Here is a 90,748-nt window from a genome sequence, read left to right as displayed (position 1 = left end):
CCTCGCCGGTCCGATCGGCGGCCCGGTCGGCGTCGACGTCGAGGGTCATCGCGTTGGAACGGCGTTCGGTCGCGACCGACTTATAAATCGTTGGTGTCAGCGTCGGTGGCGTCGGTGTCGGTGTCGGTGTCGGTGTCGGCGTCGGTGGCGTCGATGGCGCTGACAACGCCACGAACGCTCTGCGAGACTCGTCGATCACTTATAAATCGTTGCCGACGCGAGAACCGCTTCGAAGGCCCTTGCCCGCACGGCACCGCTCCGCACCTCAGGCCTCCCCAGCCTCGCAGTTCGCGCCTTATAAGGCGCGAACTGCGTCCCTCGCGCTCGGCTTCGCGCCGCGTTGCGGCGCTCACCGGAGCGCGCCACCGCACCGCATTTATAAAGATAATTCGTAAAACGATTTATAAACCCGATCTCGACGGCGGCGCCGGGATCGCCGCCGCGGTCGACGCGGTCGGAGCGGGACTGCGGCGTTTATACGACGGGCGTCCGTTCGGTCGGTATCATGGACTTCGAGGCCACGTTCGGCACAGACGCGCCGGTGATCGGCATGGTACATCTCCCGCCGCTGCCCGGCGCACCGAAGGCGCCCGCGGACGGCGAGGCGGCGATGGCGGCGGTGCTCGAACGGGCCGCGAGCGACGCCCGCGCGCTTGACCGCGGCGGCGTCGACGGGATCATGCTGGAGAACTTCGGCGACGCTCCCTTTTACCCCGACGACGTGCCGAAGTCGGTCGTCGCGGGGGTCACGCGTGGCGCGACCGCGGTCGCCGCCGAAACGGACCTCCCGCTCGGGATCAACGTGCTCCGCAACGACGCCGAGGCCGCGATTTCGGTCGCCGCCGCGGTCGGCGCCGACTACGTCCGCGTGAACGTCCACACCGGCGCGCGCGTCACGGACCAGGGAATAGTCGAAGGGAAGGCGCACGAGACGCTCCGCCTGCGCGAGCGACTCGGCGTCGACGTCGGGCTGTTCGCCGACACCGACGTGAAACACTCCGCGCCGCTCACGGCGGCGGGGTACACCGCGGAGTCGTTCGCCGATACCGCCGAGCGCGGCCTCGCGGACGCCGTGATCGCCTCCGGCCGCGGGACGGGCGAGGCGATGGACGACGACGCCCTCGACGCGGTCGTCGCCGAACGCGAGTCGCACGGACTCGACACGCCCGTCCTCGTCGGGAGCGGCGTCCGCGCCGACACGATCGGCGACGTGCTGACCGTCGCCGACGGCGCCATCGTCGGCACGGCGCTCAAGCAGGGCGGCGAGACGACGGCACCGGTCGATTCGGAACGCGTCGCCGAGCTGGTGGCGCGCGCCGACGAGGTTCGGTAGTGGGGACCGGTAACGAAGTCCGGTAACTCCAGACGAGGTCAGTCGCCGGCGTCCTCGTCTGCGCCCCCCATACCCCCCACGCCCTCGCTCCGCTCCGCGAGGAACGCGTCGACCGCCTCGCGGTCCGGCAATCCCGGCTGCGTGAACCGCGTCGTGCAGTTGATCGCGGCGGCCGCGGCCGCGAACCGGACGCCGGCCGCGATTCCCGTGTCCCGACCCGACTCTCGGGCGAGCCACCGGTCTATCAACCCCGCGACGAACGCGTCGCCGGCCCCCGTCGCGTCCACCACGTCGACGTCGAACGCCTCGAACTCGGACCGGTCCCCGCCGGCGACGACGGTCATCTCGTCGGCGCCGTGAGTGAGGACCGCGCGGGGCCAGCCGTCCTCCGGGCCGCCCTCGGAGCCGCCCTTCGAGCCGCGGCGATCCGCCTGCGCCGCGGCGATCCGGTCGACCGCCGCGTCTCGACCGCCGAAGTACGCGGCGGCCGCCACGTCGCCGGCGACGAACAGATCGGCCCGATAGAGCAGTCGGTGGATCGTCCGCGGCTCGGTCCCGCGGCCGACCAGTTCCTCGACCGGCCCCGAGAGGTCGAAGACGAGTCGGGGCCGTCCGCCTCCCTCGCCGTCCTCGTCGCCCTTGCCGCCCTCGCCGTCCTCATCGCCCTTGCCGCCCTCGCCGTCCGAGTCGACCGAGTCGACCGAGTCGACGATCCGGAGGACCTCCCGAGAGACGGCGTCGGGGGTGTAGGCGGTGAGAAAGACCACGTCCGCGGCGGCGATCGCCTCGCGATCGGCCGCGTCGAGCCGGATTTCGCGGAAGCTCGCCCCGGCGGTGACGATGGCGCGCTCGCCGTCCGGATCGCTGAGGATCACGGAGCGCGTCGTGGGGTCGTCGCCGACGCGAACGCGGTCGGCGTCGACGCCCGTGTTCGCGAGGTACTCCCGGGCGCGTCGCCCGTACTCGTCGTCGCCGACGCGGCTGACGAGCCCCACGTCGCGGCCGAGCCGATCGAGCGCGACGGCGACGTTCGCGCCCACGCCACCGAAGGCGGTCTCCACGTCGTTGGCGTAGGCGCCGCCGTCGGGCTCGGGAATGTTGGTGACGGCGTACCACTCGTCGATCGCCGCGGCGCCGACGGCGACGATCTCGGGAGACTCGGTCATTGGTCGCGCAGAGATTCGGGTTGTCGCCGACGCGCCGGCGGGTGGACGCTCACGCTACTGCTCCCCGTAGAACGACCGGTGGAGCGACATCGCCGCCTCCGTCGCGATCGGCCCCTCGACGGTCGTGTCGCCGTCGGCGCGACGGATCACCTCTTCGCAGGGGATCGGGACGACGTCGCCGGAGAGGTCGTTCAGGGTCTCGCCGTCGACGCCGAAGACGACCCGATCGAGCCCGGCGTAGTGGATCGCGGTCGCGCACATGGGGCACGGCTCGGTGCTGGCGTACATCGTACAGCGGGCCCGCTCGTCCGGGTCGAGTTCGCGGGCGGCCCAGCGCGCCAGCGTCATCTCCGGGTGGGCGGCGATGTCGTCACCCGTCCGCGTCTCGTTGTGTCCCTCGCCGACGATCTCGCCGTCGACGACGATGAGCGCGCCGAACGGTGTGTTTCCCGCGTCGACCGACTGCGACGCGAGATCGATCGCCCGGTCGACGTACTCGTACGCGGTGTGTGGGTCGTCGTCTGGTCCCCCGCTCGGGTCGGTGCCGTCGGTCATGGATCGGTGTTCGGCCGGGGTAACCTAACGCTTCGCACGACGGCGGGTCACGACCGACCGGGGTCGGCCTCCGCCTCGCGGTCAGCCGAGGGCTCGCCATCGGACCGGTCCGCCTCGCGTTCCCTCTGGGACCGCCGAACGTCGCGGAGCGCGTCGACGGCGTCGTCGGTCGCCGCGGCCCGGCGCTCCGTCGCGGCGCCCGGATCGAGCCGGTCGCTGCTGCCGCCGGTTCCGTCTGGGCCGTCAGTTTTGTCAGTTCTGTCCGTCTCGTCGGCTTCGCCGGTTCCGTCTTCGACCGTCGATCCGTCATCGTCTCCGCCGCCGAACACATTTGCGGCCCACTCGGCGAGTTTCGAAAAGAGTCCCATGATCGGCCTCAGTAGTTTTTAAACAAGAGCGCCCGCACGTCGTCTTTCGTGCGCGCCGCCTCGACGGTGCCGTCGGGGAGATCGACCTCGTACCGCACGTCGCCGTCGCCCTCGCGCCACTTGTCGTCGTGCGTGTCGAGCAGGCTCATCATCGCGTTGAGCTGGCCGGAACCGCCGTCGTCGGCGGTGGTGTCGCTGCCATCGGCGTCGCTCTCGATATCGCCCTCGCTGTCGTCGTCGAGGTCGATATCGACCCGCGAGAACGGGTCGGCCGCCAGCGTCTCGGCGGCGTCGAGGATCGCGTCGATCAGCGCCGCCTTCGTCATGTCGCTCCGCCCGGCGACGTCGAAGGCGGCGGCGATCGCGTACAGGTCCATCTCGTCGGCGTCGTCCGGGTCGCCGTGCCGCCGGTTCCGCTCGTCGAGTCGCTCGCGGACCGCGTCGCGATCGAAGGTCGGATGCGCGTCTCCGGGGCCGGTTTTCGTCCCAGACTCGGCCGCGTCACCGACAACTTCCGGGTCCGCGGTGCGGTCGGGGTCGTCGACGGCGTCGGCGAGGTCGAGCAGGTACGCCAGCGCGTCGTCCGTGTCGACGGAGGCGTAGGCGCCGGCGTGGGCCGCCGCCAGCTCTTCGCGAAGCGTCTCGATCCGGTCGCGGTGGGCGTCGGTGATGTCGAGCGTGGGCATGGTCAGTCGTGGTCCGTGTGAAATCGCGCGATCGCGTCCTCCCAGCTCTCGACGAGCCGCGGTTCGCCCGAGTGGTCGGCCTCGACGCCGGCGTAGCCGCAGTCGTCGCAGGCGACCGCCGTGGCGCCGGCGAGCGCGAACGTCGACAGCGGGGCGCCGCACCGGGGACACTCGGATGACACGGGAATCAGGTGGAGGGTGGACGCGAGCCCTCAAAAGCGGCGGGGGTCGCCCGCCCGTCAGGCGACGCTCCGTTCGGTGAGCGAGTCCCCCCGGTCGAATCGCTCGCGGTCGAGCGCCGAGACGTCGACGACCGACGGCGCGCCGTCGAACAGGAGGTCCGCGACGATTCGCCCGGTCGCGGGCGCGTGTTGGAACCCGTGCCCGGAGAAGCCCGCGGCCGTCACCAGCCCCGGTCGCGACACTTCGATAACGGGGTGGTGGTCGGGGGTGACCGCGTACAGTCCGGCCCAACCGCGCCGGATCCGGGTCTCCGGTCCGAAGTACGCGGCGCAGTCGGCGGCGCGCTCGACCGCCTCGGCCGCCCACTCGATGTCCATCCCCGTCTCGAAGGCGTCCGGATCGACCGCGGGGTCCGCGTCGGGGCCCTCGCGGTCGGCGAAGTGCCCGCCGACGAGGGCGATCCCGTCCCGCTCCGGACGGAAGTACGAGCCCGTCTCCAGATCGATCGTGAGCGGCGCCGACTCGGGGATCGGCGGCGTCGGCTCGACGACCGCGATCTGGCGGCGACGCGGGGATATCGGCAGATCGACGCCCGCCATCGACCCGACCTCGGCCGCCCACGCCCCCGCCGCGTTGACGACCAGATCGGCCGCGTGTCGCTCCCGCCCGCCCTCCGTCTGGACGTCGACGCCGACGACTCGATCCCCGCGACGTCGGACGTCCGTGACGGCCGCCCCGGTGCGGATGTCGACGCCCAGTTCGCGGGCCGCGGCGGCGTATCCCTGCACGGCGAGATTAGGGTCCGCGACGCCGTCGTCCGGGTTGTACGTGGCCCCGGCGAAGGGCGCCGGATCGATCCCGGACCAGCGCGCGCCCACCTCGGCCGGCGTGAGGTACTCGCTGTCCGCGCCGAGGTCCCGCTGGAGCCGGACGTTCTCCCGGAACCGCTCCGCGACGGCCTCCGTGCGGGCGAGAAACAGGTAGCCGTTCTTCCGGAGCCCGATGTCGACGCCGAACGACTCCTCGAAGCGGTCCCACACGGGTTTGCTCGCGAGCGAGAGTTCGACGTTCACGCGCGTCGAGAACTGCGAGCGGATCCCGCCGGCCGCGCGGGCGGTGCTCCCGCCGCCGAGCGATCCCTTCTCGACGAGGGTCACGTCTGCGCCGCGCTCGGCGGCGTAGTACGCCGCCGAGAGGCCGACGATTCCGCCGCCGATGACGAGCACGTCCATGCGCCCCCGTCGCCCCAATGGGTAATAAGTCTACGACGCGGCCGCCCATTGGAGACGGCGCCCGTGCTCTCGGCAGCGACCGTCGGACGACTGAACGGCGGCCCGATCGGCTGACCAGCGGTCACCTTATTCGCGCCGCATCGTGATCCCGGAGTAGCCGCACGCGTCACACGAGAGCGTCTCTCGCGCCCCGAACGCGTACGCGGAGAGTGACACGCCGCACCGCGGACACGGGTCTCCCGCGGCGAGCGTCGGGTCGTGTCGAACGTCGGCGACGACGATCCGGACGCGCAGTTCGTCTGTGGCCGACTCGTCGACGGCACCGCCCCAGATGACGTTCGCGTCCGCCCCGATACGCGCGCGCACCGCCGCGATCACGTCCGTCGCGGCGGAGATGCTGGTCACCGGATCGACGACGACGTCGACGAGCACCGCGCTCGCGTCGATCGGGTCGACGTCCTCGGGGAGGTCGTCGAACGCCGCCTCGACCGCGGCTGCCGGCGCCTCGCGAGCGGCCGTTCCCGTCCCCAGCGCGGCGACGCCCGAGGAGAGCACCGTCTGCGCGTCGGTGAGGTCGAGGTTGACGAATCCGGGCTCCTGAACGACCGCGAGAAAAGACCGGATCGCGTCCCCGATCGCGACCGATTCGGGCGAGTCGTTGCTCCCGGCAGCCGCGGGCGCTCCCGGTTCGCTGTCGACCATCAGCACCGCGTCGACCCGCTCTGCGAGCGCCGACAGTCCCTCCGCGTCGGCGTCGCCGCCGAGAACGACGGCGACGGTGAACGCGTCGATCGCCGTGAGTGCCCGGAGGGACTCGCTCGCGGCGTCACCGTCCGTCCCGTCCGGCGTCGCGATCGTCGCCGGATCCACGGCGATCACCGCGGCGGCGACGTCGGGAGCGTCGTCGGCGAGGAGGTCGGCCACAGTCACGAACCGGGCGTCGGGGAACGGCTGCCCGGCGAGCGCGTCGGCGTAGCTGCCGACGCCGCAGACGACGACAGAGCCGCCGAGGGCGTCGGCCGTCTCTCGCAGATCGTCCCGTGGATCCATCTGACCGAGTCGTTTCGGCTCCGACGACAAACGTGTTCTCACTCGTCGAGCCGACCGAATTCGGATCGGCGGGCGGCCCGGAGCGGTTCGCCGAGCGGTCGCCTCCCGTCACGGCGGTCCCGTCATCGAGCTACGCGCGTTCCGCCGTAGCTCGGCGCCTATGTGTCGTCTGAGCCAGCGCTCGCCCGCGTCGGGATCGAGACACCTGCCGGCGCGGTGATCGGTGGGGGACACGAAGAGGTTGAGTTCCCGGTGCGCCCAGAGTTCCGTGCGGCCGTTTCCCGTCGGGAAGAGCCGAACGTGGAGTTGCCACCGGCCGCGGTAGCCGTCCGGCCAGACGGCGACGCTTCCCGCCTCGAACACCGTCGTCCCGTTCCGGTCGTACGCCTGTAGCTGTGCGATCGGTAGCTCCGAGCAGCCGAACTCGGTCAGCAGTCGACGCCGGGCCGTCGCCGGCGACACCGTCCACGTGCCGGCGTACTCCACTTCGGGCGGCGCGTGGAGCCCGATCGGACCCCGGCGTAGCGACGGGAACGCGTGGAGGAGCTGCGACAGCCACCGCCGCACCCGCCACGTGCCGCCGACGGGCGCGAACAGCCACCTCGCGGCGACGGACAGCGCCAGGAGGAGTCGACCGAGGAGCACGTCGCGTCGCATACCCGCGCGTTCGTCCGGATCGAGGTTGACTGTGTCGCCGGCGCACGCGTCGGGATCGCGTCCGCGATGCGCCGTGACCGGGGCGCGCCGCTCTCGCGGTCCGATCCCAATAGATAACTTCGAGCGATCGCTACGGCCGACATGGACCGTTTCCAGAACACGGGCCAGCCCGACTGGGACTGGTGGGGCCGCATCTGGCCGACGCCGGGTGCCACGCTCCGCCAACTCGGGCTCTCGCCCGGCGATCGGGTCGCGGAGATCGGGTGTGGAAACGGCTACTTCGCGCTCCCCGCCGCGCGGATCGTCGATCCGGCGAGCGTGTACGCGATCGACCTCGACGAGTCGCTGCTGGCGGAGCTCGAATCGCTCGCTGCCGAGCAGGGGATCGAGAACGTCGTGCCGGTCCGCGGAGACGCCCGCGACCTCGCGGCGCACCTCCCCGAGCCGGTCGACGTCGCGCTGCTCGCGAACGCGTTTCACGGCATCGACGACCGCGCCGGCTTCGTCGAGGGAATCGTCGCGGCGCTCGCCGCCGACGGCCGGTTCGTCGTCGTGAACTGGCACGCCCGCCCGCGCGAGGAGACGACGATCGGTGGCGAGCCCCGAGGCCCGCCGACCGACCTGCGGCTCACCCCGGAAGAGACCCGGCAGGCCGTCGAGAGCGCGAGCGACTTGCGGCTCACCCGCGAGATCGACCTCCCGCCGTACCACTACGGCCTCGTGTTCGAGCGGTAGTGCGACCGGCCCCCCGTTCGCGGCCGGTGTCCCGTCCGCGAGCGTGCGCTCACGTCCGAGCCCGGTCTCTCGTCTGCGATCATGCGGTCGCTTTTTGACGAGCCGGTCCCGATTTGAGGTATGACAATCGAGCCGTCGGAGATAGCGGAGCTCATCGAGGCCGGGATTCCGGACGCCGTCGCCCGCGTGACGACCCCGCGTATCCACGACGACGAGGACGAGGACGCCCACTTCGCGGCGTGGGTCGTCTCGCCCGCGTTCGAAGGGGAGTCGCTCGTGAACCAGCACCAGCGCGTGTACGACGCCGTCGGCGATCACATGACCCGAACGGTCCACGCCCTGGAGATCAAGACGTACACGCCCGAGGACTACGCGGAGCACGGCGACGGGACCCTCGACGACGACCTCCGCGAGGCGGGCCTGCTCCCGGCCGACGAGGAGTGATCGACGGACCGTGAACCACGTCGTCGCACTCGCGCTGCTCGGCGCGGTCGCGTGGGGGTTCTGGGCGGTGTTCGCCGACATCGCGACGCGGTCGATGGCGCCGGAGGCGGCGATGGTCGTCTCGTACACGGTTGGTATCGGCGTCGCCGGCCTGTACATCCTCCACCGCGGGACGAGCGTCCTCGGGAACGACCCGACCGCGGTCGGGATCGCCGCGCTCGCCGGCGTCGCCTCCGGGATCGGCGCGGTCGCGTACTACGCCGCGCTGGAGGCCGGCGCCGCGGGAATCGCGACCACGATCACGGCGATGTACTTCGTCGTCGCCGCCGTCCTCGGTATCGTTTTCCTCGGCGACTCGCTCGCCGTCAGCGACGCGGCGGGGATCGTCGCCGCGGTCGTCGCGGTCGCGCTGATCGCGTACTGATCGGCAGTCCGATTTATAGGTCCGGATCGGCAACTGTCCGGCGATGCGGCTCTCTCCCGAACTGCTGACTCGACTGCGGGACGCGCCGTGGCCGGTCGTCGCCCTCGTCGTCGCCGCGTTCCTCGGCGTGCAGTTCCTCCGCGGAGAGGCGCTCGCCTCGGGATTCGGCTGGGTGTTGGTCCTGTTTCTCGGGATGGTGTTCGCGTTCGTCGGGCTCGCCGGGTGGGTCGCGAACCGGGAGTGACCGCTCGTTCGATCGGCCCCGTCCGTCCCGGCGGATCGCCCCGCATTCAATACCTTTTACCCGGTCTCGCCGGAACCCTCGCCCATGGGTGACGACTACCGCACTGAGGAGGACAGCCTCGGCGAGATGCAGGTGCCGGCGGACGCCTACTGGGGCGCACAGACCCAGCGCGCCGTCGAGAACTTCCCGATCTCGGGGATCCCGATGAGCCGCCGGTTCATCCGCGCGCTCGGCGTGGTGAAGAAGGGCGCCGCGCAGGCGAACCGCGACCTCGGACTGCTCGACGAGGACACGGCCGACGCGATCGTCGCGGCCGCCGACGAGGTGATCGCCGGCGAGCACGACGACCAGTTCCCGGTCGACGTGTTCCAGACCGGGTCCGGCACCTCTTCGAACATGAACGCCAACGAGGTGATCGCCAACCGCGCCGCCGAGATCTCCGGCGCCGAGATCGGCGACCGCGTCGTGCATCCGAACGACCACGTCAACTACGGCCAGTCGTCGAACGACGTGATCCCGACGGCGATGCACGTCGCCGCCCTCGAAGCCGTCGAGAAGGACCTCGTGCCGGCGCTCGAAACGCTCCACGCCGAACTCGAGGCGAAGGAGGCCGCGTTCGACGGCGTCGTCAAGACCGGCCGGACGCACCTGCAGGACGCGACGCCGATCCGACTCGGCCAGGAGTTCAGCGGCTACCGGACGCAGGCCGCCAAGGGGATCGAGCGCGCGACCGACGTGCAGTCGAACCTCCGCGAGCTCGCCCTGGGCGGCACCGCGGTCGGTACCGGACTCAACACGCACCCCGACTTCCCGGAGCTGGCGGCGGAGTACATCTCCGACGAGACGAACACGACGTTCCGCGAGGCCGACAATCACTTCGAGGCGCAGGCGGCCCACGACGCGATGGCGGAGGCGCACGGCGCGCTCCGCACGATCGCGGGCAGCCTCAACAAGATGGCGAACGACCTGCGGCTGCTCGCCTCCGGTCCCCGAAACGGGCTCGGCGAGGTCGAACAGCCCGAGAACCAGCCCGGCTCCTCGATCATGCCCGGCAAGATCAACCCGGTCGTCGCCGAGTCGGTCAACCAGGTTCACAAGCAGGTCGTCGGGAACGACGCCGCCATCGCGGCCGGCGCCGCCCGCGGCGAGATCGACTTGAACCTTTATAAACCCGTCATCGCGCACAACTTCATGGAGTCCGCCGAGCTGCTCGCGAACGTCTCGGAGACGTTCGGCGAGCGCTTCGTCGCGAAGCTGGAGGCCAACGAGGAGCACTGCGAGACGCGCGTCGAGCAGTCGATGGCGCTCGCGACCGCGCTGAACCCCGCGATCGGCTACGACAAGGCGTCGAAGGTCGCGAAGACGGCGTTGAAAGAGGGGAAGAGCGTCCGCGAGGCCGCGATCGAGGGCGGCTACCTCACCGAGGACGAGGCCGACGAGGTGCTCGACCCGGAGGCGATGACCCACCGCGTCATCCTCGGCGACGACTGAGCACGCCACCGCGGTAATTTATAAGCGAGATCGCCGTTCGACATCTCGGTCCCGCATCGCCGGTCGAGACGTCGCCGATCGCTAGACGCGTCACAGTCGATCGATTCGCCGGTGCGCTCGCCGGGGTCGTACCCGGTCGCTCGCGCCGGATCGGCACCATTTAAGCCGCCGTCGGTCGGCAGTTAACACGGATGAAACTACACGAACATCAAGCGAAGACTATCTTCGCGGATGCCGGGATCCCGGTACCGGATTCCCGGCTCGCGACGACCGTCGAGGAGGCGCTCGACGCCGTCGACGAGATCGGTTACCCGGCCGCGATCAAAGCGCAGGTCCACGTCGGCGGACGCGGGAAGGCCGGCGGGATCAAGATCGCGACCGACCGCGACGAGGCCGAGCAGTACGCCGAGGAGATCCTCGGGATGGACCTGAAGGGGTACACGGTCGACCAGGTCCTCGTCGAGGCCGGCGTCGACTTCGTCGATGAGCTGTACGTCGGCGTCACCATGGACCGCGGCGAGGGCGAGCCGGTCCTGATGGTGTCGACGGAAGGCGGCGTCGACATCGAGGAGGTCGCGTCCGAGAACCCGGACGCCATCGCGCGCGAGCACGTCGACCCCGCGTTCGGGCTCCACCCGTATCAGGCCCGGAAGGTCGTCTACGAGGCCGGCGTCGACGCGGACGTCGCGCTCGACGTGGCGTCGATCCTCTCGACGCTGTACGACCTGTACGAGGACAGCGACGCCTCGGAGATTGAGGTCAACCCCGTGATGATCACGAGCGACCGCGACGTGATCGCCGCGGACGCCGTGATGAACATCGACGAGGACGCGCTGTTCCGCCAGCCCGACCTCGCCGAGCTGGCCGAGGAGTCCTACGAGGACGACCTCGAACGCAAGGCCGGCGAGTACGGCTTCGACTACGTCCGCCTGTCGGGCAACGTCGGCATCATCGGCAACGGTGCCGGACTCGTCATGACGACGCTCGACCTGGTCGACTACTACGGCGGCAAGCCCGCCAACTTCCTCGACATCGGCGGCGGCGCGAAGGCCGAGCGCGTCACCAAGGCGCTCGACATGGTCTTTTCTGACCCCAACGTCGACAGCGTCGTGTTCAACATCTTCGGCGGGATCACCCGCGGCGACGAGGTCGCCAAGGGGATCAACGAGGCGCTCGCCGAGTTCGACGAGATCCCGAAGCCGGTCGTCGTTCGACTCGCGGGGACCAACGCCGAGGAGGGGATGGAGATCTTAAACACCGACCTGATCGAGGTCGAAGAGACGCTGGAGGCTGCGGTCCAGCGCGCGGTGAAGAACGCGGAGGAGGTGACCCAATGAGCATTTTCGTCGACGACGACACGCGCGTCGTGGTACAGGGGATCACCGGCGGGGAAGGGAAGTTCCACGCCGGCCAGATGATCGAGTACGGAACCAACGTCGTCGCCGGCGCGGTCCCCGGGAAGGGCGGCCAAGAGGTCGACGGCGTCCCCGTCTACGACACCGTCGACGAGGCCGTGGAGGCGGAGAACGCGGACGCGTCCGTCATCTTCGTGCCGCCGGCGTTCGCCGGCGACGCGATCTTCGAGGCGCTCGACACCGACCTCGACCTCGCCGTCGCGATCACCGAGGGCATCCCGACTCAGGACATGGCGAAGGTGAACAAGCGACTGAGCGAGACCGACACGCGGCTGCTCGGTCCGAACTGCCCCGGGATCATCACGCCCGGCGAGGCGAAGCTCGGCATCCTGCCCGGCAACATCTTCTCCGAGGGCAACGTGGGGCTCGTCTCCCGGTCGGGGACGCTCACCTACCAGGTCGTCGATAACCTCACCGAGCGCGGGATCGGCCAGACGACCGCCATCGGCATCGGCGGGGACCCGATCATCGGGACCTCCTTCATCGACGCTTTGGAGGCGTTCGAGGCCGACAACGAGACCGACGCGGTCGTGATGTGCGGCGAGATCGGCGGCGAGGACGAAGAGCAGGCCGCGAAGTTCATCGGCGAGCACATGGACACGCCGGTCACCGGCTTCATCGCCGGTCGGACCGCGCCGCCGGGCAAGCGGATGGGCCACGCGGGCGCCATCGTCTCCGGCTCCGGCACGGGCACGGCGCAGTCGAAGATCGACGCGCTCAACAACGCGGGCGTCCCCGTCGGCGACACCCCCGAGGAAGTCGCCGACCACGTCGAAGACTTCCTGTAGCGAGCCGACTCACCCGTCCGACTCACCGCCGTTTTTCGGGGTTCTCAGTTTCGGTCATCGGAGCGAAAGGTAAAATTACCCGTGGTGTGACCTGCAGGCATGGATCCCGGGTCCGGAGGCGACCGCGACGGCGTAGCGGACGCTCCCTTCGGCGGTTCGGAACCGGCCGGCGGCGGCCCGCGCCGCGTCCTCTTCGTCGACGACGAACCGGGGGCGGCCGATCTGGCGGCGATCTACGTCGAGCGCCTCGCGGACCGCGTGGAGACCGTGACGCGGACCGATCCGGCCGACGCGCTCGCGGTCGTCGAATCCGAACGGGTCGACTGCGTCGTCAGCGACTACGACATGCCGGGGATGAACGGGCTGGAGTTCCTCGCCGCGGCCCGCGCCGTCGACCCCGGCCTGCCCTTCGTGTTGTTCACCGGGAAGGGAAGCGAAGAGATCGCGAGCGAGGCGATCTCGGCGGGCGTCACCGACTACCTCCAGAAGGGGGTCGGGCGGGACCGCTACGAGATGCTCGCGCACAGCGTGGAAAACGCTCTGAACCGCCGGCGAGCGGAGCGCGACCTCCAGGACGTGAACGCGAAGGTCACCGCGATACACGAGTTCGCCTCCGACGTGTCGGGCGCCGAGAGCGTCACCGAGGTGTTCGATCGGCTCGTCGACGCCGCCGAGGACATCCTCCGGTTCGACCGCTGTATGAGCGCTCGTCGGCGGGGGGATCAACTCGTTCCCGCCGTCCTGTCGGAGAGCGTCGGTGAGGACGAAGTCCGGGTGTTCTCGCTCGGCGAGGGCGTCGTCGGGACGACGGCGGCCGAAGAGCGGACCATGGTGGTCGACAACCTCAGTGTCGACCCCGCGGATCCGGACGACTTGGAAGACCCGGACAACCCCGGGCGACCGGCTCCCGGTTCGAGTGAGGGCGGCGAAACGGTGGACGGCACCCGGCGGGCGGACGATCGGTTCGCGTCCGATCGCGTCGACGGAACGCGCGTGGCCGATCCGGTCGCGGACGATATCCAATCGGCGATCAGCGTCCCGATCGGCTCCTGGGGGGTGTTTCAGGCCGTCTCGGACGGGTACGCCGCGTTCGACGAGCGAGACGTCGAGTTCGCGGAGCTGTTGGCCGCCCACGCGGCCGACGCCATCGAACAGATCGAGACGGAGGCGACGCTCCGCGCGGAGCGAGACCGGTTGGCGGCCCTGTTCGAGGACCTTCCGCTACCGGTCGCGCGGACGGTCGCGACCGACGACGGGAGACGGCGGCTCGACGCGACGAACGACGCCTTCGAGGCGACGTTCGGGTACGCGGCGGCCGACCACGGGTACCAGGAGATCCGCGACGGGATCATCCCGTCGGACGTCGACCCGCTCTCGCCCGGCGCGGTCCTCGCCGACGACGAGCCGCTCCGCGTCGAGGTTCGCCGCCACACGACGGACGGGCTCCGGGACTTCATCCTCAGCGTCATCCCGATCGAGCGGTCGGCGGAGACGACGGTGTACAACGTCTACGCCGACATCGGCGAGCAGAAACGCGTCGAGCGGACCCTCCGGAAGCTCCACGAAACGACCCGCGAGATGTTCCGCGGCGGCGGCCGCGAGGAGATCGCCGCGATCGCCGCGCGGGCGGCGATCGACATCCTCGAGTTCCCGAGCAGCGGCGTCCGCCTGTACGACGCCGACGCGAACACGCTGTGTCCGACCGCCATCAGCGAGGAGGCGACCGACGCGATGGGCGACCGCCCGTCGTTCGGCCCGGGAGAGAGCCTCATCTGGGAGGCGTTCGAAACGGGCGAACCGGTCGTCGTCGACGATCTCGACGCGGTCGACACGGTCGTTGGCTACGGCGACCTCCGAAGCCTGCTCGTCGTCCCGCTCGGTGACCACGGCGTCATGCCGCTGGGCTCGCGCGAGCCGGGGTTCTTCGACGACACCGCGGTCCAACTGGCTCGGGTGTTGGGCGCCAACGTCGCCGTCGCGCTCCGTCACGCCGAGCGGACCGAACAGCTCCGCGAGCGCGACGCGGCGTTACAGCGAGAGGTCGATCGCTTAGAGAAGTTCACCGGGCTGGTCTCACACGACCTGCGGAACCCGCTCACCGTCGCGGCCGGCCGGCTCGAACTGGGTCGGCGCCTCGTCGACGACGAGGACGCGGTGCGCGAACTCGACCAGATCGAGGACGCGCACGACCGGATGGCCCAGCTCATCGACGACCTGTTGGCGCTGACGCGACAGGGACGGACCGTCGACGACTCCGAGCGAGTCGACCTCGCCGAAGCGGCCGCCAGCGCGTGGGGGACCGTCGACACCGGGACGGCGACGCTCGACCCGCCGCCGAGCGGCGTCGAGATCGACGCCGACCCGGAGCGGCTCCGGACGCTGCTGGAGAACCTGTTTACCAATAGCGTCGAACACGGCGCCGCGGAGGGTGACGAGGGCGACGGGTCGAACTCGGGCGTCACCGTCACCGTCGGGGCGCTGCCGGACGGGTTCTACGTCGCTGACGACGGGCCGGGGTTCGACGTCGACCCCGAGGAGGCGACCGCGTACGGCGTCTCCGGCGACCCGCACGGCACCGGGCTCGGACTCGCCATCGTCCGCGAGATCGCGACGGCACACGGCTGGACGCTCGCGATCGACGACCGCGACGGCGCGTGGTTCGAGTTCACGACCGACGCGTGAGTCCCGCCCGAATTCGGTCCCGAACCGGTCTCATTTATAAGGCCACGGCTGGCGTGCGACGGGCGCGCACACCCGGGCCACGATTATGCCCGATTCGCCCGTGTGTAACGCACATGGACGACGGCACCCGCGAGCTACTCGCGCCGCTCCCGCCGAGCGCCAAGTTGGTCTACTACGTCCTCGACGAGGAGGGCCGGTTCGACCAGACCGGGCTCGCCGAGGAAACCCGCCTCTCCACGCGGACCGTCAGGTTCGCGGTGGAGAAGCTCACCGAGGTCGGACTCGTCGAGGAGGGGCTGTGCCCCCGTGACGCCCGCCGATCGGTGTATTCGACCGTCCCCGAATCGGAGCGCCCGACGGACCCCGAAGCGGCGGCCGCGTCGGAGGTCGAACCGGAGACCGCCTCGGAGCCGGACGCGGAGGCGCCGACGGCGACGGCGGTCGCAGAGGACTAACACCGGGACTACGCGGGCCGGCCCTCGACGCCACTTTTCAACCAGAATACATACTTACCGGCTCGAACACAAGGAGGAGACATGTCCTTAGAAGAGACTCTCCGAGCCGATCCAGGCCGAATCGCGTCGATAATCGACCACACGAACGTCGATCCGACCGCGACCGAAGCGGAGATCCGAACGCTCTGTGAGGAGGTTCTCGAATACGGGTTCTGCTCGGCCGTCGTCGTTCCGTACCACGCACCGCTCGTAAGCGAACTGCTCGACGGGGAAGCGAACGTCGTCGCGGTGATCGGGTTCCCGTACGGGATACAGAACTCGAACGCCAAGCGAAGCGAAGTCGAAGCGCTCCTCGAGCACGTCGACGAGTTCGACATGGTGATGAACAGAACCGCGTTCGCGAACGGCGACGACGATCTCGTCGTCGACGACGTCAGCGCGGTCAAAGACGCGGTCGGCGAGAAGACGCTGAAATGCATCATCGAATCACCGACACTGACACCCCCGGAGATACGCCGAGCCGCCGAACTCGTCGAAGCGGGCGGCGCCGACTTCGTGAAGACGGCCGTCGGGTACGACGGTCCGACGGACGCCGGAGAGATAACCGCGATCCGAGACGCGATCGGTTCAGCCACCGAAATCAAGGCGTCGGGCGGGATATCCAGCTTCGACGAGGCGCTCGAGATGGTGGCCGCAGGGGCGACTCGGATCGGCGCCTCTTCGGGGGTCGCGATCTGCGAAACGACGCGGTAGGCACCGATTTCTACCGCCGGTGCCGTCTCGTCGTCGATCGGGCTCCGGCGGTTCGGTCTCCAGCCGGTAAAACTATTAGTACAATTGACATTCTTCCGGGGTGTACGTCCGCGTATGAACTTCGATGAGTTCACCGGCGAAGTACAGCATCGCCTCGAGCTGCCCGGGACGGGAGAGACGGTGCGGGCGATCCGGGCGACGCTCATGACGCTCGGTCAGCGCATCCCGGAGGGGAACGCGGAGGACCTCGCCGCGTCGCTACCGATCGAGATCAAGTGGTACCCGACGGGCGCGGTCGACGAACACGGCCAGCGCTTCGACTGGCAGGAGTTCGTCGACCGGGTGAGCGAGATCGAGCGAGCGGACCCGGCCGACGCGGCCTATCACGCTCGGGTAATCATGGACGTCGTTCGGTCGCAAGTCCCCGAATCGGACTTCCACCAGCTCAGGGATCTGCTCCCCGAGAGCGAAGACACCGAAAACTGGGGGAGTCTCTTCGAACTCGTCGACGCCGAGAACTGAAGCGGGTCGGGGCGGCGTCGATCGGTCGGCCCCGATACCGCTCCGCAACCCGCTTCACGGACCGAGAAGTCCACCGGTGGGATGACAGAGTGGACGAACGTGCCTGCCTGGAAAGCAGGTGGCTGAAAGGCCTCGTCGGTTCGAATCCCACTCCCACCGCCTCCGAGGCGCCCGACCCCGATCCGTCGTCCTTTTGGCCGCGCATCGAGTAGTGCGCCCACTCGATGGCGACGTATCACATCGAAACGTACGGCTGTAGTTCGAACCGGGGTGAGAGCCGGGAGATCGAGCGCGCGCTTCGCGACGGCGGTCATCGGCCGGCCGAGGGCCCCGAAGACGCCGACGTCGCCATTCTCAACACCTGTACGGTCGTCGAGAAGACGGAGCGGAACATGCTGCGGCGCGCCGAGGAACTGGCCGCGGAGACGTCGGACCTCGTCGTCACCGGCTGCATGGCGCTCGCGCAGGGCGAGCAGTTCCGTGAGGCCGAGATCGACGCCGAGATCCTCCACTGGGACGAGGTGCCGACCTACGCGCTCAACGGCGAGTGTCCGACGGTCACCCCCGACGCGGAGCCCGTCTTGGACGGCGTCGTCGGCATCCTCCCCATCGCTCGCGGCTGCATGAGCAACTGCTCGTACTGCATCACGAAGTTCGCGACGGGCCGGGTCGACTCCCCGTCCGTCGAGGAGAACGTCGAGAAGGCCCGAGCGCTGGTCCACGCCGGCGCGAAGGAGATCCGCGTGACCGGCCAGGACACCGGCGTCTACGGCTGGGACAACGGGGACCGCAAGCTGCCGGAGCTGCTCGACCGCATCTGCGACATCGACGGCGAGTTCCGGGTCCGCCTCGGCATGGCGAACCCAGGCGGGATCCACGGGATCCACGAGGAACTGGTCGGCGTGTTCGCGCGCAACGAGGAGCTGTACAACTTCATCCACGCCCCGGTCCAGTCGGGCTCGGACGAGGTTCTGGCCGACATGCGCCGGCAACACCGGGTCGACAAGTTCCGCGAGGTCGTCGCCGAATTCGACGACCGGCTCGACCACTGGACCCTCTCGACCGACTTCATCGTCGGCTTCCCGACGGAGACGGCCGCCGACCACGAGCGGTCGATGGACCTGCTCGCAGAGGTCCGCCCCGAGAAGATCAACGTCACCCGCTTCTCGAAGCGTCCCGGCACCGACGCCGCCGACATGAAGGGGCTCGGCGGGACGGTGAAAAAGGAGCGCTCGAAGGCGATGTCCGAGCTGAAAATGGAGGTCGTCGGCGAGGCGTACGAAGCGATGGTCGGCGAGACCTTCGAGGCGCTCGTCGTCGAGGAGGGCACCGGCGACTCCGTGAAGTGTCGCGACGGCGCCTACCGCCAGATCATCGTCCAGAACGCGGCGGAGCGCGGCGTCGCGGTGGGCGATTTCCTCACCGTGGAGGTGACCGGCCACAACACCGTCTACGCGTTCGCCGATCCGGTCGGCGAGGACGACGGCGAGAGCGACGACGCGGTCGAGGACGACCTCGCGGAGTCGGCGGCGTCGTCCGTGTAGCCCGTTTCGGTCGGCGTTAGGGACCGGATTACCATATCGGGGGGAGTCGCATGCGCAACCAGCGATGAGACCGAGCGAAGACTCCCAACGCCAGGAGGAGACGATCGAGGCGACGTTCGCGCGGTACGACGACAGACCGGACGAGTGTACCCTCCACCCGGCAGTCCCCGACGAGGGGAAGCGGACCACCGAGTGGGTGACGGCGCGCCACGGCGCGTACGTCTCGCTCGCCGTCTGGCGCTGAGACGGTTACCGTCTGACGCCGAGGCGCCGACGCGACCCGACGCCGGTGCCCCGGTGGCAGCTGTCACTCGGTCAGAACTGCTCATCGGGCCGGTAGGCCCAACCTACTGGCGCTCTTCGGAGCGGTTTCCGGCGCGAGAGCGGTCCGACCACACCGCACCGGTCGCTCTTCGCGAGACGCTCTCGGGCGCCTCCTCCTGCCGCCGCTCACCCCTGATAAATAACGTCGATCTCGTCGGCGAATCGATCGAGGATGTTCCGGCGCTTCTTTTTCATCGTCGGGGTGAGCAGGTCGTTCTCCTCGGTGAACTCCTCTGGAACCAGCCGGAACTGCTTGATCTGCTCGTACGGCTCGAACTCCTCGTTCACGCGGTCGACCTCTTTTTGGATGCGCTCGCGGACCCGCTGGTCTCGACAGATCGCTTTGCGATCTCCGGGGATGTCGATACCGCGCGTCTCCGCCCACGACTCGACCCGCTCGAAGTTCGGGACGATCAGCGCGGAAACGAACTTCCGCGAGTCGCCAAGCACGACGCACTGCTCGACGAACTCGTTCGCGGCGAACCGGTCTTCGATCGGTCCCGGCGCGACGTTCTTCCCGGTCGAGAGCACGAGCAGTTGCTTCGCGCGCTCCCGGAAGGCGACGTAGCCGTCGGGCCGGAGCTGTACGATGTCGCCGGTGTGGAACCACGGCCGGGCGGCCGCGTCGCCCGCTTCGTCGTCGCCCTCGTCACCGCTCCCCGCGCCGACGCGCTCGTCCGGCGCCGTCCCCGCAACGACGGCGTCGTCCGGGAGCCGGTCCGGCGCCGTGAACGCCTCGGCGGTCGCCTCGGGCTTGTTCCAGTAGCCGTCGGTCACCTGCGGGCCGCGCACGAGGAGCTCGCCCACGTCGCCGGGCACGTCCGCGGCCTCCTCCCCGACGACCGAGCCGTCGATCGCGATTTCGGTGTCGACCACCGGCGGGCCGATGGTCCCGACCTTCGGCTCCTCGGGCGGGTTGACGCAGATCACCGGCGAGGTCTCGGTGAGCCCGTACCCCTCCAGTATCGGCAGGTCCATCGCGTGGTACAGCGCGCACAGCTCCGCCGACAGCGACCCCCCGCCGGAGATGAAGAAGTCGACGTTGCCGCCGATCGCCTCGCGAACCGACGAGAAGACGAGCGCGTCCGCGAGCGATCGCTTCGCGTCGAGGATCACTCCCGGATTCTCGGTCTCGTGGTGGGTCCGTCCCACGTCGACCGCCCACTCGAAGATGCGCGCTTTCACCGGCGACGCGCTGGCCTGATCGCGGATCGCGTCGTACAGCTTCTCGTAGACGCGCGGAACGCTCGTCGTCGTCGTCGGGCGTACGAGCCCGAAGTCCTCCCGGAGCGTGTCCGGGCTCTCGGCGTACCCGACGGTCGCGCCCGCCGCGAACATCATGTAGTGGCCGGCCATCCGCTCGAAGACGTGCGCGAGCGGGAGAAACGAGAGCGTCGTCGACGCGGCGGAGATCCCGGGCGTCTCGGGGTCGCGGTCGGGGCGATCGGCGAACCGCCGGTAACACTGCGAGACGTTGTCCCGGAAGTTCGCGTGCGTGAGTCGAACGCCCTTGGGTTGCCCCGTCGTACCCGACGTGTAGATGAGGCTCGCGAGGTCGTCGAGGTCGATCGCGTCGATCCACGACTCGTAGGTCGCTTGGTCGAAGGCGTCGGCCCCCAGTTCGTGGACCTCGCCGAGCGTGTACACGTCGTCTGCGTCGAGCGAGGACGCGCCGGCGGCGCCGGCGTCCGCCCCGACGTCGAGGTCCTCCCTGTCGACGTCGTCGAAGGTGACGACGGCGTCGACCTCGTGGGGGAGGTCGTCGACGACGGCGAGCACCTCGTCGAGCAGGTCGCGGTTCTCGGCGACCACGACGGTCGCCTCCGGGTCCGCGAGCAGGTATCGCACCTGACTCGGCGACGAGGAGGCGTACACGGTCGTCACGGTCGCGCCGGCGGCCAGCGCGGCGAAGTCGGTCTGTGCCCACTCCATGCGGGTCTGCGCGTAGAGGGCGACCCGCGTGTCGGCGTCGACGCCGATCGCTCGGAAGCCGGCGGCGAGGCGCCGAACGATCGCGCGCATCTCGGCGTACGTCACGTCGGCGTACTCGCCCGCGTCGGCCGGCGAAAGCACGCCCGCGGAGACCAGCGAACGGTCGTATATCCCGCCTTTGTACCGCTGTGCGAGCCGGTCGGCGTGGCGATCGGCGGACCGCTCGAACATGCGCGGGAGCGTCTCCCGGACGACGGCGTCGTCCGTGAACGTCCGTTCGGCCTCCTGCCAGTTCATACTCGATTCGTCCCGGTCGATCGTCATAAACGATCCGGTAGTTCCTAGTTTTATCGGCGTCACCGCCGTCGGCGGTCCCAAGCGAGGGTTTAATTCCGAGAGCGCGCGAGGGGTGGCTGTGGACCCCGATCGGATCCCCGCCGAGTTCCCCGCCCCGAGCTTTCGCGGCGCCCAAGAGCGGGCGGTCGCGGACATCCGCGACGCCTACGCCGCCGGCAACGACGTGGTCTTGGTGCGCGCGCCGACGGGCAGCGGGAAGTCGCTGCTCGCCCGAGCGATCATGGGCGCGGCCAGCACCGTCGACGAGACGGCGCCGAGCGAGGCGACCGGCGCCTACTACACGACGCCGCAGGTGTCGCAGATCGACGACGTCGAGGCCGACGACCTCCTCGACGACCTGGCGGTGATCCGCGGGAAATCGAACTACGACTGCATCCTCCCCGGCGAACACGACACGCCGGTCAACCGCGCGCCCTGCGTCCGCCAGCAGGGGTTCGACTGCTCGGTGAAACACCGCTGTCCGTACTTTTCGGACCGCGCGATCGCTTCGGGGAACCGATACGCCGCCATGACGCTCGCGTACTTCATGCGGACCGCCGGCTCCGACGTGTTCCGCAAGCGCGACGTGGTCGTGATCGACGAGGCGCACGGGCTCGCGGAGTGGGCCGAAATGTACGCGACGATCGAGCTCTCGCCGGACCGCGTGCCCGTCTGGGACGAGGTCGGCGTGCCCGACGTCGAGGCCGACGCGGGCCCCGAGGAGGACGCGCTGGACCGCACCGCGCGGTTCGTCGCGTCCCTCCGTGACGTGGCCAAGCGCGCGAAAGACGAGCTGACGGGTCGACCGGAGCTCGACCGCGAGGAGGTGGCCCGTCGGGACCGACTCGGCGAGCTGATCTCCGAGCTCGGGTGGTTCTTGGAGGACTACCGCGACCCACAGTCGCCGACGACGTGGGTCGTCGACCAGCCCGACGGCGAGGGGTCGGCGCTCGCGATCAAGCCGCTCGACCCCGCGCGCTACCTCCAGCACACGGTGTGGGACCGGGGCAACAAGTTCGCGCTGCTTTCGGCCACCATCCTCTCGAAGGACGCGTTCTGCCGCGGCGTCGGCCTCAACCCCGCGAACGTCGCGCTGGTCGACGTCGAGCACACGTTCCCGCTCGCGCACCGCCGGCTGTACGACGTGACGCAGGGATCGATGACCTACGAGCACCGCGACGAGACGGTGCCGAAGATCGCCCGCCTCGTCGTCCGGCTGATGGCCGAACACCCCGACGAGAAGGGGCTGATCCACGCGCACTCGTACGACATCGCCGGGCGACTCGTCGAGAAGCTCGGCGAGTTCGGCGTCGCCGCCCGAGTGCGGCGGCACAGCCGGGCGAACCGCGACGCGGAGTTGGACGCGTGGAAGGCGAGCACGGAGCCGGAGGTGTTCGTCTCCGTGAAAATGGAGGAGGCGCTCGACCTCAAAGGCGACCTCTGCCGGTGGCAGGTCGTGTGTAAGGCGCCGTACCGCAACACCAACGACTCGCGGGTCGCTCGCCGGCTCGCCGACGACCAGTGGGCGTGGTACCACCGCACCGCGCTGCGGACGGTCATTCAGGCCTGCGGGCGCGTCGTCCGCGCGCCCGACGATTACGGCGCGACGTACCTCGCGGACGACTCGCTGCTCGATCTGTTCGACCGGGCGAAAGCCGACACCCCGCCGTGGTTCCGCGATCAGATCGAGGCGATGACGACCCCGACGCTACCCGCGTTCGACCCCGGCGCCGCGCTCGCGGGAATCGACGCCGAGCCCTCCGGGCCGGCGCGGGCGGGCCGCCGCCGCGGAGCGAGCCCGGGCGGATCGACTCGGGGCGGCGACACCAGTAGCGGGAGCGGCGACGGCAGCGACCGCGGCGCCGGTACCGGTTCGGGAACGGGAGGGCGCGGCGGCTCGTCCGGGGGCGGCGACGCGACGCGGACTCGATCGGAGGCGGACGCCGAACGCCGCCGGAACCACCCGCTTTCCGACATCTGGGGCGATGGCTAACGAGGGTGCTCCGGCGGCTCGCGAACGCGGGGCTCGGTTACAACAGCGAGACGCCCCACACCGCCATGGAACTCACCATGAGGAACGCAAAGAACAGCGCGAAGACCTGTTGTCGGTTCATACGTTCGGTACGACGGTCGCGAGTGATAATTCCTCCGGGCCGCCGCGGGTAGTGATTATACGCCGCGGCGCTGATCATCTGTCAATATATATCGTATAAGGTGTATCAGGCCCCTCAATGAAGTAGTAACCTTCATAAACCTTCACGCCGGATCCGGTAGTATGGCAACGAAGGGGCTGGCGAGTGCGCTGACGCTGTACGGTGCGCGAACGCTGACACTCTCTCAGGCGGCCGCACAGGCCGGCCTGAGCGAGTCCGAGTTCATCGACCAACTCGAGCGTCGCGGCATTGAGGTCACCGAGTCGGAGCGGGCCGCCGCGCTCGAAAACGAGCGCGCCGTCCACGCCGACTGATCCGGAATCGCCGATCGATCTGGAATCGCCGGCCGATCCGGAACTGCCGGTAGGTCCGAAGCCGCCGGTAGGTCCGAAACCGCTGACCGCTCGGGACGGTTCCTCCGACCGCAATTTTTCTCTTCGCCGAGCGGCGCGCCGATTGTCGTTTCGCGACTACGCCTCGGGAACGAGGTGTACCTCGCCGGCGTGCTCGAACGCGAGCACGGTGTCGGCGTCGGCATCGACGAAACTGGGGTTCGGGACGGTCTTCGCCTCGTACGTGACCGGATCGAGCACCTGAATCGCGTTCTCGTCTTCGACGGTCACTACCGTCGTCTCCGCGGCGTCCTCGCGGGTGCCGAGTCGGTCGGCGTCGGGCGCGTTCGCGTCCTCGAAGTCCGACGTGTACGCCTCGCCCGTGGCGAGCCTGACGCCCTGAAGCCGACCGGAAACGCTCGCGACGAGCACCGGTCCGTCGCCGTCCTCGGGATCGATGATCTCACCGGCGGCGTACCGCGGGAGCCGGACCGCGAAAGTCACCCGATACACCTCGTTGCCGTCGCCGTCCTCGGTGACGAGGGTCGGGTACGACTCGAAGCTCCCACCGAGCGCCTCCGTTATCCGCGTCGCGACGTTCTGTGCGAGCCGGTTCGAAGAGACCTTGATGTTCGGGCCGTCGTCGGTCTCTTTCACCTCGGTGATGAACGCCTCGCGGTCGCCGTCGGCCTCCTGATCGGCGACGTACGACTCCGCGATCGAGAGCGCCTCGGCCCGCTCTTCGGGGGTCAACTCGCGTTCGTCCGCGCGCACCTGCACGATCCCGGCGTAGTAGCCGCCGGCGATGCGTCCGCACCGGTCGCAGGTCCCACGAGAGATCTTCACTGGCACCATCACCTCCGCCGAGCGGAGCGTCCCGCGGACGACGCCCGAGAAGCGGCAGTGCATCCGGACGGTGTTCTCGTCGACCTGCTCGGGCTCGACGCCCCACTCTACATCCTCGGCATCGACGTGGACACCGAGCGCCTCTGCGACTTCGTCGACCGCCACGTCGGTGTAATCGCGCGCGCCGACGTCGCGCCACGACTCGCCGCGTCGGACCGCGCCGCAGCCGGAACACACCAACACCTCGATCCGGTCGGGCGCGTCGACGAGGTCGAAGTCCTCGAAGTAGCAGTCGTCACACAACAGCGCGTCCCGTCCCCGCGGCTCGCCCGGAAGAGGGTCGCGCCGGTCCGGGACGGCGTCACCGCAGCGCGGACAGAACTCCCGCGATTCGCTCATTGCCGGCGGATACGCCGAGGAGCCGTTTAAGCGGCGCGGACCGTCCCTCATTCTTCGTTGCTCACTCCCCGTTGCTCACTCTCCGTCACTCCTCTGCCGTCGTCGGGGCGGCTCGCCGGATCGCGACCGATCTCTCCGAAATCGTTTTTCGCGCGGACCGAGAAGACGGGCGTATGAGCGGGAACCCCGACGACGAACGGCTCGAGGAACTGCGAGAAAAGAAGATGGAAGAGCTTCGCGAGCGCGAACAGGGCGGCGGCGACGCCGAGGCCCAACAGGAGGCACAGGAGCGCGCGGAGGCCCAACAGGAGGCCGTGCTCAAACAGTACCTCACCGACAAGGCGCGCCAGCGGCTCAACGCGGTCGCGATGTCGAAACCGGAGTTCGGCGAGAAGGTGAAACAGCAGGTGGCGGCGCTCGCCCAGAGCGGTCGCATTCAGGGGCGCATCGACGAGGACCAGATGCGTGATCTCTTAAAAGAGCTCCAGCCCGATCAGCAGAGCTTCGACATCCGGCGGCGATAGATGGATCTCGCGCTCCTGTACAGCGGGGGGAAAGACTCCTCGCTCGCCGCCCACCTACTCGATCGGTTCTACGACGTGCGCTGCGTCACCGGGAGCTTCGGGCTCACCGACGACTGGGAGCACGCGGAGCGCGCGGCCACCGAACTCGGCTTTCCCTTCGAGCGCGTCGAACTCGACCGCGCCGTCGCAGAGGAGGCGGTCGAGACGATGATCACCGACGGCTACCCGCGAAACGGAATCCAGCGAGTCCATCAGCACGCGCTGGAGACCATCGCGGGCCGCAACGTCGACGCGGTCGCCGACGGCACGCGCCGGGACGACCGCGTGCCGACCGTCTCGCGCGCGCAGGCGCAGAGCCTAGAGGACCGCCACGGCGTCGACTACATCTCTCCGCTCTCGGGATTCGGCCGACACGCGGTCGATCGGCTGGTCGAGGCGACGTTCGACGTGCAGCAGGGCCCCAGCGAGGAGGTGCCGAAGGCCGACTACGAGGACGAACTCCGCACGCTCATCGCCGACGAGCACGGCGAGGAGACCGTGAACGACGTGTTCCCCGACCACGATCAGACGTACGTTCACGGGCGGAGCGACTGATCGGCCCCCGCGTCACTCCGCGCGCGATCCGAGTTCTCGTCGACCCGTGATCGCCGGAACGACTTTCGGTCCGGCGTCCGTATCACCTCCTATGTCATCTGACCAAGTAGTCGAGCTGCTCCGGACGGCGTACGCCGACGAGATCGAGACCGTGATGAACTACCAGACGAACGCCATCGTCCTCGACGGCGTCCGCGCCGAGGAGATCAAAGAGAGCCTCAAACAGGACATCCAGGAGGAGCTCGGACACGCCGAACAGCTCGGACAGCGGCTCAAACAGCTCGGCGCGCGCCCCCCGGGGTCCGCCGAATTCACGGCCCGACAGGACTCGCTGCAGCCGCCCGAGGACTCGACCGACGTGCTGTCCGTCATCAACGGCGTGCTCGACGCCGAGGAGGGGGCGATCGCGACGTACCGCGACATGATCGACGCCGCCGAGGAGGCGGACGACCCGGTCACCGAGGACCTCGCCGTGACGATCCTCTCCGACGAGGAGGCGCACCGGACCGAGTTCCACGGGTTCCAGAAGGAGTATCAAGACGACTAGCCGGGGCGAACCAAGCTCTGTCGACCGCGAGCCCCGCTCCGCCACCCAACCGTCTGTGTCTCGGTGACCGCGAACTCCGCCCCGAAAGGATGCTTTCAAGCGGGCGCTCGCCGAACTCGGGTCCATGTACGACGGACTCAAGGGATTCCGCGATTTCTACCCCGGCGAGCAGTCGGCCCGCCGCGAGGTGACGGACGCGATCGAGGGCGCGGCGAGCCGGTACGGCTTCCGCGAGATCGCCACGCCCGCGCTCGAACGGACGGAGATGTACGTCGACAAGTCCGGTGAGGAGATCGTCGAGGAGCTGTACGCCTTCGAGGACAAGGGCGGTCGCGGCGTGTCGCTGACGCCGGAGCTCACCCCGACCGTCGCGCGGATGGTCGTCGCGAAGGGCCAGGAGCTGTCGAAGCCGATCAAGTGGATGTCGACCCGCCCGTTCTGGCGCTACGAACAGGTCCAGCAGGGCCGCTTCCGCGAGTTCTACCAGACGAACATCGACGTGTTCGGCTCGTCTGCCCCCGAGGCCGACGCCGAGGTGCTCGCGGTCGCCGCCGACGCCCTCACGGATCTCGGGCTCACCGGCGACGACTTCGAGTTCCGCGTCTCGCACCGCGACATCCTCGGCGGGCTGGTCCGGGCGCTCGCGGCCGACCCCGACGCGGTCGACACCGCGGCCGCGATCCGCGCGGTCGACAAGCGCGCGAAGATCGACGACGGCGAGTACCTCGGACTGCTCTCTGACGCCGGGCTCGACCGCGCGACGGCCCGCGAGTTCGACGACCTGATCACCGGCGTCGAGACGGTCGACGATCTCGAGGCGATCGCCGACGCGGGCGGCGACGACGTCGAGGACGCCGTCGAGAACCTCCGGAACGTGCTCGCCGCCGCCGACGACTTTGACGCGGGCGAGTTCTGCGAGGTGTCGCTGACGACCGCCCGCGGACTCGACTACTACACCGGCGTCGTCTTCGAGTGCTTCGACTCCACCGGCGAGGTGTCCCGGTCCGTCTTCGGCGGCGGGCGCTACGACGACCTTATCGAGAGCTTCGGCGGCCAGCCCACCCCCGCCGTCGGCGTCGCGCCCGGTCACGCGACGCTCAAGCTGCTGTGCCAGCGGGCCGGCGTCTGGCCCGACGAGGAGCTGACCACGGACTACTACGTGCTCAGCGTGGGCGACACGCGCAGCGAGGCGGCCGCGGTCGCCCGCGAACTCCGCGGGCTCGGCGACGACGTCGTCGTCGAGAGCGACGTCTCGGACCGCTCGTTCGGCGCCCAGCTCGGGTACGCCGACTCGATCAACGCCGAGACCGTCGTCGTCGTCGGCGAGCGCGACTTGGAGAACGGCGAGTACACGGTGAAGGACATGGCGAGCGGCGACGAGACGACCGTTCCGGTGGAGGAGTTCCCGCCCGAGGACGGCCTGCCGACCTACGAGGACTACGAATAGCTGACGCGGGGTTCGGCCCGAGTTCTATTTAAAGGCCTCCCGCAGGAACACGAGCGCCCCGCCCAGCATCGCGAGGTTCCCGAAGAAGGCGAGTCGCTCGCCGCTCTTGTCGTCTTCCTCGGCGTTCCAGAAGTCGTGCATCGTCGCCGTCACCACCGTCAGGAAGGCGACGGCCGCGCCGGTGGCGAGCCGCGGGGCCCGCCACAGCGCGATCCCGGCCCCCGCGGCGACCATCATGCCGGACGCGAACGGGGCCGCGAGATCGGGCGCGGGCACCCCCGCGGAGTCGGCGTACTCGATCGTGTCCTCCATGTCGCGGAAGTCCTCGGAGGCCTGCGCGGCGAGGCCGACGCCGAGGAGGACGCGGCCGAGCCGCGAAGGCGCACCGCGCGTGTCCGTCGCCTGTTCCGTCGTCTCGCCGTCGTCGTCAGTCATGAGTCGATCAACGGTAGCATGCCTCATAAAGAGCCGTGCAGACGGAGCCGACGTATAAAACGCGTACGCGGAGACCGGATCAGTCCGCGGTCGCGGCGGGCGCGCCGTGTTCGATCTCGGTCCCGAGCAGGTCGAGGAACTGCGCGATCCACTCGGGGTGGTCGGGCCACGCCTGCCCGGTAACGAGGTTCCCGTCCGTGGTGACCCCGTCGACCCACGAGCAGCCGGCCGCTTCGACTTCGGGCCGAACGGCGGGGTACGCCGTCATCTCGTAGCCGTCGAGGACGCCCGCCGCCGCGAGGATCTGCGGACCGTGGCAGATCGACGCGACCGGCTTGTCGGCATCGAAGAAGTGACGCACCGCGTCGAGCACCTCGTCGTAGCCGCGGAGGTACTCGGGCGCGCGGCCGCCCGGAACGACCAGCGCGTCGTAGTCGGCGGGGTCGACGTCGTCGAACCCGTGCGTGAGCGCGAAGTCGTGCCCGCGAGTCTCGAGGTACGTCTGGTCGCCGCGGAAGTCGTGAACCGCCGTCTTGACCGTGTCCTCCGCCCCCTTTTCGGGGCAGACGGCGTGGACCTCGTGGCCGACCGCCTGCAGCGCCTGGTACGGGACCATGATCTCGTAGTCCTCCCCGAAGTCGCCGACGATCATCAGGATCTGTTTTCCTGTCATATTTACAACACCACGTTGGAGTACGCGCTACTGGCAAATAACGATACTGGCGAGTGCTACCTCGCCGCAACCGATTCGGAGACACCCGAGGGGCGACCCGCGTCGGTCTTTATAAACGACGACTGCGGTGGCGCGCCTCCGAGCGGCCGATAGGCCGCGAGGAGCCCGCGAGGGACGCGGACGGGTCGGCGCGGCACCGTCCGCGTCGACCCGTCCGCCGAGGCTGGGGAGGTGTGAGGTGCGGAGCGGCGTGAGGCCGTGCGGTGCGGAGCGGTGCGAGACCGTGCGGTGCGGAGCGGTGCGAGACCGTGCGGTGCGGAGCGGTGCAGTGTGGAGCGGTGCAGTGTGGAGCGGTGCAGTGTGGAGCGGTGCAGTGTGGAGCGGTGCGGTGTCAGGTGCTGTCGGGTAGTGTCACACGGGATCGGGAGGGCTACTCCCAACGTACCGATTTATAAATAACCGACTGCGGTCGCAGCGGTCAGTTCGGCGGCGTGAGGTCCCGCTGGAACTCGTCGAACCGATCGAGATCGGCGGGCAGTTCGTACTCGATCTCGCGTTCGTCCTGTCGGTCGACGAGCCGGCCGTCCTCCAGCTCTGCGGCCACTTCCTCCCACCCCGGCTTCACGCGGACGCTGCGGGCGGGCGCGCCGACGACGACGTGGTGGTCGGGCACGTCGCCCTGCACCACCGAGCGCGCGCCGACCACGCTGTTCTCGCCCACGCGACAGCCGGCCCGCACCATCGCGTCGTAGGTGACGCGGGCGTCGTCGCCGACGACCGTGTGGAAGTTGCGGACCTCGGTCTGGTCGACGAGGTCGTGGTCGTGGCTGTAGAGGTGGACGCCGTCCGAGATCGACGCGCGGTCGCCGATCGTCAGCTTCCCGCGGTCGTCGAGGTGCACGTCGTCGTGGATAACGACGTTGTCGCCGATCTCGATGTTGTGGCCGTATGTGACGGAGATACCCTTGAAAAATCGGCAGTTGTCGCCGCACTCGGCGAACAGGTGCGTGCCGAGCATCTGACGGAAGCGGAGCGCGAACTCGACGTTGTCGGCCATCGGCGTCGCGTCGAACTGTCGCCAGAGCCACTGGAGGTGTTTGGACCGCTGGAACTTCTCCTCGTCCTTCTCGGCGTAGTACTCCGACTCCAGCGTCGCGTTACACGGGTCGTACCCCTGCAAGCGGACGCGTTCGGCCTTCGGCACCGACTCGCCGTCCTGCCACGCCTCCCAGCGGTCGCGGTCGCCGTAGAGGTCGATCAGGGTGTCCCGTACGACGTCACAGGTGTCCTCGTCCGAGGAGAGCCGTTCGTCCACCTCGTCGATGAACCCTCGGACCCCGGCCTCCGCGGCGTCGGGCAGGGACACGTGTCGCTTTGTCATCGTCGCACGTTCGTCGCCATCCCTCAAAGGGATTCGGTTGTGCGACGCTCACGCACCGGGAACACCCCCTCGGCGGCACTCCTGTTTCTCGGTGACATTCCTGTTATCTCAGAGAACTTATTGTTGCAGCAACACTTTTGGTCCGGTTCGCTGTATTGGTGCGTGATACCACATGCCAGAAGTCAAATTCGAGGTCGACGTCGACAGTCCCCCGGACGAACAGCCGACGGCCAAACCGTTCAATCGGTGGCACCCGGACATCCCGGCGGCCGTGGAGGCGTCGATCGGTGAGACGATCCGACTGGAAGCGTTAGACTGGACGGGCGGACAGATTTCCGACAACGACGACCCCAACGAGGTCCGGGACGTCGACCTCACGCAGGTTCACTACCTCGCCGGTCCCGTCCACGTCGAGGGCGCGGAGCCCGGCGACCTGTTGAAAGTCGAGTTCCACGACATGGGGCCACTGAACGACCGTTCGGAGTTCGGGTTCACCGGGACCTTCTCACAACAGAACGGCGGGGGCTTCCTGACCGACCACTTCCCGGACGCCGCGAAGTCCATCTGGGACCTCGACGGCTACACCGTCTCCTCGCGGCACGTCCCCCACGTCCGCTACGAGGGGAAAATCCACCCCGGGCTCGCGGGCTGCGCGCCGAGCCAAGAGCTGTTAGAGGAGTGGAACGAGCGCGAACAGGAGCTGATCGACAAGCACGCTGAGGATCCGAGTTCGATCCCGAACCACCCGACCGGCGAGGCGGAGCCGGGGGTCGCGAACCCGCCGACCACGGAGGGCGCGCAGATGGGTGAGATGGACCCCGAGACGGCCGAGGAGGCGGCGAAAGAGGCCGCCAGAACCGTTCCGCCGCGCGAACACGGCGGCAACCACGACATCAAGGACCTCTCTATCGGATCGACGGTGTACTTCCCCGTCTACGTCGAGGGAGCGAAGTTCGCGCTCGGTGATTTCCACGCCTCGCAGGGCGACGGCGAGATCACCTTCTGTGGCGCGATCGAGATGGCGGGCTACGCCGACGTGGAGTTCGACGTGATCAAAAACGGCATGGAGGAACACGGCGTCGATCACCCGATCTTCGAGCCCGGCCACCGCGGCCCCAACTTCGAGGACTACATCACGTTCTGCGGCTACTCCGTGACCGAGGACGGCGAGCAGCGCTACATCGACTCGCACACCGCCTACCGCCGGGCGTGTCTGCAGGCGATCGACTACCTCAAGAAGTTCGGATACACGGGCCAGCAGGCCCTCCACATCCTCGGCACCGTCCCCGCCGAGGGGCGCCAAAGCGGCGTCGTCGACGTCCCGAACGCGTGCTCGACGCTGGCGGTGCCGAAGGGCGTCTTCGAGTTCGACATCTCTCCGGGGAACCTGGACAACCGGGCCGACCGCGGCGACCTCGTCGTCACCGACGACCCCCTCGGGTGATCGACTCGACCCACCGGACCCGATTCCGAACGGGTTCGGCGGCCCCGGCGCGGGCGATCGCGGCCACCCTCCGAAGCACGCTCGGCCCGAACGGGCTGGACACGATGGTGATCGACCGGGGCGGAACCGTCGTCGTGACGAACACCGGCGCGACCGTGCTCGACGCCATGGAGATCGACGCCCCCGTCGGCCGCGTGGTGCGAGACGCCGTTCAGGCCCACGCGCGTCACGTCGGCGACGGGACCACCACGACGGCGCTGCTCGTCGGCGAACTCCTCGACGCGGCCGAGGGGCTCGTCGCCGACGGGCTCCACCCGACGTCGATCGTGGACGGGTACGTTCGCGCGGCCGGCTACGCCCGCGACGCGCTCCGCGAACTCAGCGTGCCCGTCGAACCGGACGACCCCCGAGTGCGAGCGGCGGCGGCGACGGCGGTCACCGGACGCTGGGACGCGGCCGCGACCGAGCGGTTCGCCGATCTGAGCGTCGGCGCCCTGCGATCGGTCGGGTTCGACGCGGCGCGGCTCACGCTTCACGCGTACCCCGGCGGCGCGCTCGCGGACTCCGAGCGGGTCGAAGGGATCCTCGTCGACGTCGACGAGTCGTCGACGACCGTCGACGGCTTCGGGACCGACGGGCTCGGGGTCAGCGCATCTGGACCCGACGGCGGCCGAGCGCTCGTCGAACCGACGGTCGCGCTCGTCGACGGCGACGTGACGCTCCCGGTGGACGGTGCCGCCGGATCGGTGGCGGTTCGAGACGTCGACGACCTCGCGGCGGTCCGCGATCACGAGCGGGCGGCCAGACGGGCGGCGATCCGCTCGGTCACGGACCGCGACGTCGACGTGCTCGTCTGTCAGCAGTCCGTCGACGACGAGTTGCGGACCGAACTCGCCCGCGCCGGCGTGCTCCCCGTGGAGCGCACTCGGCGGGACGAGTTCGACGCGCTCGCCCGCGCCGCGGACGCGACCCCGGTGACGGCGGTCTCCGAGCTCGACCGGAGCGCGCTCGGCTCGGTCGGGGCGGTTCGCCGTCGCTCCGTCGGCGGCGGCACCGCGATCACGTTCACGGAGCTCCCGGGGGAGTCACACGAGTCGCTCCTCTTGCGGGGCGGGACGCCGCACGTCGCCGCGGAGACGAAGCGGATCGTGGCGGACTGTCTCGCCGTCGCGCGCCACGCCGCGGGCGGCGGCGGCGTGGTTCCGGGCGCCGGCGCCCCCATGATGGCCGTCTCCCGCGCGGTGTCGGATCGAGCGGCGAGCATCGACGACCGATCGGCGCTCGCGCTCGACGCGTTCGCGGACGCCGTGACCGTGATCCCGCGGACCCTCGCCGAGAACGCGGGTCTCGACCCCATCGACGCGCTGGCCGCCCTCCGCGCCCGCCATCACGGCGGGGAATCGTCGGCGGGGATCGACCGGTCCGGCGCGGTCCGAGACGCGTTCGACGCGGGGGTCCTCGAGCCGGTCGCGGTTCCCGCGCGCTGTCTCGAGACCGCCGTGCGGACCGCGAGTCTCGTGTTGCGCATCGACGAGACGCTGGAAGCGACGGCGAGCGGATCGCCCGAGGCAGACCACCGCGGACACGATCACGGCGACGGACACGACCACGGCGGCTACCCGTGGGCGCTGAGCCATTAGGCGGTCTTCACCACCTCGCCTCCGGCTCCGTCGCCGGTCGCGCGGCGGGTCACGCTCGGGGTGAGCTTATAAACATCCGGTCGCAGTCCCGCGGCGTGGGGGAGACCGCACCCGCTAAGTGGTCCGATCCCCAAAGCGAGGTATGCAGCACCGCGAACTCGGGAACTCCGGCGTCGAGGTCTCTGAGATCGGCTTCGGCGCGTGGGTCGTCGGCACCGACTGGTGGGGCGACCGCTCGGACGAACAGGCGGTCGAGATGGTCGAAACGGCGCTCGACGCGGGTGTCACGTACCTGGACACCGGCGACGTGTACGGCCACGGCGACAGCGAGGAGATAATCGGCCGCGCGATCGACGGCCGGCGCGACGAGGTGACGCTCGCGACCAAGATCGGCTACGACTTCTACAACAACCCGCAGGCCGGACACGGCGAGCTTCCGAAAGAGCTCGACCGCGAGTACCTCGAGACCGCCTTCGAGCGCTCGCTCGACCGACTCGACACCGACTACGTCGACCTGCTCCAGTTGCACAACGCGAACGTCGACGACGTCACGCCCGAGGTCCGCGATCTCCTGCGCGAGTGGAAGGCCGACGGGCGCGTCCGCGCGCTCGGCTGGGCGCTCGGTCCGTCGATCGGCTGGCTCGCCGAGGGCGAGGCCGCCATCGAGTACGAGGAGTTCGACGCGGTCCAGACCGTGTTCAACCTGTTCGAACAGGAGCCGGGCCGCCACTTCGTCGACGCGATCCGCGAGGCGGACGCCGACACCTCCGTCATCGCGCGCGTCCCGCACTCGTCCGGCCTGCTCAACGAGCAGGTGACCCCCGACACCGTCCTCGAAGACGGCGACCACCGCTCGCACCGCCCCAAAGAGTGGTACGAGACCGGCTGGGAGAAGGTCGAGGCGATCCGCTTCCTCGAAACCCCGGACCACGCCGACGGGACCCGGACGATGGCGCAGGCAGCGATCCGCTGGCTGCTCGCGCACGACGAGGTCGCGTCCGTGACCCCAACCTTCCGCGACGCCGACGACATCGCCGCGTGGAGCGCCGCGAGCGACGTGCCCCCCATTTCCGACGCCGAGTACGACCGGCTGGAGGAGCTGTACGCGCGCAACTTCGACATCGACCGCGACGACGGGATGGACGTGCTCCGGACCTCAGTCGACGGCGAGGACATCGAGGCCGCGGGTCTCGACAAGCGCGCCGCCTCGTACTGAACGTCGGTCGAGCCGAACGCCGACCGAACCGAACACCGGACGACTGCCCGATTTTTGACGCGAGATCGCTACCCTCGAGCCGTTCGCTTCTCGAACGTGCTCGCCCGCTTGCTTCGAGCGCGTTCGCTCGCACGCTCCGACTGCGAGCGCCGCGGCTCGCCGGTCAAGAGGCGCTTCGTGGAAACGTGGTGGCTCGGTGGAAAACCCTCATCACAAGGGGCTCAGTGGGGGTAACACGTCGTCACTGCCACCACGTTCGAAGATACTCGCTGCGGGGTATAAAGTGCCCGCGATGGTCCGTCCCCGACGGATTCGGTCGCGCCGATTCGGGCGTGACGCGAGCGGTCGCCGCCGCCGCCTCGTCTCACGACTCGTCGAGGATCTCCGCCGCGAACGTCTCCATCGCCGCTTCGGGGTCGTCACCGCGCAGGCCGACGACAACGTGATCGAGGCCGTATTCGTCGAGCCGCCGGAAGTACTCGCGGAACCACTCGACGCCGGCGCGGTAGCCGAGGTGACGGTGTTCCGGGTCCGCGGTCGGGTCGTCGGCGAACTCGACGCCGACGGCGATGGCGAACGGTTTCTCGCCCGCCAGCTCCCGCCACTCAGCGAGGTAACTCTGAAGGGTCTCGTCCGGCAGGTGGTAGAACAGCCACCCGTCGCCGTGGTCGGCGATCCACTCGGTCGACTGTCGCGCGTTGCCCGTCGGCAACACGGGTAGCGTCTCCGTCGTCGGCTTGGGAAGCACGTCGAGGTCGCCGTCGAGCGTGCCCCACGCCCCTTCGATCTCGGGGAACTCCTCGCGCCAACAGGCCCGCATCGCGGCGACGCGCTCGCGGACCGCCCGCCCGCGGTCGTCGCGGTCGACGCCGAACGCGTCGAACTCCGGGTCGCGGTCGCCGGAGGCGACCCCGAGAACGAGTCGCCCGCCTGAGAGCCGGTCGACCGTCGCCGCCGATTTCGCGAGGTGGATCGGGTGGCGCAGCGGGAGAACGACGCTCGACGTGCCGAGCGCGATCGCCTCCGTGCGAGCGGCGACGTGCGACAGCAGCGCCCACGGGTCGAACGCGCCGCCGGCGTCCCCGAACCGGGGCCAGTACGTCGGAACGTCCCTCGCCCAGAGCCCGTCGAACCCGAGCGCTTCGGCTCGTTCCGCGAGTCGGACCTCCTCGGTGGGGTCCGGAGTCGACCGGCGCTCCCCGGTCAGCGGGAAGCCCAGCCCGAAGGTGAGGTCGTCGTCGCCGAACAGGCGCTGGAACCCCGCGTTCGCGTGAGGAGCGCGCCCGCCGTCGCTCGCACCGGACGCGTCGACCTCACGGTCCTCGCCGCCCGCACGGTCTTCGTCGTTCGCGTCCTCCGGGTCACTCATCGGACGTGATTCGCGCCCGAGCCACATCGGCTCTGTGGTTTCGACGACGGACCGCTTCGGGCCCGAGCGGGTCCGGTCCGGCGACGCCCGCTACCGACCGCTCGCGATCAGGCTCGCGACGCGGTCGCCGTCGGACCGGATCCGGTCTGCGAGCTCTGAGACCTGCGCCAACACGGGGTACCGCGGTCCGTCGGTGGGCGCGTACAGGTAGCCGTAGAACGCCCGGTCCGCGTTCGGGGTCGCGGCGATGTCGGGCGTCATCGGCGGGTCGTCGAGGGCGCGCTGTCGCGTGGCGGCGATCTCCTCACACTCGTCTTCGAGCCCGTCGAACCGCTCCCAGACGTCGATCGCGGCGTCGGTCCGGTCGCCGGCGATGCCGTCGAGGTGTTCGAGGAGCCGGCGCCGGCGGCGGTCCACGCAGGTCAGATCGGTTTCGACCTGGGTGAGCGCGTCTATCTCCGCTCCGATCGCGTCTGCCAGCGAGGACCGCGCCGTCGCAGCCTGTCGGCTCCGACTGACGAGCGCGGACTGGGCGCCGGTCGAGAGGGTTCCGTTCGACGCCAGCGCGGTCGCGGTGTCGGGGCCCAACTCCGCCGCGAGGCTCTCGGGGATGGTCTCGTCGTACTCCGCCCGGTAATGTGGTAACGACATGACGGTGTCGCGGTACGCGGCGAGCACGCGCCGCAGTCGCACGTCCCCGCCGCCGCCCGGGCGGCTCCCCGAGCCGGCGACTCGATCGACTCGGTGTATTCGGGCGACCGTGCCGCCGTCGCTCGACGTCGGCGGCTCCGTCGGGGCCGGGTCGAGGTCGGCGATTCGGTCGGCGAATTCGGTGAACGCGTCTCCCTCGTCGAGAACGCGCCGTCGCTCGCGTCGGGCGGCGGTCTTGGCGTCGCGAAGGTACGCGAACGCGACGAGGGCGACGATGCCGGCGAAGACGGCGGCGGTGATCGCTCCGGGTTCGGTCGCGACCTCCCCGAGCTCACACGAGAGGCTCGCGCACTCGACCGTCCTCGGATCCCCAGTCGGGATCCGAAAGGCGGCCGTCGAGCCCGGATTGGCACTCATTGTACGCGTTAACACGGTGCGTACACAAAGCGTTTTCGTCCGATCCGCTCTCGGGCGTAACGAACCGCGGATCGCGTCGCGACGAACCGCCGGCAACACTCGCGCTGCCGGCGGACCGGGATGAGCGGTGCTACTGTCGGCGAGGAGAGAATCACCGTCGACAAGAAGAGAATCGCGAGCGGCGAGGAGAGAATCGCGAGCGGCGAGGTGGGAAACTGCCGAGGCGTGATCGGGCGGGAGCCGGCTACTCGACGACGCCCTCGTCGGTGATCACGGTGTCGATCATTCCGATGGGGGTCGCGTCGTAGCTCGGGTTCTCGATCGTGACGCCCTCGACCGGCTCGCGCATCACCTCGACGGCGTCGCGGAACTCGTTCTCGAAGCGGAACTCCTCGATGGTTTTCGCGCCGGAGCCGACGGCGATGACGGGAACGCCGAGTTCGCGGGCGGTGACGACGAGCGGGAACGTGCCGATCCGGTTGTAGTACGTCCCGCCGGTGATACAGGTGATACCGAGGAGGACGCGGTCGCAGGCGCGGAGCGCGTACCCCATCGCGCTGTCGACGACCATCCGCACGTCGACGCGGGACATGCCGGCGAGCACGCGAGCGGTCTTCCGCCCGAGGGTGCGCGGACGCGCCTCGGTGACGTAGACGGTCAAGTGGGCGCCGTCGTGCACGGCGTTCTCGATGGTCTCGAGCACGGTCGTCGAGTAGTCGTGGACGAGCAGGGTGTCGCCGTCCTCGATGCGTTCCGCGGCGTGGGCGGCGGCTTCGCCCTTGGCCGTCTCGATGTCGTCGATGACTCGGGCGATCACGTCCTCCAAGCGCTGTTTGGCGCCCTCGACGGTCGTCGTCTCGCCGACGATAGAGCGCTCGACGTCGCGCATCGCGTTGTGGAGCGCGGCGTGGGAGGGATTCGAGCGCCGCAGCACGCCCGCGTTGTGTTCGAGGTCGCGCTCGAACTCGTCGACCGTGACGTACTCTCGATCGAGCAGTTCCGCCAGCGCCTGCGTCGCCTTCACGGCCACCGCCGACGTGCTGTGGGTCCGCATCGCCCGGATCTCGGCGACGGTCTCGTCGATCATACTCGAAGGGTCGTCGTCCCAATTAAAAGGGGTTCCGGGCCTCCCGCCGCCGATCCGGGACCCGGATCGGCGCACGTCTCCAGTCCCGTCACCCGGATTGTGCGTACGTCTCCAGTCCCGTCACCCGCCCGTCCGCGACCGTGAAGACGTCCACGAACGCGAACAGCTCGTCGCCGGCCGCGTCGAGCAGCCGGCCGCAGACCGCCACGCCCGGCCCCTCGGGGAACACCGCGTCGACGGCGTGCGTCGTGTCCGTCAGCGGCCGCTCGTCGCGCATGAACGTCACGAACCGGTCGCGGCCCTCGAACGTCCGATCGGGCCGGTGCTGGACGAACGCCGGATCGAGGAGGTCCGCGAGCCGATCGTACTCCCCCGCGTCGAGGGCGTCGTAGTAGGCGCGAGCGAGCGATTCGGGGTCGGCCGCCAGCGCGTCGCCGGCGACGTAGCCGTCCGCTTCGCTGCCGACCGGCTCGGCGAGGTCGACGAGCGCGAGCCACCGCAGGAGCCGGTTCGCGCGCTCGCGCCACGACTCCTCCCAGTCCGGGTCCCGGGCGCGGTCGTGTCGGGGGACGGACTCCCGGGTCCGTTCGAACAGCCCGTCCGGCGTGACCGGGTCGGCGGGCGTGGCCGCCCGCAGCGCGTCGAGCGCCTCCGGGACGAGGAGGACCCGCCCACGGAGGCCCGTCCGGACTAGGTCGGGGGTCGGTTCCGCGTCGGTCCGGACGAACCCCCGCGAGGTTTCCCGGACCAGCCCGAGCGCCCGAAGGAACGCGAGCCAGTCGTTCGCGACCTGACGGTTCGGGAGGTCCCGTCGGTCGCGGAGCCGGGCACAGCAGTCGTCGGTGCGCTCCGGGACGAGCGGCACCGCTCGTTGGTACTCGCGGAGGTCGGCGAGGGCGGTCGGCGGTTCGGGAACCGGTTTGAGTCGCATCGGGCGAGCGACCTCCGATCAGCGGTAGTCGAACGACTCCGCGAGCAGCTCCTCGTCCGTTTCGCCGACGGTGTAGACGGGGCCGTCGACGACATCGACGGTGACCGTCGCGGGCGCGAAGACGCTCTCGGACACCTCGTAGAAGTCCCAGTCGGCGTCCTCGAACACCTCGACGAACGGCGTGCCGTACTCCTCGCGGGCCGTCGAGACGATCTGGTCGAAGCGGTCGTCGTCGCGGGCGACCTGCAGGTGGACCTCGCCGCCGTAGGCCAGGGCGTCGTTCGTCCGGCCCATCGCGAGGTTCTCGTCGCGGGTGACGGGCGCCATCGGGGCGGCGCCGGACGCGTGGAGCACGTCGGTGGGTTCGTAGCCGAGTTCCAGCAGGCGGAAGACGGCGAGTTCGGCGGCGCGCGCCGCGGTCGCGACCGATCCGGCGGTCGAGCCGGTCGCGTACGTCGGAAGGAAGACGCCCTCGGCGTCGACCTCGGCGAGGTCGGCGATGTGTTCCGCGACCTCCTCGGTGGGAAGCGTCGTCGACTCGATAGTCAGCGTCGCGAACTCCGAGGAGTCGTAGTAGCCGACGCGTTCGAACTCGGTCTCTCGGCCGACGAGCGCGCGGGCCGGGCCCGAGCCGAGCCCCTCGAACCCGTCCTCGAAGGCGAGCTCCCAGCCGGCCTTCTGCGAGCAGAGCAGCGCGACGGCGGGGTGATCGGTCGACAGCTCGACGTACTGGCGCGGGGCGCCCGCGACCTCGCCCATGCGGGTGCGGAGGTTCGCGAGCCCGGCGGTCTGGATCTCGGCGAGGAGGAGACCGGCCTCCACGCCGCCGTTCGCGTCGACGCCGAAGTCGACGACGGTGGCGCCGTTGTCCAGCTCGTAGCCGACGACGTCGAGTTCGCCGGCGAAGTCGAGCGCCTCGTCGACGAGCTCGATCGCAGTCCGATTGATGCTTTCCATATCCGACCCTTCTCGCTCGCCCATTAAGGGGCTTGTCTGTCGCCGTCGCCGGTTACGCCTCTATTTCGACGTCGACGCCCTCGATCGGATCGATGCGGAAGACGTACTCGTCGTACGCGTGGTCCAAGTTGGCGGGCCCCTCCGCGACCGTATGCTCGACACAGAGCAGCGCGGTCGCCTCCACGGCGCCTTTGCCCGTGTCCTCCTGATAGCGTTCGGTGACCGAGAACGCGGCGGGCTCGGTACAGCCGCGACGGTAACACTCCGGCGGCGTGTCGTCTTCCGGCTCCGGCTCGTCGCCGCGCGCTCGGGCCTCGGAGATGTCGCGCTGGATCCGGCGGCGCTCCGCGTCGCGCGCCTGCTTGTCGCGTCCCGATTTGGTGTCCGGCATACGTCACGTGTCGGCCCACGCCGGGATAATGCTACGGGCGACTCGAGGAACCGATCACCGGTCACCAGAAGCCGCCGTCCGGTCCCCTCGGACCGCGAGGCGCGCGCTGGCGGGGGTCCGGATCGATCTCCACCAGCTCCGTCTCGGCGCGGGGTTCGACCTCGCGGCCCGCCTCGTAGCGGACGAAGGACAGGTAGAACGGCTCGCCGCAGCCGACGCCGTCGGCGTCGGGCTCACGGTCCGGCTCGTCGCCGCCGATGTCGGTGCCGCGCACCCCGTCGTGGGGGTCCCAGACGACGCCGTCGCTCTCGCCGCACACGAATCGGACGCCGTCGACGCTGTCCGCGCTGCCCGCACCGTCCGCGCCGTCCGCGCCGTCCGCGCCGTCGCCCCGCTCGTCGCCGTCCTCGAACGGCTCCGTGGGGGCGACGTACCGCCAGCCTTCGAGCGGATACGGCGTCACCGACTTGTCCGCGAGGTAGCCGTCGCGATCGAGTTCGACGAGCGTTCCGCAGTGCGGACAGTAGTAGGTGACCGGGTAGCTCATACCCGAGGTACGAGTCGCCCCGCTAAACACCCGTCGCCGGTGGCCGCGGTGGCGGCAGTGGCGACGGTAGCCGTGGCGACGGTGTCCGGTCGGCCGGTCAGATCGCGGTGACCCACGCCCGGTACGTCTCGTCGAGGTCGTACACCTCGCGGAACGCGCGCTCGATGAACCCGGCCACGCGGTTGGCGTCGGAGCGCGCGGTGACGACCACGTTCGTCCCCTCGGCGTCCTCCGGGCTGACGAGGTCGTCGATCCGGAACTCGGGGAACTCCCCGAGCAGGTCTTTCAGTCGCTCCAGCTCGTCGTCGGTGCAGTCGAGGACGAGTTCCGTGCCAGCGAGCTGGATCCAGGGCGGCACCTCGCCGCCGTCGGTGACGTCGCTCTCGGGGTCGACGTCGACGGTCATCACGTCGCTCGACCGGCTCCGGTGGGCGGCCGCCGCGTCCGCGAACAGCTGCAGCCGCTCCGCCTCGGTCGCGGCGTCGAATCGGGTCATACCGCACGTCGGCGCCGGCGGCTCTTAAAAATCCGCCACTCCCGTTCGGTCTCTGCTACTCCCGTTCGGTCTCGGTCAGCACGTCCTCGACGATCGACAGGGTCCGTTCCGCCTCGCGCACGCGGTCGTCGACGACGCCGCGCTCGATGAGCGCGAGTTCCGGCCCGTCGAGCGCGTCGCTCACCACCGCCGCGCGGCGGAGCCGCTCGAACTCGTCGTCTCGGGCGAGTTCGCGGATCGAGCGCAGCGTCGCCACCGTCTCGTCGTCCGCGACCCGCGAGACCAGCGGGACCAGCTCGTCGACCGCGTACGCCAGCGCGTCGCCCTCCTCGGGAGGCCAGTCGAGCGTCAGCGGCTCGGCGTCGAGCCGCTCGATGTAGGTCCGGTGAACCGCGACCGCGGTCCGGAGCGCCCCGGGGTCGTCGACGTAGTGCTCCAGCTTGGAGTTCGAGTAGTCGGCGTACTCGAGCAGCGTCGGCAGCGGCTCCTCGCCGGCGGCGTACTGGGCGACGTACTCGGTCAGGTCCGTCGGCGGCACGTCCACGTCGACGAACGGCGTCCCGTCCGCGCGGTCGAGGAAGGCGAAGACGTCGCGGGCCGACGCGGACTTATAAAACGCCTCGAACGCCTCGCGGACCGCCGCGTTGTACTCCGCGATCGGATCGCGGAGGCGATCGACGTCGGCGTCGAGGTCGGCGTCGGCCATCGCCGCGACCTCGCGAAGCTCGTCGAGCCGCCCCTCGAGCGCCTTCCGGGCGTCGACGGCGGCCTTGCGCGCGGCACGGTAGTCGTCCACGGCCTCGTCGCGCTCGGTCAGCAGTTCGAGGTACTCCCCGGCGGGTTCGAGCGCCTCGCGGGCCGCGTCGAAGTCGCGCTCCGAGAGCCGCCGTTTGTCCACCGCTTCGTCGGCGGCGGCGAACGCGTCGGCCGCCAGCGCGTCGTCGCCCACGTCGACCGCGTGCGCGAACTCCCCCTCGAACTGGACGTACGAGCCGAAGTCGCCGGTGCCGACCGCGTCCTCCTCGTACTGGTCGAGCACCCGGTGAGCCTGCCGGTACGCGTCGACCGCGGCGTCGACCCGCTCGGGACCGAGGTCGGCGATCCGCCCTTCGATCCGGCGGAGGTCGTCGTACCGCTCGCGGAGCGCCGCGGCCGCCTCCCCGGCCTCGGCGATCGGGTCCGTCGCGTCGGCCGCGTCGGTCGCGTCGGAATCGCCCGCCGCGCGACCCATTCAGTACACCTCGTCCGGGTCGAAGACGCGCTCGCCGACGTGCTCGCCGTCGACCGTCCGATGGAAACACGACCGGTGGCCGGTGTGGCACGCGCCGACGCACTGGTCGACGAGGTACAGCAGGGTGTCGGCGTCGCAGTCGACGCGGATCTCGCGGACGTCCTGCGTGTGCCCGGAGGAGCCGCCCTTGTGCCACAGTTCGTCGCGTGACCGCGAGTAGTAGTGCGCCTCGCCCGTCTCGCGGGTCCGTTCCAACGCCTCCGGGGAGACGTACGCGAGCATCAGCACCTCGCCCGAATCGGCGTCCTGGGCGATCGCGGGCACGAGCCCGTCGTCGCCGAAATCGACCTCGATCGCGTCAGGCACGGTCGCCTCGTCGGCCCGGTCGTTCTCCCCCGTCTCCGCGTCGCGCTCGCTCATGTTTCGGCGGACGCGCGGGGGTCGAATAGGCCTTGTGTCTGTCCCCGTCTCACGGGGAGACGCGCCGCCTCACGCCCGCCGCAACACGAGCGCGTCGCCGTCGGCGTACACGTCTTCGCGCCGGTCGACGACCTCGAATCCCAGCCCGTCGTACAGCGCGAGCGCGCCGTCGTTGTCGGGGTGCGCCTGCAGCGTCACCGGACCGTCCGCGTCGCCGATGACGGCGGCGAGCAGTCCGCGGGCGCGCCCCTCACGTCGGTACTCGGGGTCGACGACGAGTTCCGCGAGGTGGACGCCGACCGCGTTCGGAGCGTCGATCGGGAGCAGATACCCGGCGATCCGTCCGTCGGCGACGCTCACGAGCGCCGCGCCGACCGCGAGCCCGTACTCCAAGAGTTCGGGATTCGGCTGCCGGAGGTGCGACTGGAGGTCGCGGATCGCCGCCGCGTCCCGCGGACGGGCGGCGCGAACGCGGGGGTCGGGAGGCTCGGTCGCGGCCGTCATCTCACAGCACCACCCCGACCGCGGCCCCGACGGCGACCGCCACGATCGCCCCCGACAGCGTCGCGAGGAAGTTCACGGCCTGGTTGCCGACCCGATCGCCCTCGATCAGGGCGCCGAGGAGGCTGTCGACGGTCATTCCGGCGACGCCCGCGAGGACGACGATCGCGCCGCCCGAAACGGCGTCTCCGAGCGGCATTCCGACCGCGGCGAGCCCGCCGACGACGAGCGCGCCCGCGAGCCCAGCCACCTCGCCCTGCCAGGTGACCGCGCCGTCGGTTCCGGGCGCGACCGGCTTGAGCGTCGTGACGAGCCGAGGTCGGTCGTACAGCCCGCCGATCTCGGAGGAGAGCGTGTCCGCCATCGCGGTCGCGGTCGCGCCGGCGAACGCGAACCCGAACAGCGACGGCGGCACGTTGACGTGGGCGCTCGCCGCGTAGCCGACGACGGCGGCGAGCGCGACCGCCGAGTTGGCGAGGACGTTGCCGGTGCCCCGGGCGCCCTCGTTCTCTTGGGCGACGCCGCGGTCCGCCTTCTCGTCGAACCGGTACTTCGAGGCGAGCCCCCCGATCGCGTAAAACGACATGAGGGTGACGAACCAGCCGATCCCGCCGAGCACGACCGCCAGCAGCGCGGCCAGCACGCCCGTCAGCATGCCGGGAACGGACGCCGTTCCGAGCGCGAACGAGACGTAGCCGAGCACGGCGGTCACGCCGAGCCCGAAGGCGATGAGCGGGGCGCTGACCGTCGGGGCCAAGACGATGAACCCCCAGACCGCGAACGCGACGAGAATGACGGTGATGTGCGCGTCCCGGGCGAACACCAGCGACCTGACGAACGCGGCCGTCAACGCCGCCACGGCCGCCAAGAAGATGAGACCCGGAAGCGCGGCGCCGACGGTGGCGACGGAGACGCCTCCCCCGACGACGAGGCCGGACGCGCCGGCCGCGTTCACGCCTTCCGCGACGGGGGGCGCTTGGAGCCGCACGAGAAGCTGTCCGGCGAGGGCGGCGACGGTCCCCCCGGCGACGTACGCCGCGACGAGCGGGAACTCGTCTGCGGTCTGCGGGCTGACGAGTTCGCGGCCGAGTCGACCCCCGCCGACCGCTAGTGTCGCGGCCGCGAACGCCTCGTACGGGAGGGGAACGGGAGCGATCGAGGCGAACAGCGCGAGCCCGCCGCCGGCGAGTGCGAAGGCGACGAGTCCGTAGAGTCGCTCCGCTTCTTCGTCGCCCGGGAGCGCGAGGGTCTCGAACCAGTCGCCGTCGCGGATCCCGAAGAAGGCGAGGCCGGCGACGGCGAGGAACGGCACGGCCGCGGCGTCACCGAGCGCCGGCGCGAAGACCGCGAGCGCGGCCACCGCGGCGAAGATACTCGCACGTCGAAGCCTCGGTATCACACCCCCGGCTACCCGGGACGAGCACTTAACGGTCCCGACAGCGGCCGCTCTCTCGGCGCGCTCGCTGGTCGGTCGAACGGGACACAAACGACGGATCGCCGACGAACGGCCTCAGTACCGGTACTCGTTGAACTGCACCGCGTGCCCTTCGAGCACGCGCACCGCCCGCTCCGGGTCTTCCTCGTCGTCGCCGGATCCGTCCTCGTGTGAGTCAACCACTCCCATGTTCGAGCGGTTGCAGCTATCTTATATAAATATTTTCCACGCGGCGGAAGTGAGAGTCGCGGCGAACGCGCCGGGAGCTCCTGATCTGTGGGGCCGCGGCGAAACAGTAACCGGTGTGCGCGCTCGCGCCGCGACCGGTTCGATCAGTCGATGACGCGTCCGATCTGTCCGAGGTCGTCGAGCACGTGATCGGGGGACACGTCGGCCGCCGCGAGCGTCTCGTCGTCCGTGACGCCGGAGCGGACGAGCACGGTCGTCATCCCGGCGCGCTCGCCGAGCGCGATGTCCGTGTTGAGCCGGTCGCCGACGACGAGACACTCCTCGGGCGGGTACGGGAGCCGCTCGCGGACCATCTCGATCGCCGGATCCGACGGCTTCCCGAGCACGACGTCGGGGTCGCGCTCGGCGACGCCGGCGATGGCGTTGATCACGGCTCCCGACCCGGGCACGTCGCGCCCGGGCGCCGGAATAACGACGTCGGGATCGGTTCCGATGAACGGCACGTCGCGGTCGAGCGTCCAGAGCGCGGTACAGAGGTCGTCGTAGTCGAACTCGTGATCGATCGAGGCGACGAGCGCGTCGGCGGTGTCGACGTCGTCCGTCGTGGCGAGCCCGGCCGCCGCGAACTGGTCGAACAGCCCCGGTGCGCCGATACACAGGAGCTCGTCGTCCGCGTGGTGGTCGCACAGGTATCGCGTCGTCACCGTCCCGGCCGTGAACACCTGCTCGGCGTCGACCTCGTAGCCCGCCGCGCCGAGCCGGTCGACGTACGCCGGCGGCGCCTTCGTCGGATTGTTCGAGACGAACAGCGTCTCGATCCCGGCCTCGCGGAGCCGCCGGTACCCCGCCGGCGCGCCGGGTATCGGTTCGTCGCCCCGCACGACCGTGCCGTCGACGTCGAGGACGGCGCCGCTGAATCCCATGGAGGGAGTCGGAGCGCGACGGCCGTAGGGGTTACGCACCGAACGCCCCGAAGTTCCTCGACGGCACGAGCGGCTCCCACGCTCCGACCGGTCGCGGCCCGAATCGCTGAATCGGCCGGTTCTGGGCCGTCGAGCCGGTCGGTGACGAAAGAAGCCGAGGTTCCAGAAACGATACGGGTTTCAGCTTCGGGATAACGGAAGCGTAAAGCGGCATCGCTCCCAACTGACGGCCACTGTGACGACGACCCAAGTCACTCTCGTCCAGATCGACAACTACGGCCCGTGGACGGTGACGCCGGAACCGCGACGGGAGATGGACCTGCAAACCCTCCAGTCGCGGCTGTTCGCCGACATCGCTCAGTTCCTCGGTCACCGCGACGCGTACGTCTTCTTCACGCGCTTCGACAACATGATCGCGGTGACGAACGGCGTCGACGGCGCCGCCCACGCGACGCTCCAGGAGTCGATCGGGAACCGGTACCCGGTGACGGTCAGCCTCGGCACCGCGGTCGCCGAGCGACCGGTCGACGCCCTGGAGGCGGCCAACCACCGACTGCAGACCGTCGGGAGCGCACAGGACGAGGCGCGCGTCGAGGTGCTCGACGGCGAGTACCTCACGGAGACGACCGGGTCGGACCTGCAGATCGCGCACTTCGACGTGGTCAACGCCACGGGGAAGTACACCGATCGGCTCAACGAGTTCGACACGTTCATCAACATCGAACAGGCCTACGCCTCGCTGATGCGGTATCTCCGGGAGACGCACGGCGCGCTCTCGTTTTTCGTCGGCGGCGACAACATCATCGCCGTCTGCCCGGACCTCCCCGAGTCGGCCTTCGCCGACGCGGTCGCCCACGTCGAGCGGGACGTCGACGTCGAACTACAGGTCGGCGTCGGCCGCGGCGCGTCCGCCCACGAGGCCGGCTTCGCGGCCAAACACGCCTTAGAGGACTGCCGCCTCGACGGCACGAGCGTCGAACTGTTCGGCGCCCCGGCCGTCAGCGACTGACCGCCTGCCGTCGATACCGGACCGGTTCGACGGGATTCACGTCAGATATCTATTCTGATAATCCGGCTGTGACGTTTTTATACACCTACTGGGAATCGTCAGCTAACATGTCCGACGACATCGTGTTCGTCTGCACGGCAGACGACTGTACCGAAGGGCCGTGGGAGGGATCTCACGACGCGATGGCACACTGCTCCGAGCATCCCGACCACGGCTACACCGGCCGCCCGCGGGTCGACGTCGACGACGTCATCCCGGCGACGGCGACGCGGAAGCGCGACAACCGCAACCTCCAGCACAAGGGGCACCCGAAGGGTGCGTTCGCGCAGGACGACTGACCGCGACCACGGGACCGACGACATCGCGTCCGTTCGAGTCCGCGACTGGCGACGTCTTCCCGCGATGAAGCCGGCCGACCACCGAGACGGCTAAGCCCGCTGTCGGGCCGACTGTCGTGTGCACCGTTCACTGCTCGACGCGACGAGCTGCCGAATTCTGCGTCCGTTACGATCTGTCGAGCGCGCGCTTCGCGGCCCCCGCCGCTCGGTAGAGCGTGTACGCGACCGACAGCACGACGACGGCGAGCGCGGCGGCCGCGGCGGCGAGCACGGGAAGGCTCGCCGGCTCAGCCAGTTGCCGATCGCTCCCGCAGCTTCCGCATCCGTCGTCGCCGCACGATCCGCACCCGCTCCCGTCGTCGGTGCTCGACGCGGTCGCGTCGGCGGCCGTCTCCCCGGGCGCGTCGCCGGGTGCGCCGACCGACGACGTCGGTTCGACCGCGATCTCGTGGTCCGCGGCCCGGGACTCGTCGTCGGCCGGCGCGTCGCTCTCCGAACCGGCCTCCGTTTCGGTCTCCGCCTCGAACCGTTCCTCGTCGAACATCTGCGGCGCGTGCGCGTACAGCGATTCGAGCCCCGACTCGATCGCCTCGCGGTCCTCGTGACCGACCGCGAACGCGGCCAGTTCGGCGGCCGTCTCGCGGGCGCGCTCGGGGCGGTTCGTCTCCACGTAGGCCCGGGCCGCGTCGAACATCGCCCGGCTCCGCCAGTGGGCGAACACCGGGTTGTCGTACCGGCGGTCGAGCGCTTCGAGCCGTTCGAGTTTCTCCTCCCCGGCCGCCACGTCGCCGTCGTAGAAGGACGCCCGTGCCGAGAAGAACGTCGCCACCGCCGCCCACGTCGCGCTGGACGCGGTCGCGAGCCGTTCGTGGTAGTCGGCGGTCTGAGCCGCCCAGTGTTCGACGCGTCCGACGTCCGCCACCTCGAAGCTGGCGCGCGTCGCGTTCGCGGTCGCGACCGGGAGCCAGCGGGTGATCTCCGACTCGTGTGCCGGGTACCGGTCGGCGAGCGCTTCGATCCGTCCGATCCGGTCTTCGATCGTCTCGACGTCGGTTCGCTTGGCGTCCGCGTTCGTCCGGCCGGCGAGGATTCCGGCCAGCCCGGCGGCCACCTCGCCGTCCGGGTGCGTCTTGAACAGATCTTCGGCGCGGGCGAGGCGGTCGCGCGCCGGTCCGTCGCCGTTTGGCCCGTCCGGTTGCTCTTCGTGCGAGGCCGCTCCGTCCTCTCTGTCGTCTTCGCCTACGCCCGAATCACCGTCGGGGGAGTCAGCGTCGAGGGAATCAGCGTCGAGAGAGTCAGCGCCGAGGTACAGTTCGGCGTGCGCGTACGCCCGGAGCAGCGACGCGGCGACGTCCGGTTCCGGGTGGGCGTCGTACACCGTTTCGAGTCGGTCCAGAAGCGGTCCGATCCGACCGGGCCGCTCGGCCGTTCCGTTCGCGTGGACCGTCTGTGCCGTCGCGCGGGCCAGCGGTGCGGCGATCACCGGCTCCGGTCGGCGTTCGTACAGCTCCTCGATCCGGTCGCGGTAGGCCTCCAACCGGTCGGGGTCGATCGCGGTCTCGTAAACGTCGGCGCGGCCGTGTACCTCGGTCGCGTTCGCGAGCGCGCTCGCGAGGTGGATATCGACGTCGGATCCCGGTCTGGCGGCGCGTAACCGGTCCAGTCGCGCGATCAGCTCGGCTTCCGCGTCGAACTCACCCCGGGCCCCGTACGCGTCGGCGAGCGCGACGAGGGCGTCGGTCAGCTGTGCGCACTCCTCGTCGCTCAGCGTCGCCGGCGGCGTCGAGTCGAAGGTCTCGATACGGCCCTCGAGCTCGCCGACGGAGCGGGTGTCGTTAGGTACCATGTGGGTGCTACCGTCCCGTTGGCGCGGGCGGCACTAAACCCTCGCCTTCGAACGGTTCCGCCGCCGACCAGTCCGGGCCGTCGACGTGCGAGGGAACGCCCGTGCGTCGGCCGAACGGGGCGCTACGCCCCCTCGAACAGCCCGAGATCCTCGGCGACGAGATCGGCGAGCTGATCTTTCAGCGCGGGGTCGACCTCGGCGATCTCCTCGCCGTCGTGTTTGCCGTCGTTGTGCCTGGTGAGCGCGTCCGCCACGTCCGACAGCGGCACGCGCGTCTCCGTCTCGCACTCGGTGCACACGATCGGGACGGACGGTTCGTCGGTGGACATTGTCCGCATACTCGCGGCTCCGTCGTATAGACCTTCGGGACCGATCGGCGGACGAGGCGACCGCTCGCCGAACCCCTGCCGTCGCCGATAGCCCCCAGCGCCGCCGCTCCTCGCTTCTCGCGAGAACCGTCACCGTCTACCGTTGCGGACTGCTATCTCGTCGCATGAACGTCCTCGTGACCGGGGCGGCCGGCGGAATCGGCGGCGGCGTCGCCAGCGCGCTCGCGGCCGCCGGCCACCGGGTGGTCGGCGTCGACGTCGACCGGCCGGGACTCGACGCGCTCCCCGACGCCGTGGAGACGCACGCGCTCGACCTGCGGGACGGCGAAGCGGTCACAGAGCGGCTCGGCGGCCGGCCGTTCGACCGCGTCGTCTCCTGCGTCGGCGCGTACGAGATCGCCGCCGTCGAAGAGACCACCGTCGACTCCTTCCGCCGCCAGATCGACACCAACCTGACCGCGGTCCACGGCGTCGTCCGAGCGACGCTCCCCGCGCTCCGCGAGCGGGGCGGCCGAATCGTGGTCGTCGGCTCGATGCTCGGCGGGGTGTCGCTCCCGTACCACGGGGCCTACAGTGCCGCCAAAGCCGGACTCCGAGGGTACGTCGACGCGCTCCGCCGCGAAGTGGAATCCCGCGGCGTCACCGTCGCGCTCGTCGAGCCGGGACCTGTCCGGACCGGGCTCAACGAGCGCGCGGCCGAAGAGGCCCGTGAGCGCGCCGAGCGCCATCCGGACGGCCCGTACGCCGACGCGTACCGATCGTTTGCCGGCTACGCGCCCGCCGCCACCAGCGTTGACGCGGTCGTCGATCGCGTCGTCGTCGCGGCCACGACCGACCGACCGCGGACCCGGTACCGCGTGAGCCGACGCGCGCGGTGGCTCCCGCGAGTGACGGCCGTGCTTCCCGATCGACTCGCCGACCGACTCGTTCGGGCCGGGCTTCCGGGCCGGATTCTCGCTCGGCTGATCGACCGCTAGCGGGCGATTTTCGCGGACGGCTGACGGAGTGAATCGAAAGAGACAGCCGGTCAGTTGACCGCGCCCGACGCCGCCGGCCCGGAGTCCTCGGTGTTCTCGGAGTCCTCGGCGTTCTCGGAGTTCCCGGCGTGGAACTCCTCGGGGGTGGCGTCGATCCGCTCGAACTCCCCGAAGTCGCGCTCGTGGTGACGGATCGTCTGCTCGACGATCCACGCGCTGTAACGCTCCGAGAACTTCCAGTCGCCGTCGGCGTCGTCGACCGCGAACCGGTCGTCCGTGGCGAGCGCGGCGTACAGGTGGTAGAACCCGAGGACGACGTCGCCGAAGTCCTTGGCCTCGCCGCCGATCTCGCGGCGCTTTTCGACGAGCATCTCGCGGCCCGCCTCGGTGAGCGCGAAGTACTTCCGGTCGGGCTCGTCGGCGCGTTCGACGCGCTCGGCGACGCCGTCCTCCTCGAACTTGTAGAGAATCGGGTACACCGAGCCGTACGACGGCTCCCAGTGGCCGCCGCTGATCGCCGTGATCTCGCCAAGCAGCTCGTACCCGTACCGGGGGCGCTCGTCCAGCAGCTCCAACACGAGGTACGAGATCAGTCCTTTCGGCGGCCCGCTTTTCCGCATTGCCCCTACCTTTCTGAGTCGTGGTGAAAGGGTTTCGGTCGGGCGTCACTCGGCGATCGAACTGCGAGCGCGTTCACGTGTGCGAATCCCTTCGAGGCGCGTCGTCCGGCTCGGTCGGCTCGGTCAACTCGGCCGGATCGGTCGACTCGGTCGGCTCGGTCGGCTCGGCCGAGAGCCTCCGGACGGTCTCGTGAACGCCGAGGACGAGCGCCGGCACGACGATCATGAAGAGGTGCTCCTCGATCGGGATCCCGAACAGGTCGTACCCGGTGCGCATCGGGATCTCGAAGACGCCGACCTCCAGCGTGTACCAGTCCCAGAGGTACGCGATCGGATACAGGGCGGCGATCGTTCGGGCCGCCTGCCGGAGCGCGCCGGCGTAGCGGAGCAGGCCGAACGCGAGGGCGCCGAAGGCGATCTCGGTGGCGAGGTACGTGTACGGCCCGAGAGCGGTGACGTCCGGAAGCGGGGTGCCGGACAGCGGCCGGAACCAGACGGCCACGAGCAGGACGGCCAAGAAGACGTAGGCGCCGCGGATCAGGAGCATCGTGGCGATCGTCGGGCCCGCCCGACTGGCCACCAGCGCGATCGAGCCGAACGCCAGCGCCGCGGCCGGCGCCGACGGTGGAAACAGCCCGCTGACCGTCCCCCAGAGGACGCCGACGAGCCCGGCCATCAGCAGGGAGAACGCCAGCGTCCGGGCTCGCGGTCGGCCGAGCAGCACCGAGACGGTTCGTTTGTCGATCGACCGGTCGTACGCGTAGTCCTGTTCGTCGTCGATGATCTTCACGCCGGCGAGCGTCACGAGGAAGACGAGCGCGAATCCGAGTATCGTCGCGGTCACCGCGCCCGTCTGGACGTAGAACCCGCCGAGCAGCGCGAGCGCGATACCGGTCGGGTACCCCAGCGTCGTGGTGAGCGGATTCGTGTCGAGCTGCGGCGCGTGGAGGTATCCGATGAACCAGGTCGGGAGGGTGACGAGCGCGGCGCCCGGGCCGACGAGCACGCCGAGCGCGAGCGTACAGGCGGCGAAGCCGACGCCGGCGGCGAGGAGGGAGCGGCGACAGCCGCGGACCGTCATCGGGTGGTCGTCGTCCTCGCCGCGCCGGTAGAAGTCGACGTAGCCGTCCTTCACGTGGGCCGTGTACACCGCGAAGAAAATCGCGCCCATGTGAATCACGCCCACCGAGAGTGCGAACTCGCCGGCGACGGCCGCACCGAACCACGAGGCCGCGAGCGGCGGCAGCATGAACACCGGATGGACCTGCGAGAGCAACGCCCGCAGGTCCGCCCGTAGTCCGCGTTCGTGCCGAGCGATGGCCATGTGTCACCAACGCGCCCCTCACGATTAATATTGTTGGATGTTTCATAAGTTCGATCGCTCGACTCGTCGAGACGGCTTCTCCCCGGCTACGCGACGACGACTCACAAACCCCTAAGTCCCGGCGACCCAAGTCGACGTATGGTCGAGGCTCCACAGACCGAGGAGGGGTGGTTCTCGCTGCACGACTTCCGCAGTATCGACTGGGACGCGTGGCGCGAGGCGCCCGAACGAGAGCGACGTCAGGCGATCGAGGAGGGCGAGGCCTTCCTGAAACACCGGGAGTTGGTCGCCGACGCCGACGAGGGCGACTCCGGGCTCTTCTCCGTGCTCGGGCACAAGGCCGACCTGCTTTTCGTCCACTTCCGGCCCACGCTCGACGACCTCTCGTCGATCGAGCGCCGGTTCGAGGACACCGCGCTCGCGAAGTTCACGGAGCGGACGACCTCGTACGTCTCCGTCACGGAGGTCTCCGGCTACGTCTCCGACGAGTACTTCGAGGACCCCGACTCGGTCGACGCCGGCCTCCGCCGGTACATCGAAGGGAAACTGACGCCGGAGATTCCGGACGACGAGTACGTCTGTTTCTACCCGATGAGCAAGCGACGCGGCGAGGAGCACAACTGGTACGACCTCAGCTTCGAGGACCGCGCCGACCTCATGGCCGACCACGGCGAGGTCGGCAAGCGGTACGCCGGGAAGATCAAACAGGTGATCGCCTCCTCGGTCGGCTTCGACAGCCACGAGTGGGGCGTCACCCTGTTCGGCTCGGACCCCACCGACATCAAGGACATCGTCTACGAGATGCGGTTCGATCCGGCCTCCTCGCGGTACGGCGAGTTCGGCGAGTTCTACATCGGGCGGCGGTTCCCGCCCGCCGACCTCGGCGCGTACCTCGCGGGCGAGACGGTGCCGACCGGCGAGGCGGACGACGAAGCGACCGGCGCCGACTCCGGTGAGGGTCGCCACGGCCACGGTGAGCGCGGTCATCACCACGCCGGCGGTCACCACGGTCCCAGCGACGGTCACGACCACGCCGGTGCAACGGGCGGCGCCCCACAGGGCGACCACCCGCACGGTGAGGGAGACGGCGCCGGCGAGGGCGACCACCCCCACGCGGGCGGTGACGGGAGCGAGCACGGCGGCGAGGGCGAGGAGGGAACCTCCGACGAGGACATCCGTGGCGAACTCGCGGACCTCAATATCTACGCCGGGAAGCCCCACGGCGAGGACGTGTACGCGACGGTGCTGTACAGCGAGGCCGACGTCGACGACCTGTTCGACGAGGTCGAGGGGCTCCGCGGGAACTTCGACCACTACGGCACGCACGTGAAGACCGCGGTGTACGAGGGGCGCCACACCGACCGCGCCGCCGTCGTCTCCATCTGGGAGACGGCCTCCGCGGCCGAGACCGCCGCGGGGTTCCTCTCGGAGCTGCCGGAGGTCGTCGGCCGCGCCGGCGAGGAGTCCGGGTTCGGCACGATGGGGATGTTCTACACGACGAAGTCCGAGCACCGACAGGACTTCGTCGACACGTTCGACGACGTCGAGGACCTGCTCTCCGAGATGGAGGGCCACCTCGAGACCGACCTGATGATCAACGTCGAGAACGCCGACGACATGTTCATCGCCAGCCAGTGGACGGCCAAGGAGGACGCGATGGCGTTCTTCGGCTCCGACGAGTTCCGCGAGACGGTCCAGTGGGGCCGCGAGGTGCTCGCGGACCGCCCGCGACACGTCTTCTTGGCGTAGAGCGGCTGTAGTGGACAGTAGCGGGCGGTAGCGGGCAGAGAGTATTTATAAGTGATTGTCGGCGGGGGCGGTGACAATTTATAAACGGTCGTCGTGGATCAGGGAGTGATCGTCTCTGGAGTATCCGTCGATCGTTTATAAGCGGTTGCTACGGATAGCGGGGCGGCCACCTCCAAAACTCTCGTCGGCGGGGCGAGTCGTTTGCGTCCCGCCCCGCACAGCATCGCCCGCACAGCACCGCAACCGCTCCTCACGCCTCCCCAGCCTCGCGGCTCCCTTCGGTCGCCGCGTCCCTCGCGCGTGCGACTCGCGGCCTGTCGGCCGCTCCTCGGCACGCGCCACCGCACCGCTCATTTATAAGGACCTGTCGCAGTCGCAGTCGGAGTCGCGGCCGCGGTTTCTATACCTCACCACCGAACCCGACCGCCGGGTTTTAGGTATCGCTGCGGCGAACGCCCGGCTATGTTCGACACGATCGTGATCGCGACCGACGGCTCCGACAGCGTCCGCCGGGCCGTCGACTTCGCGATCGACATCGCCGCGCGGTTCGAGGCCGAGGTTCACGCCGTCTACGTCGTCGACAGCGGCGAGGTCGAGTCCACGCCCGACGAGGTCAGAGACGACCTGCGCGACGCGCTCGACGACCGGGGGCGAGAGGCGCTCGACCAGGTCTCCGACGCCGCGACCGATCGCGACCCCTCCCTCGACGTCACGGTCGAGGCCCGCGAGGGGCGGCCGGCGGCCGAGATCGCCGAGTACGCGCGCGACGTCGACGCCGACATCGTCGCGATGGGCACGCGCGGGCGACACGGAGAGAACCGGTTCCTCATCGGCTCGGTCGCCGAGCGCGTGGTTCGGACGTGTCCGGTCCCCGTCCTGACCGTCCGCCAGCTCACCGACGAGGACCCGCGACGGACGACGATCTGAGCGGAAGCCGCCCGCGAAGGCTGCGATCTCACGCCGGAGAACGGCGGAGTTTTCCCGCTCCCGCCCGGCTCGACGGTATGGACGACGATCTCATCGACGAGGCGGGGACTCCCCGCTCGCGGTACACGCGGCTGCCGGGCAAGGGCTTCTTCTATCCGGACTCGCTGGACGAGGAGCGCGCCGAGACGCGAGCGAAGGAGGCCATCGAGGGGAGCGAGGCGGTCGTGATCGCCGACGGCGACGCCGACGGCCTCGCGTGCGCGGCGATGATCCGTGAGGCGTACGACGCCGCCCTCGACGCCGCCGACTTCGAGGCGGCCATCGAGGCGCGACTCGATGCGGATGACGAGGACGACGCGGACGACGAAACCGACGACGAGCCCGACGAGTCCAGCGCTGACGACGCGGACGCCGACCCGACCGCCGACGCCCACACGCAGTCGCCCGTCGGGCTGGTCGCGGCGGGGCCGTACTCGATCGACACGTCGCTCGAACGCGTGCTGGCGTACGCTGACGACGACATCGATCTGTTCGTCTGTGACCTGTGCCCCGACGACTACGAGTGGATCGCGGAGCCGCTGGAGGCGCTCGTGGAGTCGACCGACTCGATCCGCTGGTTCGACCACCACCAGTGGGACGCGGAGGCGGCGGCGGCCGTTCGCGACCTGGGCGTCGACCTCGTCGTCGGCGAGTCCGACGAGGAGTGCACCGCCGACGTGGCGCTCCGCTCTCTCGACCACGCGTTCGACGACCGCTGGGCCGAACTGGCGGCCGTGACCCGCGACCACGACCTCTGGATCAAAGAGGACCCGCGTTCGGACGACCTGGCCGACTACTCCTACTGGGCCGGCAGCGAGGAGTACGCGACGATCGTCGGCGCGTACGGCGCCGATCTCCCGGAGACCGTTCGGGCGTACGTCGCGGACCGTCGCGTCGAGAAGGAGGCGCGCATCGCCGCCGCCGTCGACCGCGCGGTCACCCACGAGGTCGGCGAGTGGACCGTCGCGGTGACGTACGGTCGGTGCTCGCAGAACGAGGTCGCCGAGGCGCTGCGGGAGGCGGGCGCCGACGCGGCCGTGATCGTGAAGCCCGCCGGCTCCGCGTCGATCCGCGGCTCCGAGGGGTTCCGGCACGCCCACGAGGTCGCCGGGAAGGTGAACGGCGGTGGCCACCCGCAGGCGGCCGGCTGCAAGCCCGACATCTACGACGACATGCTCGATTACGCACAGCACTGGACGACCGAGGGGCAGGCCTGCAAGCGCGTCATCCTCGCGGCGTTCGAGGCGGTCGCCGAGGAGGTCGCGGCCGCCGACGCGGCTGACGCCGACGGAGTCTCGGCCGCCGACGCGGACGAATAGTTTCATACTCTCCGGCGCTCCTCGTTGACGCAATGCCGGAGATCCTCGTGGCCGGAGAAACGCTGGTCGACTTCCTCCCCGGCGAGGGAGCGACGCTGCGCGACGTCGAGGGGTTCTCGCACCGCCCGGGCGGCGCGCCCGCCAACGTCGCGGTCGGGCTTGCGCGCCTCGGCGTCGTCCCCGCCTTCTGGACGCGGCTCGGCGGCGACCCGTTCGGCGACTTCCTCGCCGAGACGCTCGGGAGCGAGTTGATCCCGACGACGCAGATCGAGCGCGTCGACGGCAACACGACGCTCGCGGTGGTGTCGCTGCCCGAGACCGACGACCGCCGGTTCCGCTTTTACGGCGCCGGTGACGTCACGTTCGGCTTCGATCCCGACGCGGTCCCGACGGACGCACTCGCGTCCGCCTCGTGGGTCCACCTCGGCGGCGTGGCGCTGACGCATCCCCGCGGACGAGAGGCGATGGTCGAACTGGCGACTCGGGCCGCCGACCACGGGTGTACGGTGTCGTTCGACGTGAACTACCGACCCGACCTCGTGGCGGAGGGAGCGACCGACGACGTGCTCGCGGCGCTTCGCGAGGTCGTCGAGGCGAGCGACGTGGTGTTCTGCAGCGAAGAGGAGGTCGCCGAGACCGGCCTCTCCTCGCGGTGGGGCGCGGGGCTGGCCCGCGACCTCTGCGCGCTCGGCCCGCACACGGCGGTCGTCACGCTCGGCGCGGACGGCGCGCTCGCCGCCAGTACGGCGGACGCGCCCTGGGGCGAGGCGACCGTTCGACACGAGGGGTTCGCGGTGGAGAGCCGCGACACCACCGGCGCCGGCGACGCGTTCACCGCGGGGCTGATCGCGCGACTCGCGGCGGGGTCGGGGTCGGACGCGGACGGACCGAGCGATGAGGAGTCGAACGAGAGGGGAGCGAGCGACGGCGCGGCGCTCGACGACGCGCTCGCGTTCGCCAACGCGACGGCCGCGCTGTCGGTCCGCGACATCGGGGGGATGTCGGCGCTGCCGACCCGCGAGGCGGTCGCGGCGTTCCTCGACGACGACGACGCGTAGCTCGGGGATGCGTCGCCGCTGCGGATCATTTTGCGGATTTTCAGGTTAGTAGTGCCACGGGTAGTCGCGGAACGCGGGCTCGCGCTTCTGTAAGAACGCGTCGCGGCCCTCCTGTGCCTCCTCGGTCATGTACGCGAGGCGGGTCGCCTCGCCGGCGAACACCTGCTGGCCGACCATCCCGTCGTCGGTCATGTTGAACGCGTACTTCAACATCCGCATCGCGGTCGGCGACTTCTTCGTCATCTCGTCGGCCCACTCGATCGCGACCGCTTCGAGGTCGTCGTGCGGAATGGACTCGTTGACCATGCCCATCTCTTCGGCCTCCTCGGCCGAGTAGGTCTTCCCGCGGAAGAACACCTCTCGGGCCTTCTTCTGGCCGATCTGTTTGGCGAGGTACGCAGAGCCGAACCCGCCGTCGAACGAGCCCACGTCGGGATCGGTCTGGAGGAACTTCGCGTGCTCCGCGCTGGCGAGCGTCATGTCGCAGACGACGTGCAGCGAGTGGCCGCCGCCGACGGCCCACCCGGGGACGACGGCGACGACGGGTTTCGGCATGAACCGGATCAGCCGCTGCACTTCGAGGATGTGGAGTCGCCCGGCCCGCGCCTCTCGCACGAGCGGGTCGTCCGACTCGTCGGCCTCGTCGTCGTCGCGGTACTCGTAGCCCGAGTCGCCCCGGACCGACTGGTCGCCGCCGGCGCAGAACGCCCAGCCGCCGTCCTTCTCCGAGGGACCGTTGCCCGTGAGGAGCACGCAGCCCACGTCCGCCTGCTTGCGGGCGTGGTCGAGCGCGGCGTACAGCTCGTCGACCGTCCCCGGCCGGAACGCGTTGCGGACCTCGGGGCGGTCGAACGCGATCCGGACGACCGGCACGTCGACGCCGCGGTGGTAAGTGATGTCGTCGAACTCGTCGGTGACCGGCTCCCACGCGTCTGGATCGAAGATCTCCGAGACCATACGCCCCCGTTCGCGGGCGCGATTATAAACGACGGCGGGTCGGTGCGGTGGTGAGTCGGCGTGGCGGCGGGTCGGCGCGGCGGCGGGTCGGCGACCCTGGCGACGTCGGAGACCCCGACGGGCGTCGTCACCGCACCGTTGGCAAATATTACGCCGATCACGGACGGTTGTGTGGGCGCTTATAACCGGCTCGACGCGGTCTTGGGGCGGATATTCGCGGCTCGCTCGTCTCTCGCCCGTCATCGGTACGTGCCCTCGTTGCTGGTGGCGCGGAGGTATTGACCGACGGTCCCGTTCCATGCGTATGTACGAACGACACGCGTCAGCCTCGCGGCGGTCCTTTCTCGCGGCCGCGGGCGGATCTGTGACCCTCGGTCTCGCCGGCTGTCTCGGCGGCGGAAGCGGCGCCGGCGGCGACATCGAGGATCTGACGGTCGCGCACATGCCGATCTACCCGGACCTGCAGTGGTACGTGATGGAGGGCGAGGGGTACCTCGACGAGGTCGACGCCGAGATCGAGGGCCAGGAGTTCACGGACGGCCCGGCGATCGTCCAGGCGTTCGGCGGCGGCGAGATCGACGTCGCCATGTTCGGCGTCGTCCCGGCGATGATCGTCATCGACCGCGAGATCCCCGCGAAGGTGACCGCGGCGAACATCCGCGAGCCGATGGGGATCATGGCCGACGAATCGATCCACGCCAACTTCGAGGAGCACGGCGCGGAGGCGTTCTCGATGTGGGAAGCCGAGCACGGCGAGCCGTTCCGGTTCGGCACGTTCCCGCAGGGGAGCGTCCCCGACGTGCTGTTGCGTTTCTGGCTCGACGAGATCGGCGCTGTGCCGGGCGAAGACGTCGAGATCACCGAGATCAACGGCGCCAGCGCAGTTTGGCAGGCGATCGCCAACGGCGAGGTCGACGGCACCTCGATCATGGAGCCGGTGCCGACGATCGCCGCTGAGGAGGGGTCGTCCGTCACGATGCTCCGGACGGCCGCCGACATCCTGCCGGGCCAGCCGGCCGCGGTCACCCTGATGAGCGACGCGGTCCGCGACTCCCCGGTCGCGACGCAGTTCCTGGAACAGCACGTTCGCGCCACGGAGTTCATCGCCGACGAACCGGACGCGACCGCGGCGCACGTCGAAGAGGGGATCGGGATGCCGGTCGATCGGGCGCGGAAGGCGCTCGACTCGCCGCTGTCGAACTTCATCACCGACCCCAACGAGATCACCGACGCGACGCAGGTGTTCTCCGAGTTCGCCGCCGACAACGGACAGATCGACGAACAGCTCTCCACCGAGGCGATCTTCGACCTCGAGATATACGACTCGCTCTGATGGCGACCGACACCGGCGGACGGTTCGACGGCGACGGCGGCACAGCGATCGCGACCGGCATCGGCCTCGACGATCCGCGGCGGCTCGTCCGCGGCGTCGCCGGAATCGCCGGGTTCGTTCTCCTCTGGCACCTCGTCTCGCTCACCCAGCCGGCGTACGTGTTGCCCTCGCCGGGGGCGGTCGTGGACGCGTTCGCCGAGGAACTGGCCTCCGGTACGATGACCGCGGCGCTGTGGTCGAGTATCCGGCACTGGGCTCCCGGCACGTTCGTCGGGACGACGCTCGGCGTCGGCGCCGGCGTGGCCCTCTCGTGGAGCCGGTTGCTCGACGACGTGACGGCGCCGCTCGTGCGGACGCTCCGGCCCGTCCCGCCGCTCGCGCTGATCGGGTTCGCGATCGCGTGGTTCGGGATCAACGACGCCGGCGCCGCGTTTATCATCGCCGTGGGCGCGTTCTGGATCAACTTCTACGCGGCGTACGGCGCCGTCGAGGGCGTCTCGAACGACCTCCTCGACGTCGGCCGGACGCTCGGCGTTCGCGGGGACCTCGACATGGTTCGGTCGATCGTCGTCCCGGCGGCGCTCCCGGGGATCACGACCGGGATCCGCACCGGGCTCGGTCGCTGTTGGATGCTCGTCGTCGCCTCCGAGATTTTCGGCGTCCCGGGGGTCGGCCGCGAGATACTGCGGGCGAGCAACAACCTCCTCGTCGACAAAGTGATCGCGTACATCCTCGTGTTGAGCCTGATGTACCTGCTCGTCGACGTGGCGTTCCGCGCGGCTCAACGGCGGGTGTTAGTATGGCAGGCGTGAGCAACGGGGCCGACGAGGCCGACGACACGGGCGTGACCGACGAGGTCGACGAGATCGCGGGTGACGGCGAGGCCGGCGTCGCCGTCGATCGGGTCGGCAAGACCTACGAGGGCGACGGAACGCCGGTCCGCGCGCTCGACGACGTCTCCTTCGCGGTCGAGGAGGGCGAGTTCGTCTGTCTCGTCGGGCCGTCGGGCTGCGGGAAGACGACGCTGTTCCGGGTCATCGCCGGACTCACCGACGCCACCGACGGGCAGGTGCTGCTGGGGGGCACCCCAGTCATCGGCCCGACGACCGACATGGGCGTCGTGTTCCAGGAGTACCACCTCTTCCCGTGGCTCACCGTCGCGGAGAACGTCGGGTTCGGCCTCGAGCGAAGCGACCGCACCGACGCCGAGCGCGAGCGGCGGGTCGACGAGATGCTCGAGCTCGTCGGGCTCTCGGAGTTCCGCGACTCGTACCCGAAGTCGCTCTCCGGCGGGATGAAACAGCGCGTCGCCATCGCGCGGGCGCTCGCGGTCGATCCCGAACTGCTCCTGATGGACGAGCCGTTCGGCGCGGTCGACGCGCAGACCCGCGAGATGCTCCAGCGGGAGCTACTCGACGTCTGGCAGTCGACGGGCAAGACGGTGCTTTTCGTCACCCACGACGTCGCCGAGGCGGTGACGCTCGCGGACCGGATCGTCGTGATGGCGGCCGAGCCCGGCCGCGTCGCCGAGGTCGTCGACGTCGACGTGGACCGCCCGCGCGAGCGCGGCGATCCGGCCTTCGGCGAACACGTCGCTCGGGTCCGCGAACTGATCGGCGCGCGGCCCTGAGGCGGACTCTCCCCGCCGGGAACGCTGGGGCCGCCGCGACGGTTACTCGGACTCCGTGTCGCCCTCGTCGACCGCGGCGGCCAGTTCGTCGATGTGCGTGCGCACCACCGACAGCGTCGCGTCGGCGTCCGCGTACCCCTGATCGTAGTCGTCGAGCGCCGATTCCGTCCCGTCGAGAAACCGCTCGACGGCCGCCTCGATCGTCTCGTCAGTCATGCGGCTCGCTTCGACCGCCGGCCGTTTATAGCCTTTCGAGCGGTCGGGTCGGCGGCGGGCTCCGCAGGCGACCGCGTCCGGACGCGGTCCCCCGCGACGAGACGACCGGGAGCTTTATTTCCGACACACGAGTATTGTGTGGTATGGTAATTACTGATCGAACCCGGGCGACCGAACGACGAGGCGATCGCCGATGACCGGATCGGCGACGGGCGGGAAGTCCGCGGTGATCGCGACGGACCTCTCGACGGCCAGCGAGTCGATGATCGAGTCGGAGACCGGGCTGAACTGTCTCGGTCGGATCGGCGTCGAGCGGATCCACATCGTGACGGTCGTCCCCTCCAACGTCCACTCCGGTATGCCCGGGATGGGGTTCGAAAAACGCCGAAAGAAGGCGCTCCGCCGCTACCGGTCGATCGTGGAAGACGCCGGCTTCGACGTCGAGACCCACGTCGTCCGCGGGACGCCGCACCGCCGGATCAACGGGATCGCCGGCTCCGTCGGGGCGGATCTGGTACTGGTCGGGTCGCGCGGGAAGAGCCCGCTGGAGAACCGCGTGATCGGGTCGACCGCGCGCAACCTCGCCCGCACGACGGTCGTGCCGCTCCTCGTCGACCGGATCGAGCGCGGCGTCGACGAGCCCGAGACGATCCGCCGACACCTGTTCAAGCGAACGCTGTTCGCGACGGACTTCTCCGAGAACGCCGAGCGCGCCTTCCAGTCGTTCGAGTACCTCCGGCACGCGACGAAGGAGGTCACGCTGGTGCACGTCGAATCACCGAAAGACGACACGAGCGGCGGCCCCGACCCCGAGGAGCGCCTCGACGAACTCGTCGACCGGCTCGACGAGTGGGGCCTCGACGCCCGCACGGAGATCCGCCGGGGCGACCCCGCCAACGAGATCCTCGCCGCGGAGGCGGACCACGACCCGAGCACGCTGTTGCTCGGCTCCCGCGGTCGCAGTCGACTGCGCCGACTCCTGCTCGGCAGCGTCTCCGAAGAGGTGGTCGCCCGGGCGGCGGGGAACGTCTTCCTCGTGCCGCCGCCGCGGTCGGCGTGAGCCCCAACGGGCCGCCGGTCTGACGGGTGACCCTCCCGAACGCTCCTTCCAGTTAGTAGGATGTCGCAAGATTGTGTTATCTACACACAAGCCTTTTACCAGTACGTGTCGTACATATCGCCAATACTATGCCAGACTCGCTATCGGAACAGCTCCAGCGCGACATCCAATGCGAGGGGTTACTGGAGTGTTTCCACGGGCTCAAGCCGCTCGACCGGGAGTGTTTCACGGTGCTCGTCGAGAGCGACGAGCCCATGACGATCGACGCCGTCGCCGAGGCGGTCGACCGCGAACGCTCGACCGCGTACCGGTCGGTCCAGCGCCTGCTTCAGACCGGGTTCATCACCAAAGAGCAGATCAACTACGACCAGGGCGGGTACTACCACGTCTACTCGCCGACCGACCCCGAGAAGATCACCGACGAGATGCAGCGGATGCTCAACGACTGGTACGCGAAGATGGGCCAGCTCATCCAGGAGTTCGAAGAGAAGTACGAGCGGACGGACTCGGTGCAGGCGTCGAGCTGAGATCGGTCGCGAATCCGTTTCGAATGGCGTTCTTCGGCAGTCGTCCGTTCGTTCAGTAGTCAGTCCGGCGGCGGAGCGCGTACGCGGCGTAGCCGACCGCGCCGAGCAGCACCGCCGACAGCAGGCTCCCGAACACCGCGGGCGAGGTGGTGACGTAGTCGCCGAACGGATCGGTCAGTGCGAGCACGCCGACGATCAGCACGACGGAGATGAGGATTCCGACCGCGCCGAACGCTTTGAACGCGGCGTCGACATCCAGCCGTTTCGATTTTGCTCCGTGGCTCATACCTCCAGATAGGGGTGTGACTTACAAATGTGTATCACGGGATTCTCACGGAGAGGGAACGGGAGACGGCAGAGGAAGAGCGGAAGGCGAGAGGGCAGACGGACGGGGAGCAGTAGGGAACGAAAGGGTAGAGAGGGCGACGACGGAGGCCGAAGCGCGGGGAACCTGTGGACGGAGACCCTGAGGGGACGCCCGCCGACGGCTACTGCGGATAGCCGTCGACGATGGCGACGCCCGACGAGGCGCCGATCCGGACCGCGCCCGCGTCGAGCATGGCCGCCGCGTCCTCGTAGGAGCCGACGCCGCCGGACGCCTTCACCGGGAGGTACTCGCTCATCAGTTCGACGTCCGGGACGGTGGCGCCGCCGTCGGCGAATCCGGTCGAGGTCTTCACCATGTCCGCGTCGGCGTCGACGGCCGCCTCGCAGGCCCGGCGCTTCTCGTCGTCGGTCAGGAGCGCGGTCTCGATGATCACTTTCACCGGGATCGGGACCGCGGCGACGACGTCGGCGATCTCGGCGGCGACCGCCTCGTCCTCGCCCGCCCGCAGGCGACCGACGTTGATCACGAGGTCGATCTCGTCGGCGCCGTCCTCCCACGCCTCGACCGCTTCGTCGCGTTTCGCCGCCGGTGCGTGCTGGCCGTGCGGGAAGCCGACGACGGTGGCGATCGTCTCCGGCGCGTTCCCGTAGTCGGCCGCCTCGGCGACGTAACAGGGCGGGATACAGGCGTTCATCCCGTTGTCGGCGGCCTCGTCGAGGACCGTTTCGACGTCTGCCCACGTGGTTTCCGGGCCGAGCACGGTGTGATCGATGGCTGCGGCGAACTCGTCGCGGTTCATACCTCGACAGTGGAGGCGACGTTTAAAAGGCGTACTGGAACAGACGGACCGGCTCGCCGGCGCTCGGTGCGCCGGCACCGAACGGTTGGATTCAAGTCCGCCGCAGGGGAAGCGGGTGGTATGCAACCGGGAGATCGCGTCCGCGTCGACCGCGGGGACGTCACGAACGAGGGCGTACTGCTCCCCTCGACGACTCACGACCACCTCGTCGTCAAGCTCGACGGCGGGTACAACGTCGGCGTCGACCGCGCCGAAGCCGACGTCGAGGTGCTCGAATCCGGCGCCCGAGACGTCGACGGGGGCGCCGACGCCGGCGGCGGCGAGGCGTCCGAGATCACCTTCGACGAGGACCTACCGACGATCTCGCTCATCTCCACCGGAGGCACCATCGCCTCCACCGTCGACTACCGGACGGGCGCGGTCACGGCGCAGTTCGACGCCGAGGACGTGCTGCGGGCGGTTCCGGATCTGGCCGGGCGGGCGAACTACCGCGGGCGCGTCGTCGCCAACATCCTCTCGGAGAACATGGAGCCCGCGATCTGGCGGGAGCTCGCCGAGGCGGTCGAAGACGAGATCGCCGCCGGCGCCGACGGCGTCGTCGTGATGCACGGTACCGACACGATGCAGTACTCCGCGTCCGCGCTCTCCTTCATGCTCGACTCGCCGGTCCCGGTCGTGTTCACCGGGAGCCAGCGCTCCGCGGACCGCCCCTCCTCCGACAACGTGATGAACGCGGTGTGCGCCGTCGAGGCCGCGAAGGCGGACCACGCGGAGACGCTCGTCTGCATGCACGCGACCCAGTCCGACGACGCCTGCGCGCTCCACCGCGGCACCCGCGTCCGGAAGAACCACACCTCCCGGCGCGACGCGTTCGAGACGGTCGGGGGCGCGCCGCTCGGGATCGTCGACTACGAGGCCGCCGCCGAGGCGGGCGCCGACGGCGACGCCGCCGACGCGGCTATCGAGTGGAACCGCGAGCCGCTCCCGCGGGGCGAGGCGGGGGCCGACGCCGACCTCGCGACCGACCTCGAAAGCGACGTGGAGCTCGTCAAGTTCACGCCCGGGATGGACCCGGCGGCGTGGGACTACCTCGACGGGAAGGCGGGCGTCGTGATCGAGGGGACCGGGCTCGGCCACGTCCACACCGACCTGATCCCCCGGATCGAAGCGCTGGTCGCGGACGGCACCGTCGTCGCGATGACGAGCCAGTGTCTCGCCGGCCGCGTCTGCGACCGCGTGTACGACACCGGCCGCGACCTGCTGGACGCCGGCGTCGTCGAGGCCGGCGACACCCTCCCCGGCACCGCGAAAGTGAAGCTGATGTGGGCGCTGGCGAACACCGGCGACGCCGCGGACGCGATGGGCCGGGACCTCGCGGGCGAGCTGACCGCGGAGTCACAGCCCTGGCGATGAGCGATCGGGAGTCCGGCGGTGCCGACGCGGAACCGACTCCAGCCGTCGTCGTCCGCGAGGCCCGCCCCGCCGACGCGGACGCGGTCGCCGCGTTCACGCGGGACACGTGGGGCGAGCGCCACGACGACTACATCCCGCGCGTGTTCCCCGAGTGGGCCGCGTCGGACGACCCGGACCGCGAGACCTTCGTCGCGACGTTGCCGTCGGAAGCAGTGACCGATAGCGACGCAGTGACCGAGCGCGACGACCGCGAGCCGGGCGATACACTCGTCGAGGGCGACGGCGCGGGCGCGGCCGCCCCGGGCGACCAAGAGGCGGTCGTCGGCTGTATCCAAGGCGTCCTCCTCTCCGAGTGGGAGTCGTGGGGGCAGGGGATCCGCGTCGACCCCGCGGCTCGCGGGTTCGGTGTCGGCACCGCGCTCTCGGAGGCCGCGCTGGAGTGGGCCCGCGGGCGGGGAGCGACCGTCTGCCGGAACATGGTGTTCTCGTGGAACGTCATGGGGCTCGGCCAGTCGCGCGCGGTCGGCTTCGAGCCCGGGACGGAGTTCCGGTTCGCGGAGCCGGCGCCGGACGCGGGAGCGGTGCCGGACGCGGGGGAGGCCGACGCGACGGACTCGGCGGACGCCGCCGGCGACACCGCGTCCGACGGGTTCCAAGCCGTCGACGACCCGGACCCGAACGCGGCGTGGGCGTTCTGGACCGACAGCGACGCCCGCGACCACCTCAGGGGGCTCGCGCTCGACCCCGGCGAGTCGTGGGCCTGCTCGGCGCTCACCCGCGATCGGCTCCGAACCGCCGCCGACGAGGGGCGGCTGCTCGCGGTCGCGGAGGCGCCTGCCACCCCCGGCGCCGGTCGCGGTCCGATCGCCGGCTTCGCGGTCCGAACGCGGACCTCCGAACGCCCGGCAGCTGACGGCGGCGACGATGACTGCGACAGCGCCAGCGACGGCGACGCTGACACCGAACGAGTCGCCGAATACGGCGTCTCGGCGTGGCGCGACGTCGACGCGGCCGGCGCCCTTTATCAATCGATCGCCGCGGACGCCGCCGAGGCGGGCGCCGACGCGACTCGGGTGCTGATCCCGGAGACGGTCGAGCACGTGAGCGACACGGGCGCGAACCGGGTCCCGGTCGCCGCAGAGCCCGACTTCGTCATGAGCGCGGACCTCACGGGGTCGGGTTCGGGGCCGGGTGCGACCGATGTGACGACCGACGATTTATAAATGACGGCGGCCGAGTCGACGGCAATGGCGCTGCTCTCCGGGATATCGCTGCCGTGGTCGCTCCCGCTCACGCTCGTGGTATACGCCGTCGTCGTCGCCGCCGCGGTGTGGATCTACCGGGACGCGAGGGCGCGCGGGAGCCGCTACGCGGTCGTCTGGGGGCTCTCGACGCTCGTGTTCACGATCCTGCCGGTGCTCGCGTACCTGTACCTCCATCGCGACGCGGGGCCGGCGCGGTGACCCGCACCGGTCACTTATAAACACCGAGTCGAATCGCTCGAACGGATGCCCTCCACCGACCACGTCCCGTTCCTCGGAGCGCTCGCTCGGGGCCGTCGCCCGCGAGCGTTCGCGGTCCTCGTCTCCAACCTGCTCCCGCTCGCCGGCGTCGTCGCTCTCGGCTGGAACGCGGCCGCGCTCGTGAGCCTCTACTGGTTCGAGCTCGGGATCGCCGCCGTCTGGGCGGTCGTCCGCGCGCTGTTCGCCGGGCGCCCCTCGGAGATCGAGCCCGAGACGCTGCTCACCGGGCCGCTCGCGGCGAGACGCGCCGCGGTCTACGTCCCCGGAACCGACCTCCGAATTCGGCTGTCCACGCTTCTCGTGCTGCCGATCGTCGTCCCGATTCTCGCGGCCGTCTGGCTCGTCGCGGGCGCGGTCACCGTCGGCGTCGCCGTCGACGGCGGGCTCGACCCAGCCGCGCTCGACTCGGTGACGCTCGCCGCGCTCGCGATCTTCGCGACCGAGGGCGCGACGACGCTCGTCGACTACATTTATAAGGGCGAGTACCGCGAGCACAGCGCACAGACCGCGGTTCAAGGCGTCTTTTTCAGGGCAGGTGCGGTGTCCGTCGGAGGGATCTTCGGCGTCACGTTGATCGCCGCAGCGACGGTGGGGCCTGACGCCGAACTGTCGGCGGTCGATCCCGGTGCGGTCGGACTGCCACTGCTCATCGGGATCGTCGGCGTCAAGGCCGCCTTCGACTTCGCCGGGCTGTACCGCGACCGACTCGCGGCCCTCGACGAGTCGTCGGCGCTGGAGCTCGGGTGGGCGTACGACCCACCCGCCGACGATCCGGTGACGGACTCGCTTCCGGACGCGCCGCGGCGGGTGCGTCCGACCCGCCGCGGTCGGCTCGTCGGCGGACTCGCGAACGCGCCGCGGCACCCGGGGCTCGCGTACCTCGGCGTCCTGTGTCTGCTCGCCGCCGGCCTGTTCGCGCTCAGTGAGCAGTGGATCCTCGTCGGAGTCCTGCTCACGGCGAGCGTTGCGCTCCCCGCGTTCCTCCTCGGGCTCGATTACTGGCTCCGGTACGGCGCCGTCGAGTATCGCGTCGGAGACGGCGCGCTGGTCGCCTACGACCGGTGGTTCGACACCGCGCTGTGGCGGGTCGAGGCGTGGGACGAGACGGACCTCCGCGTCGAGCGCGACCGGCTCGACGCCCGACTCGGCACCGCGACCGTCGCGATCGAACTCCGCGACCGGACGGTCGAGGTCCCGCGACTCGCGGACCCCGATCCGGTGTGTTCGGTCTTCGACAGGCGCGCGGAGCGGCCGGAGGAGTGAGCGGTTGGAGGGATGCGCGACCGGACCCGTGAACGACCGGACAGACGAGGCGCCCGACCGAATCAATCGGAATTCCGATACGCGGGATGCGCGTCGCCGACGAGCCGTTTGAACGCCTGGATCACGAGCGCGTGGACCCCGACGAGCACGGCGACGCTGACGACGATCACGGCCGCCTGCACCGGCGTCGACAGCAGGCCGAGCGACACGATGAGCGTCGTCGCGCAGGCGGGCGCGTGGACCGCGTCGGTCGCGATCATCGCCCACGTCGTCGCCATCACCGAGACGGTCGCGCTCGCGGCCAGCCGGAAGCCTTCCGGGGAGAACGCCGCCGGCGTCGCGGTCAGCGGGACGCCGGCCGCGACCACCGACCACGCCGCGAGCCCCGCAGCGACGCCGATGACGTGGGCACCGACGATTCCCGCGGCGCGCGAGGGGTCGCTCCGCCGGTCGAACGCGAGCAGGAACGCCGACGGCCCGAGGCTCGGAAAGACGAACGGCTGGCCGGTCCCCCACGCGATCGCGCCGAGGACGGTGAAGAGAAGCCCGGCGTACAGACTGGTTCCGAGGCGGCGACGCATCGCTCGCCGGTCGGAGGTGAGCCCACAAAGCGCCGGCGGTTCGGCTCCCCTTCGGCGGCCGCGGCCGCCGCCGCCGCGCTATCGATCGCGATAGCCGAACCCGAACGCCTAATTACGCCGCCGCCCCCCGTGGAGACATGTTCGCGACGCTGCCGGACGCGCTCCGTCTGCTCGTCGTCCCCGTCTTCGCGTGGGCGGCGCTGCGGGACGTCCGGACTCGACGCCTTCCGAACCGGCTGTGGCCCCCGCTGTACGCCTTTGGGGCGCTGCTGCTGGTCTGGGAAGGGGCGACGCTGTGGCCGTTCGCCGGTTTCGACGGGCGGCTGTTCCTCGTGCAGGCGGCGATCAGCCTGCTGTTCGTCGCACCGCTCGGCTACGCGTTCTGGTACCTCGGCGCGTTCGGCGGGGCGGACGCGAAGGCGCTGATCGCGCTCGCGATCCTGTTTCCCACCTTCCCGGAGTACGCCGTCGCCGGGACGACGCTCCCGCTCGTCGAGACACAGATCGGCGTGTTCTCGCTGACGATCCTCACGAACACCGTCCTGCTCGGGTTGGCGTACCCGATCGGTCTCGCCGCGACCAACCTCGTCCGAGGCGAGCGCTCGGTGTCGATGTTCCTCGCGCGGCCGGTCGCGACCGACTCGCTGCCCGACCGGCACGGGCGGCTGTTCGAGGACGACGCGGGACCGACGCGACATGGTCTCGACCTGGACGCGCTCCGGATGTACCTCCGTTGGCGCGGGATCACGCTCGCGGACCTGCGGGCGGACCCGGACCGATTCCGCGATCCGGACGGCGTCGGCGAGACGTTCGATCCGACCGACGGCGGGACCCACGTCGGCCCGCGCACGGACGGGGGAACCGTGACCGAAGCCGCCGGTGAATCGACCGCCGGTGAATCGGCCGACGGCGAATCGGTCGTCGGCGAACCGGCCGGCGGGGACGATCCGTGGGCGGCCGAGCGGTTCCTCTCGTCGATCGACCACGGCGCGTACGGCACCGACGCCGAGACGCTCCGGGGCGGGGTGGCCGTCGTCGCTCGGGCGGACCGCGTGATGGTGTCGCCCGGGATGCCGTTCGTCGTCCCGATGGCCGTCGGACTCGTCGTCTCGCTCGGCTACGGCGACGCGCTGTTCGCGCTGCTCGGCGCCGTCGGACTGGTTTAAAGTGGAACTTCGGAGATCCGAGGGACTCAGCTCCCGGCGCGGAGGTCGCCCACGGTGAGGACACGGGTGCCGACCGGGCGTTTGACGAACTCGCCGACGTCGCGGCCGAGCAGTTCGCGAACGCCTCGCTGCGCCGCCACGTCGAGCAGTCGCTGGTCGATCCGCCCGTCGACGACGACGGTGTGAGGCGCCGTCTCGGCGCTCTCGACCGCGTCGAACGCGTCGGCCGCGGGGACCTCCGCGAGGACGCCGCGGTCGTCGCCGAGGAGTCGGGCGAGATCGCTTTTCGCGTCGACGACCTCCTGAACGTGCTCTTCGAGCGAGCGCGGCTCGTCGTCCGCCGGAGGGTCGGCCGCGTCTCCCGAGCCGTCGTCACCGACAGGCGGCTCCGACGCCGAGTCGGCGTCGGTCGAGGCGGCGTCGGTCGAGTCGTCGTCGGTCGGAATCTCCTCGGTGGAGGCGCCCTCCGTCACGCCCGTCGACGACGCGTCGCCGTCGATCGCCGCGGGGGCCGGCGCGTCCTCGACCGCCTCCACGAGACCGCCTTCGGCCGCACCGCGGGACGAATCGGCGACGGCGCCGGCGCTCTTGTTCTCGGTGGCGTCGCCGTCGGCGGGCGAGCCGCCGCCGGCACCGTTGTCGGCTCCGGTGTCGGTACCGGTGTCGCCGACGCCGCTGTCGGCTCCGATGTCGTCGGCCCCGCCGTCGTCGGCGAGGGCGTCACCGTCGGTCGCGGCCTCGGGATCGCTTCGGTCGCCGCGGGCGCCGCTGGGCGTCGGCCGTTCGTCCGCCGCCTCGCGGAGGTTCGGCTCCTCGGCGAGGGTGCTGTACGGGACCTTCCCGCGGAGCGCCTCGAAGACGGCGTTGCGGTCGAGGTCCTCGACCGACTCGCCGGGCGGGGCGAACGCGACGTAATCGACCTCGCCGACCTGCGCGAGTTCGCGGAGGATGAGCTCGCCGCCGCGGTCGCCGTCCAGGAACGCCGTCACCGTCCGGTCGAGGGTGAGGTCGGCGACCGCGTCGGGGACGTTCGTCCCCTCGACGGCGACCGCGTTCTTGATCCCGCAGTCGAGCAGGGTGAGGACGTCCGCGCGCCCCTCGACGACGATGACGGCGTCGGAGTCGCCGACGCGCGGTCCCGCCGGCAACCCCTTGTAGTCGACGATCCCCTCGACGCGGGCCGCCTCGCGGACCTCTTCGAGGATGTCGTTGCTCGCGAGCCGCGTCTCCTCGAAGCCGCCGGCGATCAGCTCTTTGGCGCGCTCGACGACCTCGCGGCGCTTGGCCGCCCGCACGTCCTCGATACTCGTCACTTCGACGGAGGCGTGGCAGGGACCGATGCGGTCGATCGTTTCGAGGGCCGCGGCGAGGATCGCGGTCTCGACTTTGTCGAGGCTCGACGCGACGGTGACCTCGCCGAACGACTGGCCGTTCTCGGACTCGACCGCGACGTCGATCCGACCGACCCGCGAGGACTCTTGGAGGTCCCGTAGGTCGAGCTCCTCGCCGAGGAGCCCCTCGGTCTGCCCGAACACCGCGCCGACGACGTCGCTCCGCTCCACGACGCCGTCGGCCGCGATAGTGGCGTGAATCAGGTATTTTTCTGTGTCTTTCATGATGGGTGAATGGTGAGATGCGGACGGCCGTCGCCGCCCGTGTGTCGTAGTCGGCGTCATCGAAAATAGTTATCGCACGGCTCTCCGTCGGCACGCTTTGAAGAGAATTATTCTCCAAAGCGTAATATCGAAATTGATCGGTGGAATTTAAGCGGTATCAGCCGTTATTCGTCACCATGAGTCGATCGCGGAGAGACCTCGTGTGGATACCGACGTTCGCGGTGCTCGTCGCGTTCGCGGTGCCGTGGCCGCTGTGGGGCGTCGACCGGATCGTCGCCGGACTGCCGGTGTGGATCTGGTGGCATATCGCGTGGTTGGCGCTGTGTACCGTCTTGTTCTCCCGGTTCGTCCGGAGCGGCGCGTGGGAGCGCGGGATGGGGTTGCGGTCGGACGCCTCAGCGACGGGGGGTGATCGGCCGTGACGCTCGGACTCTCGCTCGGGATCATCGTCGGCTACCTCCTGTTCGCGCTGGCCATCGGGCTGATAGCGTACCGCGTCTCCGAGGTCACCGCCGAGGACTACTACCTCGCGAGCCGGTCGCTCGGAACGGTCGTGCTGCTGTTCACCACCTTCGCGACGCTGCTGTCGGCGTTCACCTTCTTCGGCGGGCCGAACCTCGCGTACGCGGCCGGCCCCGAGTGGCTGATCGTGATGGGGACGCTCGACGGCGTGTTGTTCGCCGTCCTCTGGTACGTCATCGGGTACAAGCAGTGGCTGATCGGCAATCGGAACGGGTACATGACGCTCGGGGAGATGCTCGGCGACCGGTTCGGGTCGGTCGGGCTCCGCGCGCTCGTCGCGGGCGTGAGCCTCCTGTGGCTGTTCCCGTACGTCATGCTCCAGCAGATGGGCGCCGGCGAGGCGCTCGTCGGGCTCACGGACGGCGCGGTCCCGTACTGGGGCGGCGCGGCGCTCGTCACGGTGTTCATGATCCTCTACGTCGTCCTCGCCGGCATGCGCGGCGTCGCGTGGACCGACACGGTCCAGGGGCTGTTCATGCTCTCCGTCGTCTGGATCGCCGCGATATGGGTGCTCTCGGCCGTCGGCGGGCTCGGCGCGGCGACCGGGTCGATGATCGACGCGCGGCCGGAGTTCGGGCGCTTCGGCGGCGGGCTCTACTCGCCCGGGTTCATCATCTCTTCCGCGATCACCATCGCCTTCGGCGTCACGATGTTCCCGCAGATCAACCAGCGCTTTTTCGTCGCGAAGTCGGGCGCGGTGCTGAAGCGGTCGTTCGTGCTGTGGCCCGTGCTCGTGCTCCTGCTTTTCGTCCCCGCGTTCATGCTCGGCGCGTGGGCGGTCGGGATGCCGATCGACGTGTCCGAGGGCGCGAACGTGCTCCCCGTCGTGTTGAACGAGTACACGCCCGCGTGGTTCGCGGCGCTCGTCATCGCCGGCGCGATGGCCGCGATGATGTCCTCGTCGGACTCGATGCTGCTCTCCGGGTCGTCGTACTTCACGCGGGACGTGTACCGGCCCGTGATCAACGCCGACGCCTCCGAGCGCCGCGAGGCGTGGATCGCGCGGGTCGGCGTCGCCGCCTTCGCGACGCTCGCGTTCGTCGCCAGCCTGCTTCGACCCGGCACGCTCATCGAGGTGGGAAACACGGCGTTCTCCGGGTTCGCGCTGCTCGCGCTCCCCGTCATCTGCGCGCTCTACTGGGACCGGACGACCCGAACCGGCATGCTCGTCGGCGTCCTCGTCCCGCAGGTCGCGTACCTCGCGGTGGTGCTGTCGGCGGTCGCGCCGTTCGCGCCGACGCTCCCGCGAAGCGTCGCGGGCGGGTGGGACGTGGCGCTCGGTCTGATGGCGCTGTCGGCGGTCCTCACCGTCGGCGTCTCGCTGCTCACGACGCCGACCGCCGACGGCGACGCCTCGCGGTTCGCGGTGACGAGCGACTGAGTGCGCCGGTCGAGTAATGCTCGGATACTCGAAGTACGCTCGGAGTACCCGTACCCTTCTACGTTTTATACTCGTACCGCGATATATATATATAGAACTACTATGACACGTATCTCGCTGATTCTCACCGTTGCGGTTCTGCTCGTGAGCGCTTTAGCCGGCGGCGCGGTCGCCCAGTCGGACGACGGCGACGACCTGTACGAATCGCTCGAAGAGATGGTTCCGGCGTACAACGCGAACGCGGACGCCGTCGACCTCGGCCCCGTCAACCTCGCCGGAACGACCAACATCTACATCGAGGACGGCGGCTCCGAAGTGACCTACTCGGTCACCATGGACGATCGGAACCGCATCACCGACCTGGACGACAGCCGAAGCGAGGACGCGGTGCGGAAGATCACGACCGACCGAGCGACGATCGAGGAGATCGCCGCCGCCGATAACCCCGCCGCGGCCTTCCGGAACGCGGTCGCCAACGACGACATCGTGATCAGCGGCGAGGACGGTCAGATCCTCGAAGGGATCAAGTGGGCAGTGATCAACGTCTTCAAGGGATTCTTCATCTGATCGCGGCCATTTATATAACCCCGTCTCGGCGGGCGTCCCGTGACGGGGCGTTCGCGGTACCGTCGCTGGCGCAGTTGCCGTCGCTGGCGCAGTTGCCGTCGCTGGCGCAGTTGCCGTCGCAACATTCTGACCGCGTGAGCATCGCCGAAAGCCAAAAGCCGTCCCGCTGCGGATGAACGGTATGAACGAGCCCGGCACCGAGGGCGTGCTGTTGGACCAGGAGACGCTCCACGATCGGCTCGACGACGCCCCCGGCTGGCTGCGAGAGCACTACCGGACGTTCCGCGAGTCGATGCTCGGCGAGCGCGACGGCTCGCCGTTCCCCTGCTACTTCGGCATCGAGGTCGAACGGAAGGGAGAGCTGCTGTACGCCGCCTGCGAGTCGACGACCGACCCCGCCGCCCTGCTCCGATTCCGCGACGTGCTCCTCGAGTACCTCGACGCCTACGAGGACCACGCCGACCGCGCGCCGCTGGCGGTCTTTTTCCGACCGCCGCCGGGCGACCGCGGCGAGGCCCACTACCACGAGCGGCTCTGGCACGTCTTGGAGTTCCTCCACGTCCACGACCCGGAGCCGTGGCCCGACGACATCCCGACCGATCCGGACGACCCGCACTGGGAGTTCTGTTTCGGCGGCGAGCCGCTGTTCCCGACCTCCCGGGCGCCCTTCTACGACGAGCGACTGAGCCGGTACTCGCCGGTCGGGTTGGAGATCACGTTCCAGCCGCGGGCCGTCTTCGACGGTATCACCGCCGACACCGCGGCGGGCCGACACGCCCGCGAGGCCATCCAGTCGCGGATGGCCGACTACGACGGCGTCTGCCCCCACGCCGACCTCGGCGACTGGGGCGCCGAGGGCGACCGCGAGTGGAAACAGTACCTCTTCCGCGAGGACGACGACGCGAGCCCCGACGCGTGCCCGCTGGAGCCCACCCGCGAGCACCCGAAAGCGCCGGCCGCCCTGCTCGAACCGGGCGCGTGGCGACGGTTCGCGGACCGGCGCGCCTCCGACGCCGGGTCGCCCGCCACGACCGCGGGGCTCGGCGATGACTGACGCGGACCGCGAGGGGGACGGGTACGCCGTCCCCGACGACGCCGTCCTCCTCCTGATCGATTTTCAGGTCGGGTTCGACGAGCCGGGGTGGGGCGACCGTAACAACCCCGAGGCGGAGGCGGTCGCGGCCGACCTGCTCGCCCGGTGGCGTGAGACCGACCGCCCCGTCGCGCACGTGCGACACGCCTCGACGGAGCCGGACTCACCCCTGCGCCCCGACGGACCCGGATTCGCGTGGAAGCCCGAGACGGCGCCCCGATCGGACGAGGCGACCTTCGAGAAGGCGGTCAACGGGGCGTTCCTCGACTCCGGACTCGACGAGTGGCTCCGCGAGCGCGGGTACGACACCCTCGTCGTCTGCGGGCTCACCACCGACCACTGCGTCTCGACGACGGCGCGGATGGCCGAGAACCGCGGCTACGAGGTGTTCGTCGTCGCCGACGCGACCGCGACCCACGACCGCGAGGGATACGACGGCGAAGCGATCGACGCCGACACCTCCCACCGCGTCGCGCTCGCGCACCTCGACGGGGAGTTCGCGACCGTGGTCGAGGCCGACGAGTTGCGGTGACTCGCGGCGCCGCGCCCGACGGTCGACGGTAACTCGCGGCGCCGCGCCCGAAGTCGACGCGCCTCAGTCGTCCGCGACGTCGGCTGCCCCGCCGTCGTTCGCCCGTTCGGCGGCGTTCGCGAACATGCCCCGTCGGGTCGTGTACAAGAAGTACGCCCCGAGCCCGAGGAAGCCGGCGACGTTCGAGACGGCGACCGCCCAGAACACGGCCTCGACGCCCCACCCGAGGCCGGGCGCGACGGCGACGCCGAACGCGCCGAACGTCGCCGTCGCGGGCACCGCGGCGACGGCGATGGGAAACCGGATCGCCCAGTACTTGATCAGGTCCGCGACGAAGGAGGTCCGCGTTCGGGAGGCCCCGTTGAAGCCGGCTAAGAGCGTGTACGTCCCGCCGAGCCCCCAGTAGGAGGCGGCGAGAATCCGCAGGTACAGCACTGAGAGCTCCCGGCCCGCGGCGGTGAGGTCGGGCGCGAGCAGGTCGGCGATCTGCCCCGCGAACAGGAACTGGACGACGCCGAGCGCGAGGAACGCGGCGACGACGATGCCGGTGCCGACCGTCGTCGTCCGCCGGGCGCGCCGCGGGGCGTCGGCGCCGAGGTTCTGGCCGATCATCGACTGGGCGGCCTGCTGCATCCCGATCGCGGGGACGATCGCGAGGGTGGCGACGCGCGCGCCGACGGTGTAGGCGGCGACGCCCGCCGCGCCGCCGGCGATCGCGACGAGGCCGACGACGAGCACGCGGACGAGTTCGCTCACCCCGCGCTGACCGCCGAGCGGAAGCCCGACCGAGACGATCTCGCGAAGCGCGCCGACGTCGAGGGCGAACGCCTCACGGGTGAGCCGGAACGTGTCGCGGCGGATCCCGGCCGCGTACGCGAGCACGTGAACGAGACCCACGACGCCCGAGAGCGCCGTACTGAGGGCCGCGCCGGCGACGCCCAGCCCCGTGAGCGGGCCGACACCGAAGATCAGCGCGGGGGCGGCGACGAGGTTGACGAGGACGCTGAGCACCGTCACCCGGAAGACGGCCCGCGTGTCGCCGTAGGCGGTAAAGCAGTTCTCGACGGTGTCGCCGACCGCTCCGACGGGGAGCACGGCGACGATGATCGCGAGGTACGTCGCCGTGACGCCCGCGAGCGCGGGGTCCGCCCCGAGGAGCGTCACCAGCTCCTCGGCGTAGACGACGACCGGTATCGCGACGGCGGCCGTGACCGCGAACGCGGCGAGCGCCCCGTTGACCGCGAGGCGTCGCGCGTCGGCGTCGTCTCCCCCGCCGGCGCGCTGTGCGACGAGGATCTGGGTGCCGACCGCGGCGACGACGACCGTCGCGCCGAGCAGCGACTGGATGGGGAGGCTGAGCCCCACGGCGGCCACGGCATCCTCGCTCACGCGACCGAGCCAGAACGTGTCGACGAGCGCGTTCGCGACGTACACGAGGTTCTGTGCGACGAGCGGGGCCGCCAGCGCGAGGAGCACCCTCCCCACCGGGCCGTCCGTGATCGCCGCGCGGTCGGTGTCGAACATCCGAATAGTTCCGTATCATAACAAGATAATAAAAGCGTACTGGTGTCGGATAGGTAAGAGGAATCCGTGCGACGGATCGGTCGAACGGCGACCGCGATCGGCCGGGGGATCGGGGTGATCCTCACGTTTTTGCACTCGGCCGCCGTGGGTCCGGTATGCAACGCGGCCGCCGGAAACCGGATTGGCTCAAGTCGCGCCCGCCGTCGGGCACGCGTTTTACCGAGATCACGGAGACGCTCCGCGATCGCAACCTCCACACCGTCTGTGAGGAGGCCAACTGCCCGAACATGGGCGAGTGCTGGTCGGGACGAGACGGGCCGGGAACGGCGACGTTCATGCTGATGGGTGACCGCTGCTCGCGCGGCTGTAACTTCTGTGACGTCGAGACGGGCGGAATGGGGCCGCTCGACCCCGACGAGCCGGCGAACGTCGCCGACGCGGTCGCGGAGATCGGCCTCGACTACGTCGTGTTGACCTCCGTCGACCGCGACGACCTCGACGACGGCGGCTCCGCGCACTTCGCCGAGACGATCCGCGAGATCAAGCGGCGCGACCCGGGGATCCTCGTGGAGACGCTCATCCCGGACTTCCAAGGCGACCCCGAGGCCGTGCGCCGGATCATCGACGCCGGGCCGGACGTGATCGCCCACAACGTCGAGACCGTCGAGCGCCTCCAGTGGCCGGTTCGGGACCGCCGGGCCGACTACGAGCAGTCGCTCGCGGTGCTCGACCAGGTCGACCGCGAGTCCGACATCCACACGAAGACGAGCCTCATGCTCGGCGTCGGCGAGTACGACCACGAGGTGTACCGCACCCTCGGCGACCTCCGAGAGGTCGGCGTCGACGTCGTCACCTTCGGGCAGTACCTCCAGCCGTCGCGCTCGCACCTCGACGTGTTCGACTACGTCCACCCCGACGTGTTCGACGTGTGGCGCGAAGTCGCCGAAACGGAGTTCGACTTCCTCTACTGCGCATCTGGCCCCATGGTCCGCTCTTCGTACAAGGCCGGCGAGCTGTTCGTTGAGGCGCTCCTCCGCGAGGGGCGCTCGGCGGAGGACGCCCGCCGCCACGCGCGGGCCGCGGGCGGCGACTGAAGGCGGGTCGCCGGCCGGACGACCACCGGCCGCGAGCCACCGAGCGCCGGCCGAGAGATCCGAGTCGAACAACTGACAGTTTGGTGTCGATTTCCCCGTATTTCGGCTTCGGTACTTTTGTCGGAACAGCGAGTTATTTACCTCTCCATGTCCCACCCTGCGTCAGTGAGACGCACACATGGGAACAACTGAATCGTCGATCGTTGACGCGGCGCGAGGCCGGCCGGGTCTGCTCCTCGTCACGCTCCTCGGTGGCCTGCTCCTCGTCGACCTCGCCGCGAAGCTCGCGGGAGTCTCCGTCGGACCGCTCGGCGGGTCACTCTCGACGGGCCGACTCGGGTCCAACCTCTGGAACGGACTCGTGATCGGGCTCGTGATCGGGCTCGCGGGGATCGGCCTCTCGATGACGTACAGCATCCTCTCGTTCGCGAACTTCTCGCACGGCGACCTCGTCAGCGTCGGCGCGTTCACCGGCTGGGGCGTCGCCTTCCTCGTCGCCGGCTTCGGGGACATCCCGATCCGCACGCTGTTGTCGGTCCGCGACGCCGGGAGCGCCACGTCGGGTGACATCGGCGCTCACATCCTCGCGACGCCGGGCGCGGTCCTGCTCGGTCTCGTCACCGCCTTCGTGGTCACCGCGCTGATCGCGCTGGCGCTCGACCGGGCGTTCTACAAACCGATGCGCGACCGCGACGGCATCTCGATCCTCATCGCCTCTATCGGCGCCGCGCTCATCGTTCGGTACCTGCTCCAGTTCGCGTACGGCTCCGACCGCCGCGGGGTCACCGCGAGCGTCGAGGCCTCGAACCTCGCGTTCGACCCGCTCGGCCTCTCGGTGAACGCCCACCAGCTCACGATCGTCGTCGCCGCGCTCGGGCTCATGGTCGCGATGCACTTCATGCTCCAGCGCACGAAGCTCGGCACCGCGATGCGGGCGATGGCCGACAACAAGGACCTCGCGCTCGTGACGGGGATCCCGGCCGAGCGCGTCGTCACCGCGACGTGGATCATCGGCGGCGGCCTCGCCGGCGCGTCGGGGTACCTCTACGTGCTGCTCCGCGGGACGATCCAGTTCGACTTCGGCTGGCTGCTGCTGCTTCTGATCTTCGCCGCGGTGATCCTCGGCGGGATCGGCTCCGTCTACGGCGCCATCGCCGGCGGGCTCGTGATCGGGATCGTCTTTACCACCTCGACGATCTGGATCCCGTCCGACTTCAACGAGGCCGCGGCGTTCGCCGTGATGATCCTCATGCTCCTGTTACGTCCCGAGGGGCTCTTCGGAGGTGTTTCGACCGCATGAGCGGCGACGGCTCGGACCCCAACGGACCCGGATCGACCCCCGACAGCGCGACGGGCGCCCTGCTCGACGCCGCGCGGCGCAGCGATCTCGGGCTCGTGCTCGGGACGCTGCTGGTGATCTACCTCGCCGCGACGCTCCTCACGTTCACGAACGGACTCAACAGCGTCGTCGGACTGCTGCGGACGCTCACGTTCCTCGGACTCGTGTACGCGCTCGCCGCCCTCGCGTTGAACCTTCAGTGGGGGTACGCGGGGCTGTTCAACATCGGCGTGGCCGGCTTCATGGCGCTCGGCGTCTACACGATGGGGATCGTCGTTCGGTCCCCCGACCCGGCGTTCGGCCCGCCCGGATTCGGGCTCCCGCTGCCCGTCGGCATCGTCGCGGGGATGCTGGTGGCCGCGGTCGTCGGCCTGCTGGCCGCGCTCCCGGCGCTCCGGCTGAAGGCCGACTACCTCGCGATCGTCACGCTCGGCATCTCGGAGATCATCCGGCTCTTCTTACAGTCGAGCAGCTTCGACAACTTCCTCCGCGGGACGCTCGGCGTCGGTACCGGCGGCGGCCGCGGCATGGGAATGCCGCAAAACCCGGTCCGAGAGCTGTTCCTCGTCGACGGGCAGGCCGGAACGCCGACGGCGTTCGGCGAACTCGTCTTCGGCGCCCTCGGTGACGGCGGCCTCGGAATCTCCAACTCGATCCTCATCGGGTGGGGGTACGTCGCCGTGCTCGCCGCCTTCGTGATCGGCTTTTACGTCCTCTTAGAGCGCCTCGGTCGGTCGCCGTTCGGACGGACGCTCAAGGCGATCCGCGAGGACGAACTCGTCGCGGACTCGCTCGGAAAGAACGTGAACCTGATCAAAATCAAGGTGTTCGTGATCGGCTGTGCGCTGATGGGACTCGCCGGCATCCTCTGGTTCGGCAGCCAGGGGAACGTCTCGCCGACCCCGCAGTTCATGCCGCTTTTGACCTTCTACGTCTTCATCGCGGTCATCATCGGCGGGTCGGGGTCGAACACCGGCGCCGTCCTCGGCGGGATCGTCTTCGCGGCGGTGCTGTTCGAGGGGCCGCGCCGCGTCGGCTCGGCGCTTCGCGACGTGATCGACGCCGAGACGCCGTCGTCGTTCGCGGACGCGCTGGTCTCGCTCGATCCGGTCAGTTTGCTCGCGTACGCGACGGACAACATCGCTCCGCTGCAGTTCGTCCTGCTCGGGTTCGTCCTCGTGTTCATCATGCACCGCCGGCCGGACGGCCTGCTCGGCGATCGGATCGAGACGGCGGCCGCCGTCGATCTCTCGGAGCGACCGCACGGGGGTGAGACCGATGAGTAGCGACATCCCCGACGCGGACGACGCGGCCGCGGGCGGGTCGCCCGCGACGAGCGACGAGCCGGAGGCGAACGACAGCCCCGTCGAGGAGGCGGCGAAGCGGACGCCGACGGGCGTCCCGCTCCGCGTCGACGGCCTCGTCAAGCGCTTCGGCGGCGTGACCGCCGTCGACGGCGCCTCCTTCGAGGTCGAGCAGGGCTCGCTGACCGGACTCATCGGGCCGAACGGCGCCGGCAAATCGACGACGTTCAACTGCATCACCGGCGTCCACGAGCCGACGGCGGGGAACATCTACTTCAAAAACGAGGATATCACCGGGCTCAAACCCTACCAGATCGCGCGGAAGGGGCTCGTGCGGACGTTCCAGATCGCGCGCGAACTGGAGGAGATGACGGTGCTCGAAAACCTCATGCTGGCGCCGAAAGGCCAGCTCGGGGAGTCGGCGATCCGCGCGGTCACCCCCGGACTCCGCGGCGAGGTCGTCACACAGGAAGAGGAGATCCGCGAACGCGCGTGGGAGACGCTCGACTTCTTCGAGATCGATCACCTCGCGACCGAACACGCCGGCAACCTCTCCGGGGGCCAACGGAAGCTCCTCGAGATGGCTCGGGCGCTGATGACCGATCCGGAACTGGTCCTGCTCGACGAGCCGCTCGCGGGCGTCAACCCGACGCTCGAAGAGAAGCTGTTAGATCGGATCCACCAGCTCCGCGAGGACGGGTACACGTTCCTCCTCGTCGAGCACGACATGGACATCATCATGAACAACTGCGAACACGTCATCGTCATGCATCAGGGAAGCGTCCTCGCCGAAGGCACCGGCGACGAGATCCGGAACAACGAACAGGTGATCGAGGCGTACCTGGGGGAGGACATATGAGCGCCGACGAGGCGGTCGAGGAATCGGTCGAAGAACCGGCTGCCGAGGCGACCAAAGCCGGTACCGCTCACACCGTCGAGGGCGACGCGATCCTCCGGATCCGCGACCTCGACGCCGGATACGGTGACCTTCAGATCCTCACCGACGTCGACCTTGACGTCGCCGACGGGGAGTACGTCACCATCGTCGGCCCGAACGGCGCCGGCAAGTCGACGGTGATGAAGACCGTGTTCGGGCTGACGACGTACATGGACGGTAGCGTCGAGTTCGAGGGCAACGAGATCCACGGCCTCGCGCCCGAGCAGATCATCCGAGAGGGGATCGGTTTCGTCCCGCAGACGGACAACGTCTTTCCGGGACTGAGCGTCCGCGAGAACCTCGAGATGGGGGCGTATATCCTCGACAGCGTGCCGGAAGATCAGATCGAAGAGATATTCGACCGGTTCCCGATCCTCCGCGAGCGACAGGAGCAGAAGGCGGGGACGCTCTCCGGCGGCCAGCGACAGATGGTCGCGATGGGGCGGGCGCTGATGCTCGATCCGGACCTGCTGCTGCTGGACGAGCCCTCCGCCGGACTGGCGCCCGACCTCGTCTCGGACATGTTCGACCGGATCGACCGGATCAACGACGCCGGGACGGCGATCCTGATGGTCGAGCAGAACGCGAAGGAGGCGCTCCGTCGGTGCGACCGCGGGTACGTCCTCGTCAACGGCGAGAACCGCTACACGGACCACGGGGAGGCGCTGCTCGGCGACGAGGACGTGCGAAAAGACTTCCTCGGCGGGTAACTCGACGGCCCGGCGGCGCGGTGGTGCGGCGGTGCGGTCGATGACCGCGAGACGAGGCGTTCCTGCCTCGTCGTTTTTCGATTTTTGTCGTCTCGTCGGCTGTCGTTCAGCGGCGGCTACCGGGGCCCTGCGGCGCCGGTGGTGAGCGAACGGTCCCGAGACGGTCCCGAAGCGTCGCTCGCGGTGTGGGTAAAAAAGCGAGAAATCGGTCGGTCGGCAGCGTCGGCTTCGAGGCTGACTCGTCTTACAGGTCGAGCACGCTCGACCACTGGCTGGAGTACGTGGCCTGCTCGGGCTCGAAGGAGACGCGCTCGCCGATCGTGCCGCCGTTCTCCTCGAAGGCACCCACGTACTGCTCTTCGAGCGACTGTCCGTACGCGTCGTTGAGGTACAGCGTGCCGGAGGACTCGGCGCCGACCATGTCGCCGGCGGCGAGTTCGGCCATCGCCGGACCCTGCAGGAGGTCGGACGGGGCGGTCCGGAAGATGTAGTCGTTGTCGTCGAGGTCCGTCACGTTCGGGTCCGTCGAGGACGGCGAGATGCCGACGACGCCGCTGGGGATCAGCACCTGGTCTGCCACCTGAATGTTCACGTTCGAGGCGGCCGGGCCGACGACCGCGCCGTACCCGGCGTCGACGAGCGCATTGGCGCCGGAGATGCCGGCCTGCGGGTCGGTCTGCGTGTCCTCGACGCGCGTGTCGACGGTGACGGAGAGGTCCGCGTCGTTGACCTGCGTGGCCGCGAGCAGGGCGCCGTCACGGATCGGGGCGCCGAGCGAACCGAGGTCGCCGGTTTCGGGCATCAACACGCCGATCATCGCCTCGAACTCGTCGACGCCGACCGGGTCCTCGGCGGTCGCTTCCAAGTCCTCGTCGCTGAGCTCGTTCCCGAACTCGAGCGTGTCGAGCGTGACCAACTCGCCGTCTTGGAAGTCCACGACGTCGTAGGCCGCGGTGGCGATGTCGCCGTTGACGTCGAAATTGACGCTCGACGACGCGCCCACGTAGTGGACCGGATCGCCGGCGGCGACGGTCTCGACGGCCTCCGGGAGCTCAGACGGCCCGAACTCGTCGCCGCCGGGGTTCGCGACGGTCCGGACTCGGTCGCGGATCGCCGTTCCGTCGTTCTCGCCCGCAGCGGTCGCGGCGAGGATGTTGATCGCCATCGCGTCGTACGCCTGCGCGGTGAACACGCCCGGTCCCTCGCCGTACTCCTCCTCGTACGATTCAGCGAAGAAGTCGGCGCCCGGGCCGTCGGCGGACGGGGCGGTGCCGATGACGTTGTTCATGTCGTTGTCGACCTCTCCGGGGAGGTCGGCGTCGATCAGCCCGTCCGGAACGACGATGTCGAGGTCCGGCGCGTCGTCCGCGAAATCCGAGTAGAAGTCTCGGAACAGCTGGATTCCGGACTGCGGGAAGCCGACGACCATCACTGCGTCCGGGAGGTTGGATCCGCCGTTGCCTCCCGACCCGCCGTCGCCGCTCGATCCGTCGTCGCCCGAGCCATCGTCGCCCGACCCGTCGTCACCTGAGCCGTCGCCGCCCGACCCGTCGTCGGTGGAGCATCCGGCGATCGCCGCGATGCCGGCTGCGCCGGCGCCTCTGAGTACGTCTCGTCGCTGTATTCGTCGCGTCATTCTGATAGCGAGTACCATACGGGAGGTTATAAATGTATCCACGCACACAAATACCACGCACCGGGGACCCGATCCGAGATACGGGTGGAATGCGCCCGACAGGGCGCGTCTACAACCGCCGACGGCTTTTCCGATCCGGTCCGAAACTCCCGCTCGTTACGCTTATCTGTCATTCGTGCGGGCCGAGCGGTTCGGCCGTCAGAACGAGTCCGCAGCGCCGGCCGGTCAGTACCCCTGTGCAGTCCCGTCTTTCCGCGGTTCGGTCGCCGCGGAGAGGGTTCCGTCCTCGTTGCGGGCGATCTGTGCGCCGCCGAACATGACCGGCGAGAGCGTCCGCACGTCGTGGTCTTTCCGGACCAGTTTCGCCGCCACCCCGTCGTCGAAGTGGGGTTCGAGCGCCAGTTCGCCGGACTCGCGGTAGCGCCAGCGGGCTTCGTCGAGGGCGCGCTGGAGCGGCATCTCGTAGTCGACGATGTTCGAGATCACCTGGACGTGCCCCTGCGGCTGCATGTAGCCGCCCATCACGCCGAAGGCGGCCCAGTCGTTCTCGCCGAATCGAGCAAGCCCGGGGATCAGCGTGTGGAAGGGCCGTTTCCCCGGTTCGAGAGCGTTCGGGTGTTCGGGGTCGAGCGAGAAGGAGGCGCCCCGGTTCTGGAGGGCGATTCCCGTGTCGCCGGCGACGAGCCCGGAGCCGAAGCCCGCGAACCGCGAGTTGATGTACGAGACGACGTTCCCCTCGTCGTCGGCGACGGTGAGGAGCACGGTGTCGGCGTCCTCCGCGTTAGCGTTCGGAACGCCGAAGGAGACGTCGTGGTTGGCCGCGTCGCCGACTTCGGCCGCGCGCATGTCCGCCCACTCGTCAGACGCCAGCGGCGGGACCGCCTCGTACTCGGGGTCGGTGATGTAGCGGTGACCGTCGTGGAAGGCGAGTTTCATCGCCTCCGCGAAGTAGTGGACGCGCTCGGCGGTGTCGTAGTCGTACTCGCCGGCGCCGAGGTCGGCGGCGATGTTGAGCGCCTCCAGCGCGATGAGCCCCTGGTTGTTCGGCGGGAGCTCGTACACCTCCGCGCCGTTGTACGTCGTCGAGACGGGCTCCGGCCACTCGACCTCGAAGTCGGCCAAGTCGTCGACGGTCATGAACCCGCCCTGCGACTGGACCTCCGACGCGATCGCCTCCGCGATCTCGCCCTCGTAGACGACGTCGGCGCCTTCCTCGGCGATCCGCTCCATCGAGGCGCCGAGCCGCGGGAGCGTCACCGTCTCGCCGACCGCCGGCGCCTCGCCGTCGAACAGGTAGGCCTCGCGGGCGTGGTCGTCGGTGAACAGGTCCTCGGCGCCCGTCCAGTGGGACGCGATGACCTCTGAAACCGGATAGCCCTCGGTCGCGTACCGGATCGCGGGCCCGAGCGCGTCCGCGAGCGTGAGCCGGCCGAGTTCCTCGATCGTCGCCTCCCACCCTCGGGCCGTGCCGGGGACCGTGACCGCGTGCGGACCGTAAAAGGGCATCCCGGCGTCTCCGGTGTCATCGACCGCGTACCCCCCGTCATCGGGGTAGTACGAGGAGACGTCCTCGGTGTCGTCGAGGGCGCCTCGGACGTTCTCGATGGTCGCGTCGGCCGGCGCCCCGCCGCAGGCGCGCATCGCGCCCACGTCGCCGTCGGCGGTGCGGTACAGCGCGAACACGTCGCCGCCGAGCCCGGTCGACGTCGGCTCGACCACGTTGAGCGCGGCCGCCGTCGCGACCGCGGCGTCGAACGCGTTCCCGCCCTCGCGAAGCATCTCGATGCCCGCTTCGCTCGCGAGCGGCTGACTCGTAGCGACGACGCCCCGCTGTCCGTACACCGTCGATCGCCGCGAGGTAAACCTGTCCAGATCCGGATCCATATCGGTCGGAATAGCGGGACGGCGTTAAACGTCCCCCCGGATAGTTTCGGTGTGCCCGTCTCCGTCGGGTGGTCTCGCGGTCGTCGCGTCGGTGCCGCCGTCTCGCCGAACGGCACGATATATTAATAACCGCTATACAGAATGACTGTTGTAGTTCACGGCCCCCCCGGTGTATCGCGTTCAGGCGCGCCTACTCAGGTTCAGATACACTTACTCACGTTCAGACGCGCTTACTTGTACTCGATCGAGATTGCGGCTCCATAACTAATGGTGCGTCACTCATGGGTCGGCCATGGACCTCAGTCAACTGGCGCTCGTGACGGACCCGCAGTCATTGTTCGCGCTGGGATACTCGCCCCTGCAGTTTTCCGGCGATTTCATCCAGTGGGCGGTGATCTTCTTCATCATCGCGATCGTTGCGGCCGTCTTGGGGGCTCGGGGTGTCGCGGGAATCTCGATGACCATCGCGAAGTGGTTCGTGATCATCTTTCTCGTGCTGGCGGTCGTCTCGCTCTTGCTCTGAGACAGGCGCCGTGACGCTCTCGGCCCGTCGGCCGGCGACGGGGGGAGCGATCAGACGGGCGCGGTCGGCTCCGACGCCGCCGAGAGCTCGGATCGGTATCCATGTGAATACAACCCATATCTATAACCGGTTCTCCTCGGGATCGGAGTCATGAGTTCGCCACGGAACCGGTCGTTCACGCTCGCTGCGACCGGAGACTCGATTCTGACACGGTCGGTGGTCGCGCGGGAAGGCGACCCCCGATTCGACGCGATCCTCGACCGACTTCGGGACGCGGACGCGGCCCTGACGAATCTCGAGGCCGTCGTCACCGACGGGTCGTCCTACGCGACGCCGCCGCAGGCGATCCGGGATCAGTACCAGTACCTCGCCGCCTTTCCCGGGATGGTGCTTCGGTGTCCGCCGGCCCTCCTCGACGAGTTGACGGCGATGGGAATCGACCTCGTGTCGGCCGCCTCGAACCACTCCCGCGACTTCGGCCGGCGCGGGATGCGCTCGACGATGCGGGAACTCGAAGACCGGTCCATCCCCTACGCCGGTCTCGGACGCGACCTCCCAGCGGCGCGAGCCCCGGCGTACGAGACGACCCCGGGCGGCCGGGTCGGGTTGGTCAGCGCCTGTGCGAGCGTCGCCCCCGAAAGCGAGGCGGGCCCGCCGTCGTCGCTTCTCCCCGGTCGTCCGGGGATCAGCCCGCTTCACGTGAACTGGACGTATCGGGTGACCGACGAGCGGTTCGACCAGATACGCGAGATCGGACGCGCCGTCGGTATCGACGACGTGAGAGACACCTGGATCGAGCGGCGGGACTCGGCGGACGGCGGAGACGGCGGGAGCGGCGGAGATGGCGGGAGCGGCGGAGACGGTGGGGACGACGGCGACGACGAGGACGATGGAACCGACACGTACCACTGTGTGCACATGGCCTTCGAAGCGGTCGACGACGAGCGCGACGAGGGGATCTCGCACTCGCTGCATCCCCCGGACCGCGAGGAGGTGCTCGCGGGAGTCCGGGAGGCGAACGCGACCGCGGACTGGACGGTCCTCTCCCTCCACGCGCACCAGGGGCCCGCCGGGACGCGGAACGTCCCCGAGACCCCGGCGATGGTCGAATCGTTCGCCCGCGACTGCATCGACGCCGGCGCCGACGCCGTCGTCGGGACCGGACCGCACGTCCTCCGGGGGATCGAGGTGTACGACGGGAGGCCGATCTTCTACTCGCTCGGGAACTTCTTCTGTCAGTTCGAGACGCTCGATCGGCTCCCGGCGGAGACCTTCGACTACTTCGATGTCGAAGACGACCGCTACCCCTCGAGGGTGTTCGACGCGCGGTACTACGAGGACGGCGAACCGACCGGCAACCTTGCATACCCCGAGTACTGGCACACCGTGGTCGCGACCTGCGAGTTCGGCGGCGACGGTCGGGTCGAGCGCATCGAACTGCTCCCCTGTTCGCTCGGGCGGACCGCGGCGCGGCCCGATCGGGGAACGCCAATTCGGGCCGACGAGGCGGAGACCGAGACGATCCTCGACCGGCTCGCGGAGCTCTCCGCACCGTACGGGACGACGATCGATCGCGAGGACGGGGTCGGGCTGGTCGAACTCGCCTAACGGTCGAGGTCCAGTTCGACGTCGGGCTCGAGCGTGAACACCGTCGATTCGAGGGAGTGTTTCGAGACGGTGAGCATGCGGAGCATGTACGAGCTGAGAAGGACGTACGGAGACAGCGCGATGACGAACGCGAGGTTGACGTAGAGGAGTCGCGATCGGACTCCCGGGAGCGTCGTTTGCGGGAAGAGACCGGTGTCCATCGCGAGCAGCACGTACGACGTGAAGACGATCACCGGGAGCGAGAGGAGGAGGAGGGCACTCGAGAGGTTCCGGAGCTCCCGCTTGAAGTACAGCGTCGTGAAGTACTCGCGACCGGACGCGAGGATCGTGAGAATCCGGAGCAGCGTCGCGAGCGACTGGTGATCCGATTCCGTGAGTGCGTCCCCGTGGGTGGCTTTCAGGCGTCGGGTCACGTTGATGTGGCGGGCGTAGGGGTAATCGAGCGTGCTCAACAGGAGGATCGACACGCGAGGGTCGCTTTGGCGGATCCGCCGCTCGATCTGGGACAGCCGCGTGTCGATATCGTCGACGAAGGCGAGCACGTTCGCCCGCGCTCGCTCGTCCGTCGTCGAGTTGTCGGGGCTCCGGATCGATTCCGTTTCGGAGTGGATCGCCTCGATGACGTAGCGGAGAAACGGCTGTAGCCCGGCCGGACTGATGCCGCCCTCCACGAGTTCCTCCAGTTCGATCTGGAACTCGATGGAGTCCTCGATGCTGGCCAACTTGACCTGAAGGGGGGAGAACTCCTGGGCGAGGGCGGCGGTGTTGATCGAGAGCACGACCGAGACGAAGAGGATGATCCCGCCGAGCAGCGTGTTGAACAGGGTCTGGACCGCTCGCGTCTCGGTGACGAGTCGTTCCATCTCGAACTCCCAGACGGTTCCGACGACCAGCAGCGAGACCAGGATGACGGTCTCCGTGGCGAGTGCGAGCACCCGTCGATCCCCGGACAGGAGCACCCATCGAGTCAACCAGGCGACCGGATTCCGGGGGTCGGTCCCGGAAAGGTCGGAATCGGCTCCCGTCTCGCTGTCCTCTGTGTCTTGGTCGAAAATACAGTTGTCACTCCGGTTGCGTCGACTACGCCGGGGCGTGGTAATCACTAGTCGGCTGCTACCGCCAGTAGGATGCAGATACTGCGGGCACGGCGGACGAGACTCCCTGCCGTTCGTCCGTCGCTTCTCGAAACGGTCTGGATCGGACGTCGGCCTCGGCACTCACGGCTCACGATCTATCCATCGTGAATCCGCTTAGCGGCTCTACCGAGTCCGCTCAGCCCATAACTGGCCATTCGTTGACGAACTTCCAAGCCCGTTTTGACTGCGACACAGAGACGGTCTCGATTCAGCGGTCTCGACTGGTACTAACACGCGTTTGACGGCCTTAATCGTAGGAAGAGTTATCTGTCCTGACGAATCATATAATTTGAATGATTAATAATGATAGTGATAAAAAACCGACGCAGATTAGCAGGCGGCGGATTCTCGCGGCAAGTGCCGGGGTTAGCACTATCGGATTGGCAGGATGTGTCGATAGAGCTATAGGTCTGGTCGGTCAGTCGGCCGCGGAGAACGTAGTATCGAACGGGGACGTGTTCCCGGCAGCGTTGTTCGGGGGCGACTCCCGCCCGGACAGCACGCTGATCGAGACGG

Annotated in this window: 93 protein-coding genes, 1 tRNA gene and 1 pseudogene (1 of these 95 running past the window's edge); 54 read left to right on the top strand and 41 right to left on the bottom strand. The window is 69.6% G+C overall.

The window, feature by feature from the left end; all coding sequences use genetic code 11:
- The first annotated feature begins 505 nt into the window (after positions 1-505).
- Positions 506-1,333 carry a BtpA/SgcQ family protein gene (locus C461_RS08945; protein WP_008000512.1) on the top strand — a complete coding sequence of 276 codons (828 nt, stop codon included), beginning with the start codon at positions 506-508 and terminating at the stop codon, positions 1,331-1,333.
- A gap of 38 nt (positions 1,334-1,371) precedes the next feature.
- On the opposite strand, the gene C461_RS08940 is transcribed toward C461_RS08945, so the two are convergent.
- The 8 genes from C461_RS08940 to C461_RS08905 all read right to left on the bottom strand — a co-directional run bounded on the left by C461_RS08940 (position 1,372) and on the right by C461_RS08905 (position 7,230).
- The gene (locus C461_RS08940; protein ID WP_008000510.1) at positions 1,372-2,499 is read right to left on the bottom strand and encodes a carbohydrate kinase family protein; all 1,128 of its coding nucleotides are present in this window, start codon (positions 2,497-2,499) and stop codon (positions 1,372-1,374) included.
- Between the two features lie 54 nt (positions 2,500-2,553).
- A complete protein-coding gene (locus C461_RS08935; protein ID WP_008000508.1) occupies positions 2,554-3,054 on the bottom strand; it encodes a nucleoside deaminase in 501 nt (166 codons plus the stop codon).
- 47 nt (positions 3,055-3,101) lie between these two features.
- Positions 3,102-3,422 (bottom strand): hypothetical protein, encoded by a 321-nt coding sequence (locus tag C461_RS08930; RefSeq protein WP_008000507.1) that lies wholly within the window; start codon positions 3,420-3,422, stop codon positions 3,102-3,104.
- Positions 3,423-3,430: 8 nt separating this feature from the next.
- On the bottom strand, positions 3,431-4,108 hold the full coding sequence (locus C461_RS08925) for a hypothetical protein (protein WP_008000504.1): 678 nt from the start codon (positions 4,106-4,108) through the stop codon (positions 3,431-3,433).
- Between the two features lie 2 nt (positions 4,109-4,110).
- Complete coding sequence (locus C461_RS08920; protein ID WP_008000503.1) at positions 4,111-4,290, bottom strand: zf-TFIIB domain-containing protein; 180 nt, start codon at positions 4,288-4,290, stop codon at positions 4,111-4,113.
- A 57-nt stretch (positions 4,291-4,347) separates the two neighbouring features.
- A complete protein-coding gene (locus C461_RS08915; RefSeq protein WP_008000501.1) occupies positions 4,348-5,523 on the bottom strand; it encodes an NAD(P)/FAD-dependent oxidoreductase in 1,176 nt (391 codons plus the stop codon).
- A gap of 126 nt (positions 5,524-5,649) precedes the next feature.
- On the bottom strand, positions 5,650-6,573 hold the full coding sequence (locus tag C461_RS08910) for a cell division protein (protein WP_008000498.1): 924 nt from the start codon (positions 6,571-6,573) through the stop codon (positions 5,650-5,652).
- A 108-nt stretch (positions 6,574-6,681) separates the two neighbouring features.
- Positions 6,682-7,230, bottom strand: coding sequence for a hypothetical protein (locus tag C461_RS08905; protein WP_008000496.1), 549 nt, complete (start codon positions 7,228-7,230; stop codon positions 6,682-6,684).
- A 141-nt stretch (positions 7,231-7,371) separates the two neighbouring features.
- On the opposite strand from C461_RS08905, the gene C461_RS08900 reads away from it, so the two are divergent.
- The 14 genes from C461_RS08900 (at position 7,372) to C461_RS08835 (ending at position 18,971) form a co-directional block, all read left to right on the top strand.
- On the top strand, positions 7,372-7,965 hold the full coding sequence (locus C461_RS08900) for a class I SAM-dependent methyltransferase (RefSeq protein ID WP_008000495.1): 594 nt from the start codon (positions 7,372-7,374) through the stop codon (positions 7,963-7,965).
- 120 nt (positions 7,966-8,085) lie between these two features.
- Complete coding sequence (locus tag C461_RS08895) at positions 8,086-8,409, top strand: BolA family protein (protein WP_008000493.1); 324 nt, start codon at positions 8,086-8,088, stop codon at positions 8,407-8,409.
- 10 nt (positions 8,410-8,419) lie between these two features.
- Positions 8,420-8,833: an EamA family transporter gene (locus C461_RS08890; protein ID WP_008000491.1), complete on the top strand. Its 414-nt coding sequence runs from the start codon at positions 8,420-8,422 to the stop codon at positions 8,831-8,833.
- Positions 8,834-8,876: 43 nt separating this feature from the next.
- Complete coding sequence (locus C461_RS08885) at positions 8,877-9,077, top strand: hypothetical protein (protein WP_008000489.1); 201 nt, start codon at positions 8,877-8,879, stop codon at positions 9,075-9,077.
- An 84-nt stretch (positions 9,078-9,161) separates the two neighbouring features.
- Positions 9,162-10,568, top strand: a complete 1,407-nt coding sequence (locus C461_RS08880; RefSeq protein ID WP_008000487.1) for a class II fumarate hydratase — start codon at positions 9,162-9,164, stop codon at positions 10,566-10,568.
- Positions 10,569-10,759: 191 nt separating this feature from the next.
- A complete protein-coding gene (sucC, locus tag C461_RS08875; RefSeq protein ID WP_008000485.1) occupies positions 10,760-11,905 on the top strand; it encodes an ADP-forming succinate--CoA ligase subunit beta in 1,146 nt (381 codons plus the stop codon).
- On the top strand, positions 11,902-12,771 hold the full coding sequence (gene sucD, locus C461_RS08870) for a succinate--CoA ligase subunit alpha (RefSeq protein ID WP_008000483.1): 870 nt from the start codon (positions 11,902-11,904) through the stop codon (positions 12,769-12,771). Before sucC ends, sucD begins: the two co-directional genes overlap by 4 nt.
- A gap of 99 nt (positions 12,772-12,870) precedes the next feature.
- Positions 12,871-15,453, top strand: a complete 2,583-nt coding sequence (locus tag C461_RS08865; protein WP_008000481.1) for a hybrid sensor histidine kinase/response regulator — start codon at positions 12,871-12,873, stop codon at positions 15,451-15,453.
- Between the two features lie 113 nt (positions 15,454-15,566).
- Positions 15,567-15,908: a hypothetical protein gene (locus C461_RS08860; RefSeq protein ID WP_008000479.1), complete on the top strand. Its 342-nt coding sequence runs from the start codon at positions 15,567-15,569 to the stop codon at positions 15,906-15,908.
- A gap of 81 nt (positions 15,909-15,989) precedes the next feature.
- Positions 15,990-16,661 carry a deoxyribose-phosphate aldolase gene (gene deoC, locus C461_RS08855; RefSeq protein ID WP_008000477.1) on the top strand — a complete coding sequence of 224 codons (672 nt, stop codon included), beginning with the start codon at positions 15,990-15,992 and terminating at the stop codon, positions 16,659-16,661.
- A 114-nt stretch (positions 16,662-16,775) separates the two neighbouring features.
- Positions 16,776-17,183: a DUF2267 domain-containing protein gene (locus C461_RS08850; protein ID WP_008000476.1), complete on the top strand. Its 408-nt coding sequence runs from the start codon at positions 16,776-16,778 to the stop codon at positions 17,181-17,183.
- A 75-nt stretch (positions 17,184-17,258) separates the two neighbouring features.
- Positions 17,259-17,342: transfer RNA gene (locus C461_RS08845), tRNA-Ser, on the top strand.
- A 65-nt stretch (positions 17,343-17,407) separates the two neighbouring features.
- A complete protein-coding gene (locus C461_RS08840) occupies positions 17,408-18,727 on the top strand; it encodes a tRNA (N(6)-L-threonylcarbamoyladenosine(37)-C(2))-methylthiotransferase (protein ID WP_008000474.1) in 1,320 nt (439 codons plus the stop codon).
- A 64-nt stretch (positions 18,728-18,791) separates the two neighbouring features.
- The gene (locus C461_RS08835) at positions 18,792-18,971 is read left to right on the top strand and encodes a DUF7511 domain-containing protein (RefSeq protein ID WP_008000473.1); all 180 of its coding nucleotides are present in this window, start codon (positions 18,792-18,794) and stop codon (positions 18,969-18,971) included.
- Positions 18,972-19,177: 206 nt separating this feature from the next.
- Here the strand turns inward: C461_RS08835 and C461_RS08830 are convergent, their stop codons facing one another.
- Positions 19,178-21,280: an AMP-dependent synthetase/ligase gene (locus C461_RS08830; RefSeq protein ID WP_049906480.1), complete on the bottom strand. Its 2,103-nt coding sequence runs from the start codon at positions 21,278-21,280 to the stop codon at positions 19,178-19,180.
- 118 nt (positions 21,281-21,398) lie between these two features.
- Here C461_RS08830 and C461_RS08825 point away from each other — a divergent pair, with 118 nt between their 5' ends.
- Both C461_RS08825 and C461_RS08820 read left to right on the top strand, forming a co-directional pair.
- Positions 21,399-23,312: a helicase C-terminal domain-containing protein gene (locus C461_RS08825; protein ID WP_008000471.1), complete on the top strand. Its 1,914-nt coding sequence runs from the start codon at positions 21,399-21,401 to the stop codon at positions 23,310-23,312.
- A gap of 282 nt (positions 23,313-23,594) precedes the next feature.
- Positions 23,595-23,786 carry a UPF0175 family protein gene (locus C461_RS08820; RefSeq protein ID WP_008000469.1) on the top strand — a complete coding sequence of 64 codons (192 nt, stop codon included), beginning with the start codon at positions 23,595-23,597 and terminating at the stop codon, positions 23,784-23,786.
- 156 nt (positions 23,787-23,942) lie between these two features.
- Here the strand turns inward: C461_RS08820 and C461_RS08815 are convergent, their stop codons facing one another.
- Entirely contained in the window at positions 23,943-25,049 is a 1,107-nt protein-coding gene (locus C461_RS08815) for a 60S ribosomal export protein NMD3 (protein ID WP_008000467.1), read from the bottom strand.
- Positions 25,050-25,222: 173 nt separating this feature from the next.
- On the opposite strand from C461_RS08815, the gene C461_RS08810 reads away from it, so the two are divergent.
- The 4 genes from C461_RS08810 to hisS all read left to right on the top strand — a co-directional run bounded on the left by C461_RS08810 (position 25,223) and on the right by hisS (position 28,161).
- Positions 25,223-25,573 (top strand): DNA-binding protein, encoded by a 351-nt coding sequence (locus C461_RS08810; protein ID WP_008000465.1) that lies wholly within the window; start codon positions 25,223-25,225, stop codon positions 25,571-25,573.
- Positions 25,574-26,167, top strand: coding sequence for a DUF7411 family protein (locus C461_RS08805; protein WP_008000463.1), 594 nt, complete (start codon positions 25,574-25,576; stop codon positions 26,165-26,167).
- 91 nt (positions 26,168-26,258) lie between these two features.
- Positions 26,259-26,714 carry a ferritin-like domain-containing protein gene (locus C461_RS08800; protein WP_008000461.1) on the top strand — a complete coding sequence of 152 codons (456 nt, stop codon included), beginning with the start codon at positions 26,259-26,261 and terminating at the stop codon, positions 26,712-26,714.
- A 124-nt stretch (positions 26,715-26,838) separates the two neighbouring features.
- Positions 26,839-28,161 carry a histidine--tRNA ligase gene (hisS, locus tag C461_RS08795; RefSeq protein ID WP_008000459.1) on the top strand — a complete coding sequence of 441 codons (1,323 nt, stop codon included), beginning with the start codon at positions 26,839-26,841 and terminating at the stop codon, positions 28,159-28,161.
- A 24-nt stretch (positions 28,162-28,185) separates the two neighbouring features.
- On the opposite strand, the gene C461_RS08790 is transcribed toward hisS, so the two are convergent.
- From C461_RS08790 to C461_RS08780, 3 genes are all read right to left on the bottom strand, one after another.
- Positions 28,186-28,596, bottom strand: coding sequence for a DoxX family protein (locus C461_RS08790; protein WP_008000458.1), 411 nt, complete (start codon positions 28,594-28,596; stop codon positions 28,186-28,188).
- A 79-nt stretch (positions 28,597-28,675) separates the two neighbouring features.
- Entirely contained in the window at positions 28,676-29,269 is a 594-nt protein-coding gene (locus C461_RS08785) for a DJ-1/PfpI family protein (protein WP_008000456.1), read from the bottom strand.
- Between the two features lie 478 nt (positions 29,270-29,747).
- On the bottom strand, positions 29,748-30,650 hold the full coding sequence (locus C461_RS08780) for an acyltransferase (RefSeq protein WP_008000454.1): 903 nt from the start codon (positions 30,648-30,650) through the stop codon (positions 29,748-29,750).
- Positions 30,651-30,822: 172 nt separating this feature from the next.
- On the opposite strand from C461_RS08780, the gene fmdA reads away from it, so the two are divergent.
- From fmdA to C461_RS08765, 3 genes are all read left to right on the top strand, one after another.
- On the top strand, positions 30,823-32,094 hold the full coding sequence (fmdA, locus tag C461_RS08775; RefSeq protein ID WP_008000452.1) for a formamidase: 1,272 nt from the start codon (positions 30,823-30,825) through the stop codon (positions 32,092-32,094).
- Positions 32,091-33,734 (top strand): TCP-1/cpn60 chaperonin family protein, encoded by a 1,644-nt coding sequence (locus tag C461_RS08770; protein ID WP_008000450.1) that lies wholly within the window; start codon positions 32,091-32,093, stop codon positions 33,732-33,734. The genes fmdA and C461_RS08770 overlap by 4 nt, the downstream gene beginning before the upstream one ends.
- A 142-nt stretch (positions 33,735-33,876) precedes the next feature.
- Positions 33,877-34,950 (top strand): aldo/keto reductase, encoded by a 1,074-nt coding sequence (locus C461_RS08765; RefSeq protein WP_008000449.1) that lies wholly within the window; start codon positions 33,877-33,879, stop codon positions 34,948-34,950.
- 364 nt (positions 34,951-35,314) lie between these two features.
- Here C461_RS08765 and C461_RS08760 read toward each other — a convergent pair whose 3' ends face one another.
- From C461_RS08760 to C461_RS08695, 14 genes and pseudogenes are all read right to left on the bottom strand, one after another.
- The gene (locus tag C461_RS08760; RefSeq protein ID WP_080506270.1) at positions 35,315-36,319 is read right to left on the bottom strand and encodes a TIGR03571 family LLM class oxidoreductase; all 1,005 of its coding nucleotides are present in this window, start codon (positions 36,317-36,319) and stop codon (positions 35,315-35,317) included.
- Between the two features lie 90 nt (positions 36,320-36,409).
- Positions 36,410-37,387, bottom strand: a complete 978-nt coding sequence (locus tag C461_RS08755) for a DUF7260 family protein (protein ID WP_008000446.1) — start codon at positions 37,385-37,387, stop codon at positions 36,410-36,412.
- A gap of 244 nt (positions 37,388-37,631) precedes the next feature.
- On the bottom strand, positions 37,632-38,474 hold the full coding sequence (locus tag C461_RS08750) for a translation initiation factor eIF-2B (protein WP_008000445.1): 843 nt from the start codon (positions 38,472-38,474) through the stop codon (positions 37,632-37,634).
- Positions 38,475-38,562: 88 nt separating this feature from the next.
- Positions 38,563-38,901: a nuclear transport factor 2 family protein gene (locus C461_RS15950; RefSeq protein WP_049906478.1), complete on the bottom strand. Its 339-nt coding sequence runs from the start codon at positions 38,899-38,901 to the stop codon at positions 38,563-38,565.
- Positions 38,899-39,405 (bottom strand): annotated as a pseudogene (locus C461_RS15520) (hypothetical protein); the annotation flags it as partial. The gene C461_RS15950 and the pseudogene C461_RS15520, both read right to left, overlap by 3 nt.
- A gap of 18 nt (positions 39,406-39,423) precedes the next feature.
- The gene (gene mch, locus C461_RS08735) at positions 39,424-40,362 is read right to left on the bottom strand and encodes a methenyltetrahydromethanopterin cyclohydrolase (RefSeq protein WP_008000443.1); all 939 of its coding nucleotides are present in this window, start codon (positions 40,360-40,362) and stop codon (positions 39,424-39,426) included.
- Between the two features lie 52 nt (positions 40,363-40,414).
- A complete protein-coding gene (locus tag C461_RS08730) occupies positions 40,415-40,753 on the bottom strand; it encodes a hypothetical protein (RefSeq protein ID WP_008000442.1) in 339 nt (112 codons plus the stop codon).
- A 61-nt stretch (positions 40,754-40,814) separates the two neighbouring features.
- Complete coding sequence (locus C461_RS08725) at positions 40,815-41,300, bottom strand: hypothetical protein (protein ID WP_008000441.1); 486 nt, start codon at positions 41,298-41,300, stop codon at positions 40,815-40,817.
- A 97-nt stretch (positions 41,301-41,397) separates the two neighbouring features.
- On the bottom strand, positions 41,398-41,796 hold the full coding sequence (locus C461_RS08720) for a hypothetical protein (RefSeq protein ID WP_008000440.1): 399 nt from the start codon (positions 41,794-41,796) through the stop codon (positions 41,398-41,400).
- A gap of 55 nt (positions 41,797-41,851) precedes the next feature.
- The gene (locus tag C461_RS08715) at positions 41,852-43,027 is read right to left on the bottom strand and encodes a DUF7118 family protein (RefSeq protein WP_008000439.1); all 1,176 of its coding nucleotides are present in this window, start codon (positions 43,025-43,027) and stop codon (positions 41,852-41,854) included.
- Complete coding sequence (gene hisI / locus C461_RS08710) at positions 43,028-43,447, bottom strand: phosphoribosyl-AMP cyclohydrolase (RefSeq protein ID WP_008000437.1); 420 nt, start codon at positions 43,445-43,447, stop codon at positions 43,028-43,030.
- 69 nt (positions 43,448-43,516) lie between these two features.
- Positions 43,517-43,951 carry a GNAT family N-acetyltransferase gene (locus C461_RS08705; protein ID WP_008000435.1) on the bottom strand — a complete coding sequence of 145 codons (435 nt, stop codon included), beginning with the start codon at positions 43,949-43,951 and terminating at the stop codon, positions 43,517-43,519.
- A gap of 1 nt (position 43,952) precedes the next feature.
- Complete coding sequence (locus C461_RS08700; RefSeq protein WP_049906448.1) at positions 43,953-45,347, bottom strand: DUF92 domain-containing protein; 1,395 nt, start codon at positions 45,345-45,347, stop codon at positions 43,953-43,955.
- A gap of 368 nt (positions 45,348-45,715) precedes the next feature.
- Positions 45,716-46,495 carry an HAD-IIA family hydrolase gene (locus C461_RS08695; RefSeq protein WP_008000428.1) on the bottom strand — a complete coding sequence of 260 codons (780 nt, stop codon included), beginning with the start codon at positions 46,493-46,495 and terminating at the stop codon, positions 45,716-45,718.
- 235 nt (positions 46,496-46,730) lie between these two features.
- Between C461_RS08695 and C461_RS08690 the strand changes: the two genes are divergently transcribed.
- Together C461_RS08690 and C461_RS08685 are read left to right on the top strand one after the other, a co-directional pair.
- Positions 46,731-47,504 (top strand): GTP cyclohydrolase III, encoded by a 774-nt coding sequence (locus C461_RS08690; RefSeq protein WP_008000426.1) that lies wholly within the window; start codon positions 46,731-46,733, stop codon positions 47,502-47,504.
- A 107-nt stretch (positions 47,505-47,611) separates the two neighbouring features.
- The gene (locus C461_RS08685; protein ID WP_008000424.1) at positions 47,612-47,842 is read left to right on the top strand and encodes a hypothetical protein; all 231 of its coding nucleotides are present in this window, start codon (positions 47,612-47,614) and stop codon (positions 47,840-47,842) included.
- Positions 47,843-48,008: 166 nt separating this feature from the next.
- On the opposite strand, the gene C461_RS08680 is transcribed toward C461_RS08685, so the two are convergent.
- Positions 48,009-49,688 (bottom strand): hypothetical protein, encoded by a 1,680-nt coding sequence (locus C461_RS08680; RefSeq protein ID WP_008000422.1) that lies wholly within the window; start codon positions 49,686-49,688, stop codon positions 48,009-48,011.
- Positions 49,689-49,810: 122 nt separating this feature from the next.
- Positions 49,811-50,017: a hypothetical protein gene (locus tag C461_RS08675; RefSeq protein WP_008000421.1), complete on the bottom strand. Its 207-nt coding sequence runs from the start codon at positions 50,015-50,017 to the stop codon at positions 49,811-49,813.
- A gap of 164 nt (positions 50,018-50,181) precedes the next feature.
- Between C461_RS08675 and C461_RS08670 the strand changes: the two genes are divergently transcribed.
- Complete coding sequence (locus C461_RS08670; RefSeq protein ID WP_008000420.1) at positions 50,182-50,994, top strand: SDR family NAD(P)-dependent oxidoreductase; 813 nt, start codon at positions 50,182-50,184, stop codon at positions 50,992-50,994.
- A 50-nt stretch (positions 50,995-51,044) separates the two neighbouring features.
- Here the strand turns inward: C461_RS08670 and C461_RS08665 are convergent, their stop codons facing one another.
- Positions 51,045-51,614, bottom strand: coding sequence for a PadR family transcriptional regulator (locus tag C461_RS08665; RefSeq protein WP_008000419.1), 570 nt, complete (start codon positions 51,612-51,614; stop codon positions 51,045-51,047).
- A 73-nt stretch (positions 51,615-51,687) separates the two neighbouring features.
- Entirely contained in the window at positions 51,688-52,938 is a 1,251-nt protein-coding gene (locus C461_RS08660; RefSeq protein WP_008000418.1) for a lycopene cyclase domain-containing protein, read from the bottom strand.
- Between the two features lie 138 nt (positions 52,939-53,076).
- Here C461_RS08660 and C461_RS08655 point away from each other — a divergent pair, with 138 nt between their 5' ends.
- The 4 genes from C461_RS08655 (at position 53,077) to C461_RS08640 (ending at position 58,030) form a co-directional block, all read left to right on the top strand.
- Positions 53,077-54,687 carry a heme-binding protein gene (locus tag C461_RS08655; RefSeq protein ID WP_008000417.1) on the top strand — a complete coding sequence of 537 codons (1,611 nt, stop codon included), beginning with the start codon at positions 53,077-53,079 and terminating at the stop codon, positions 54,685-54,687.
- A gap of 462 nt (positions 54,688-55,149) precedes the next feature.
- Entirely contained in the window at positions 55,150-55,614 is a 465-nt protein-coding gene (locus C461_RS08650) for a universal stress protein (RefSeq protein ID WP_008000416.1), read from the top strand.
- A gap of 77 nt (positions 55,615-55,691) precedes the next feature.
- Entirely contained in the window at positions 55,692-56,972 is a 1,281-nt protein-coding gene (locus C461_RS08645; RefSeq protein WP_008000414.1) for a DHH family phosphoesterase, read from the top strand.
- A gap of 32 nt (positions 56,973-57,004) precedes the next feature.
- Positions 57,005-58,030: a carbohydrate kinase family protein gene (locus tag C461_RS08640; RefSeq protein WP_008000412.1), complete on the top strand. Its 1,026-nt coding sequence runs from the start codon at positions 57,005-57,007 to the stop codon at positions 58,028-58,030.
- Between the two features lie 45 nt (positions 58,031-58,075).
- Here the strand turns inward: C461_RS08640 and C461_RS08635 are convergent, their stop codons facing one another.
- On the bottom strand, positions 58,076-58,987 hold the full coding sequence (locus C461_RS08635; protein ID WP_008000410.1) for a 1,4-dihydroxy-2-naphthoyl-CoA synthase: 912 nt from the start codon (positions 58,985-58,987) through the stop codon (positions 58,076-58,078).
- A gap of 304 nt (positions 58,988-59,291) precedes the next feature.
- Here C461_RS08635 and C461_RS08630 point away from each other — a divergent pair, with 304 nt between their 5' ends.
- The 3 genes from C461_RS08630 to C461_RS08620 are packed head-to-tail and all read left to right on the top strand — an operon-like array spanning position 59,292 to position 61,950.
- Positions 59,292-60,320, top strand: coding sequence for an ABC transporter substrate-binding protein (locus tag C461_RS08630; RefSeq protein ID WP_008000408.1), 1,029 nt, complete (start codon positions 59,292-59,294; stop codon positions 60,318-60,320).
- Entirely contained in the window at positions 60,320-61,132 is an 813-nt protein-coding gene (locus tag C461_RS08625; RefSeq protein ID WP_008000406.1) for an ABC transporter permease, read from the top strand. Before C461_RS08630 ends, C461_RS08625 begins: the two co-directional genes overlap by 1 nt.
- Entirely contained in the window at positions 61,120-61,950 is an 831-nt protein-coding gene (locus tag C461_RS08620; protein WP_008000404.1) for an ABC transporter ATP-binding protein, read from the top strand. The genes C461_RS08625 and C461_RS08620 overlap by 13 nt, the downstream gene beginning before the upstream one ends.
- A 42-nt stretch (positions 61,951-61,992) precedes the next feature.
- Here C461_RS08620 and C461_RS15830 read toward each other — a convergent pair whose 3' ends face one another.
- Positions 61,993-62,166 (bottom strand): hypothetical protein, encoded by a 174-nt coding sequence (locus C461_RS15830; protein WP_008000402.1) that lies wholly within the window; start codon positions 62,164-62,166, stop codon positions 61,993-61,995.
- Between the two features lie 193 nt (positions 62,167-62,359).
- Between C461_RS15830 and C461_RS08615 the strand changes: the two genes are divergently transcribed.
- Complete coding sequence (locus tag C461_RS08615; RefSeq protein ID WP_008000401.1) at positions 62,360-63,226, top strand: universal stress protein; 867 nt, start codon at positions 62,360-62,362, stop codon at positions 63,224-63,226.
- Between the two features lie 128 nt (positions 63,227-63,354).
- Positions 63,355-63,753, top strand: a complete 399-nt coding sequence (locus tag C461_RS08610) for a helix-turn-helix domain-containing protein (protein ID WP_008000399.1) — start codon at positions 63,355-63,357, stop codon at positions 63,751-63,753.
- 52 nt (positions 63,754-63,805) lie between these two features.
- Here C461_RS08610 and C461_RS08605 read toward each other — a convergent pair whose 3' ends face one another.
- Positions 63,806-64,039, bottom strand: coding sequence for a hypothetical protein (locus C461_RS08605; protein ID WP_008000396.1), 234 nt, complete (start codon positions 64,037-64,039; stop codon positions 63,806-63,808).
- Between the two features lie 202 nt (positions 64,040-64,241).
- Positions 64,242-64,880, bottom strand: coding sequence for a deoxyribose-phosphate aldolase (deoC, locus tag C461_RS08600; protein WP_008000394.1), 639 nt, complete (start codon positions 64,878-64,880; stop codon positions 64,242-64,244).
- Between the two features lie 120 nt (positions 64,881-65,000).
- Between deoC (C461_RS08600) and gatD the strand changes: the two genes are divergently transcribed.
- The 4 genes from gatD to C461_RS08580 are packed head-to-tail and all read left to right on the top strand — an operon-like array spanning position 65,001 to position 69,079.
- Positions 65,001-66,293 (top strand): Glu-tRNA(Gln) amidotransferase subunit GatD, encoded by a 1,293-nt coding sequence (gene gatD, locus C461_RS08595; protein WP_008000392.1) that lies wholly within the window; start codon positions 65,001-65,003, stop codon positions 66,291-66,293.
- Positions 66,290-67,516 carry a GNAT family N-acetyltransferase gene (locus tag C461_RS08590; RefSeq protein ID WP_008000389.1) on the top strand — a complete coding sequence of 409 codons (1,227 nt, stop codon included), beginning with the start codon at positions 66,290-66,292 and terminating at the stop codon, positions 67,514-67,516. The genes gatD and C461_RS08590 overlap by 4 nt, the downstream gene beginning before the upstream one ends.
- Positions 67,517-67,540: 24 nt before the next feature.
- A complete protein-coding gene (locus C461_RS08585; protein ID WP_049906477.1) occupies positions 67,541-67,756 on the top strand; it encodes a hypothetical protein in 216 nt (71 codons plus the stop codon).
- 45 nt (positions 67,757-67,801) lie between these two features.
- Positions 67,802-69,079, top strand: a complete 1,278-nt coding sequence (locus C461_RS08580; protein WP_008000384.1) for a DUF6498-containing protein — start codon at positions 67,802-67,804, stop codon at positions 69,077-69,079.
- A gap of 62 nt (positions 69,080-69,141) precedes the next feature.
- Here C461_RS08580 and C461_RS08575 read toward each other — a convergent pair whose 3' ends face one another.
- On the bottom strand, positions 69,142-69,660 hold the full coding sequence (locus tag C461_RS08575; RefSeq protein WP_008000382.1) for an HPP family protein: 519 nt from the start codon (positions 69,658-69,660) through the stop codon (positions 69,142-69,144).
- 137 nt (positions 69,661-69,797) lie between these two features.
- On the opposite strand from C461_RS08575, the gene C461_RS08570 reads away from it, so the two are divergent.
- A complete protein-coding gene (locus C461_RS08570) occupies positions 69,798-70,826 on the top strand; it encodes an A24 family peptidase (protein WP_008000381.1) in 1,029 nt (342 codons plus the stop codon).
- Between the two features lie 26 nt (positions 70,827-70,852).
- Here the strand turns inward: C461_RS08570 and dnaG are convergent, their stop codons facing one another.
- Positions 70,853-72,442, bottom strand: coding sequence for a DNA primase DnaG (gene dnaG, locus C461_RS08565; RefSeq protein WP_008000380.1), 1,590 nt, complete (start codon positions 72,440-72,442; stop codon positions 70,853-70,855).
- Positions 72,443-72,618: 176 nt separating this feature from the next.
- Between dnaG and C461_RS08560 the strand changes: the two genes are divergently transcribed.
- The 5 genes from C461_RS08560 to C461_RS08540 all read left to right on the top strand — a co-directional run bounded on the left by C461_RS08560 (position 72,619) and on the right by C461_RS08540 (position 76,537).
- Complete coding sequence (locus C461_RS08560; protein WP_008000379.1) at positions 72,619-72,864, top strand: DUF3311 domain-containing protein; 246 nt, start codon at positions 72,619-72,621, stop codon at positions 72,862-72,864.
- Complete coding sequence (locus C461_RS08555) at positions 72,861-74,345, top strand: sodium:solute symporter family protein (protein ID WP_008000378.1); 1,485 nt, start codon at positions 72,861-72,863, stop codon at positions 74,343-74,345. Before C461_RS08560 ends, C461_RS08555 begins: the two co-directional genes overlap by 4 nt.
- A 102-nt stretch (positions 74,346-74,447) precedes the next feature.
- Entirely contained in the window at positions 74,448-74,912 is a 465-nt protein-coding gene (locus tag C461_RS08550; RefSeq protein WP_008000377.1) for a hypothetical protein, read from the top strand.
- 181 nt (positions 74,913-75,093) lie between these two features.
- A complete protein-coding gene (locus C461_RS08545) occupies positions 75,094-75,966 on the top strand; it encodes a YqcI/YcgG family protein (RefSeq protein WP_008000376.1) in 873 nt (290 codons plus the stop codon).
- Complete coding sequence (locus tag C461_RS08540) at positions 75,959-76,537, top strand: cysteine hydrolase family protein (protein ID WP_008000375.1); 579 nt, start codon at positions 75,959-75,961, stop codon at positions 76,535-76,537. The genes C461_RS08545 and C461_RS08540 overlap by 8 nt, the downstream gene beginning before the upstream one ends.
- A 63-nt stretch (positions 76,538-76,600) precedes the next feature.
- Here C461_RS08540 and C461_RS08535 read toward each other — a convergent pair whose 3' ends face one another.
- A complete protein-coding gene (locus C461_RS08535) occupies positions 76,601-78,061 on the bottom strand; it encodes an MATE family efflux transporter (protein WP_008000374.1) in 1,461 nt (486 codons plus the stop codon).
- A gap of 155 nt (positions 78,062-78,216) precedes the next feature.
- On the opposite strand from C461_RS08535, the gene lipA reads away from it, so the two are divergent.
- The 5 genes from lipA to C461_RS08510 all read left to right on the top strand — a co-directional run bounded on the left by lipA (position 78,217) and on the right by C461_RS08510 (position 83,445).
- Complete coding sequence (lipA, locus tag C461_RS08530; RefSeq protein ID WP_008000373.1) at positions 78,217-79,155, top strand: lipoyl synthase; 939 nt, start codon at positions 78,217-78,219, stop codon at positions 79,153-79,155.
- A 178-nt stretch (positions 79,156-79,333) separates the two neighbouring features.
- The gene (locus tag C461_RS08525) at positions 79,334-80,455 is read left to right on the top strand and encodes a branched-chain amino acid ABC transporter permease (protein WP_008000371.1); all 1,122 of its coding nucleotides are present in this window, start codon (positions 79,334-79,336) and stop codon (positions 80,453-80,455) included.
- Positions 80,452-81,780 (top strand): branched-chain amino acid ABC transporter permease, encoded by a 1,329-nt coding sequence (locus C461_RS08520; RefSeq protein ID WP_008000369.1) that lies wholly within the window; start codon positions 80,452-80,454, stop codon positions 81,778-81,780. The genes C461_RS08525 and C461_RS08520 overlap by 4 nt, the downstream gene beginning before the upstream one ends.
- Positions 81,773-82,657, top strand: a complete 885-nt coding sequence (locus tag C461_RS08515; RefSeq protein ID WP_008000366.1) for an ABC transporter ATP-binding protein — start codon at positions 81,773-81,775, stop codon at positions 82,655-82,657. The genes C461_RS08520 and C461_RS08515 overlap by 8 nt, the downstream gene beginning before the upstream one ends.
- On the top strand, positions 82,654-83,445 hold the full coding sequence (locus tag C461_RS08510; RefSeq protein WP_008000365.1) for an ABC transporter ATP-binding protein: 792 nt from the start codon (positions 82,654-82,656) through the stop codon (positions 83,443-83,445). Before C461_RS08515 ends, C461_RS08510 begins: the two co-directional genes overlap by 4 nt.
- A gap of 244 nt (positions 83,446-83,689) precedes the next feature.
- Here the strand turns inward: C461_RS08510 and C461_RS08505 are convergent, their stop codons facing one another.
- Together C461_RS08505 and ggt are read right to left on the bottom strand one after the other, a co-directional pair.
- The gene (locus C461_RS08505; protein WP_008000362.1) at positions 83,690-85,081 is read right to left on the bottom strand and encodes an ABC transporter substrate-binding protein; all 1,392 of its coding nucleotides are present in this window, start codon (positions 85,079-85,081) and stop codon (positions 83,690-83,692) included.
- Between the two features lie 225 nt (positions 85,082-85,306).
- Entirely contained in the window at positions 85,307-86,965 is a 1,659-nt protein-coding gene (gene ggt, locus C461_RS08500; RefSeq protein WP_008000360.1) for a gamma-glutamyltransferase, read from the bottom strand.
- A 292-nt stretch (positions 86,966-87,257) separates the two neighbouring features.
- On the opposite strand from ggt, the gene C461_RS08495 reads away from it, so the two are divergent.
- Both C461_RS08495 and C461_RS08490 read left to right on the top strand, forming a co-directional pair.
- Entirely contained in the window at positions 87,258-87,488 is a 231-nt protein-coding gene (locus C461_RS08495; protein ID WP_008000358.1) for a DUF1328 domain-containing protein, read from the top strand.
- Positions 87,489-87,638: 150 nt separating this feature from the next.
- Positions 87,639-89,096, top strand: a complete 1,458-nt coding sequence (locus tag C461_RS08490) for a CapA family protein (RefSeq protein ID WP_008000357.1) — start codon at positions 87,639-87,641, stop codon at positions 89,094-89,096.
- Here the strand turns inward: C461_RS08490 and C461_RS08485 are convergent.
- On the bottom strand, positions 89,093-90,031 hold the full coding sequence (locus tag C461_RS08485) for a hypothetical protein (protein ID WP_008000355.1): 939 nt from the start codon (positions 90,029-90,031) through the stop codon (positions 89,093-89,095). The two genes, C461_RS08490 and C461_RS08485, sit on opposite strands and share 4 nt — an antisense overlap.
- A gap of 656 nt (positions 90,032-90,687) precedes the next feature.
- Between C461_RS08485 and C461_RS08480 the strand changes: the two genes are divergently transcribed.
- Positions 90,688-90,748 carry the 5' end (the start) of a hypothetical protein gene (locus tag C461_RS08480; RefSeq protein WP_008000353.1) on the top strand. Its footprint extends 1,256 nt past the window's final position, so the window shows 61 of its 1,317 coding nt (coding positions 1-61); its start codon is at positions 90,688-90,690; its stop codon lies beyond the right edge, outside the window.

Origin of the sequence: Halorubrum aidingense JCM 13560 (assembly GCF_000336995.1) — an archaeon.
Lineage (GTDB): Archaea > Halobacteriota > Halobacteria > Halobacteriales > Haloferacaceae > Halorubrum > Halorubrum aidingense.
The sequence above is the reverse complement of the archived record's forward strand: the minus strand, read 5'-3'. Positions and strand labels throughout refer to the sequence as shown.

Bases quoted from the DNA above. Each gene is read 5' to 3' on its own strand.
- C461_RS08915 (WP_008000501.1), bottom strand. From the start codon at position 5,523: ATGGACGTGCTCGTCATCGGCGGCGGAATCGTCGGCCTCTCGGCGGCG.
- C461_RS08940 (WP_008000510.1), bottom strand. From the start codon at position 2,499: ATGACCGAGTCTCCCGAGATCGTCGCCGTCGGCGCCGCGGCGATCGAC.
- C461_RS08785 (WP_008000456.1), bottom strand. From the start codon at position 29,269: ATGACAGGAAAACAGATCCTGATGATCGTCGGCGACTTCGGGGAGGAC.
- fmdA (WP_008000452.1), top strand. From the start codon at position 30,823: ATGCCAGAAGTCAAATTCGAGGTCGACGTCGACAGTCCCCCGGACGAA.
- hisI (WP_008000437.1), bottom strand. From the start codon at position 43,447: ATGAGCGAGCGCGACGCGGAGACGGGGGAGAACGACCGGGCCGACGAG.
- C461_RS08620 (WP_008000404.1), top strand. From the start codon at position 61,120: ATGGCAGGCGTGAGCAACGGGGCCGACGAGGCCGACGACACGGGCGTG.
- C461_RS08570 (WP_008000381.1), top strand. From the start codon at position 69,798: ATGTTCGCGACGCTGCCGGACGCGCTCCGTCTGCTCGTCGTCCCCGTC.
- C461_RS08810 (WP_008000465.1), top strand. From the start codon at position 25,223: ATGAGCGGGAACCCCGACGACGAACGGCTCGAGGAACTGCGAGAAAAG.
- C461_RS08610 (WP_008000399.1), top strand. From the start codon at position 63,355: ATGCCAGACTCGCTATCGGAACAGCTCCAGCGCGACATCCAATGCGAG.
- C461_RS08695 (WP_008000428.1), bottom strand. From the start codon at position 46,495: ATGGGATTCAGCGGCGCCGTCCTCGACGTCGACGGCACGGTCGTGCGG.
- C461_RS08815 (WP_008000467.1), bottom strand. From the start codon at position 25,049: ATGAGCGAATCGCGGGAGTTCTGTCCGCGCTGCGGTGACGCCGTCCCG.
- C461_RS08800 (WP_008000461.1), top strand. From the start codon at position 26,259: ATGTCATCTGACCAAGTAGTCGAGCTGCTCCGGACGGCGTACGCCGAC.
- C461_RS08885 (WP_008000489.1), top strand. From the start codon at position 8,877: ATGCGGCTCTCTCCCGAACTGCTGACTCGACTGCGGGACGCGCCGTGG.
- C461_RS08760 (WP_080506270.1), bottom strand. From the start codon at position 36,319: ATGAGTGACCCGGAGGACGCGAACGACGAAGACCGTGCGGGCGGCGAG.
- C461_RS08615 (WP_008000401.1), top strand. From the start codon at position 62,360: ATGACCGGATCGGCGACGGGCGGGAAGTCCGCGGTGATCGCGACGGAC.
- C461_RS08755 (WP_008000446.1), bottom strand. From the start codon at position 37,387: ATGAGTGCCAATCCGGGCTCGACGGCCGCCTTTCGGATCCCGACTGGG.
- C461_RS08495 (WP_008000358.1), top strand. From the start codon at position 87,258: ATGGACCTCAGTCAACTGGCGCTCGTGACGGACCCGCAGTCATTGTTC.
- C461_RS08725 (WP_008000441.1), bottom strand. From the start codon at position 41,300: ATGAGCTACCCGGTCACCTACTACTGTCCGCACTGCGGAACGCTCGTC.
- C461_RS08490 (WP_008000357.1), top strand. From the start codon at position 87,639: ATGAGTTCGCCACGGAACCGGTCGTTCACGCTCGCTGCGACCGGAGAC.
- C461_RS08525 (WP_008000371.1), top strand. From the start codon at position 79,334: ATGGGAACAACTGAATCGTCGATCGTTGACGCGGCGCGAGGCCGGCCG.
- hisS (WP_008000459.1), top strand. From the start codon at position 26,839: ATGTACGACGGACTCAAGGGATTCCGCGATTTCTACCCCGGCGAGCAG.
- C461_RS08575 (WP_008000382.1), bottom strand. From the start codon at position 69,660: ATGCGTCGCCGCCTCGGAACCAGTCTGTACGCCGGGCTTCTCTTCACC.
- C461_RS08510 (WP_008000365.1), top strand. From the start codon at position 82,654: ATGAGCGCCGACGAGGCGGTCGAGGAATCGGTCGAAGAACCGGCTGCC.
- C461_RS08645 (WP_008000414.1), top strand. From the start codon at position 55,692: ATGGACGACGATCTCATCGACGAGGCGGGGACTCCCCGCTCGCGGTAC.
- C461_RS08930 (WP_008000507.1), bottom strand. From the start codon at position 3,422: ATGGGACTCTTTTCGAAACTCGCCGAGTGGGCCGCAAATGTGTTCGGC.
- C461_RS08655 (WP_008000417.1), top strand. From the start codon at position 53,077: ATGGTCGAGGCTCCACAGACCGAGGAGGGGTGGTTCTCGCTGCACGAC.
- C461_RS08680 (WP_008000422.1), bottom strand. From the start codon at position 49,688: ATGGTACCTAACGACACCCGCTCCGTCGGCGAGCTCGAGGGCCGTATC.
- C461_RS08840 (WP_008000474.1), top strand. From the start codon at position 17,408: ATGGCGACGTATCACATCGAAACGTACGGCTGTAGTTCGAACCGGGGT.
- C461_RS08820 (WP_008000469.1), top strand. From the start codon at position 23,595: ATGGCAACGAAGGGGCTGGCGAGTGCGCTGACGCTGTACGGTGCGCGA.
- C461_RS08650 (WP_008000416.1), top strand. From the start codon at position 55,150: ATGTTCGACACGATCGTGATCGCGACCGACGGCTCCGACAGCGTCCGC.
- ggt (WP_008000360.1), bottom strand. From the start codon at position 86,965: ATGGATCCGGATCTGGACAGGTTTACCTCGCGGCGATCGACGGTGTAC.
- C461_RS08630 (WP_008000408.1), top strand. From the start codon at position 59,292: ATGTACGAACGACACGCGTCAGCCTCGCGGCGGTCCTTTCTCGCGGCC.
- C461_RS08945 (WP_008000512.1), top strand. From the start codon at position 506: ATGGACTTCGAGGCCACGTTCGGCACAGACGCGCCGGTGATCGGCATG.
- C461_RS08585 (WP_049906477.1), top strand. From the start codon at position 67,541: ATGGCGCTGCTCTCCGGGATATCGCTGCCGTGGTCGCTCCCGCTCACG.
- C461_RS08535 (WP_008000374.1), bottom strand. From the start codon at position 78,061: ATGTTCGACACCGACCGCGCGGCGATCACGGACGGCCCGGTGGGGAGG.
- C461_RS08865 (WP_008000481.1), top strand. From the start codon at position 12,871: ATGGATCCCGGGTCCGGAGGCGACCGCGACGGCGTAGCGGACGCTCCC.
- C461_RS08590 (WP_008000389.1), top strand. From the start codon at position 66,290: ATGAGCGATCGGGAGTCCGGCGGTGCCGACGCGGAACCGACTCCAGCC.
- C461_RS08925 (WP_008000504.1), bottom strand. From the start codon at position 4,108: ATGCCCACGCTCGACATCACCGACGCCCACCGCGACCGGATCGAGACG.
- C461_RS08835 (WP_008000473.1), top strand. From the start codon at position 18,792: ATGAGACCGAGCGAAGACTCCCAACGCCAGGAGGAGACGATCGAGGCG.
- C461_RS08900 (WP_008000495.1), top strand. From the start codon at position 7,372: ATGGACCGTTTCCAGAACACGGGCCAGCCCGACTGGGACTGGTGGGGC.
- C461_RS08515 (WP_008000366.1), top strand. From the start codon at position 81,773: ATGAGTAGCGACATCCCCGACGCGGACGACGCGGCCGCGGGCGGGTCG.
- C461_RS08670 (WP_008000420.1), top strand. From the start codon at position 50,182: ATGAACGTCCTCGTGACCGGGGCGGCCGGCGGAATCGGCGGCGGCGTC.
- C461_RS08895 (WP_008000493.1), top strand. From the start codon at position 8,086: ATGACAATCGAGCCGTCGGAGATAGCGGAGCTCATCGAGGCCGGGATT.
- C461_RS08640 (WP_008000412.1), top strand. From the start codon at position 57,005: ATGCCGGAGATCCTCGTGGCCGGAGAAACGCTGGTCGACTTCCTCCCC.
- C461_RS08520 (WP_008000369.1), top strand. From the start codon at position 80,452: ATGAGCGGCGACGGCTCGGACCCCAACGGACCCGGATCGACCCCCGAC.
- dnaG (WP_008000380.1), bottom strand. From the start codon at position 72,442: ATGAAAGACACAGAAAAATACCTGATTCACGCCACTATCGCGGCCGAC.
- C461_RS08605 (WP_008000396.1), bottom strand. From the start codon at position 64,039: ATGAGCCACGGAGCAAAATCGAAACGGCTGGATGTCGACGCCGCGTTC.
- C461_RS08780 (WP_008000454.1), bottom strand. From the start codon at position 30,650: ATGACAAAGCGACACGTGTCCCTGCCCGACGCCGCGGAGGCCGGGGTC.
- lipA (WP_008000373.1), top strand. From the start codon at position 78,217: ATGCAACGCGGCCGCCGGAAACCGGATTGGCTCAAGTCGCGCCCGCCG.
- C461_RS08805 (WP_008000463.1), top strand. From the start codon at position 25,574: ATGGATCTCGCGCTCCTGTACAGCGGGGGGAAAGACTCCTCGCTCGCC.
- C461_RS08685 (WP_008000424.1), top strand. From the start codon at position 47,612: ATGTCCGACGACATCGTGTTCGTCTGCACGGCAGACGACTGTACCGAA.
- C461_RS08665 (WP_008000419.1), bottom strand. From the start codon at position 51,614: ATGCGGAAAAGCGGGCCGCCGAAAGGACTGATCTCGTACCTCGTGTTG.
- C461_RS08560 (WP_008000379.1), top strand. From the start codon at position 72,619: ATGAGTCGATCGCGGAGAGACCTCGTGTGGATACCGACGTTCGCGGTG.
- C461_RS08910 (WP_008000498.1), bottom strand. From the start codon at position 6,573: ATGGATCCACGGGACGATCTGCGAGAGACGGCCGACGCCCTCGGCGGC.
- C461_RS08580 (WP_008000384.1), top strand. From the start codon at position 67,802: ATGCCCTCCACCGACCACGTCCCGTTCCTCGGAGCGCTCGCTCGGGGC.
- C461_RS08765 (WP_008000449.1), top strand. From the start codon at position 33,877: ATGCAGCACCGCGAACTCGGGAACTCCGGCGTCGAGGTCTCTGAGATC.
- gatD (WP_008000392.1), top strand. From the start codon at position 65,001: ATGCAACCGGGAGATCGCGTCCGCGTCGACCGCGGGGACGTCACGAAC.
- C461_RS08790 (WP_008000458.1), bottom strand. From the start codon at position 28,596: ATGACTGACGACGACGGCGAGACGACGGAACAGGCGACGGACACGCGC.
- C461_RS08625 (WP_008000406.1), top strand. From the start codon at position 60,320: ATGGCGACCGACACCGGCGGACGGTTCGACGGCGACGGCGGCACAGCG.
- C461_RS08850 (WP_008000476.1), top strand. From the start codon at position 16,776: ATGAACTTCGATGAGTTCACCGGCGAAGTACAGCATCGCCTCGAGCTG.
- C461_RS08540 (WP_008000375.1), top strand. From the start codon at position 75,959: ATGACTGACGCGGACCGCGAGGGGGACGGGTACGCCGTCCCCGACGAC.
- C461_RS08830 (WP_049906480.1), bottom strand. From the start codon at position 21,280: ATGAACTGGCAGGAGGCCGAACGGACGTTCACGGACGACGCCGTCGTC.
- C461_RS08635 (WP_008000410.1), bottom strand. From the start codon at position 58,987: ATGGTCTCGGAGATCTTCGATCCAGACGCGTGGGAGCCGGTCACCGAC.
- C461_RS08550 (WP_008000377.1), top strand. From the start codon at position 74,448: ATGACACGTATCTCGCTGATTCTCACCGTTGCGGTTCTGCTCGTGAGC.
- C461_RS08860 (WP_008000479.1), top strand. From the start codon at position 15,567: ATGGACGACGGCACCCGCGAGCTACTCGCGCCGCTCCCGCCGAGCGCC.
- deoC (WP_008000477.1), top strand. From the start codon at position 15,990: ATGTCCTTAGAAGAGACTCTCCGAGCCGATCCAGGCCGAATCGCGTCG.
- C461_RS08905 (WP_008000496.1), bottom strand. From the start codon at position 7,230: ATGCGACGCGACGTGCTCCTCGGTCGACTCCTCCTGGCGCTGTCCGTC.
- C461_RS08545 (WP_008000376.1), top strand. From the start codon at position 75,094: ATGAACGAGCCCGGCACCGAGGGCGTGCTGTTGGACCAGGAGACGCTC.
- C461_RS08705 (WP_008000435.1), bottom strand. From the start codon at position 43,951: ATGACGGCCGCGACCGAGCCTCCCGACCCCCGCGTTCGCGCCGCCCGT.
- C461_RS08505 (WP_008000362.1), bottom strand. From the start codon at position 85,081: ATGACGCGACGAATACAGCGACGAGACGTACTCAGAGGCGCCGGCGCA.
- deoC (WP_008000394.1), bottom strand. From the start codon at position 64,880: ATGAACCGCGACGAGTTCGCCGCAGCCATCGATCACACCGTGCTCGGC.
- C461_RS08935 (WP_008000508.1), bottom strand. From the start codon at position 3,054: ATGACCGACGGCACCGACCCGAGCGGGGGACCAGACGACGACCCACAC.
- C461_RS08880 (WP_008000487.1), top strand. From the start codon at position 9,162: ATGGGTGACGACTACCGCACTGAGGAGGACAGCCTCGGCGAGATGCAG.
- C461_RS08720 (WP_008000440.1), bottom strand. From the start codon at position 41,796: ATGACCCGATTCGACGCCGCGACCGAGGCGGAGCGGCTGCAGCTGTTC.
- mch (WP_008000443.1), bottom strand. From the start codon at position 40,362: ATGGAAAGCATCAATCGGACTGCGATCGAGCTCGTCGACGAGGCGCTC.
- C461_RS15830 (WP_008000402.1), bottom strand. From the start codon at position 62,166: ATGACTGACGAGACGATCGAGGCGGCCGTCGAGCGGTTTCTCGACGGG.
- C461_RS08675 (WP_008000421.1), bottom strand. From the start codon at position 50,017: ATGTCCACCGACGAACCGTCCGTCCCGATCGTGTGCACCGAGTGCGAG.
- C461_RS08660 (WP_008000418.1), bottom strand. From the start codon at position 52,938: ATGGCCATCGCTCGGCACGAACGCGGACTACGGGCGGACCTGCGGGCG.
- C461_RS08730 (WP_008000442.1), bottom strand. From the start codon at position 40,753: ATGCCGGACACCAAATCGGGACGCGACAAGCAGGCGCGCGACGCGGAG.
- sucC (WP_008000485.1), top strand. From the start codon at position 10,760: ATGAAACTACACGAACATCAAGCGAAGACTATCTTCGCGGATGCCGGG.
- C461_RS08750 (WP_008000445.1), bottom strand. From the start codon at position 38,474: ATGATCGACGAGACCGTCGCCGAGATCCGGGCGATGCGGACCCACAGC.
- C461_RS08715 (WP_008000439.1), bottom strand. From the start codon at position 43,027: ATGGGTCGCGCGGCGGGCGATTCCGACGCGACCGACGCGGCCGACGCG.
- sucD (WP_008000483.1), top strand. From the start codon at position 11,902: ATGAGCATTTTCGTCGACGACGACACGCGCGTCGTGGTACAGGGGATC.